Here is a 115,343-nt window from a genome sequence, read left to right as displayed (position 1 = left end):
CGGACCGAAACGCTCGTCCAGCGCACGGAGCATGGCCTCCAGCCGATGGGGCGCCTCGAAAAACACCATGGTCCGCCGTTCTGAGCCCAGTTCCGCGAGCCTGGCGCTGCGCTCGCCTGCCTTCCGGGGCAGGAAGCCCTCAAAACAGAACCTGTCGGTGGGCAGTCCGGAGAGCGCCAAGGCCGTGAGGACTGCGGACGGGCCCGGCACGGCGGTAACGGTCAGTCCGGCGGCCACAGCGCCTTCCACCAGCCTGAAGCCGGGGTCTGAAACAGCGGGCATTCCGGCATCACTCACCACCAGGATGGTCTTGCCCTCCCGAACCTGGTCCAGCAACTCGGAAGTCTTGCTGGCCTCGTTGTGTTCGTGGTAGCTGATGATTCGCCCGCCGACGGATACGCCAAGGGATGAGGCCAGCCGGTGGAGGCGCCGGGTGTCTTCTGCGGCCACCACATCCGCGGTCTGCAGCAGTTCCACAAGGCGCGGTGATGCATCACCAATGTTGCCGATCGGAGTGGCCGCCAGCACAATCCTTCCGGTGCCATCCGCGGCGATCGCGGGAGTACCGCCTTGACTGTCATCCCGGGTGCCGGAGCCTGGGTCGGTCACGGAGGGGTCGGCTGGAATGTTGCGCTGATCGTCCACCCACCAAGCCTACTGCCGCTGCGTTGCGCGCGACCCCGGAGGAGGCCCCGGGGCCACCGCTACGCCGTGCGCTACCCGGCACTGCCAAGGCGGCGCCAAGGTGCCACCGGTACGATGGGGCAGGTGACCCAGTCAACCGCCAGCAGCCCCACCGAGCCTGCGAACCGGCCAGACAGCCCGGTTACCGCCCCCGTCGATCCTGGCAGGGGGCGTTCCTTCGTGCCCGGGCGAGCCCCGCGGGCACGAAACCTCGAAGGGTACAACTGGCTGGTTCGAACGCCGGAAGCATTCACCCTGGAGGCACTCCAGAATCGCCTTATCGGCGGAATCCATAGTCGGCGGGACTATCCGCCGTCGCTGCGTTTGTGGTTCTGGCTGGTACCCACGCTGACCGCGGCCGTGGGCGGTGTCCTGCGCTTTGTGCGGCTGGACAATCCCCACAGCCTGGTTTTCGATGAGACGTACTACGTGAAGGACGCCTACTCCTTCCTGGTCAGCGGATACGAGCGCAGCTGGCCGGAAAAAGCCAACGACGCCTTCAATGCCGGGAACCCTGCGGTACTCCTGGACTCCGCCGAATACGTGGTCCATCCGCCCGTGGGCAAGTGGATGATCGCCTTCGGCATGTGGCTGTTCGGAGCGGACAACTCCTTTGGCTGGCGCTTCGGCGCCGCTTTGACCGGGACCCTCTCCGTCTTCCTCCTTGCGCTCATCGCCCAGAAACTGTTCCGTTCCCATATCCTGGGCGGACTGGCAGGGCTGCTCCTCGCCGTCGACGGACACCACCTGGTGATGTCCCGCACCTCACTGCTGGACATCTTCCTGATGTTTTGGCTGCTCGCCGCCTTTGGCGCCCTGCTGCTGGACCGCGACGACGGACGGCGGCGCCTGGCGCGGCGGCTCGCCAAACTCGCAGGCTCGACGACGGGCGGCCGCCTAAGCCCCGGACAGCTGTTCTCCGGGCCAAGCCTGGGCATTCGCTGGTGGCGGATCGTCGCTGGAGTCTGCCTGGGACTTGCGGCCGGGACCAAATGGTCCGCCCTGTTCTTCCTTGCAGCTTTTGGCCTCATGACCGTGCTCTGGGATCTCTCCGCCCGTCGCATCGCCGGGATCCGGAGCTGGCCCGCTGCGGCCATCCTCAAGGATGGCATTCCCGCGTTCTTTAGCATCGTCCCGGTGGCCGCAGTGGTGTACGTTTCCACGTGGACCGGTTGGTTCCTGTCGAAGGACGCGTACTACCGGCGTTGGGCCGACACCCAGCCTGCAGGGGCGTGGGATTGGGTACCCGCGCCTATCCGTTCCTTGGCGCACTACCACCTTGAGGCCTTCAAATTCCACCAGGGCCTGACGTCCGAACACCCGTATGAGGCGAGCGCGTGGAGCTGGCTTGTGATGGGCCGGCCGACGTCGTTCTACTATGCCTCACCCAAGCAAGGTGAGCCCGGCTGTTCGCTGGCGGACTGCACCTCGGCGATCCTGTCCGTGGGGAACCCTGTCATCTGGTGGTCGGCGGCAGCTTCACTTGCGGTGCTGCTGTTCTGGTGGGCCGGCCGACGGGACTGGCGCGCGGGTGCCATCCTCTGCGGCGTGGCCGCAGGTTACTTGCCTTGGTTCATGTATCCAGACCGCACGATGTTCTTCTTCTATGCGATTTCCTTTGAACCTTTCCTCATCCTCGCCCTCGTCTATTGCCTTGGCCTGGTGCTGGGCAGGCCGGACGATCCGCCGTGGAGGCGGCGATCCGGACTGTACGGCGTTGCTCTGTTCGTGGTGTTGGCGGTGGTCGTCTCGGCGTTCTTCTATCCGGTATGGACAGGCGAGATCATCGGTTACCAAGAGTGGCGAATGCGGATGTGGATGCCGTCCTGGATCTGAAAGGCGAGCAGTTTCATGAGGGAAGCGAGCACAGCACTGCTGACCGAAGCGGACCCTGCCTCCAATATCACTGATCTCCTGCGGGAGCGCGTCGAGGCGGATCCGGGGCACGTCCTGTTTATTCGCCAGGATCCAAACGGCTGGCTGAACGTGACGGGGCAGCAGTTCCTGGCCGAAGTGACTGCCTTGGCGAAAGGCCTCATCGCCAGCGGCCTCGGCTTCGGCGAGCCGGTCGCCGTCGTCTCCCGGACAAGCTATGAGTGGTCGGTGGCTGACTTCGCAGTCTGGTGGGCTGGAGGCGTAACCGTTCCTTTGGATAGGTCTTCCTCGGCTTCCCGCATCGAATGGGTCCTCGCCGACTCCGGTGCTTTGCGGGTCCTCGTGGACACGGAGCACACTGCGTCCCGCGTCAGGAAGGCCATCGACGGCGCCGCGTCCCTACCGGACGATCCCATCGCCGTCGTTCGGATGGGTTTCAGCGGTGAGGCGCCCAACTTTGCCAGCCTCGCCGGCGTCGGACGTGGCGTTGCGGACGACGAACTGGAGCGGCACCGTTCGCACGCCACTCTTTCGGAACTGGCGTCGATCGTCTACCCGGCCAGCGGGGAGCAACGGCCCAGGGGTTGTGAAATCACGCATGCCAACCTGGCCCTCGTGGCCCGGAACGCCGGGGCCTTCCTTCCTGACGTGCTGGGCGCTCCGGGGTCACGGGCGCTCCTGGCCCTGCCCGGTGCCCACGGACCCGCCAGGGCTGTTCAGCTGTCCTGCCTGGCGGCCGGGACAACTATTGGACACAGCCTGGGCGGGAACCACCTGGCCGATGAACTGGACGCCTTCAAACCGTCCATCCTGGTGGCGGATGTGGCTGCCTATGAGGGCATACTGGTTCACCTGAGCCGGGAGCTTGCTGGCACGGCAAAGGAAGGCCTCATGAGCGGGGCTGAAGCAACGGCAGCCGAATACGCCCGAGCCGAGGAAGCAGCCCACCATGGCGACGGCACAGGGGCTGGCTGGCTTCTCCGGGCACGGCACGCAGCCTACCAACGGCTGGCGTACCCGAGGGTCCGCTCAGCATTTGGGGGCCACCTCCAGCACGCGATTGCTGTCGGGGCACCTCGAACGCCCGAAGCGGCCGACTTGGAGTTCATCCTTAACGGTGCAGGCATACCGCTCATGCAGGCCTACGGCCAAACCCAGGCGACGGCCGCCTACACGGTCAACGTTCCGGGACGCCGTCGCGCCGGTTCGGCAGGGATCCCATTTCCGGGAACAACAGTGCGGGTAGCGGAGGACGGCGAAGTGCTCGTCAAGGGGGTTGGGGTCTTCCGGGGCTACCATAACAACCCTGCCGCCACTTCCGAAGCCTTCACCGACGGCTTCCACCACACCGGCGACACCGGCGTCCTGGATGCCGACGGCTTCCTCACCATCACCGGGCGCAAGGGCAGTGCCCTGCCTCGCTAGGCCGAGCGGCGCTCCACAGCTTCTGAAGACGCGTCCTTGGCATCTGTCTCTTCATCGCCGCCCTCTTGGCCGCGGACGGGAGCCAGGCCGCGGCGACGCCGGGTAGGCCAGGTCAAGATAAAGGTCACAACGGCCGCCACCACAACGAGCCCTGCGATCACAATCCCGGCGTCAACCCAGAACTGACCCGGGAAGAGTCGAATCAGCGTGTCCTCGAGGGCGAACGTCCACGTGCCGCTGGCGAAGAAAATCCGATGGAATTCTGTAAAGAACTGCTGCCAGCCCAGGAGCGCCAGCGTGGCAAGCACCGCGATCAGCACCAGGGTCACGATCGAACCCGCGAACAGACCGCGACGTATCCCGCCCTTGCTGCGGCGGGCGAGGTAGGCCATGGCAACGATGCTAAGCACGACGAGCAGAGCCCCGGCGCCCATGGCGGACAGAAACACCATCTTGACATCCGCCATGTGTGAGACCTCGGACTCGAGGAACAATTTCTCCCCGGAACGGTTCACCAGGTCACCCAGGTACCTTGGGCCGGACCAGTTGCTGAGGTAGTCCACTGTGTAGGAGCCGTACGTCATTCGGTCGTCGGTGTTGAAGCCGTAACCATCGCCGGGAAAGCCAGGTCGATTGTATTCGACCCACAGGAACAGCGGGCTGGTAACGGCCCGGACAGCCAGCACAAGGAGAATCACCGGGAAGAAGATGGCCAAGAGAACCTGGTAGATTCTCGGAGCCACAGGCTTGGCCTTCGCTGCCTGGTCCCGCTGCTCCTGCCGGCGCCGCACTTCTTCTTCGGACGGCCGGATCTGAAGGGCCGACGTCGGGTGCGGTTCAGTAGGCGTCTGTTCAGCACCTGCTGCAGCCTCGGCCGCCCTGCGATCGGCCCGGCTCTCCGGGCCTGTTGGGTTTGGCTGTGTTGGGTTGGCCGGGCGGCCTACAGAGCCGCCGTCGTCGGATTGCTGCGAACTACCGGGGGCGGGCTTCATCCAATCGAAGGCAGGTTCGTGGCCGTCTTCGTGCAGATCCAGATCCGGGTCCTTCGGTGTTGGGTTTCGTTCACTCACTGCAGCTTCACTTCCGTCGGCGTCCCGTGCCGAGTCCACCACAGGCGGCCGACACGCTTCTGTATCTTCGTTCGAGCCTACCGCCCGTCCTCGCCCCGGTACGAGGAGCAACCCCAATCCGGGGAACATTGCAACCGATCCGTAAGGTCAGTTACGCAGCGATCTCGCGGTACCCGGCGTCCCCTTCGCCCAGATCGCCCCGGTATCCTGCGCGGAAGGCACGTCCCCCAACCACCACCATGTAGCTGAGGAAAGCTGCCAAAGCGGCACCGCCGATGGTGATCTTGGCCCAGACCGGCAGGGGGCTCGGAGTAACAAATGCTTCAATCAGGCCCGAGACCAGCAGAACCGGCACCAAGCCCAAGGCTACGGTGATCAGGGATCTTCCCTCGTCTGCCAGGGCCTGGACGCGACGCCTCGGACCGGGCGAAACCACGGACCAGAAGATTCCCAGTCCGGCCGCGCACGCCACAAACACTGCTGTGAGCTCAAGCATCCCGTGCGGCAGGATGTAGCTGAAGAAAACGTCCATCTTGCCCACGGCTGCGAACTGTCCGGCCGCGACACCCACATTCATGGCGTTGCTGAAGAGGATGTAAGGCACATAGATTCCGGTCACACCCAAGGCGACGGCCTGCGCACTGATCCACGCGTTGTTCGTCCAGACCATTCCCGCGAACGACGCTGCAGGATTCTCCGAGTAGTAGTTGATGAAATCCTCGTTCACATACTTCTGCAACCTGTCCGGGCTCCCCAGCGCCCTGAGCACGTCCGGGTTGGTGCCGATCCACACCGCATACAGCGAGCTAATCAGGCAAGTGGCCACTGCACAGCACAGCGTCACCCAGCGCAGGCGGTACAAAGCGGCCGGGAATGACACCGCGAAGAACCCCGCCACGTCCTCCATGACGTTGGATCTGGCTCCCGTGAAGCGCGTCCGGGCTTGTGCCAAGGTGGCTGAAAGGGACGACGTCAGGGCGCTCTCCGGGGCTACCGAGCGCATGAGTGACAAGTGGGACGACGCTGCTTGGTAGAGGCGGAGGAGTTCGTCGGCCTCCACGCCGCTCAACCGCCGCTGGTGAGCCAGGACGTGGAGACGGTGCCACCTGTCCGAATTCACGGTAGAAAATGCGTCGATGTCCACGCGCACCACCCTAGCGCCTGGACGGCGCAGGCCACAGGATCCGTCCAAGCAGGGAGTCCGGACGCGGGGCTAGACTGCTTTCATGTTGGCGGCCGTCCGCGCCCAGCTTGGGGTGGAGGCGCGCATGGGAGGCGACTTTGAGCAATCCGATCATTACCGGCGAGGCCGTGGCGCTGGAGTTGCGCCCGGCGTCCTTTGGTGCCCGCGCGCTCGGGCTCTTCATCGACATGCTCGCCTACCTGGCGCTGTTTATTGTGCTGATGTTTGCCATTGGTTCCGCGTTCGACGGCCTGGATCCAGCGGCCGGGCGGGCACTCGCGATTTCGCTGTTTGTGTTTTGCTTCGCGATGGTTCCGGTGACGGTGGAAACTTTGAGCCGCGGCCGCTCTTTGGGGAAGCTCGCCGTTGGCTTGCGCGTGGTGCGCGACGACGGCGGCTCCATCCGCTTTCGGCACGCCGTGATACGTGGCCTGCTCGGAGTGCTGGAAATCTACATGACCCTTGGCGGGCTCGCAGTGCTCGTGGCGCTCTTCAACGACAAGTCCAAGCGGCTTGGGGACATAGCCGCCGGAACCTACGCGCTGCGGCAGCGCGTGCGAGTGGCACCGAATGCCCCCCTGTTTGTTCCGCCGTACCTCGTGTCCTGGGTGCAGCTCGCGGACATCGGACGCCTTCCCGACGGGACCGCACGGCGTGCCGGGCAATTCCTCCAGCAGCTCGGTCATATGTCGCCGCCATCCAGGATGCGGCTAGGCCAGGACCTGGCCACAGAGGTTTCGGCCCATGTCGCTCCCCCACCGCCGGCGGGCACTGCTCCGGAGGACTATCTTGCCGCCGTACTCGCTGAACGACGGCGTCGCGAACACGCCCGGCTGGCGGCCGCCCGCGGCAGGAGCTCAGTGGTTGCGGAGAGGATCGGCCGACTGCCCTTCAGTTCAAGCAGCCGCTAACGCTTTGGCGTAGCTTGCCCAGGCGATGTTCCAGTCGCCGAAGCCCTCCAACGGCTCGACGGCGGGTGCCCCGGTATTGAGGACCTGGACCACGTCGCCCGTTTTCATGGTGCTGAAGAACCATTGCGCGTCCTGAGGCAAAAGACCAACGCAACCGTGGGAGACGTTCGCCCGTCCGACTGCTCCCCAAGCCGATTCAAGCGCTTGGTGGACATAAACGCCGGACGTCGTCAAGCGGTTGGCGTATTCCACCACAAGTGGCGGGTAATAGCCCTTGTCGCCGGGCTTCAGTCCGATGCTTCCCGCGTTGAACTTGGAATTGCGTTCCTGTTCCATGATGACCGCATAGCCAGTAGGTGACAGCCAGTCCGGGCTGCCAAGGGTCACGGGCGCAGTCTTCACAAGGACGCCGTCGATGTACACGTTCATGGTCTTGGTGACGTCGTCCACAACCGCAACACGCTGCGGGCCCGTCTTGAACGTCGAGGTGATATTGCCGTTGCCGATCATCTTGTTGCCGAAGTCGAGGCCGAAGAGTTGCATGTCCACTGTCACCTGGGTGTTGGAAGCCCAGAAGGATTCCGGCCTGATCCGGGCCTTGCGGTCTGAGTACCAGCGCCATGCCACGGGCTGGCCGGACGATACCGTAATCTTCACGGCCTGTTCCACCGCGGCCTTATTGGCAACGGGTTCGCTGAAGTTGATCTCAATGGGCTGCCCGGAGCCCACCACGGCTCCGTTTCGCGGGAAGATGGCCGCATCCGCTTCATTGGCCGCCGATACTGTCCAGAACCCGCGTTCCTGCGTTGTCTCACGTCCGGCCTGGTCCACCACGGTGAATGAGTAGCTGTACTGCGTATTGAAAGCCAGTGGCTCCGTGGCGCTCCAGGTTGAACCGTCCGGGCTGGTGGTACCGCTGACGGCTTTGCCGCCTTTCACGGGAATCAGGCTGACATTCCTGACCGTCCCGTTGACTGCCTTGACGGAGGCGCCGTCGGCTGGGTTGACCTCCCGGACGCCATCCTCCGGTACGACGCTGAGTTCAACGGCTTTGACCACAGGAAGGGCAGGTCCCTCGCCCGTTCGTGCCGGAGTCCCGGACTCGGACGGGAGCGCACTCTCGGCCTGCACGGGTACGGCGGAAACCCCAATAGCCCCCAGCGCAACCGCCGAGCAGAGTGCTAGGACAGCAACGATGGCGCCCTTGTGGCGCCTTCCTGCAGTTCGGATCTGGCCCATGCGCGTATCCCCCAAGAATCTCCGCCGGCAGTGAACAACAACCCTCCGATTTTAGCCGAAGGCACGCTTGAGCCCGTTGTCACGGAGGAATTAGCGCCTGGCGTACTCCGCCCAGGGGATGTTCCAATCGCCGAATCCATCGTCGTGGTTGGCGTAGTCTCCCTCGGTGTTGACCACCTGGACCACATCTCCGGCGGTCATGTTGTCGAAGACCCACTTGGCGCCGGCCTCGCTCATGCCGATGCAGCCGTGCGAGAGGTTAGCTGTGCCAAGGAACGGCATGGCAGTGTCTGTGGCCTGATGGATGAACTCGCCACTCGGCGTGAGCCTCGTAGCGTAGTTGACGTCCAACTGGCCGTAGTATGCCGGGTCTCCCGGTTTGAGGCCAATGGTGGAAGCGTCCATGTGCTCCACCCGGTGCTTCTCCATAAAGACCAGGAAGCCGCGTGCAGACGGGAACCTTTCGTCGCCCATTGTGACGGGCCACGAACCCGCAGGCTGGTCGTTGATGCTCACCGTGAAGGTGTGCGCGGCAGCGTCCGCCACTGCCACCTTCTTGTCCCCGATCTTGACGGTGACTTTCTTATTGAAGTTGCCAATCTGCCCGCGGCCGAGATCCACGCCGAATAACTTCATGTCCATGGTGACGGTGCTGTGCGCAGCCCAGAAAGATTCGGGGCGATAGCGGACCATCCTGTCACTGAACCAGTGGAACGCGCCCGCCTGCCCGGAGCTACTGGTGATGTGCAGGGCCTTCTCCACCGCTTCCTTGTTCAGGACAGGCTCACTAAACGTAATCTGCAGCGGCTGGGCCACACCAACGGTCATGCCGTCCAGCGGGTACACAGCAGCGTCCGCCTCGTTGGCTGTGGAAACCGTGGTGAACGTCGCCGACTTGCTCACTTCCCTGCCGGCAGCGTCGCGTGCGGTGTAGCTGAACTTGTAATCGGTGTTGAAGGCAAGGGGACCTGCGGCTGTCCAACTGGTGTTGCCGGCGTCGAGGGCGCCCTGGACTGACTGGCCGTCGGCGCCGGTCAATGCCACGCGCTCAATGGTGCCGTTAACCGCCTTCAGCGTTACGGGCGCGGCCGGATTGACCTGGGTTGCGCCGTCGGACGGAGTGGCACTTAGCTGGACGGGCGCGACGACGGGAGTCGCCAAACCGACGATGGTGCGTTCTGGAGTGCCCGCCTCGGACTCGATGACGGCGTGCGCCGCTCCAGGCCCGGTAGCCCCGAAGACGCCGCTGACCGCAGCGATCAGCAGGATCGCTGCGGTCAGGGCGATGTGTCCAGCGGACGGCCGCTGCCCACTTCCAAGGCGTCGCATAGCTACAGGCTACTCCGCGCCATGCGGCAACCCGCGCTGCAACTTCCCCCACCCACCGTGTCAGTACCGGTAGTGCTCAGGCTTGTATGGGCCGGCAGCGTCAAGGCCAAGGTATTCGGCCTGCTCCTTGCTGAGTTCGGTCAGCTCGACGCCGAGGGCGTCCAGGTGGAGCCGGGCCACTTTCTCGTCAAGGATCTTCGGCAGGACGTACACCTGCTTGTCGTAGGCGCCTTGGCCATCGGCTTGTCCACGCTTGGTCCACAGCTCGATCTGGGCGATCGTCTGGTTGGCGAAGGAGTTGCTCATCACGAAGGAGGGGTGTCCGGTGGCGTTGCCGAGGTTCAGCAGCCGGCCCTCGGAGAGCACGATAATGGAACGCTCGGTGTCAGCACCGGCGTCGAAGACCCACTCGTGGACCTGGGGCTTGATCTCCACCTTCTTGACGCCGGGGATGCGGGCCAGACCGGCCATGTCGATCTCATTGTCGAAGTGGCCGATGTTGCCCACGATGGCCTTGTTCTTCATGCCCAGCATGTGCTCGGCCATGATGACGTCCTTGTTGCCTGTGGTGGTGATGAAGATGTCACCGTCTGCCAGCACAGACTCCAGGCGGGCCACTTGATAGCCGTCCATGGCGGCCTGCAGCGCGCAGATGGGGTCGATCTCCGTCACGATGACGCGCGAGCCCTGGCCGCGCAGGGCTTCTGCTGCCCCCTTGCCGACGTCGCCGTAACCACACACCACGGCCACCTTTCCGCCCATCAGGACGTCGGTAGCGCGGTTGATGCCGTCAGGGAGGGAGTGCCGGATGCCGTACTTGTTGTCGAACTTGCTCTTGGTGACAGAGTCGTTGACGTTGATGGCGGGGAACAAGAGCTGCCCCTGCTCGGCCAACTGATAGAGGCGGTGGACACCGGTGGTGGTCTCCTCGGAGACGCCCTTGATACCGGCGGCGATCCGGGTCCACTTCTTCTGGTCCGCGGCCAGGCTGGCACGCAGCCGGTCCAGGACGATGCGGAACTCCTCAAGTTCGTTATCGGCAGCTGCCGGCACCTCACCGGCGGCTTCGAATTCGACGCCCTTGTGCACCAGCAAGGTGGCGTCGCCACCGTCGTCGAGGATCATGTTGGGACCCAGTTCCGGGTTGCTGTCCGCACCCGGCCACGTGAGGATCTGCTCAGTGGCCCACCAGTACTCTTCCAGGGTTTCGCCCTTCCAGGCGAACACCGGAACACCCTGCGGGTCTTCCGGGGTGCCCTTCCCAACCACGACGGCGGCAGCGGCGTCATCCTGCGTGGAGAAGATGTTGCAGGAAGCCCAGCGGACCTCGGCACCAAGCGCAGTGAGCGTTTCGATGAGGACGGCCGTCTGGACGGTCATGTGCAGGGATCCGGCAATCCGGGCGCCCTTGAGCGGCTGGCTGGGACCGAATTCCGCACGCAGGGACATCAGGCCCGGCATCTCGTGTTCAGCGAGGCGGATCTGGTGTCGGCCGGCCTCGGCCAGCGTGATGTCGGCAACCTTGTAGTCGAAAGTCATGGGAGTCCTTGCTAGTACCGGTGGGTGGAGTCGGGGGAAGCTGCGTCAGCGCGGGCTATCCAGCAGCTGCGTCAGGTCCTGGGTCGGCCGTTGCGGACGCGGCCTGGCTTGCACCGGGAGCGTTGTCCTGAACTGGTTCCGCGGGTGGCAGGAGCAGCGGGATACCGTCCTCGATGGCATAGCGGACTTTGCCGCCGGAGGGGCCATCCGCCGTCGAAACGAGCTCATCGCCTTCCTGGACCAGTGACGAGTGGGTCACCGGGCATCGCAGGATGGACAACAGCTCGGGGCTGACCTTTGGCATAAAACGAGGCTCCCTGCTTTGGCGCGCCAAGGCGCCGGTTCACGGACGAATGTGCAGGTCCAAGCCTACAGCCCACAGACAGCCGCCTGCGGTGGATGAAGCGGCTCGCCTAGCTTGGCTCGCGAAGCACCCTGAGGTGTCCCCGGCGGGTGCCTTCGACAGGCGGCACGATGTCCAGGGAAGCCCGGTCCGCGCGGCGCTGCACGATGGGCGATGGCGCCTCCTGCGCCGAGGCGGCCTCGCGGACTGCGTTCGCCAGCGCAAGCAGGTCATCGGGCCCCGGCTCCGGAGGCGTTGCGGGCATGGCAAGTCGAAGGACTTCCCATCCCCTGGGCACGGTGAGGGACTCGGCGTGCTGGGCGCAAAGGTCGTAGGAGTGTGGTTCAGCGTACGTGGCCAAGGGGCCGAGCACTGCGGTGGATTCGGCGTACACGTACGTCAACGTCGCCACTGCGGACTGGCGGCACGCTGACCTGGAACACTTGCGAATGACTCCCACAGCATCCCAGAATAGCGGCACCAATGGGCCCTGCCCTGCATTGACGGAGGCGCCGCGCGGTAGGCACCCTTCACCGTTGAGCCCCGTACGAAGACACAAGTCGTCTGGTGGACGTTATGTCGCGTTGGCTGTCTGCCGGGTCTAGAGTCAATATATGCAGGCAAAGCACCATGGCCCTGACTCCCAGGGAAGTCCAGGATTCACCATCCATCTGGGCGCCGGAAACGGAGAAGGCGGGGGTTCGGCAACGCCACGGGGCTTCCGGCAACGCAGGAGGAACCGGCATGGCCGGGGACTGCGCGGCGAAATCATGCTCCCTAACGTTCCTGGGCACCGCACGCGATCCGAGCGCTTTGACGACCTGGTCCTTGATTCGGCCGAGCGGCTTCACGATATGTGGGACAAGCAGTTGGACGGAGTGTCGTTCGCTGTGGACGAGATCCCGCCCAATCTGGAGCAACTCGTTGCCCAAGGCTCGCCCGCTCCCCTGGGCGCCTACACCCCAGCCACCGGGACTGAGCCGCCCACCATCACGGTGTTCCGCAGGGTGGTGGAACAATCCGCAGGCAGTCCGGAAGAGCTCCCGGACCTGGTCCATGACGTTGTTGTGGAGTACACCGCGGAGATGTTGCGCGTAGCTCCCGAAACCCTGGACCCCGTGTACCGCCGGCGCTACCAGTAGCAGCTCGGCAAAAAGGTCAGTAGCCCAGCACTACAGGGACTTTTTCCTGTCCTGCCGCTCCTGGCTGAATGGCGGCCACAGCGATGTCGTTGCGACCATCCCTGCCCAGAACCACGGCGCCGTAAGCCGGGTCACCTGCGGCGGACACCACATAGCCGACCACGGCGGCACCCTCCACCTTGTCCGGCACCTTGACTGTCGCCGTCGTGCCACCCGAAATATCGAGGGTGTCCGCCTTGCGGACGGCGCCGTCAGCGGTTATGGGCGAAAGGCTGATCTTGGCCCGCCCATCCGGCGCTCCGAACCTCAACTGGGCCTCGGCCCCCTGAGGAACGGCCACAACGTGCTGGCTGCCCAGCCGAACCGCGGCCGGCGACCAGGCGAAGTCCAGCGGATCCTCTGCCTTGTTGCCCTTAGTGACGCGGACGGACGCGATTATTGCGACGTCGGAGGACGCCGTCACTGTGTATGAACCTGCCGGAACACCCGTCAACGGGACCTGCGTAACGGAGCCGCCCTTCGCGGTCACCACGCCGCCGCCGGGCAGGCTCTTTTGGCCATTGTTTCCAGAGAGCTTGACCTGCACGACGGCGTCTGCCGCGCCGGGTACGGCGATCTGCAGCACCGGTACGGCATCCTGGAATCCGGATTTGGAGCCCAGCGATCCGGTGTCCGAGATCTCCACGCCTGTCATGTTCTGCCGCACAGACGGCGGCGACCCCGGGGACAGGAAGTCGACGCCGCCGGGAGTCAGCCCGCGGAGCGTACTCTGCTGTATAGTGCCGGCAACCGGCCCGCCAACGCTTCGGACATGCACAGCCAGGGATGGCTCTCCGGCTGCCAGTCCAGCGAGGACAACAGAACGTGTGGTGCCGGGTGACACCAGGAGCCCGCGACTTCCGGCGGCCTGGACCTGGCCCTTGGAGCCATAGAGGTCAAGGCTCACGGTGGCGGGCGTCCCGGAAGCGTTCTTGAGGTCCAGGACAGCGGCCCGGCCAACTGTTGTGTCAGCCCCCACGATCCAGAAGTCGTTGGCGGGAGCCTGGCACGCGGCGGCCGCCGTGCCGCGAAGGTCACCGTCTGTGGCGCCGTAGTGCATCAGCGCAGCCATGGCGGGCTGCTGGTTCCCGAGGGCCTCGGCAACCACCACATCCGTAGCGCTGACTGGCCGCTGGGCAACAACGCCTGCCTTCAAGGCGGGTGCGCCGGCCACAGGCGTGGCGGTGGAAGCTGGCGGTTTCGAGATTTCCGCCTCCTGCTGGCCGGCCAAGGAAGTGATACGGCTACCGGGCAAGGCGCCTTCCTTGCCGCTCAGTACAACGGCGTTGAGGAAGCTCTTTGCGCTGCCTGAGACCGGCGAGAACTGGGGATCCGTTCCCACCGGGGTGCCTTCCAGCAACCTGGCAGGTTCGGTGCACACTGCAGTGGCGCGCCCGGCGGGAACATCGGCCAGTGGAAGGTCCAGTACGCGTTCACTCGTAGGACCCGGAAGCGATCCTGACGCGGCCACTGCCCCCGCGGCGGCCGCCAACACGGCCACAGCGGACAGTATGCCGGCCATGGCGCCCAACCGTTTGCGCAGGCGCCCCGCGGCTACACGCGCATTAGACATGGCTGTACTCCTTACGAAGGGCACTTTCATCCCTCGTCAAAGCTGTAGGGCGGCGCCCGGCGGGCAGCGGAATGGCCAGCAGCAGGGTCAACCCAATCACTACTGCCTGCGCGATACCGAGCCATGGCTCGCCAGTTGCAACGTAACGGATTTCAAGGTGTCCACCGCCAGCGGGGAGCGTGAAGGCCTGGGCCCAGGACGACGTTGTCGCCGTCAACCGGCGACCGTCAACCCACGCGGTCCAGGCGGGATCAGCCCTTTCGGCCAGGACCACCAAGCGCCCTTCCGCACCCGCCGGGACGTCGGCGTCGATGTTGACTGGCCCCGATCCCAACGAAGCAACAGTGGCTCCTGCGGCGTCCACCACGCGGGCTCGGTGCGCTGTGTCAGACTGGCCGCCATCCGTTGCGGCCGTAGGTGCCACGCGCCACAACCATCCGGCGTCGGTTTGTCCAACCGCCACTAAACCCGGCACCGCGTCAATCCGGCTTGCAGTCAGCTGCGCAGCACTGTCCGAGTTTCGAAGGACCACGAAGCCCGCGCCGAGAAGCTCGAGATCGGCCCGCGGGTCCACGCCAGTGGAGGCTGCAATGGTTGCCACCACCCGACGCATGGACGCGGCGGGGGCATCGTCGTTGCCCAGCTGTTCCTCGCCGGGTGCCCCGAGGATGCCACGGGCCGCGGCAACCGCCGAGAGGCCGTCCAGCGTGGTGCCCGATCCCCTGACCAGCGACGCTGTGTAGTCGCCGTTTTCACCCGCCGTGATGACGAGCGCCCGGCTCTGTTCGGGACCTTGGCCGCGGTCCGCGGCAGTGGCAGGCAAGGAGCGCTGCGGGGCAGGAGCAACCAGGCGGCCAGCGCCAAGCTGAGCTTTCGAGTCCGCTGATGCGGCCTGAGAACTGTTGCCGGCCCCAGCCGCGCTATCGCCGCTGTCGGCCCCATTGCCATCGCCTGCCGCGGCGCCATCCGACGCCTGCGCTTGTCCGGATTGGGACGCCGCGCGGGCCGGGACCAGATTTCCGGTGCTCCAGGCGGCGAGGCCCGCCAGCGGCCCTATGGCCAGCGCGACGGCGGCAAGGGTGGAAACGCTCCTCAGAACCACGGTGCGGGCCCGGCTGGTGCGCTGCGCTGCTGCCGCGGCCTGGAGCCGGTCTGCTCCCATGAGTGCCGCTACCAGGAACGCAAATACCGCAGCAGAAACCGCCGGCCCGATATAGGGCGACACGAGGCGGTTACCGTCGGCCGCCGTCGTCACATGGCCTGCCAGCCAGCCGGTAGCCAGCAACACGGTGCCCGCCACCCACAGGAATCGGACAAGGCGCGTGCGGCGGCTCGGGACAAACAACGCCGCGAGGGCCAGGACCAGCATTGGCGCGCCAATCACCAATGACAGCACCAGGGCCCAAGGGCCAGTGGCAGGGCCAAAGAAGGACAGGCCTGCCAGCCCGCCGTCGGCATCAAAGCGCAACGGCTGCCCCAGGAACTGCTGCCAGAGCGGTGCAGGATCGCTGCCGAGGGGCAGGCCCGGATCGCCCAGGAGGGCGCGCGGCCGGTCGATAACCGTAACTGCCAGCGGGACGAACAAAGCCACGCTGGGCAGCACGGACCACCAGACAGTGCGCCCCCGTCGGCCCAAAAGCAGGCCCGCGGCGGCCACAAGAAGCAAGGATGGAGCGAGCAGGAACGGTGCCGAGGCCGTCACCACAGCGAGGGCCAGGCCCGCTGCCGCCGCGGCGGTCCATGAGGGTGTGCCGTTGACGCCGGGCTTTGTGGGGACTTGTGTGGCCTCAAACGAGTCCTGGGCTGTTGCGGTGCTCGGGCCAGGGTCGACAGGGCGGTGGCCTGGCGCGTAAGCACCGGTCCCAACGGCTGAACCGGTGGCTCGCAGAAGTGCAAGGAAGACCAACGGGATCATCACGTGGGCTACGAGTGCGCCAACGCGGCCCTGGTTCAGCGCGATCTGAAGCGCCGGAGCTCCCGCCCAAACAAGTGCGGCCAGGAACCTGTTGCGTCTGCGTGAAGTGACCGCAGCGGCAGCGAACCACGCGGCGAGAGCGGCCAGCGGCATAGCCAGGAACAGCAACCAGACCATGGCAGCGTTGCCGTTTCCTCCGCCCAGCATCGACATGACCCAGAGGACGTAGTCGAACGGATCCCCGTGTCCCGGTGCGCCGACTCCAAGACGCTGCCACCACGCTGCGGCGTTGTCCCATATGGCGCCAGGCGCGGTTGACAGGGGCAGCAGCGCACCGCCCGCAACGCCGTCGGCCCGGAAGAGATTGAGTTGGCCCACTATCGATGCCGCAACGGCGATCAGGCCTGCGGCCACGAGCCCGGTGCCGATCCAGCCACGCTCGTTAGTGGCCAGTGCGGCAAAATCATCGTTGGAGTCGCCGCTGGGCTCCTCGGCAGGGGCGTGGGTGGACCACGTGTGAAGGCCATATGGGGAGATTCCGTAGTCTCCGATGGCCTCCATCAGGGAACGCCGGTGCGCCCAAACGTCACGACGCGACGTTTGCAGACCCCGGATGACTCCCCGGCGAAGCTTTCGTGTCCGGGCAGCGGTCCTCCTGGCCTTGTAGATCGCCAGTGGCCGCCCCAAGGCAGCCAGGGTTGCGCCAAGCTGGGCGACACCGTGGCCTGGGTCCTTCGCGATGACGCTCAGGAGGAGGGTGAAGAGGCTCCCCAACAGCGCACCAAACCACTGAAGGGGAACGGCCCACCAGGCCGCATGCTTGAGCCGCAGATGGACCTGGGCCTTGCGAGCGGCGAGCGGGTTGCCCAGCGCATGCGGACGATCCACGGGGTGGAACATCCTCGCGGAGGGGACCACAACCACCCTGTTCCCGGCCAGCCGGTTCCGCCAGCAGAAATCAACGTCGTCCCCTGTGCCCGGAAGCGCGGGATCGAAACCATCCAGTTGGTCCCAGACATCGCGGCGGACCAGCATTCCGGCAGAGTTCACCGCGAACATGTCAGTCCGGCCGTCGTATTGCCCCTGGTCCAGCTCGTCAGCCTCGATAAGTGTCAACCGCTCGGCCCACCAACTCGTGGACAGCCCCACATCCACCAGGTGGCGCGGGTTCTTCCGATCAAGCAGCTTGCAACCTGCAACCGTTACCGAGGGAGCACGTTCCACGGCGTGGAGCAACTCGGCCAGGGCCTCCGGCGCAGGAGCTGAGTCGTCGTGCAGCAGCCAGATCCATTCTTGGCCGGTGTCGCGATCGGAACTGCCACCAAGATTCGGGTCCGCCGAGTCATGATCAGTGTGTGGGGTTTCCAAGGCCCGCAGGCCCTCCTTGACCGCCGCACCAAATCCGGGGCGTCCGCCGTCGATCTTGGTTACGGCACCAGAGCCGAATGCGGCCTCAAGAAGACGCAGCGAATTGTCCTTGGAACCGGTGTCAACGCCAATGGCCGCGTCCACCGGACGCGTCTGGTCCTCCAGCCCCGCGAGCGTCCTGGGGAGGTAGCTGCCGCCGTTGTGGGCAACCACGACGGCGGTAACATGTGCTTCTGCGGAAATCAGACAGCTCGCTTCCTCAGCCGGCGCCGCTCGCGCTCGGACAGTCCGCCCCAAATACCGAACCGCTCATCATTGGCGAGCGCGTACTCAAGGCACTGGGAACGAACGTTGCACGCCCCGCAGACCTTCTTGGCGTCCCTCGTGGAACCACCCTTCTCCGGGAAGAAGGCCTCCGGATCTGTCTGGGCGCAAAGGGCGTCTGTCTGCCAGCCAAGCTCGCCCTCGTCGTCAAAGTCCTGAGTCTTCGGCAGCCCGATCCAGACGGGCTGGGCCAGTCCAGTGAAGGATCCCGAGTCGTCGTCATCGACGTCGTCGTCCTCATGTTCCGGCAGCAAGGCTTCATGGGCCGCCAGAAATGCCGTGGCTTGGTCTTCTAGTGATTCATGGGCGGCCTGGTCAAACCTATTGGCCGCCTCCGGGTCCGCCGGATCGACATACCAGTCCCCCGGCACGCCTCGGCCCAGATAAGCCGACGCTGCCCCTACTGCTACTTCATCTTCCTGGATACGCACTGCATGCCCCATGGCGTCCCTCCTGATGTTGCAGCCGCCGCTTGATACTCCGGGAACTCCCCCGATCCATGAGCAACGGCTTCCGATATCTAATTACACGTGTGTAACTACAACCGCGTCAAGCCGCGCCGGGATAATAATCACCACATCTGCCAAACTCATGTCACGCCACGCCCGAGAGTTGGGGCACCGGAAACCGGATACCCCGCAATCCCCTCGAACAACCGGGATCACGCTGTCGGTTACTGGATCTTTTTCCCTGAAATACGGGCAGATCGAGGTGGGGCGCCCGTCCATTCAAGCAGTTGGGTGCGTTATGAAAAGTGATAAAAATCACGTTCCGCGGAGCCGTCATGAAGCGTGCGTGGCAAGATGTAGCCATGAGCACCCCGGCGATGAACCTTATGACTGCGCTGCGTTCCGGTCACTCCACTTCTCCGCGATTGACCTGGTACGGACCGGATTCAGAGCGCGTGGAGCTCTCAGGCAGGGTGCTGGACAACTGGGTGGCTAAAACCAGCAATTTCCTCCAGGACGAGCTGGACGCCCGCCCGGGCACTCGTTTGCGCCTCGACCTGCCAGCACACTGGAAGTCGCTTGTCTGGGCCCTTGCAGCATGGCAGTTGGGCATGGAAGTTGTGTTGGACGACGGCGACGCAGAGCTTTTGGTGACAGACAACCCCGACGGCGGCAGCGGCTTTGACGCTGTGGTGGCAGTACCGCTCGCGGCACTTGCGATGAAGTGGCCGGGCGACCTCCCGGCCGGCGTTCTGGACTACGCCGCGGAGGTGCGACTCCACGGGGACGTCTTTATGGCCCATGAAGAGCCCGACGGCGGCCTGGCCGCCATCAGTGGGGGCTCTGCCCCACATAGCCACAGCGAGCTTCTGGATTCCTTTGCCGACACCCTGGAGGGCGGTGTCAGGCTGCTGGTGAGGGCTTCCGAAGGACTCGAAGCAGCCCTGTCACACGCACTTGGCGCGTGGAAGGAAGATGGTTCTGTGGTTCTGGTGCACGCCGACGTTGAAGTCAGCCAGCACCTGCTGGAAAACGAGCGGGTCAGCGGCCCGGCGTCGTAACGCTTTCCCCGGTGTTCCCGGGACCATCGTCTTCGGAGACTCCAACCGACGCGGGCACTCCGGCCGCAGTGGGGATCCGGTTGTTGGACAGCGCCTGGGCCTTTGCCTTGTGGTGAAGTTCCAGGATCTCGTGGTCGTGCGAGAACTCCGGCTCTTCGTCCAGTTCCTTGTTGAACACCAGGAAGCGGTAGGCGAAGAAGCGGACGACTGTGGCCACGAGAATGCCAACCACACCGGCCGAGAACAGGATGTTCTTGTCCGTGATTTCAAGCCCGTACTTCGCCAGTGCGGTAAGTCCGGTGGAAATCGCGATACCGATGCCGTTGATGATCACGAACATCACGAATTCGCGCACGATGTTGTCCTGGCGGCGGTGCCGGAAGGTCCAAAAACGGTTCGCGACCCAGGAGAAGACCGTGGCCACGGTTGCACCGACAAAACGGGCTTTGGCCTCGCTGTCGGACATCGGGCCGTGCATCAGGAAGTACGTCAGGCCGTTGTCAATGACGAACGCCACACCACCCACAGCACCGAACTTGGCTACCTCGCGCCAGAAAAGTGACGCAAGTCCGCGGATACGATCTGTAAGTGTTGTAATCATGACCCTCCAAGGCCGGTGGACATCAGGGCCGATGGGCCGAGTACCCATTTTAGCCCGCTTTCCTTGGAGTCTGCCGTGAATTGGGCATTGATAAGGCTCACACCGGGCTCGACCGCAACCCGGAGACGCCCCCGGAAGAGGCAAAAATCAGGCATCCGGACGCCCTTTCGGTAGTCTGAACCTTGTGACTTTTCCTGTAATCGGCGTGGTTGGCGGCGGCCAACTGGCGCGCATGATGGCTCCTGCGGCCACAGCACTTGGTTTCGAACTCCGCGTACTCGCCGAGGGCGAGGACGTTTCGGCTGTCCAGGCCGTTCCTACCGCCCCGGTGGGCGACTACCGCGATTTGGACGAACTTCTGGAGTTCTCCAAGGGTCTTGACGTTATGACGTTCGACCACGAGCACGTCCCCACTGAGCACCTCCGCGCCCTCATCGATGCGGGTGTCAATGTCCAGCCCGGACCGGATGCACTGGTACACGCCCAGGACAAGCTGGTGATGCGTGCAGCGATTGACCGTTTGGGCCTGCCGAACCCAGAGTGGGCTGCAGTGCATTCCGTTGCCGAACTGGTGACCTTCGGGGACCGCATCGGTTGGCCCGTGGTGCTGAAGACTCCCCGGGGAGGCTACGACGGCAAGGGCGTGCGCATCGTCCGCTCCGCCGAAGACGCGGCCGATACTGCCGACTGGTTTGAAGCCATGAGCCCACTGCTGGCCGAGGCCAAGGTCGAGTTCACCCGCGAACTGTCAGCACTAGTGGCGCGCACTCCGAGCGGGGAATCCAGGGCCTGGCCTGTTGTGCACACCATCCAGGTGGACGGTGTCTGTGACGAGGTCATCGCCCCGGCCCAGGAGATCCCACTGGAGGTGGCCGCAGCCGCAGAGGAAGCGGCGCTCCGCATCGCCAACGAACTCGGTGTCACAGGTGTTATGGCCGCAGAACTCTTTGAAACACCCGGGGTAGGCGCGGGCTTCCTCATCAACGAACTGGCAATGAGGCCCCACAACACTGGCCACTGGACCCAGGACGGCTCGGTGACCAGCCAGTTTGAACAGCACCTCCGCGCCGTCCTTGACCTGCCACTCGGTGCTACGGACGCCTTGGGGCCGGTGGTGATCATGAAGAACTTCCTGGGCGGCGAAAACCAGGACCTCTTCTCCGCATACCCCCAGGCGCTGGCGTACGAGCCGGCAGCCAAGATCCATTGCTACGGGAAATCCGTGCGTCCCGGCCGGAAGATCGGCCACGTCAACCTGGTGGGCGCATCCGCCAAGGACGTTGCCACGCTCCGCCAGCGCGCCACCGCCGTGGCGGACACCATCCGCGACGGCCGCCTGCCCTCCAACGCCACTGCCACACCGTCACCGGCCGCCGCAGGCGCCACCACAGAGGAGACTGAATGACCGTCGAGAGCACCGAAGCACCGATCGTAGGCCTCGTTATGGGCTCGGACTCGGACTGGCCCGTTATGGAAGCCGCCGCAGAGGCCCTCGCTGAGTTCGACATCCCCTTCGAAGCCGACGTCGTCTCAGCGCACCGGATGCCCACGGAGATGATCCGCTACGGTCAGACAGCCCACCAGCGCGGCCTGCGCGTCATCATCGCAGGAGCGGGCGGAGCCGCCCACCTGCCCGGCATGCTGGCTTCCGTCACGCCGCTGCCGGTCATTGGTGTGCCGGTCCCCCTCAAGACCCTGGACGGGATGGATTCGCTTCTGTCCATCGTGCAGATGCCAGCCGGTGTTCCGGTTGCGACGGTGAGCATAGCGGGTGCCCGCAACGCCGGCCTGCTGGCCGTTCGAATGCTGGCTTCCGGCACCGATCTCCTGGCCGAACGGTTGCGGACGGACCTCGTGGAGTTCGCCAAGGAACTGAATGACGTGGCCACCAAGAAGGGCGCTAACCTTCGGCACAAAGTGAGTGAGGTGTTCTCCCGAGAGAACACAGCGCGAGGCAGCCTCTAGGTCCGCGAATGTCCACCAGGAACCTCGCCCCGCAGGACTCCCGGCCGGTCATGACTGATCCGGTCCGTTACCCCGCCAGCGCAACGGCACCCGTCAGGACGAAGAGAGCCTTTGTCCTGATCCTGCTTACCCTGTTTGTTCCGGGCAGTGCCCAGATTGTGTCAGGGGACCGGAAACTGGGCAGGATAGCCCTCCGCGTAACGCTGGGGTGCTGGATCCTCGTCGTGGCGGCGCTCCTCTTGGCGGTACTTAATCGGACCGTACTGCTGAGCCTCGTGACGCACCCGATTTCATCCCTGGTCCTCATCGTCCTCCTGGTGGCGTTGGCCATTGGATGGGCGGCGCTGTTCGTCAACACCCTGCGCCTCATCCGTCCAGTCATGCTTGCCCCGGGAATGCGCCCCATCGTCATTGTGGCCCTGGTGATCGCCATGGTGCTGAGTTCGGGCTCACTGGGGTATGCCGCCTACCTCATCAACGTCGGGCGCAACGCCATCGGCAGCATCTTCGGCTCCGGTCCCGCCATCGACCCCGTGGATGGACGCTACAACTTCCTCCTGATGGGCGGGGACGCCGGCGACGACCGAACGGGGCGCCGTCCGGATAGCCTGTCCGTGATTAGCGTTGACGCGAATACGGGCAAGAGCGCCATCATCTCGATTCCCAGGAACCTGCAGAACGCGCAGTTCTCCGAGGATTCACCGATGCGCAAGGTGTACCCCGATGGCTACGACTGCGGCAACGACTGCCTCATCAACGCCATCAACACCGACGTCACCAACAACCACAAGGACCTTTACCCCGGGGTCGAGGATCCCGGGGCGCAGGCCACGCTGGAGGCCGTCTCCGGAACCCTCGGCATCAAGGTACAGGCCTACATCCTTGTGGACATGGACGGCTTCGCCAAACTGATCGACGCCATGGGCGGCATCCGCATCAAGGGCGGTGGCTGGGTTCCAATCAGCGGCCCCGTAATTGACGAAGCAACGGGCATCCACGGCATGCCCGACGGCTGGATCCCGGCAGGCGAGCAGAACCTGAACGGTTTCCACGCGCTCTGGTACGCCAGGTCCCGCGAATTCGTTGACGACTATGCCCGTATCCAGCGTCAGCAATGCGTCCAACAGGCAATGCTCCAACAACTCGACCCCGCCAAACTGCTGACCAAGTTCGAGGACATCGCCAACGCCGGAACCAAGATCGTGGAATCCAACATTTCCTCGGCCCAGCTAGGCAGCTTCGTGGACCTCGCCATCAAGTCCAAGGGGCAGCCGGTTTCCCGGCTGACCATCGGGCCACCCGACTTCGACGCGTCGTTCTCCACGGTGCCGGACTTCGACGTTATTCATCAGCGTGTCCAGGAACTCTTCAAATCCCAATCGCCGTCGCCCAAGGCAGCGCCGGCCGTGCCGTCCAGCCCCGTGGTAACTGACGACGGCGGCACGACGGGAGGAAATGCAGGTGTCTCCGGTGCGCAGCTCAGCGCGTCAGGGAATGTGGCAGCTGCCAATGGCTCCCGCACACCGCTGGAAGCTACCCCGACGCCGACACCCAGCGACTTCACGCCCGTCACGACCACCCCGGACGGACGGCCGATCACTGTCGAACTGCTCAACGGCTACAAGGCCGCTGGCAATGAGCAAGCCATCCGTGACCTCGTGGCCACCAACGGCCAGTGCCGACCCGCCTGAAGTGAGTAAAACTTCCCCCGCCAACCGGCGGAGAAGGAACCGAACAGTACTAACCAGCCTCGAAGATCTTCGACACCGAGCCTCTATCGACAAGGACCCTTGCCGTGTACCTGCTTGAGAATGTGATGCGCCCCTATGCCTGGGGTTCGACGACGGCGATCGCCGGGCTTCTTGGCCGACGTGCCTCCGGCCGCCCCGAGGCCGAGCTTTGGATCGGGGCACACCCTGATTCCCCGTCAGAAGCCCAAACCTCCGACGGCGGTTCCGCCAGGCTGGATGGCCTGATCGCGCAGGACCCAGAGCATTACCTGGGCAGCGCGAGTTTGCAGGAATTTGGTCCCCGCCTACCGTTCCTGACCAAGATCCTGGCAGCAGCTCAACCCCTGTCGCTCCAGGTTCACCCGAGCCTCGAGCAGGCACGGGAGGGCTTCGCTCGGGAAAACGCGGCGGGCGTCGCAGCGGATTCAACCGAACGGAATTACCGGGATGACAACCACAAGCCGGAGATGCTTTTCGCCCTCACCACTTTTCAGGCGCTTTGCGGCTTCAAGCCCGCTACGGTGTCCAGCCAGGTATTTGCACACATCATTTCCTTCCTGGAGCTCGCGGGCTTGGACGTGCCCAAGGTACTGCGCTCAGTCTTGGAGGACCTCTCCGCCGATGACGAGGAAACAGCACTGCGCTCGGCATTCACGCGGCTCATCAACGGCGGTGATGAGGTTTCCGCTGCGACGGAACACGTTACCGCCGCGCTACGCTCTGGCGCGCCCCTTGGTGGATTCGAAACGGAACTGACCACGGCCCTGATGCTCGACGGCTTCTACCCCGGCGACCCTGGGGTCCTCATTTCCCTGCTGCTCAACGTAGTCTCCCTGGAGCCGGGTGAAGCCATCTACCTGCCGGCCGGCAACGTGCACGCCTACATCAGCGGCCTGGGTGTTGAAGTGATGGCGGCATCGGACAACGTGCTGCGCGGCGGACTGACGCCGAAGCACATTGACGTTCCGGAGCTGCTGAAAACCATTCAATTCGCGTCATTGGGCGTCCCGATGATCGAAGCGACGGAGACGATCCTGGGTCAGGAGCTGTACAAGCCACCTTTCAAAGAGTTCCAGTTACAGCGCATTGAACTAAAGCCGGGTGCGGAACCAATGCCGCTCGCCCAAACGGGTCCCGCCGTCGTTATTGTGACAGCAGGGTCTGTAGTTCTGGATTCTCCGAAGAGCGACCTCCCGCTGAGCCGCGGCGACAGCGCGTTTATCCCTGCAAGCGAGGAACCCGTGAACGTCCACCTGGCCGCTGGCGCTTCGGGCACCAGCATCGCATTCGCCGTGACCACCGCATTGGGAGCCTGATCTGTGGAGTTTTTCCTGCAAACCCCGGCCTGGGCGAAGTTTCAGCGGTCCCTGGGCCGGCGGGTCCACGAGCTCTCCGGCGACGGTTGGAGTGCCCTGGCTATTGAAGAAAAGAACCCGGCCGGCACTGTGCTTTACGCGCCGTATGGACCCGTGGCTCCCTCCGCGGAAGCCTTTGACGCGGCCATAGCGGAACTGACAGATGTGGCCAGGCGGATCGGCGCCGTATGCCTCAGGATTGAACCCGTCGGCCTCGACCCCGCCGAGGCACACACTCTGCTCCGTTCCCGCGGACTCCGGCCTGCCCCGGCCAACCTCCAGCCGGAGCTTAGCTGGGTGGTGGATTTGGATGGCGACTTCAAAGATGTCCTGGCGGACATGAAGCCCACCAACCGCAACCTCTACCGGAATATCCACAAAAAGGGCGTGACCTTCCGCGCCACGCAGGACCCCGCCGAGATCTCTGTGCTTCTGGAATTCCTGCACCAGACAGCTGCCCGCAATGGTTTCAAGCCGCAGAGCGACGAGTACCTGACTGCGGTGGCGAGGTCCCTGATGCCGACAGGGGCAGCAACGCTGTTCATCGCTGAGCTGGAAGGCACCGCCATCGCGGCGGCACTGGCCTACGATTCGGCGGACACCCGCACCTACGCGCACGCCGCCTTGGACGACTCGCACCGGAAGCTCAGCGCAGGCATCCCGCTCCTGGTGACACTGATGGCCGACGCCCACCAAAAAGGCCTCAAGCACGTAGACCTCTGGGGCATAGCCCCCGATGACCAGCCGGACCACAAATGGGCGGGCTTCACAGCCTTCAAAAAATCCTTCGGAGGCCACGAAGTCCGCTACCCCGGAACCTGGGACCTCCCGGTCAGGAAGACCCGCTACAGGGCCTACGAGGTGGCCAGGAAGGCCTACCAGCTTGCAAAGAAAGCCGCGCCGCTAGCACGCAAAGCCAAGGAATCAGCCAACAAGCTCAGAAAGAGCCGGGGCTAAAGCCCTCTCCCTCCCCCACGCACCTCGCAAACAAGGGTGCCCTTGGCGGAATGTTGCAGCCAGCAACCCTCACAAGGTTCCGGATATGGCAAAGGGCGACAGTGTCGCGAAAGCGGCGTCAAAATCGACGAGGAACGAGGAGATAGCCGCCGAGCGATGCTGTCGCCCTTTGCACCCAAGGCGCCACGGCACCTTGGGTTGGGGTTGGGGGGTTGGGGTTGGGTTTACTTACGAGCCCAGTTCTCCCATTTGCTTGCCAGGTGCTCTGCATCTACGAAGCGGACCGTGCCGGACTTGGAGCGCATCACGATGGACTGCGTCATTACGCGGTCCTTCTGGTAGCGCACGCCGCGGAGCAGGTCGCCGTCGGTGATGCCGGTGGCGGCGAAGTAGCAGTTGTCACTGGTGACCAGGTCGTTGGTGGACAGGATCCGGTCCAGGTCGTGGCCCGCATCGATGGCCTTCTGCTTCTCTTCGTCGCTGGTGGGCCACAGGCGGCCCTGGATAACGCCGCCAAGGGACTTGATGGCGCAGGCCGCCACGATGCCTTCGGGCGTTCCACCGATACCCATGAGGGCGTCTACGCCGGTGCCGCTGCGGGCAGCCGCGATGGCGCCAGCGACGTCGCCGTCCATGATGAATTTGGTGCGGGCGCCGGCTTCGCGGATTTCCTCCACCAGCGGGCGGTGGCGGTCGCGGTCCAGGATCACGACGTTGAGCTGGTTGACCTTGACGCCCTTGGCTTTGGCGATGAGGTGCAGGTTCTGCTTGACGGGCAGTCGAAGGTCCACCATGTCCGCCGCTTCTGGACCGGTGACCAGCTTCTCCATGTAGAAGACGGCGGACGGGTCGAACATGGAACCGCGTTCGGCAACGGCCAGGACAGCCAAGGCGTTGTTGATACCCAGGGCGGTAAGGCGGGTTCCGTCGATGGGGTCGACGGCGACGTCACACTCGGGTCCGGTGCCGTCACCAACCTGCTCACCGTTGAAGAGCATGGGAGCCTCGTCCTTTTCGCCTTCGCCGATAACAACGACGCCGTTGAAGTGGACGGTGTGGAGGAAAGAACGCATGGCGTCGACGGCGGCGCCGTCTGCCTTGTTCTTGTCTCCGAAACCAACCCAGTGGCCGCCTGCGATGGCGGCAGCTTCCGTCACGCGGACGAGTTCAAGTGCGAGGTTACGGTCTGGTTCATCGACGCCGACAGCGAGCGAGGGCGAAATGGTGGAGTACTGCTGGGTCATTGGCTCTGGAGACACGTGAACCTCTTCTTCGAGTGACGATTCATGGGACCAGGACCGGCCATGGTTGGCCGGGATGATTCCTCTACCCATGATCATAGTCGGAGCGTGACAGACCGGTCTTGGGATGACCACCAGCCGGAACGACCTTGTGGGTGCACAGCGAATGTGTGTTCGGTGCGCGGATAAGGGACTATTGAGTAGTGAGTAACACGCAGGACACATCCAAGCCGGGCACCACAAGTGCCCATACCGCTGCCTCTGCAGGCAGCAATGAGCAGGCGCCCATCAAGCCTGTCCTCAGTCCCAAGGCGGCCAAGCGGGCGAACGCCTCGGTCATAGGCATGGTGCTTGCCCTGCTGGTCTGCGTCCTTGCTTTCCTGCCGGTTGTCCTGATGAACCCGTCACCGAAAACCGACGGGTACCGGCCGAACATCAATGTCTCCGCCGTCGCCGCGAACGCCGCCGATGTGGCGGGATTCACACCTGTGGCCCCGGAAACGGGCGACACATTCAGTCCCAATTACGCCCGCTGGGAGTCTGGCAGCGGTAGCGGAGTCCCTACTTGGGAAGTTGGCTACCTCACGCGGAAGCAGGACTTTATTGGGCTCATCCAGACGCGCCAGGCAAATCCCACGTGGCTCCTGCAGAAGACCAACAACGCTCCCGTCACGGGCAAGCGCTCGGCCGGTGGGCATGATTGGGAGCTCCGGGACAACGGCAAGAACCACAGCATGATCCTCGAGTACCGGGGAACTACCGTCATCCTGACCGGCACGGCGGGACTCGACGAATTCGCCACCCTGGCTGCCGCCGTCGTGAAGTCCATGGACGCTGCCCCGCCGGCGACGCCGAAGCCCTCCGCAACACTTTCGTAGTCTGCAACAGCGGCACATAAAGTAAGTAGGGTGGCTACCTACCTGACCCCCGCCCTTGCTTGGCGCCGTCTACGCGACGGCAATGAACGATTTATCTCCGGCAAGTCCCTGCACCCAAACCAGGACGCATCCCGCCGGTCCTCGCTCGTGGAAGGGCAAAACCCTTTCGCCGTCATCTTCGGTTGCTCGGATTCCCGGCTCGCCGCAGAAATCATTTTTGACCTTGGCCTGGGCGACGCCTTCGTTGTCCGCACGGCCGGCCAGGTCATCGACGACGCCGTCCTGGGCTCGCTCGAATACAGCATCAGCGAACTGCACGTACCCCTCATCGTGATCCTGGGGCATGACAGCTGCGGCGCCGTCAGCGCCACAAAGAATGCGGTCGAAGCCGGAGCCATGCCGACGGGCTTCATCCGGGACCTCGTGGAGCGCATTACGCCGTCCGTCCTGACCTCACTGCGCAAGGACGACAAGGCGGACGTCAACGACATGGTGGTGGAGCACGTCAAGCAAACGGCTACACGCCTCGCAGACACTTCCCGTGTGATTTCGGACGCAATCGAGGACGGTCGGACAGCCGTTGTTGGGCTGTCGTACAAGCTTGGTGAAGGCCGTGCGGAGCTTGTTGCCGGGATTGGCCAGATCTAAACCGGTACCCGCCGGTGTTGTCCGCCGGCGGTTTTCCATCCCCCGTAGCATGCCAAAGAGTTTTCGCCAGTGGACGCAGGCCGCCATAAGCTAGCCCCATGACTTCCACTGCTGAGTTCCGCATTGAACACGACACCATGGGTGAGGTTCGCGTCCCCGCGAACGCCCTGTACCGCGCACAGACGCAGCGCGCCGTGGAGAACTTCCCGATTTCCGGCAAGACCCTCGAACGCGCGCACATCGAGGCGCTGGCCCGCGTCAAGAAGGCCGCAGCACTGGCAAACGCTGAACTAGGTGTGCTCGACGGTGAGCTTGCCGAGGCCATTGCCAATGCTGCGGACGAGGTCGCAACCGGAAAGTACGACGGCGACTTTCCGATTGACGTTTTCCAGACCGGTTCGGGTACCTCGTCCAACATGAACACCAACGAGGTCATCGCGGAGCTCGCCACCCGTGCACTGGCCTCCGCCGGGAGTGACAAGGTTGTCCACCCGAACGACCATGTCAACGCCTCCCAGTCCTCCAACGACGTCTTCCCAACCTCCGTGCACGTCGCGGCGACCTCTGCCCTGATCAACACCCTGATCCCGGCCCTTGAATACCTGGCTGCTTCCCTGGAGCGCAAGGCTGAGGAGTTCAAGGACATCGTCAAGTCGGGCCGCACTCACCTGATGGACGCCACTCCCGTCACGCTTGGCCAGGAATTCGGCGGCTACGCCGCCCAGGTCCGCTACGGCATCGAACGCGTCCAGGCCGCACTCCCCCGCGTTGCCGAGGTCCCGCTGGGCGGCACAGCTGTGGGCACCGGCATCAATACCCCTGCCGGCTTCCCGGAGCGGGTCATCGAATTGCTCGCGGCCGACACCGGTTTGCCGCTGACAGAGGCCCGCGACCACTTCGAGGCCCAGGCAAACCGTGACGGCCTGATCGAAGGCTCCAGCCAGCTGCGCAATATCGCGATCTCCTTCATGAAGATCAACAACGACCTGCGCTGGATGGGCTCCGGCCCCAACACGGGCCTCGGCGAAATCGCCATCCCGGACCTTCAGCCGGGTTCCTCGATCATGCCGGGCAAGGTGAACCCGGTCATCTGCGAGGCATCCATCATGGTCTGCGCACAGGTCATCGGCAACGACACCGCGATCGCCTGGTCCGGTACCAACGGGGCCTTTGAGCTGAATGTCGGCATCCCGGTCATGGCCGCCAACCTGCTGGAGTCCATCCGCCTGCTGGCCAACACCAGCCGCGTGATGGCAGACAAGATGATCGACGGCATCACCGCCAACGTGGAGCGCGCCCGCTTCCTCGCCGAGGCTTCGCCCTCGATCGTGACCCCGCTGAACAAGTTCATCGGCTACGAGGCTGCCGCCAAGATCGCCAAGAAGGCTGTGGCCGAAGGCCTCACCATCCGTGAAGCCGTTGTGTCGCTGGGCTACTTGGAGCGCGGTGAACTGACCGAGGAGCAGCTGGACAAAGCCCTGGACGTCACCACCATGACCCGCCCTGCCCACAAGGCTTAGGGTTAGGCGCCTTTAGGGCGAATACATAAGTACGACGGGCGGTGCCATCCCCACGGATGGCACCGCCCGTCGTCGTAATTTGGACCCAGTGGCCGCCGGTGCTCGAGCCCTCAAGGCTGAGGGCCCGGCTATTCCATCTGGAATACTGTGGGCTGGTCCGGGTCGAGCGCCAGACGGATGACCGCAAGGTGTCCAGGGCTCATCTCCGGCAGCTCATCGGCGGGGAACCATTCGACGGCGCTCGACTCGTCGTCGTTGACCCGCGCCTCGCCAGAGACATAGCGGCATTTGAAGGCGATGTCCAGGAAATCGCACACGTCTCCGTTGGGGTACGTCACGGGGCCGATCACTCCAACCGCAAGGATTCGCTCGGTTTCCGCCACCACGGCGGTCTCCTCGTAGATTTCGCGGATCAGTCCCGGTGCGGGGTGTTCTCCGGGTTCCAGCATGCCGGTGATGGGCGTCCAGTGCCCGTTGTCCGACCGTTTGCACAGCAGCACCCTGTTGTCCTGGTCCAGCACAACACCCCGGACGCCAGGCAGCCAAAGAGGATCGTTGCCGATTTTCTCGCGCAGCTTGAGCACAAAATCCGGGGCGGCCATGGCGGTAAGTATTTCACCCGGTGGAGGCCATTGAAAGCGTGTTCAGGCCGGAAAAGCCGCCATCGCTACGGCTGCGCCCGCCAGCATGAACGGTCCGAACGGGATTGATGACTTGAGCGTCCCGCGCCGGGCCAGGATTAGCGCAAGTCCCCAGATCCCGCCGAACAGGAACGCGGCAAAGGTGCCGGCCACCAGATGGCCCCAACCGAGGTATCCAAGATAAAGACCAAGGACCCCCGCGAGCTTAACATCGCCAAAGCCCATGCCCTGGGGATAGATCACACGCAGCACAAAGTAGAACGCGTAAAGCGTGACGCCGGCAGCCACTGCCTGGAAACCGGCGATTCCAAAAAGCTGCGCCGAGGGGTCCGACCCGGTCGCAGAAACGGATCCGCAGACCGCCCACGCGATGGCCGCGCCCAACAGCAGGACGCCGGCAACTGCGTACGACGGGAACACAATCCGGTTTGGCAGGAGATGGTGCTGCACATCGATCACCGTGAGCCGCACGGCCATCCAGACGAAGTAGGCGCACGCTGCAAGGACCAGCCAAAAGCCGATGGGGCAGCCAGTCCAGAGTTCAGCGAGTCGTCGGATCATCTCTTGGATGCTACGTGATCCCCCGGCTGTGACACCGGGGGCCGCGCGTAATATGTGGATATGTGGTCGTTCAGACCGTCCGGCCAGGCGGCCGCAGGGCCTCCGACACCGGCAACGTTCCGAAACCTCTGCCGTTCCTCCCCGTGGAAGTGGCAGTCGCTCCGCTTTGAATACCGCGAAACACCCGGCCCGGGCGACGGCGTCCGCGCCTGGCTCCGGCGTCCCGGCGCCCTGAGGCTGGAGGATCTGGCCGGCAAGCTGCTGCAGAGCACCACGGGCATCAATGACTCGCGTGACGGCTTATACATCAGCGCCACCCGGAAGTCGTGGCTGTTGCCGGCGCATTTAGTCACCCCGGTCTATGACGACGGCGGCCGCGTCACCCGACGGCCTGAGGCCGCCTATGGTGAGCCGTGCTTTGGCAACGGCCTGTTCGCGGCGGCGCTGGACCCGGTGGAACTTGCCGGGAACGCTCCGGTTCCCATCGAATTTCCGGCGAGCAACGCCGTCGACGTTGCGGAGCTCAGCGAAGTGGAGCACCAGGGCCGCCCCGCGTGGGAGGCGGTGGTGACGCCTAACGTAACCTACCGTCCCGCCGACCCCGGCGCCCCGCTCTGCCTGCCGGGCACCACCGTGGTGCGTATCGACGTCGAGACCGCTGTCTGCGTCTCCAGCCGCTCCTTGGACGGTACGACGGCGGGACGCGGCCATGAGCTGACGATCCTGGGCGTGGACGAATACATGTTGGATGATCTGTTTATGGCCGAGTCGATGAACCTGACCGACGTGCGGCGCCACATCGTCTGGGGCGGGGACCCCGCCGCGTGACAGACCGGGACAGAAAGGTGCCGCCGTCGCTCATGCAACGGCGGCACCTTGGGGGTTTTAGATCTCTGCCCCTTCCAGCAGTTCCGTCACGAGCGCCGCGATGGGCGAGCGTTCTGAGCGGGTCAGGGTGATGTGGCCGAAGAGCGGGTGCCCCTTGAGGGTTTCGACGACGGCGGCGATTCCGTCGTGTCGGCCGACTCTAAGGTTGTCCCGTTGGGCAACGTCGTGCGTCAGGACGATCTTGGAATTTTGGCCGATGCGGCTCATGACCGTGAGGAGCACGTTCTTTTCGAGGGACTGTGCCTCATCCACTATCACGAAGGCGTCGTGCAGGGAGCGGCCTCGGATGTGGGTCAGCGGGAGGACTTCCAGCATGCCGCGGTCGATCACCTCGTCCACGACCTCTTGGCTCACGAGGGCACCGAGAGTGTCGAAGACCGCCTGTCCCCATGGGTTCATCTTTTCGGATTCGGTTCCGGGCAAGTAACCAAGTTCCTGGCCGCCGACTGCATAGAGCGGACGGAAGACCATAACCTTGCGGTGCTCACGGCGTTCCAGGACGGCTTCCAGGCCGGCGCAGAGGGCCAGCGCTGATTTACCTGTTCCGGCACGCCCGCCGATGGAGACGATCCCAACGGACGGGTCCATAAGCAGGTCGATCGCCAGGCGCTGTTCCGCGGAACGGCCGTGCAGTCCAAAGACGTCACGGTCACCCTTGACAAGCCGGACCTGCTTATCCGCGCCGACCCTACCCAGCGCCGACCCGCGGTTGGAAAGCAGCACGAGCCCGGTATTGACGGGCAGTTCCGCTGCCGCTGGAATGAACACTGGCTCATGGCCGTAGAGGGTTCCGATTTCCTCCTCGGTGGCTTCCAGTTCGGCGATACCTGTCCACCCCGAGTCCCGAACCAGTTCGTTGCGGTATTCGTCCGCCTGGAGTCCCATAGCCGAGGCTTTAACCCGCATTGGAAGGTCCTTGGAGACCACAGTGACATTGTGGCCCTCGTTGGACAGGTTCTGGGCGACGGCAAGGATCCTGCTGTCGTTGTCGCCCGCGCGGAAGCCAGCCGGCAGCACTTCGGTGGAGATATGGTTCATCTCCACCCGGACAGTGCCACCGTCTTTGCCGATGGGAATTGGCTGGTTTAGCCCGCCATGTTCCACCCGCAGGTCGTCAAGAAGCCGAAGCGCCTTGCGGGCGAAGTAGCCCAGCTCCGGGTCGTGACGTTTGCCTTCGAGTTCGGTGATGACAACGATTGGCACCACCACCTCATGTTCCGCGAAGCGCAGAAGTGCGTGTGGGTCTGAGAGCAGCACAGAGGTGTCGATCACGTAGCTGCGGCCCGTAACGGGTCCGGAAACAGCAAGACCGGCTGCAGCACGTTTGTTCGCTGCACCGGTCTTAGTGGTGGTCTTGCTGGACTTCTCCGTCCTTGTCCCTGCAGTTGCTCGCGTGGCGCGAGAGGTAGCTTTCCTTCCCTCGTCTGAGGCGACTTCGGGCAGTACTTCAGAAATAGCCACATCGACTCCAGCCCCGGGCCTCGCCCGGCTTGGTTATAGGTGAAGCGGCTCGGCCAGAAGGCCGGGTGCGGCCTCCCCTGTAAGTGGTGCGATCTTCCGCTCCATCTACTGGCCTCCCCGATCAGCGGGCGGTTTGCCTGCTGATGGGATTAACGTAAATCCCCGGCACGAAATTTCCGAGTCGATTACGCGGCGCGCCGCGGGACGGTCAGGTGAATTCCCCGTAAATGGAATTTCACCTCATGGGGCGCACGCAATAACCTGCGGCAGGCAAGCGAAATCACTTTTTAGCCGGCTATTCAGGCGCCGAAGCGCCGCTGCCTGCCGGCGTAGTCCCGCAGGGCGCGGAGGAAATCTACCTTGCGAAAAGCGGGCCAGAGGGCCTCACAGAAGTAGAACTCGCTGTAGGCGCTTTGCCACATGAGGAATCCGGACAGCCGCTGCTCCCCCGATGTCCTGATGACCAAGTCGGGATCGGGCTGGCCCCTCGTGTAGAGGTAGCGTGAGATGTCGTCTACCGTCAGTTCATCTGCCAGCAGTGAAATGTCGCGGCCCTTTGTGACGGCGTCGTGCAGGAGTTCGCGGACGGCGTCGACAATTTCGCGGCGGCCGCCGTAGCCAACGGCCACGTTGACGTGCAGTTTTTCGCTGACGGGTGTGCGGGCGGTGAGCTTTTTCAGCCGATCGGCGAGGTAGTCAGGCAAAAGTTCAGGGGCGCCCAGGGCATGGATGGAGATGTTCTCATCCTCGTCCAGGCGGTCCATCGTGTTGGCGATGATGCCCATCAGCAGGTCCAGTTCTTCGCCGGAGCGGTTCATGTTGTCCGTGGAAAGCATGTACAGAGTGACAACTTTTACGCCGAGTTCGCGGCACCAGCCCAGGAATTCCAGGATCTTGTCCGCTCCGGCTTGGTGGCCTTGGCTGGTGGGGGCATTGAACTGACGGGCCCACCTGCGGTTGCCGTCCACCATAACGCCAATATGCTGCGGGATCTTGTCCGGCTCGAGCGAGCGCTGGAGCTGGCGTTCGTAGAAGCCGTAGAGGAACCCGGGCATTTCCATCCGGATACTCACCTGACTTCCTCAAACGACGACGAACCGCGGCTGAATGCGCACCTCTAGGCTACCTGCACCCACACACCGCACGTGAACCCGATCCACTCGACAGAAACGTCCCAAAAGCTACCAGCCGGTAACCTACCAGAACGTAAGTTATGCTGGTGTGGTGTCTGAAGTGCAACCGCCGAGTCCCTTGGTGCCCACGCCGCCACCCGTTCCGGCGGCGTTGCCCAAGCCGCTGTGGCGTGGTTGGATCCATGCCGTGGCAACGCCTTTCGCAGTGGCCGCCGGAGTGATCCTGGTGATTGTTGCTCCCGATTCGGGTCTCAAAACCGCATCAGCCATCTATGCCGTCACGGGAATACTTCTATTCGCCACCAGCGCTGTTTACCACCGCGGCAATTGGCGTCCGGCCGTCAACCTTGTCCTAAAGCGCCTGGACCACACCAATATCATGTTGGTCATCGCCGGAACGTACACCCCAATCTCCTGGGCGCTCCTGGACCGAAGCAAAGCCATCACGTTGCTGGTCATCATTTGGTCGGGAGCGTTGCTGGGAGCGTTATTCCGAGTGCTCTGGACCCATGCGCCAAGGTGGCTGTATGTGCCCGTCTACGTGGGCCTCGGCTGCGCAGCCGTCTTCTACCTTGGCGATCTGTTCGCTGCCAACGTCGCCGCTGCGGTCCTTGTCTGCGTGGGCGGACTGTTCTACATCACGGGCGCTGTCTTTTACGGCACCCGAAGGCCACGGCTCAGCCCGAAGCATTTCGGCTTCCACGAGCTCTTCCACGTCTGCACAGTACTCGGCTTCGCGGCCCATTTCGCCGCCGTGATGGTCGCCGTGCTCGGCCACGCGATCCCTTAGCAGCCCTTCCGGCACGGACTAGGATTCGGCCAAGCCGCCCATCTCCCGGAGCCTTCCGCGGAGGTCTTCCACGGTGCGAACAGGCAGATCACACACCATGTCCCGGCATAGGAAGACCTGTGGGCCACCATCGCGAGCGGGCACTCTGCCTTCCAGCAGGGGCACAGCCGGCGTCCCGCCGTCGCCCGTCCCGACGGCAACCACCAGGCCGGGGCTGGAAGAGGTGAGAAGCGCGCGGTGCAACTCCTGGCGGTCGCGCCCATCCGGGCCGACGACGGCGGCCTCCACGGGACCGGCGACGGCGGCCTGCGCCGTTGCGAGCAGCCAACCTGCGATGCGCGGCGCCCGGGTGACGATGGGTGGCAGGAGCGACAGGATGCTGCCGGCCATCGAACGGTAATGGTGGGAGCCTGAATAGGCGGACAGGGTCAGCAAGACACCCGCAAAGGCGGCCGCGCCGCTGGGCGTGGGGCCATCGAAGGGGTCCAGGCCCGTGAACTGCCCCTGCGCGTTGAGGACGTGGGCGGACTCGCCGGTGGTGTCGGCAAGGCGTCCACCTGGAGCGAAGGCGGCTATGGCAGCGTCGGCGATATCAGTAGCCAAGGAGTACCAGCGCTCCTCTCCGGTCACCGCGTAGAGGGCCAGGAATCCTTCGGCAGCGAAGGCATAGTCCTCCAGCAACCCTCCTATCCCCCGCGCCTCGCCTTCGTGCGACACCCGGGCCAACCACCCGTGGCCCGTCTTCCCAGGGTTCCAGTGAACCTTAGCGAGGTACTCCGCAGCGTCCACAGCTGCGGTAACAAGTCGCGGATCACCCAATATGGCGCCAGCCTCGGCCAGCGCGGCGACGGCCAGGCCATTCCATCCCGCAACCACCTTGTCATCCCGGTCCGGCTGGACGCGCCCGTTGCGGAAGGCCAGCAGCTGCGGACGAACACGGGCCCAAAGGCGGGCCGCGGGACCCTCAAGGGCCTCGCCCGGGTGCAGGGGCGAACCGAGCTCTGACACGGTGCCCACCTGGCCGACACCCATCAGCTTGGCAACGGCAGCGCCGTCCCCCGGGCCCAACGCTTGCACAAGTTGCTCAGGAGTCCAGAGGTACACGGCACCTTCATGATGAACTCCGTTGACCACCGTGTCGGCGTCCAGGGAGGAGGCAAATCCTCCGGCAGCGGGCTTTTCCGCCGGTCCCAGGCCCATCGAGTGCAGCAACCACTCTGCCGTTCGGGTGGCTATGTCTGCGGCCTCATGTGCTGCCAGGTCGGGGCCACCGCCCAGCCGGATCCAGTGCGCGTAGACCCGGAGGAGCTGGGCATTGTCGTAAAGCATCTTCTCAAAGTGCGGAACCGACCAGTCCGCCGTAACCGAATAGCGGGCAAATCCGCCGTCGAGCTGGTCAAACAGGGCGGAGCGGGCCATGGCGGCGAGCGTCCTGCCTGCCATGCCCCGGGCGGAGTCTACTGTGTTGGATTCGACGGCGGCGTGGCGGATCAGGAATTCCAGGACGGCCGACGGCGGAAACTTGGGGGCACTGCCAAAGCCGCCGACGTCGGGGTCCTCAGAGCGCGCCAGGACGCGGACAGCATCGGACAGGAGCCGCGGCTCAACGTCCAGCGGTGGACCATCCAGCTGGACAGCCGCGGCGCGGTGCGCCTCCGCGAGGTTGCCGGCGAGCCCGTGGGCATTACGTTCGACGGCGTCGCGGCGCTCAACCCATGCCTCCCAAACCGCCTCCAGGACCTGCCGGAAGGACGGCCTGCCGGGCTGGGGCTTCGGTGGAAAGTACGTACCCGCGTGAAAGGCCAGCCCGTCGGAGGTGAGGAACACCGACATCGGCCAGCCGCCTTCGCCGCTGATGGCTTGGGTGGCCGCCATGTAAACGGCGTCGACGTCGGGGCGTTCCTCGCGATCTACCTTGATGGATACGAAGTGCCGGTTGAGGTAATCGGCAGTCTCCTGGTCCTCAAAGGACTCGTGTGCCATGACGTGGCACCAGTGGCAGGCGGCGTAGCCGATCGAAAGAAAGACGGGGACATCCCGGGAAGCTGCCAAAGCGAAGGCCTCATCGCCGAAAGGTTGCCAATGCACGGGGTTGTCGGCGTGCTGGCGAAGGTAGGCCGAGGGCTCGGAGCCTAGGGCGTTGAAACCGCCGGACCGGGGCTGCTCAGCGGGTTGCGCTGTCCGCATCCCCGCCTGCCTCGGTGCCAGATTCCGTGCTTCCTGCCTCAGGGGCCTGGCGCGCCTCTTCCATCTGCGCCCTGTAGCGCACGCGCCGGATCCTGCGGACCATGTCCACAATCAAGAACGAGGTCAGCACCACAACGAAAGCTGTGAAAATGAAGCCCCATGTTCCGGGCGTCACCTGATCTTCCGACAACCCGGGGCGCAGCGACGGCGAGGGCACCGGCGACGGAGTGGTAGCCAGGGTGAGGATCAAGTGGTGCACGGTTTAGGCCTTTGGTTGGTTCTGGATGTGCGGGGTTGGACTGCCCCGGCGCTGGAACGCTGTCCGAGCGAATTCTACGCTTGATAGAAATTCTTCCAGTTCCTATCTTAGCCCCGCGAACAGGTCCTTTTCCGGCAGTTCAGCCTGCACCTTGGAGTGCACCAGCGTGTAGTCCTCCCAGGGCCAGGTCCGGCGCTGCATCTCAGGCGATACGGCAAAGAAGAAGCCGACTGGATCGATTTGCGTGCGGTGGGCGCGAAGGGCGTCGTCGCGAAGTTCAAAGTAATCACCGCACTCCACCTGCGTGGTGGTGGTGTGCTTCGGTTCGGTGGGCGTATGGCCTTCCGCGTCCGCTTCCAGCCACGCCGCGAGCCGCTCCGCGTAGGGAGACTGCAGGCCTGCCTCTTCAAGCGCGTAGTGCAGCGCGCGGAAGCGTTCGGGGCTGAAGGCGCGGTCATAGTACAGCTTGCTGGGGGTCCACGGTTCGCCGGTTCCGAGGTAGCGTTCGGCGTCGCCTGCAGCATGGAATGCCTCGACGGCAACCTTGTGCGCCATGATGTGGTCCGGATGTGGGTAGCCGCCGTTTTCGTCATAGCTGAGGATCACGTGCGGCTTGAACTCGCGGACCAGCCGAACCAGCGGGGCGGCCGCCCGTTCCAGTGGCTGAAGGGCAAAGCAACCGGCTGGGAGCGGTGGGATGGGGTCGCCCTCCGGAAGACCGGAGTCAACAAAGCCAAGCCAACGCTGCTTGATGCCCAGGATCTTCGCGGCCCGATCCATCTCCAGGCGCCTGGCACCTGCCATATCCCGCTTGGGGTGGGGGGCTTCTTCCATGGCAGGGTTTTGGATATCGCCGCGGGAACCATCCGTGCAGGTGGCCACCATGACCTCTACTCCGGACGCCGCGTACTTGGCCATTGTGGCCGCGCCTTTGCTGGACTCGTCGTCCGGGTGCGCATGGACGGCCAGCAGGCGAAAGCGCTCTGCGGAGGTGGTGGGCGCGGTCATCGCAGGACGACTCCTCTTTCAGCGGTCAATATTGCGGATGTACTGGCTCCTGCCGATGCGGTGTCATTTTCCAGCGGCAGGCAGGCACCGGCGAACGGCCTAAACTGGATGGGTGACTTCCGAGGATCCATCACACGCCGGGCCGCCGGCAAGTACCAGCCTAGCCAATCGCTACGGCGGCCAAAAGCGTGCCTTGACACGCGCGGCGCGGCGCAATTTGGTGATTGCGGCACTGGTGGCGGCGGTGGGGCTAATGGCGTGGATCGCAACATCCTCTGCTCAAGCTCCCGTGACGTTCAAGGACCTCGGCTACAGCACGGTTGACGCCACAGTTACCGAAGTGGATTTCCAGGTGGTGAAATACCCAGCGGCCACTGCAAAATGCGCGGTCAAGGCCCTCGATTCCAAGTTCGCGGTGGTCGGCTGGAAGGTCGTTGAAGTCGGCCCGAACGAGCCCAAGGACGGGGCTGACGGAGGCCGGACCACCGTGCAGCGCGTGATGCTGCGCACCGAGTCCGAGGCCGTTTCAGGCGTCGTTGACAACTGCTGGATCGTGGATAGCGGCAAATAACAAAGCTGTGAGCCACGCCTCAATCAGCTTTGGTTTGTCCACAGCTTTGACTACACTGGATCAATACCTTCACCCCGCTGAATCGGTTACGAGTTTCACGAGTGGCCACCCCGGCGGGGTCTTTGCTTGTCAGATCCAAAAGGAGAAGTCCGTGTCTACCACCAACAGCGCGCCTGCGGCCTGGCTTACGCAGGAAGCCTTTGACCGCCTGAAGGCAGAGCTGGACCACCTTTCCGGTGCCGGCCGTGCGGAGATCGTCCAGAAGATCGAGGCAGCCCGCCAGGAAGGCGATCTCAAGGAGAACGGCGGCTACCACGCAGCCAAGGAAGAGCAGGGCAAGATCGAGGCCCGCATCCGGCAGTTGACTGTCCTCCTGCGCGACGCCCAGGTAGGCGAGGCCCCGGCCGACGACGGAATCGTGGAGCCTGGCATGCTGGTTGTCGCCAAGATTGCCGGTGACGAAGAGAAATTCCTGCTTGGTTCCCGCGAAATTGCCGGAGATTCAGAGCTGGACGTCTTCAGCGAGAAGTCGCCCCTCGGCGCAGCGATTATTGGCCACAAGGAAGGCGACAAACTGAGCTACACCGCCCCCAACGGCAAGGAAATCGCGGTGGAGATCGTCTCCGCCAAGCCCTACCTCGGCTAGCGATGCTCCACAAGGTGTCCAGCGGGCACAGCTAAGCGCCGAAACAGGCCCGCAAACGCCGGCCCTCCTACTCGGAGGGCCGGCGTTTTGCGTATTAGGAAGCCAGTTCGCCCTGCCGCGGATGCTTGAGGCGCGGCCTGAGCAGGATTGCCGCGAGGAAGCCTCCCACCGCGCCACCCAGGTGGGCCTGCCAGGAAACAGCACCAGTCACACTGGGAAGCACGCCGAACAGGATGCTGCCATAAGCCAAAAACAGGACCACGGACAGCAGGATCTGCCACCAACTCCTGTTCACAAAGCCGCGGACCAGAAGGAAGGCGAAGAGCCCAAAGACCAATCCGGACGCTCCCACCGTCACTCCGCCGCTCCCGAAGAACCAGACGGCGAGGCCGGATCCAAGCCAGCTGGACGCCAGCGCGGTCAGGAATACGCGCAGGCCCGAGAGGAACGCCAGGAAGCCGAAGACCATCAACGGCAACGCGTTGGACAGCAGGTGGCCCAGGTTTGCGTGAAGCAACGGGAATGTCACGATGTCCAGGATGCCGTCGGGCGTGCGCGGGCGGAGACCGAAAGTCCTGTTGAGGCCATGGAACGTAAGGGTATTGACCAGTTCGATGATGAACAGCAGCACCACAAAACCGCCCATGAACAGCAGGCCGCCCCTGGCCCGTGCCGCAAGGGATTGCCTCGCCTCGGGTTGGCCCGTTCCCGATGTGCCCAGGACCACCACAGCCTCCTGTCAGTGCACCACGATGGGCTGGAAACCCTCGGCGCGGAGTGCGCCAAGGACCTGTTCCCCGTGCTCATGGCCCTTCGTTTCAAGGTTGATGGTGATGGAGACGTCGCCCATGCTGATCGAGCCGCCCACGCGGGTGTGATCCAGGCCGGTCACGTTGGCGTCGTTTTCCGCGATGATACGAGCGATCGTGGCCAGCGAGCCGGGACGGTCGTCCAGCATCATCCGGACAGTCATGAATCGGCCGGCGGCGGAAAGGCCGCGCTGGATCACCTTGAGCATTAGCATGGGGTCGATATTTCCGCCCGAGAGGATCACGGCCGTGGTCCCGGGGTTTTCAATCTTGCCTTCCATGAGGGCGGCGACGCCCACGGCGCCGGCCGGTTCAACCACCAGCTTTGCCCGTTCCAGCAGGAAGATGAGGGCCCGGGCCAGCGAGTCTTCGCTCACCGTCACGACGTCGTCCACCAGTTCCCGGATGATACTGAAAGGGAGCTGTCCGGGCCGGCCGACGGCGATGCCGTCCGCCATCGTCGAGACCTTCTTGAGCGGGACAAGGGCGTCGGCAGCAAGGGACGGCGGATAAGCGGCCGCGTTTTCGGCCTGCACGCCGATGATCCTGATGTTGCGTCCCAGTTCGCGGGCGCGCGCCTTGATGGCAACGGCGACGCCGGCCAGCAGCCCGCCGCCGCCGACCCCCATCAGGATGGTGTCGACGTCGGGAACCTGCTCCAGGATCTCCAGCCCAATGGTGCCCTGACCGGCCACGACGTCCACGTTGTCGAACGGGTGTACAAATACGGCGCCCGTCTCATTCGCATAGCGCTGGGCTTCAGCCAGTGCTTCGTCGACGTTGTGGCCATGCAGAACCACCTCCGCACCGTGGCTGCGCGTGGCTGCCAGCTTGGGCAGGGCCACGCCAAGCGGCATGTAGATTCGAGCTTTGATGCCAAGGCTGTTGGCCGCGACGGCTACGCCCTGGGCGTGGTTGCCGGCCGATGCCGCCACTACACCGCGCTTTTTCTCCTCGGACGTCAGCCTGGCCATCCGGACGTAGGCGCCGCGCACCTTGAAGGAGCCGGCCCGCTGCAGGTTTTCGCATTTGAAGAAGACGGTGCCGCCCACCATGTTCCCCAGAGCCCGCGACGACTCCACGGGAGTCTTCGTAATAATCCCCTCGAGCAGCTTCTGCGCCTCCAGGACATCGTCCAGCGTGACGGGCAGTGCTTCAGGGGTATTCACGGTTATTCTCCTTTGTTGGTGTCAGCGGCGCGACCATCGGCAAGCTTCTGGTTCGCAGCTGTGCTGGCGCCCGTGGCCTCCCCGCCGCGGGCAGTTCCGGAGTGACCCAGGTGGGTCTCCTTGATAGACGGATCCTCGTCAGATTCCGCTGCTTCGGCACTTTGCCGATAGTAAGCGGAGGCGAGTCCCTGATCATGTTCCCACGACCGGCTGGCAATATACCGAATCGCTGAGTTTGCTACGGCCAGGAGTGGGACCGCGAACAGGGCTCCGGGAATGCCCGCCAGGTAGGAACCGGCAGCCACCGTCAGGATCACGGCCACGGGGTGGAGCGACACCGCCTTGCCCATGATGAGTGGCTGCAGGATGTGGCTTTCCAGCTGCTGGACCAGGAGAACGATGCCGAGCATAACCAATGCATTGATCGGCCCGTTGGCCACAAGCGCCAGCAGGACGGCAATAACGCCGGTGACGAGGGCACCAACCACGGGGATGAACGAGCCGATGAAGACCAGGACACCCAACGGCAGGGCCAGTGGAACCCCGATGATGGCAGCACCCACGCCGATTCCCACGGCGTCCACGAAGGCGACGAACATTTGGATCCGCACATAGCTGACCATGGAAGTCCAGCCCCGGCGTCCGGCGCCGTCAACAGCCATGCGTGAATTGCGGGGCAGCAGGCGGACCAGGAACTGCCAGATCCGGTCACCCTCCAGCAGGAAGAAGATGAGGATAAACAGGGCCAGCACAAGGCCGGCGGCAAAGTGGCCAGCCGTGCTGCCAAATGACAACGCGCCGCTGAGGATGCTGCTGGAATTGTTCTGTATCGCGTTGGTGGCGTCCGAGATGTACCGGTCGATCTGGTCAGCCGTCAGATGGAGTGGACCATCCCGCAGCCAGTCCTGGATCTGCTGGATTCCCGCCAGGGCCTCTTGCCACAGTTCGCCAAACCCTACGGCGAGTTGGCGGCCCACCAGGGCCAGCGAGCCTGCAAGCAGGCCTATGAAGCCCAGAACGGTGGCAGCGACAGCCATGCCACGCGGGAATCGATGCCGGCGCAGCCAAGCCGACACCGGACTCAGGAGGCTGGCAAGCAATGCGGCTACCATGATCGGGATGATGAGGAAGCTCACCTGCCTCAGTAGCCAAACGAGCACTCCCACCACCAGCAGGACGACCGCGATCCGCCAGGCCCAGGCCGCGGCGATACGAATGCCGTACGGAATGTCCTGGGCAATTTCCGTATCACTCGTTGGCCGGCCCGTGTGGTGAGCAGCGGGCGGCGGGACGGCAGGGCTCTGGGACGTGGATGCCTTATCCTGTGCTGGCGTCATGACCCCATACTTCCGCAGGCGCGTCAGGGATGAAAACCGGATGCGCTGCCCGGAGCCCCGATTGCCTTCCCCGGCGATACGTCCGCGCCCTGAGTGCCGCGGCTACAGCGTGGCCGATACACCCCAGTTCATGGTGAATGTCTCCCCTGGAACTGCCCAGTGGAGGCCGTCGCCGCTGTTGAAGGCGTTGGCCGGTCCCGTCATGGGTTCGATGGCCACGGCTTTGGGCCGTCCTGGGAACTTTGTTGTCACAAAGACGTGGACGTAGCCGCACGCAGCGTCCTGTTCCAAGGCGACCTGACGGCCATCCGGAGCCGTCAGGACATGGCGGGCCACACCGGCACGGAAGTCCAGGTCCGTATACGCCGAGTCCAGGTCCAGCTCCCCAACGATCCGACCGCCCCGAAGGTCGAAGTCGCCGTCGACCGCCTGGGTACTGCGCGGAATAAGCCTGTCATCTGTCACCAGGCGGGTCGCGGCGGCGACCGTCAGCGTGAGCTCTTCGGAAGGGACATCGCCTAGCCTCAGGTACGGGTGGGCGCCCAGGACGACGGGCGCCTCTGACCCTGAATCGTTGATGAACGTCTGGGCCACTCGCAGGGCCAATTGCTCGTCGATGGCATATTGCACGCGGTGCCGGGCCAGGAACGGATAGCCGTGCTGCGGGAAGATAGTGGCCTCCAATGTCACGGAGAACTCAGACTCATCCACCAACGCATAGCCGGAATTGCGAAGCAGGCCATGGCTGGCGTTGTTCCGCGGAACTTCGGTGATGTCGAGTTGCTGCTTGCTGCCGTTAAGGTGCCACACTCCGTCTTCCACGCGGTTAGCCCACGGCGCCAGCGTGATCCCGGTTGCTCCCGGCGGCAACTCGGCGTCGCCATAGGTCTCTGTCAGCTGCACACCAGCCCGGCTGAACAAACGTAGTCCGGCGGCAAGCTCGGTAACTACGGCGTATGCGTCACCTCGGCGAAGTTCGTACTGGCGGCCGGAGGCGTAACGGACCGGCTCGCCGGCTGGCAATGATGTGGGCGCATCGGGAAGCATGGCTCCACCGTACAGCCACGGCCACGTTGGTTCTGCCGCTGCTTGGAACAGGGCTGCGCATTGTTCTCTTTTGTTAGAAATTTTGTTGTTTTGATCGTTTTTTCAACTCGAGTGTGCGAGAATCGAATCACGATCCCAGGCCCGTCCGTGCAAAGGACTTCTATGAGCACCATCACCAGCACTCTCCTGTCCGACGGCAGGGAGCTGATCTATTTCGACGACGAAGATTCGCCTGCCGAACGGCGCAGTGGCGACGCTGCGCCCGACCTTCGGGGACTCCCGGCACGTGGAGAACCAGGCGAGGTCCGCTTCGATGCACTGACCGGCGATTGGGTGGCCGTAGCCGCACACAGGCAAACCCGTACGCACCTCCCTCCCGCCGACCAATGCCCCATCTGCCCCACCACCAGCACAAATGCGACGGAGATCCCTGCGGCGGATTACGACGTCGTCGTTTTTGAGAACCGCTTTCCGTCCCTTGGCCCGGCAGTGGGCAACATTCCATCCGAGCCCGGCTGGGGCACTGTGGGCCCCGCCTACGGACGTTGTGAAGTGGTGTCCTTTACGTCGGAGCACACTGGCTCCTTCAGTGGCCTCAGCGAACGCCGCGCCCGGACCGTTGTGGAAGCCTGGGCGCAGCGCACGGAAGCCTTGAGCGCCCTCCCCGGAATCCAGCAGGTCTTCCCCTTCGAGAACCGCGGCGCCGAAATCGGTGTCACGCTGCACCACCCCCACGGCCAGATCTATGCCTACCCATACGTCACTCCGCGCGCTTCCGTCATGGCCGCTGCGGCCGGGAAGCACTACGAATCCGTGAATGGCCGCTCCACGCTCATCGGCTCCCTGCTGGAGGCGGAACGCAAGGACGGCAGCCGCATGGTGCTCGAAAGTGACAGCTTCAGCGCCTTCGTACCCTTTGCCGCCCGCTGGCCCTTGGAAATCCACCTCGTGCCGCACCGCAAAGTACCCGACCTCGCAGCACTCAGCGGCGCCGAAAAGGACGAACTGGCCCACGTCTACCTTGAACTCTTGAAGAAGGTCGACGCGCTGTACCCGACGCCCACACCCTACATCTCGGCCTGGCACCAGGCTCCGCTCATCCCCTCACTGCGCGACGCCGGTCAGCTTCACCTGCAGCTGACGTCGCCGCGCCGGGCCGCGGACAAGCTCAAGTACCTTGCCGGATCCGAGGCAGCCATGGGAGCGTTCATCAACGACACCACTCCCGAGGCCGTCGCCGAGCGGCTGCGCTCCGTCGCAGTTCCGCCCGCACCATCTGTCCTGGAAGGCACCAACGCATGATCACCGCTCCAGCAGCCGCTGAGCTCGCCACCCGTTTTGAGGACACCTTCGGTTCAGCCCCCGACGGCGTCTGGCAGGCCCCCGGCCGCGTCAACCTGATCGGTGAGCACACGGACTACAACGAAGGGTTCGTTCTTCCCTTCGCGATCGACAAGACGGCGCGGGTGGCCATCAAGCTCCGTCCGGGCACCACTGTCCGGCTGCTTTCCACCTACGGCGACCAAGGTTTGGTTACCGTTGACACCGCGGGACTCCAGCCAGGCTCCGCGAAGGGCTGGGTTACCTACCCCCTAGGAGTCATCTGGGCGCTCCAGGAACGCGGCATCAACGTTCCTGGCATGGACCTGCTCCTCGACTCAAACGTCCCGCTTGGCGCGGGCCTGTCATCATCCCACGCCATAGAATGCGCCGTGATCAGCGCGCTCAACGAACTCACTGGCGCCGGCCTGGCAGCCGAGGAAATGGTGCTGACCACCCAGCGCGCGGAGAACCATTTTGTGGGGGCCCCTACGGGAATCATGGACCAGTCGGCGTCCCTCCGCGGTTCCAAGGGCCATGCCGTTTTCCTGGACTGCCGTGACCAAAGCGTGCAGCTGGTGCCCTTCGAAGCCGAGGAATCCGGTCTGGTACTCCTGGTCATCGACACGAAGGTTTCGCATTCCCACGCCGACGGTGGCTACGCTTCCCGCCGGGCTTCGTGCGAACTCGGAGCCCAGGTTCTGGGAGTCAATGCGCTGCGCGACGTCGGCATCGACGACTTGGAAGAAGCCTCAGGACTGCTTGACGAAGTGACCTTCAGGCGCGTCCGCCACGTGGTCACCGAAAACGACCGCGTGCTGCAAACCGTCGAGCTGCTTACCAGTGATGGTCCGACACACATTGGCTCGCTGCTCGACGCCAGCCACGCCTCCATGCGGGACGACTTCGAAATCTCCTGCACGGAACTGGACCTCGCCGTCGACACCGCGCGACATTCAGGCGCCATCGGCGCCAGAATGACCGGCGGCGGTTTCGGGGGCTCTGCCATCGCGCTGACTCCGGTGGAGCGCGAGGCTGAGGTGCGTGACGCCGTCGTACGGGCTTTTGCTGACGCCGGCTTTGCAGCCCCGGACATCTTTACGGTGACCCCCGCGGACGGTGCCCGCCGCCTCGGCTAACTGGCCCGGCCGGGCGGGCGTAAGCTGGGGCCATGACCGAGGCTGTCATTGTTTCCACGGCCCGCAGCCCGATCGGACGGGCCTTCAAGGGGTCCCTCAAGGATGTACGTCCCGACGATCTTGCCACCGCCATGGTCCGCGCGGCTTTGGCCAAGGTCCCCGGAATGGATGCTTCCCTTGAGGCCGCTGGCGACGGAGCCGCCGTCGATGACCTGTATCTGGGCTGTGCCGAGCCGAGCGGCGAGGCAGGCAACAACCTTGCCCGCGTCGTCGCTGTCCTTGCCGGCATGGACGGTGTCCCTGCCGCCACCGTCAACCGGTTCTGTGCCTCGAGCCTGCAGACGCAGCGGATGGCTTTCCATGCCATCCGGGCCGGGGAGGCGAACACCATCATCGCAGGTGGGGTGGAGTGTGTTTCCCGGTACCAGAACTGGGCGGGCGCCGGCGGCAGCGACCTCGCAACCCACAACCCCGTGTTCGCCGGTGCAGAGCGGCGCACCGCCATTCGCGCTGAGTCGAACACACCGTGGACCGACCCCCGCATGGGTGGCCGCTTGCCTGATATTTACATTGCCATGGGCCAGACGGCGGAGAACGTGGCCACCAGCCACGGGATTAGCCGGGCGGAGCAGGACGAGTGGGCCGTCCTCAGCCAGAACCGGGCAGAGGCAGCTATCGCCTCGGGCTTCTACGCCAGGGAAATCACGCCGTACATGAAGTCTGACGGCACAGTGGTGGACCGCGACGACTCACCGCGGCCTGGCGTCACTTTGGAGGGCGTTTCGGCCCTTGAGCCCGTTTTCCGCCACGGCGGGACGGTCACGGCGGGCAATGCCTGCCCCCTGAACGACGGCGCCGCGGCCTTGGTCATCATGAGCGGCTCCCGCGCGCTGGAGTTAGGGGTCACCCCTCTGGCCAGAATCGTCGCCACCGGGGTCAGCGGGCTTTCTCCCGAGCTGATGGGGATGGGCCCGGTGGAAGCCACGCGCCGGGCATTGGCGCACGCGGGGCTGAGCCTCAAAGACATCGACCTCATTGAACTCAACGAGGCGTTCGCCGTGCAGGTGATCGCCAGTGCCAGGGAACTTGGCATCGACCCGGAGCGGCTCAACGTCCATGGCGGCGCCATCGCTCTGGGCCACCCGTTTGGCATGACGGGTGCACGGATGACAACCACCCTCCTGAACGGCCTGCGCGCGACGGACGGCACCCTTGGGCTGGCGACGTTGTGCGTTGGCGGCGGACAGGGAATGGCAGTGGTGTACGAGCGGCTGTCCTGAGTCGGCCACACTTCAAACGCCACGGGAGCCCTGCCGAAATCGGCAGGGCTCCCGTTATGGAACAACCAGAAATGGCTAGTCGTCGCCCCTGAGTATGGCCAGGAGGCGAATGATCTCGACGTACAGCCACACCAGGGTCACGGTCAGGCCAAAAGCTGCCGTCCACGAGAACCGCTGGGGTGCGCCTGCACGGACGCCTTCCTCGATGCTGGTGAAGTCCATGATCAGCGAGAACGCAGCCAGGCCCACGGCCAGGAGGCCAACAAACACACCGAGCGGGATCCCGAAGATCTCAACGCTGGTGCGCAGGCCAAAGGGCGAGTTCACCGCGCCGGTCCACATCAGGACCATATTGATTACGGCGAACACGAGGTAACCGATGGTGGCGATCAGGAAGAAGCGGATGAGCTTGGGTGTCGCACGGACCTTTCCGCTCTTGAACAGTGCCAGAGTCACGCCGAACACAGCGAGCGTGCCGAGGACCGCCTGAAGGCCGACGCCGGGGAACATGGCGTCCAGGATCCGGGTGAGGCCCCCCAGGAAGAGGCCTTCCAAAGCGGCGTAGGCCAGGATCAGTGCCGGCGACGGCTGCTTCTTGAACGAGTTGACCAGGCCGAGCACAAAGCCGCCGAGGGCACCAAGAACCATCAGGCCCGTGGCCAGTGCAGGGGCGACAAACAGTGTGATGCCCGCACCCACCAGGACCGCGGCGAGGCAGGCGACAGTCTTGACGATGACGTCGTCATACGTCATGCGTCCCGTCTCGGCCGGCCCGGCCGAGGGCTGGCTGTACATGTGCTCCAGCTGCTCAGGCGTCATGCCAGGCTGGGGCTGCCAGGGCTGCTGGCCGTACGCCTGTCCGGGGGCACCAGGTGCCTGGGAGTAAGTGGTTTGCCCGTAAGGGTTCTGTCCGTAGGGGTTCTGTCCGTAGGGGTTCTGCGCGTAAGGGTTCTGGCCGTACGGGCCTTGTCCGTAGGGCGCGGGCGGTACAGGCGGTGCCTGCGTTGCTCCACGGAAATTCTTTCCGTTGAAGATCGGGTTTCCGCCAAGGGCCATTGCTACTGTCCTCCTAGACAAAGTGCAAGTGATAATTCACGTTACCAAGTCCCACGCCCGGTAGTCCGGGAAAGTTCCACCCAGTCGCTCAACCATCTCCAGTTGTTATCTGATCGCGATCTGCGGGCAGGCGCCCGCAGCACTTTTTGCCGCCGTCGAGCGATAGCATAAGCAAATCACGGGTGACGGATGTCACAGCCGATGCAGGATGGGGCTTGTATCCAAGCCCGTGAACGTTCGCACCGGCAGCAACGGCGCCGCCGGAACCACCCCCACTGTGGAGGTTTCCAATTGCAGAGCACACCTCGGGGCCCGTCCAAGAGAGGGTCCACAGGAATCCGGAAGGTTACGGGGGCTATATTCGCCGTCCTCCTGGCCGTCTTGATGATCGCCGCTCCCGCGGCCCAGGCGACTACCCCCTCGCCATCTCCTTCTCCCTCACCCACTACCTTCCAAAACAACATCAGCGGCTTCCTTCGGGACGATGCCCGAACCCCCATTCCAGGTGTTCGGATCAAAGCCACCGGTAACGGCTTCGAAGGAACCGCAACCTCCTCGGCAAATGGTCAGTGGAGCATAGGTGTCCCCGTCCAAGGGACCTACAAGGTGGAGCTGGATACTTCCACGCTCCCGCAAGGCATCAAACTTGCAGAAGGCCAGGAAAACCCCCGCAATGTCACCTTCAGCCAGACGTCCAACCTGTCAGTGATTTTTGCCTTCGGTAAAGGCATCGTGGTCCAGCAGCAGGACCTCGGCCAGAGCATCCTCAACCGTTTGGTGGCCGGCATCAGTTTTGGCCTCCTCCTTGCGCTTGCTTCAGTGGGCTTGTCACTGATCTTTGGCACCACCGGACTGACAAACTTCGCCCACGGCGAAATGGTCACCCTCGGGGCCCTGGCCCTCTTCGCCTTCAACGCCTGGGGTGTTCCCTTCTGGCTTGCCGTCATCCTCGCCCTCACCGGTGGTGCGGCTTTCGGGTACGTCCAAGACCTGGCGTTGTGGCGCCCGCTGCGGCGACGCGGCATGGCGCTGGTGCCCATGATGATCGTTTCGATCGGCCTCGCCCTCGCGGTCCGCTACGCCTACCAGTTCTTCTTTGGTGGCGCTACGCAACAGCTGCCGGGGGCCCAGGTCACGGACGTTCAAATTGGTCCGATCTCGGTGTCCCCCAACACACTGTGGTCTTTGCTGATTTCCGCCGTGGTCATCGCAGCCGTTGGCATCGTCCTGCTGAGGACCAGGCTCGGCAAAGCGACCCGTGCAGTGGCCGACAACCCTGCCCTCGCCGCGGCGTCCGGCATCGACGTTGACCGCGTCATCCGCATCGTGTGGGTGGTGGGCGGCCTGCTTGCTGCCCTCGGCGGCGTTCTTTGGGCTTACTACCGGCCGGGCGTGACCTGGGATATGGGTTCGCAAATCCTGCTGGCTATCTTTGCCGGCGTCACCTTGGGCGGACTGGGCACCGTATTCGGCGCGCTCATCGGTTCCCTGGTTGTGGGCATCTTCATTGAATTGACCAGCCTTGTCCTTCCGCCCGACCTTAAGTACGTCGGCGCACTCGTGGTAATGATCGTCGTCCTGCTCTTCCGGCCCCAAGGCATCCTTGGCCGGCGTGAGCGCGTGGGTTAGGAGCAACAATGGACATCGGAAATATCCTTCTTCTCGCCCTCGGCGAGTTCCTGACCCCCACCACCGCGGCCTACGGCCTGGCTGCCTTGGGCCTCGCGGTGCACTTCGGATACTCGGGGCTCTTGAACTTCGGCCAGGCCGGCTTTATGGCCATTGGTGCCTATGGCTTTGCCATCTCCACCCTGCAGTTCAAAGTCCCGTTCATTGTCGGCCTGCTCATCGCAGTGGTCGCCGCCTCCCTGTTCGCGCTGCTTTTGGGCGTCCCAACGCTCCGCTTGCGTGCCGACTACCTTGCCATCGTCACCATCGCCGCGGCCGAGATCGTGCGGTACATCGTGACAACCAACACCCTGTTCAGGATCACCGGCTCCGCTGACGGCCTCTCCTCATTCCAGAGGGAGTTCGACACCTTCAACCCCTTCCCGGCGGGCACCTACATCTTCGGCTGGAGCAACCGCGATTTCTATGTTCGGGTAATCAGCTGGGCCGTTGTCATCCTTTCCGCCGTGATCGTGTGGCTCCTGATGCGCAGCCCCTGGGGACGGGTGCTCAAAGGCATCCGCGAAGACGAGAACGCAGTCCGCTCCCTCGGCAAGAACGTTTATTCGTACAAGATGCAGGCGCTGGTCATCGGTGGCATCCTCGGTGCATTGGCGGGCCTGCTGTTCACCATTCCCCGAGGCTCTGTTCAGCCGGCCAACTACGCCACGGACCTGACGTTCTTCCTGTGGACGGTCCTGCTCCTTGGTGGCATGTCCACGGTCCTGGGCCCGATCGTCGGCGCAATGATTTTCTGGGCCGTGCTGTCCCTTACCCAAAACCTGCTGTCTGGCCTCATCGAGTCCGGGGCGGTCACCTTCATCTCCACCGTCCAGGCAGGGCAGCTGAGGTTCATCTTGGTCGGTGTCGCCCTCATGCTGCTGATGGTCTATAGGCCACAGGGCGTCTTCGGCAATAAGAAGGAGTTGGCATTCGCATGAGCCACGTCAGCCACACGGAAGTCGCGCCCGAAGAGGGCGTCAACTACATGACGGATGAGCGGCCTATCGCCGAAGGCGAGATTGGCCCGGGGTGCAAGAAGCGCGATCCCATCGTTATTGCCCGGGACGTCACGAGGAGCTTCGGCGGCATCAACGCCGTCGACGTCGAGTACCTGGAGATCCCACGGCACAAGATCACAGCCCTCATCGGCCCCAACGGAGCAGGCAAGACAACCCTCTTCAATCTCCTGACGGGCTTTGATATCCCCCAGTCGGGAACCTGGGAGTTCGACGGCCGGAACCTGGCCGGCGTTTCCTCGTACAAAGTCGCACGGATGGGCATGGTGCGCACATTCCAGCTGACCAAAGTCATGGGCAAGCTGACCGTAATGGAAAACATGCGGCTGGGAGCTTCGCGCCAACAAGGCGAGCTCCTCCGGAACGCGTTGTTCAAGGCAATCTGGGGAGGCAGGGAAAAGGAAATCACCGAGCAGGCGGACGCCCTGCTAGTAAAGTTCAAGCTCGACGCCAAAAAGGACGATTACGCTGCTTCGCTGTCCGGCGGCCAACGCAAGCTGCTGGAAATGGCCCGCGCCTTGATGGTTCAGCCCAAGCTCGTGATGCTGGACGAGCCGATGGCAGGCGTCAACCCGGCCCTGACCCAGTCATTGTTGGACCACATCAAGAACCTCAAGGCCGAAGGCATGACCGTGTTGTTCGTTGAGCACGACATGCACGTGGTCAGGCACATTGCCGACTGGGTAGTGGTCATGGCTGAAGGCAAGATCGTCTCCGAAGGCCCTCCCGGTGTTGTGATGAAGGATCCGGCTGTCATCGACGCCTACCTCGGCGCACACCATGACGTCGACCTCGGCGCTGCGGAAGGCATCCGGGAACTCGAGGCTGTCCTGGAGGCGGACGAGGAATCGATTGTCGGAACTGAGGATGCGGGCATTATCGCCCCGGAAGTCGTTGTGTCCGGTCTTGAAGAGGAGGATCGCAAATGAGCGCCACAAGCGCGGCAGCTGACGCAGCCACAGCGGAGTCTGACGGCGCCGTGGTCACGGTGACCGACCTCGTGGCGGGGTACCTCCCCGGTGTCAACATCCTCAACGGGTGCAGCATCGAGGCGCGGCCGGGTGAGCTGATCGGCATCATCGGTCCCAACGGTGCAGGTAAATCGACGCTCCTGAAGGCCATGTTCGGCCTGGTGAAGGTCCATTCCGGATCTGTTGTGATCCGCGGGAAGGACCTGACGGGTCTCAAGGCGAACAAACTGGTGTCCCAGGGTGTAGGCTTCGTGCCGCAGACAAACAACGTGTTTGCGGCCCTGACCATCGAGGAAAACCTGCAGATGGGCATGTACCAGCGTCCCAAGGCATACACCGAACGGTTTGATTTCGTGACCAGCCTCTTCCCCGAGCTCGGCAGGCGCAGGCTGCAACGGGCGGGATCACTATCAGGTGGCGAACGCCAAATGGTAGCAATGGGACGGGCCCTCATGATGGATCCCGCGGTGCTCCTCCTGGACGAGCCCTCCGCTGGGCTCTCGCCCGTGAAGCAGGATGAAACCTTCCTCAGGGTGCACGAGATCAACCGCGCCGGCGTGTCCGTGATCATGGTGGAGCAAAACGCCCGCCGCTGCCTGCAGATCTGCGACCGAGGCTACGTCCTGGACCAGGGGAAGGACGCCTACACGGGCACCGGGCGCGAGCTCATGAAGGACCCTAAGGTCATCCAGCTGTACCTCGGCACCCTCGCCGACGCAGACTAGCGCCGGCTGGCGTTCCCCATCGAGGGCCAGACGCAGAACGCCCCGTCCGTTTCGCTACGGACGGGGCGTTCTGTCTTTGTTCAGTGGTATTCAGTCAAGCGGTTTAGAGCTTGCCGAACTCTTCCTTGATCGGCTTGTACGAGTTGTCGTCCTGGTACTGGTAGATACCGATGTACGCTTCCGTGGGGTCGCCTGCATCGGAGAACGTTACCGGACCGGATTGGCCGTCGTAGTCGATGTCCTTACCGTTCCGCAGCAGGGTCACACAAGCAGCGAAGGTGTTGCATTTCTCGCCACCCTGGGAGACGTCCTTGAGCTTCGCGGCAATGTCCGTGCCCTTGGTGCTCTTGGCTGCTTCGGCCGCCAGCGCGATGAGGTTCACGGCGTCGTAGGATTCGCCCGCGTAGCTGAAGTCCTTCAGCGCCGGGTCGATTCCGAGCAATGCCTTCTTGAAGTCCTCGTTGGCGAACGTTCCGGGGATGGTGCCCTGTGCGCCCTTCAACGTGCCCGGCTGGAAGTTCTTGCTGTAGTCGGACGTGTTGCCGTCAACCAGGAACATCTGGCTGCCCTTGATGCCCTTAGCCGCCAGCAGCGGGATGATGGACTTTGCCTCATCGAAGGTGATCAGCGCGACCGCGTCGGGCTTGGCCGCCACGATCTTGTCCACCTGTGCCTGGAACTGGGTGTCGCCGGTGTTGAAGAGCTCTTCGGCAACAACCTTGCCGCCGGCCGACTCAAAAGCGGCCTTGACGTTCTTCTGCAGACCGGTTCCGTAAGCATCGTTCAAAACGATCATGCCGACGGTCTGGGCGCCACATGTGGCCATGTAGTTGCCAAGGACCTTACCCTGCAGGACGTCGGACGGAGCGGTGCGCCAGTAGAGTCCCTTGTCATCCCACGTGGTGAAGTCCGGGGAGGTGTTGGCGGGAGAGAACTGGATGACGCCGGAACCAGTGATCTGGTTGATAACGGTCTTCGAGACCGCGGACGACGCCGCACCGATGATCGCCTGGGCGCCTCCACCGAGGAGAGCCGTGACAGACTGTGTAGCCGTGTCCGTCTTGGTGTCGCCCGAGTCGCGGTGGGTGATCTCAATCGGCTTGCCAAGGACGCCGCCAGCGGCGTTGACTTCCTTGACACCAAGGTTCACACCCGCGATTTCAGGTGGACCAAGGAAGGCGAGGCTACCGGTAGTCGGCAGGAGCGAGCCGAGTTTGAGGGGCGTCGGCGTTGTGGTGGTCGAGGCAGGAATTTGTCCCGTGGGTGCAGGTGCCTGGCTTGTCTTACCGCCACCTGCGCCCGCTGCGGGGCAGTTGATGCCGGCTGCAGCAGAAGTGGTTCCAGTCGAGCTTGGGGCGGACGGGCCACCACAGGCTGTGGCTAGAAGAGCGACGCCGAGGCTAAGCACGGTCAGCTTGGCAGCCCGGGGTGCCGCTTGGGAAAGATCAAACATTGATTAATCTCCTCGATCGAAAGGTGCGAACTGCCTTTGATGCGATAGATCAGGTTTTCCCTGAATAAGAATCAAGCTAGTCCACTTTCGACGGGATAGCGGAGTGAATCAGGTCACAGCCTTGTAACTCTCGTTACGTCAAGGGTTTCCCCTGCTGCGTCGTCCGCGATGCTCCGGTAGGGTTCCCTCGCACACGCAACGAAAGCCGTAGCTTCATTTTGTGCCCCAGGTGGGACTCGAACCCACAACACGCGGATTTTAAGTCCGCTGCCTCTGCCAATTGGGCTACTGGGGCGCCCGGACCATGGTAACCCACGCCGCCGTCGTGGGTGTCCGTTGCCGCCGTCGTTAGATCGCCGCGAACGGGGCCGCGTAGCGGAAGGTGCCGCGATGATCTGCGGGCCAGCCGCTCAGCGGCAGCACCTGGAAGTGGTCACCCCATGCGGACTCAGGGGCCTTGACCCCAAGGCTCGACGCCGGGCGGTAACCGAAGCGTGAATAGTAAACCGGGCTGCCAAGCAGGGCGATGCCGGACTCCCCAGCCGCCTCTGCACGACGCGTGACCTCGTTCATGAGGGCAGTGCCAATGCCTTGCCGCTGGAGATGGGGCTGGACGCTGATGGGGCCAAGGCCCAGCATCGGCAGCTCATCGGACCATCCCCTTGTGGCAATAACATGCCCCACGATTTCTCCGCCCATTTCGGCCACGATGCTGAACACCGGCAGGTAGTCATCGGAGTCGAAGAGCTGGCGCAGCAAGTGAACTTCTTCCGGCGTACCGTCAACCGGCAGGCCGGTAACAGGCGACACCGCGAAGGCCTCCGAGGTGAGGGAAAGGATCTCGGAGCGGTCCGCGGGACCCTCCGTCCGCAGGACCAGGCCCCGCCCAAGGAGCGCCAAGACCTCAAGGGCCCGGTCGGCGTCGGACGCGGGAACCAGCAAGTGGTCATGGTGGAATCCCGCCAACACGTTGCAGCTGATGCCGGCGTGCGTCAGGGCGCTGCTCACGGCGGCGGTGAGGCCCACAGCCTCAAGCGCCGAGTGCACCTGCAGAGTGATCCACGCGGCCACAAAGTCATATGAGAGGCCCAGCCGTTCCGCCTCGGAACGCGTGACCACCACGGTGAGGCCCTCTGCCTCGCGGACAGCCGCCTCAATGTCCCCTTCGAGGGCTCGGCCATGGGGCCACAAGGCGTAGACGAAGTCTCCGTCCCGGAGCACCGGACGCATGGAGGTCAGGAGGGTTTTAAGATCCGTAACGGCGGCCATGAGGATCAGTCTAGGTACTCTCCGGAAATAACGACGGCGGCCGCCCCCTATTTGCTGAAACCAGCAGTTTGGGGACGGCCGCCGTTGTTTGACAACCAGATTTGGATTATTGGGGTCTTATTTAGCGTCAGCCGTTACGGGCGTTTTAGCGTCGGCAGGCTTCTCCGCGGACTTATCTGCCGGAGCCGATGCGGCTGCCGGCTTGGGTGCAGGGGTGGCCGCGGAAACAAAGGCCCCGCGCGGGTTGTCGAGGTCCAGCAACTGGGTGGTGTCGCGGCCCATGATCATGCCGAGCAGCCAGTTGAAGATCACGCGGATCTTGCGCTCAACCGTGGGCATGGCCAGGCCGTGGTAGCCACGGTGGGCCAGCCAAGCGAGACCGCCCTTGAGGCCGATGCGGCCCAGGAGGTTGATGTTCGCAACACCCTTCCACTCGCCGAAGCCGGCAACAGCACCAAGGTTCTTGTGCTTGTAGTCGCTCAGCGGCTTGTCCCAGCGGGAAGCCCACAGGTTCTTGGCGAGCTTCTTCGCCTGGCGGAGCGCGTGCTGTGCGTTCGGAACACAGGTTCCATCAGGCAGGCCCTTGCCCGTGAGGTCCGGAACAGCGGCGATGTCGCCGGCTGCCCAGGCGTTGTCGATGATGCCCTCGTCGCCGGCGATGCGAAGGTCCGGCAGGACGCGCACGCGGCCGCGGGGTTCCAGCGGGAAGTCAGTGGAACGGACCATCGGGTTGGCCTGCACACCTGCGGTCCACACCAGGGTGTCCGCTTCGAATTCCTGGGCCGGGGACTTGTCCGGCAGGTTGATGAGCTTGAGCGCACCCTCGGCGTTGTCCAGCGAAGTGTTGAGGAGGACCTCGATGCCGCGGCCGCGCAGGTGCTCGACAACCCACTCAGCCTGCTCAGCGGTGACCTCGGGCATGATCCGGCCCATGGCCTCGACCAGGACGAAGCGGACTTCCTCCTGGCGGACGCGCGGGTTGTTCTTGACCGCGGCGCGGGCAAGGTCTTCCATCTCGGTGATGCACTCGATACCGGCGAAGCCACCCCCGACGACCACAAAGGTCAGGGCGCGGGCGCGCGCTGCCGGGTCCGTCATGGTGGAGGCAACCTCGATGCGGTCGAGGACCTTGTTGCGAAGCGCAACTGCTTCCTCGATGGTCTTCAGGCCAATGCCGTTGTCCGCCAGGCCCTTGATCGGGAAGGTGCGGGTAATGGCACCTGCGGCGAGGACGACGTCGAAATAGGGCACCTCGAAGGGGGCGGAGCCGTCGGCCGGTGCAACAACCGCTTTGCGGTTGGCGTGGTCGATGCTGGTCACGCGACCCTGAATGAGCTCGGTCTGCTTCAGGTGCTGGCGGTGGCTCACCACAGCGTGGCGGGCTTCGATGTTGCCGCCGGCCACTTCGGGGAGGAAGGGCTGGTAAGTCATGTACGGCAGCGGATCTACGACTGTGACGACGCCACCAGCGTTCGCGATCTTCTTCTGCAGTTTGAGTGCCACGTAAAGGCCGACGTAGCCGCCGCCGACGACCAGCACGCGTGGACGGTCAATAAGCTGAGGGGTGGTTGCCATGAAATCAGGATACAGCACTTTGTGAAAATCTTCACTAGCGGTGTTCGGGGGCTTTGCCGGGCTTGTCCCCCACCACCTCCACCGCATCGGTTTCGGCGTCATCCTTTGGCAGCGCCGGGCTCTTGTAGGCCTTTCTCAGCTGGATGGCGGCTCCAGCAATAATCGCCGCAAAGAGGGCACCGAAGCCCAGCACAACAAAGGCAGGCACGGCACTGTCCAGCTGTGTTGGGGCCTTGGCCACTGGCACTGTCGGCTCGGGCAGCGTGGGCGGTGCGCTCGTGGGAATCTGTTCCTGCTCGGCAGCCGGCGGTTTCAGTTCCCCTCCCCTGCGGTGCACACGGATCCAATCCGAAATGGATCCCAGCGGATTGGCTGCCGCCTCTGCCACGTCGGCCTTGAGCGCGGCCTCGGCGTTGAGCACACCAAAGCCGTAGATCGGGTCCTTCCCGGGAGCGCCTGCATCCTTGGCAGTGCTCACAATCCGGTTGATGACCTGCTTGGCGCTCATCGTCGGCCATTTGGACCGGATGAGGGCTGCGACTCCGGAAACAATGGGCGCGGACCCTGAGGTACCGGCCCAGTCGGCATAACCACCTCCGGGGAGGCCACCGGCCAGGTTTTCCGCGGGCGCTGCCACACCGATGGTGATTCCCTGGGACGAGGCATCGATGCTTGCCTTGCCGTCCCGGTCCAGCCCTGCCACAGTCAGCACGCCCGGAATCGTGGCGGGAGCCCCCACCTGCACGTTTCCGGCCAGGCGGTTTCCTGCCGCAGCAACGATGACCACGTCCTTTTGCTCCGCGTAGAGGAACGCGGCATCCCAGCTTTGCGGCCATGTGGGCGAAGTGCTGCCAAGGGAGATGTTGATGACCTTGGCACCGTTGTCCACGGCCCAGCGGACAGCGGCCGGGATCTGGTCCTGGTCGCTCCTGCCCGCAGGATTGTTGGAGCCGAGCCATGTGGAGACGGTCAGCAACTGCGCTTCCGGGGCGACGCCGACGATGCCGTCGGGACCCACCGTGTTGGGAGCGGGCGTGGCTCCGGGCGACGGCGATGGGCTGGCGGGCTGGTGCCCCCTTCCGGCCAACATGGTCGCCACCAATGTTCCGTGCTCAGGTTTGGCGCCTATTGACTTCTGGCCGTCCGGCTCGCCAGCGCCGGAGGAGTCCGTTCCGCCGACGATCGCTCCCTTGAGGTCCGGGTGCTTGCCGTCCACGCCGCTATCGATGATGGCCACCTTGACGCCGGCGCCTTTCGAGACGGACCACGCCGCGTTGATGCCTGACTCCTTCAGCCAATATTGCTTGTCACGCCACGAATCCGCGCGCGCTTCCGGGGCCGTTGCCAGTCCGCCAACCGCTGCCGCCAAAGCCAGAGCCGCAGCCAGGCACAGCGAAGCTGCGCGCAGCCCTGCCAGTGCGCGCAGACCTGCCAGTTGACGGGAGGCGGCGCGACGGCGTCCATCGCGTCGGCGTCGGGAAAGTCGGATGCTCATTCGTGCCCCAATCAGCTCTACGTCAGGCGACCCGCCAGCGGGCGTGCGGCAGCGCCTCAGGCGTGCAGCCACCCTGGATGCGGTGGTTGGCGGATCTGATGGTCAGCGGATACTCAGTGCTATGCCGTCAAGGATGTCGTGCTCACTGGCCGTGGCAGCTGCAATGCCCCCGCCGGTGACCTCGTGAAGGCGTTCCAGGATTCGCCGCCACACCAGTGCTCCTGCGCCGATCACGTCCACCCGGCCGGGGTGCATGTAGGGCAGCCTGGCCCGTTCTTCGCGGGTCATTTCCAACAGGCTGGTGCACGCGTCGCGGATAGTGCCAAGGTCCAGCTTTGCGCCGTGGATGGCTGAGGGCTGGTACTCGGTTAGACCGAGGGCGTGCGCGGTGATGGTTGTGATGGACCCGGCAACGCCAACGACGGCGGTGGTGCGGTTGAGCGGCACCGTCTCCGCTGCAAGGTCGATGGCGGCGTCGACGTCGGCCTCAGCGGCCGCGATCTGTTCCGCAGTGGGCGGGTCAGCTGCCAAATGGCGTTCAGTAAGGCGCACGCAGCCAATGTCGACAGACCTGGCGGCAATGACGCCGTCGGCATCTCCCAACACGAATTCCGTGCTGCCGCCGCCCAGGTCAACCACCAAAACCGGGTTTTTGCCCGGCGAGGGAAGGACGCTGCTGGCGCCGGCAAAGGATAGGGCCGCTTCCTCGTCGCCCGTGATCACCTCTGGTTCGACGCCGAGGAGCTCGCGGATGCCATCTACAAAGACCTGCCGGTTACGCGCGTCACGCGTTGCTGAGGTGGCCGCGAAGCGGACCCGCTCGGCGCCGTGCTCACGGATGAGGTCCGCGTAGTCCCGAGTGGCGTCGAAGGTCCTCTGCAGGGCTTCTGCTGCAAGCTCTCCAGTGGCGTCAACGCCTTGGCCAAGGCGCACCACACGCATCTCCCGGACGACGTCGGCCAGCGGGCCACCTTTCGGGGCGTTTACGCCTTGTTCGGCGGCGCCGTTGGCGTCCGCAATCAGGAGGCGGATGGAATTGGTTCCGCAGTCGATGGCAGCTACGCGGCTCATTGGTCCTCCCCCAGGTTGCTTGCTGATGCTTCGTCGGCTGCTGAACGGCGAACCGGTGCCGGCCTTCCGACGAGTTCCGGGAGCCCCTGGGGTCCGTGCCGGCTTAGGTCCTTGGACGGTGCCTCTCCCGTTGTGTCCCAGGCGCCGTCACAGTAGCAACGGTCCTTGGTCCACCACTCCTTGATGGCCTCCAGCGCTTCGTCGCCGAGCGGATTTACCCCGGGACCGGCTGCGAGGGATTGTCCAACCAGGACGTGCAGGCACTTGACGCGGGTGGGCATACCGCCGGCGGAGACGCCGTCGATCTCTGGAACGTCTCCGGTTCCGGCCCGCTGCCCGATTTCTTTGCGGGCGGCCAGGTAGGCATCATGCGCGCCACGATATGCCGCGGCAAGTGATTCATCGTCGGCCAGGCGGTCATTCATGTCGTTCATGAGGCCCGCGGCCTCCAGCCTGGAAACGGCGGAGGTAATGACCGGGTGGGTCAGGTAGAAGGTCGTGGGGAAGGGCGTACCGGTGCTCAGCCTCGGAGCGGTAGCCGCCACCAGGGGGTTGCCGCATACACACCGCGCCGGGATTTCGACGACGTCACGCACCGGGCGGCCCAACTGGCGGCTGAGGACCTCAAGGTCGTGGGCTGATGGCCGTCGTGTCTGCTGCGGCGTGCCTGCAGTGTTGTCTGCCACTGGCGCTGCCACCCCTTCCTGCCCTGGATAGCTGCGCCGGGACGGGCGCAACGGCGGCGGGCACCGCGATTTTGTCAGTCGGTTGCCGAGCGTCGAATCGACTCCCACAGGGCGTCCACCCACGGCAGGTTTGCCGGGCTTCCGGAGGCTCCTGTGCCGGTGCTGGATTCCGTTGTGCCGGACGGAATTCCTCCGCCAAACACCCAGTAGCCCGTTTCACCCGGCATAACCATGTTAATGCGGTCGCGAGCCTGCTGTTTCACGTAGCTGGGGTCCTGCCAGCGCGACACCTGCTTTTTGAGGTTCTCCTGCTCGGCCTTTTTGGCTGCGATCTCGTTCTCAAGCGCGGATATTTCCGACCGCTTTTCAAAGAAAATCTTCACCGTGGGGGCCAGCATGATGGTGATGGCGATCATGACGACGCCCAAAGCCAACAACCTTCCTGAAAAAGCCCTGGCCGGAACAGGCGCCTGGGCGTCCGGATCGGCTCCCGCGGATGCGCCAGAAGTGCGCCCGGCAGGCTTCCCCTTGCCGCCAGGCCCCGTGGTGGTCCCTGCCGCTGACTTTGCGCCCGACGACTGTCCTGCTGCGACGTGGTCCTTGGTGCGGTACGTGGTCCGGGACGAAGTTCGCCCAGCCGTGCCGGAAGAACCCACGCTGCGGGCGCCGCTGCTCTGGGATGAGCCGCTGCTGTGGGATGGGCCTTGGGCGGAGCCGCCAAAGTCGGCCCGGATAACATCGCCATCGGACCTTGATGCCTGCCCGGACGGCTTGGCACCTGTCGGGTTGGCTCTGGGTACCTTGGGTCGACGGGTGGCCATGACACTCCTGTAATGCCCGGTGTTTGCCTGGCGGGTTGCTGCTGGTACTCGGTGATCCGGCCTGCTAGCAGCACCCACCGGAAGGTTTCCAGGGTGCCGCGCTTAAACAGAACCGGTGGCTATGGTCTTTCCACCATAGCCACCGGTCAGCTGTTTACCCGGATACTAGCCCTTGAAACGCGGGAAGGCGCTGCGGCCGGCGTAACGTGCGGCGTCGTCGAGTTCCTCTTCGATGCGCAGCAGCTGGTTGTACTTGGCAACACGCTCGGAACGGGCCGGCGCGCCGGTCTTGATCTGGCCGGCGTTAGTGGCCACCGAGATGTCGGCGATGGTGGTGTCCTCGGTCTCGCCGGAGCGGTGCGAGGTGATGGTGGTGTAACCGTTGCGCTGGGCCAGCGAGACGGCGTCCAGGGTCTCGGTCAGGGAACCGATCTGGTTGACCTTCACAAGGAGGGAGTTGGCCGTGGCGGCGTCGATTCCCTGCTGCAGGCGCTCCGGGTTGGTAACGAACAGGTCGTCGCCCACCAGCTGGACCTTGTCACCGATTGCGTCGGTGAGGGTCTTCCAGCCTTCCCAGTCGTTCTCGTCCAGCGGGTCCTCGATGGAAACCAGCGGGTAGTCGGCCACGAGTTCGGCGTAGTAGGCGCTCATGTCCGCGGAGCTCAGGGACTTGCCCTCGAAGTTGTAGGAACCGTCCTTGTAGAACTCGGAGGATGCGACGTCCAGTGCCAGGGCGATGTCCTTGCCCGGGGTGTAGCCAGCCTTCTTGATGGCTTCCTGGATCAGGTCCAGAGCGGCACGGTTGGACGGCAGGTTCGGGGCGAAGCCACCCTCGTCACCCAGGCCGGTGGCCAGGCCCTTCTCGTTCAGGACGGCCTTGAGGTTGTGGTAGACCTCAACGCCCCAGCGGAGGCCCTCCGAGAAGGTCTCTGCGCCGATCGGGGCGATCATGAACTCCTGGATGTCGACGTCGGAGTCGGCGTGGGAGCCACCGTTGAGGATGTTCATCAGCGGAACAGGCAGGACATGGGCGTTCGGGCCGCCGAGGTACTTGTACAGCGGCAGGTCTGCCGAGGCGGCGGCTGCGTTGGCGACGGCCAGGGAGACGCCCAGGATGGCGTTGGCGCCCAGCTTGCCCTTGTTGGCGGTGCCGTCAAGGTCGATCATGGCCTGGTCGATGCTGCGCTGGTCCGTGGCGTCGAAGCCGATGAGTGCCGGGGCGATCTCGTCGATGACAGCGTCGACGGCCTTCTGGACACCCTTGCCGAGGTAACGGCCCTTGTCACCGTCGCGGAGCTCAACGGCCTCGTGCTCACCGGTGGATGCACCGGACGGAACTGCGGCGCGGCCGATCTGGCCGTCAGACAGCAGAACCTCGACTTCAACGGTCGGGTTGCCGCGGGAGTCAAGGATCTCGCGGGCGTGGATGGCATCGATAAGCGCCATGGGTTTGCTCCTTATGGTGAAGCGGTTACTGGGAATCTAGAGGGAAAATCTGGACGTCCTCGTCGCTATTAGCCTAGTCGAGAGTGGTACACGTTACGGAACGGCTTCGGGAGCCTCACGTCATGAAGTTCCCCCGGCGCGTCGCTGGTACTCCCGCACAGCGCCGCGGAGCGCGCGTTCGGCGTCGAGGCCGCGGCTCCGGGCCTGAGCGACGACGGCGAACAGCAAAGCGCCGAGCTCGGCTTCCGTGGCGGCGTCCACAGCAGCAGGGACGACGCCGGCCCGCTGGGTTTCGGGCAGCTCCAAACCGGCGCGTGCGGCGCGGTCCAGCGTCTTTTGTGCCCGGGCCAGCGCAGGCAGGTTGTCGGGGATGCCGTCAAGGGCACTCCGTCCCCCGGCACGCTCAGTGTTCTTGATGGAGTCCCACGTCCGTTCGATTTCTTCAATCGTGGCGGGGAAGGAGTCCTGCAGGGTGCCGTCCGGCCGGAAGACATGGGGGTTGCGGCGGATCATCTTGCGCGTAATGGCTTCAGCCACGTCGGCGAAGTCGAAGCGGCCGTGTTCCTCCGCAAGCCGGGCATGCAGCACTACCTGGAGCAGCACATCGCCCAATTCGCCGCGGAGTTCTTCCTCGCTGCCTGCCTCAATGGACTCGACCACTTCGTAGGCTTCTTCGATCAGGTACTCCACCAGCGATTCGTGGGTGAGTGCTCCCATCCAGGGACAGTGTTGCCGCAGCGCGGCGATCACTCCGAGCAGTTGGGTGATCGCCGCGGCGGGTGAGCCTGCAGAGCGGTCGGCAGCGTGCTGCTCAGGCAAGATTCGCGTAGGCGTCGTTGATGTACTCCACTAGCGCTTCCCTCTCATCGAGCGGGAGGAATGAAGCCTCGGCAGCGTTAAGCGTGAGCTCCAGCAGGTCGTCCAGATCGTAGTCGAAGGTCTCAACCAGCAATTCGAACTCGTCAGTGAGGGTCACGCCGCTCATCAGCCGGTTGTCCGTGTTGATGGTTACGTTGAAGCCAAGCTGGTAGAGCATGTCCACGGGGTGGTGCTCGATGCCCTCGCCAAAGCCTGCAATCGCACCGGTCTGGAGGTTTGACGAGGGGCAGATCTCCAATGCGATGTGCCGGTCGCGGACCCAGGCCGCAAGCTCGCCCAAGGTCACCATCCCGACTGCCGCGTCGTCGTCGTACTCGGAGCTTTCGGCGTTATCGCCTTCCTCAAAGTCCACGGTGATGTCTTCCGCGATGCGGACGCCATGGCCGAGCCGCAGGGCGCGGCCGTCCACCAGGGCTGACTGGATGCTGTCCAGTCCGGCGGCCTCGCCGGCGTGGACCGTTGCCGGGAAGTTCTGCTCAGCGAGGTACGTGAAGGCGTCCTTGAAGCGCGACGGCGGGAAACCGTCCTCGGCGCCTGCGATGTCGAAGCCCACAGCGCCCTTGTGCCGGTGGCGGACGGCCAGCTCCGCGATTTCCTGGCTCCGGTCCGCGTGCCGCATCGCCGTGATGAGCTGGCCCACCTGGATCTGACGGCCGCTTTCCTCGACGGCCTCCGTGCCTGCTTCGAGGCCGGCCTGGACGGCTTCGACTGCTTCGTCCAGGGTGAGGCCGGCTCGGAGGTGCTGCTCCGGGGCCCAGCGAACTTCTCCGTATACCACGCCGTCGTCCGCCAGGTCCTCAACGAACTCCTTGGCGACGCGGAACAGACCATCCTTGGTCTGCATCACGGCAATGGTGTGGTCAAACGTCTCCAAGTACCGGACCAGGGATCCGGAGTCGGCTGACTCACGGAACCACTCGCCCAGGGCCACGGGGTCCGTGGAAGGCAAGGTGTGGCCAACGGCGGCCGCCAGCTCGATGATTGTGGCGGGCCGAAGACCTCCGTCCAAGTGGTCGTGCAGGGAGACCTTGGGAAGGCTCTTCAGGTCGAAGTCGATGGCAGGGGCGGCGTCAACAATGGGCTCAGTCACGATCCAACTTTAGGGGGCGCCGAGCAGCGATAGCCAGCGGAGCGGGACGCGGCCTAGTGGCCGCGGACAGCGCTCCGATCGACGACGCCATTTTCAACGCTGGCATCCTGGTTGGCGGCGATGTGTTGCTTGTGGTCGCCTGGCAGTTCCACTTCATCCAGGGATTCGACATCGTGCCGACCCAGGCGCTTGTGCCACCAGCGCAGGACGTGGTCGATGACGATGCCGAGGATCACAGCGAAAACTACCGCGATTCCAGCGCTAAGGAGCGGGTTGTGGTGCAGCCACGGGAAGGAACTGGCCAGGAGGCCGATGCCCAAGGAGTAACCAACCCAGGTGACACAGGCGAAGGCGTCAAGCGTGAAGAATTTCCGGTGGGGGAAGCCGGTGGTGCCGGCCACATAGTTCACTGCAACGCGGCCCCAAGGGATGTAGCGGGCGGTAAAAATCAGCACGGCGCCGCGCTTTTCGAGTTCGTAGCGCGCCCAAGTGAAGACTTTGCGTACCTTGGGCCTGCGCATCCACTTCCAGCGCTCCAAGCCGATCTTCCGGCCCAGCAGGTAGGCCATGTTGTCGCCTGCCATGGCGCCAATCAGGGCTGTGAGACCGAGGATCCACAGATTGGGTTCGCCGCTGTGGCGTGAGAATGCCGCGAGCGCCACTATCAGGGTCTCGCTGGGCACCACCATCGCGAAGCCGTCTACGAAAAAGAAGACCAGAAGCAGCGGGTATATCCACCATTGGCCCGCTGCATGGAGCACTGCCTCATTAATAAACTCCACGCGGGTGGCGCTCCTTGACGGTTTGGGCGACTGCTGACATAAACAATTTTTGACTTGACACGGTGAAACGTGACGTAAGTCGCTCTCCAGTGTCCCATGGCCTGAGCCATGTTCGCTACGCCGTGGCTCACACGGAGCTCAGTGGGCGGTTCAGGGAAGCGGTGTGTCAGGCGTGGCGTCCTTTTCCTCCGCAGGGAGTGGACCGCGGACCTTGTTGATGATGCGGTCCACAATGATGCCCAGGATCACCGCGCAGACGATGGCGATCACTGCCCCAAGCAGGTGGTTGTGCTCGAACCACTGTCCAAAAAACAGCCCAATTGCCACGGAGTACCCGGCCCACAACAATCCGGACATCGACGTGAGGACAATGAACTCGACATGGTGGAAATGCGTGGCGCCGGCCGTGAGGTTGACCGCCACGCGACCGACGGGGATGAACCTTGCCACCATGATCAGTGACGCAGCCCGACGTCGAAGTTCCCGGCCCGCCCAGCGGAAGGCAACCTGCATGCGCATGGTCCGCATCCAGCGCCACCGGTGGATTCCGATCTTCTTGCCTATCAGGTAGGCGATGTTATCGCCGCTGAAGGCCCCGATGGCGGCAACCAGAATCAGCACCCAGGCGTTGGGCACGCCGGCCGTCGCGGAGACAGCCGCGAGGCCGACCACTACTGACTCGCTGGGTATCGGCGGAAAGAAACCGTCGATGAGGCAGCATGCCAGCACGAGCAGCAGTACCCAGGGCTGGCTGGCGGCTGCGAGGATGAAATCGTTGATTGCCTGCACGGTTTCCTCACGTGTGGCGGCGTGGCATGGTTCCCGGCATGCCTAGGCGATCCGGTCAATAATGAGCTGCTGCCCCGGCCTTGAGCCGTCCGGGGCGATCACCACCGAACCCTCCAAGGCCTCCCTGGCTCGTTGGAATTTCTCCGGCGTGTCGGTCAGGAGGGTCATGAGCGGCTCGCCCGCTCGGACTACGGCGCCAGGCTTGGCGTGGAGGCGCACACCGGCTCCCGCCTGTACCGCGTCTTCTTTCCGGGCCCGGCCTGCACCGAGGCGCCACGCGGCCACGCCAACGGACAGCGCATCCAGCTCTACCAGCACGCCGTCCGCCGGGGCGTAGACAGTTTCCGATTCCCGCGCCATAGGCAGGGGTGCCGTCGGGTCGCCGCCTTGGGCTCTGATCATTCGGTTCCACACGTCCATGGCCCGGCCGTCTTTTAGGGCAGAGGCAGGATCCGCGTTGTGGACGCCCGCGGCGGCCAGCATTTCTTCCGCGAGTCGAACGGTCAGCTCGACGACGTCTTCCGGACCACCGCCCGCCAACACTTCCAGGGATTCCTCCACCTCGATGGCGTTCCCGGCGGTTAGCCCTAGTGGCGTGTTCATGTTCGTCAACAGCGCGACCGTCTTGACTCCGGCGTCCGTCCCCAAGGCCACCATCGTCTCGGCAAGTTCGCGGGCCCCGGCCTCATCCTTCATAAACGCCCCGGATCCCACCTTGACGTCCAGAACCAAGGACCCGGTGCCTTCAGCAATCTTTTTGCTCATGATCGAGGAGGCAATCAGCGGAATCGCCTCCACGGTGCCCGTCACGTCCCGAAGGGCGTAAAGCTTCTTGTCAGCAGGGGCGAGGCCTGCTCCGGCGGCGCAAATGACGGCCCCAACATCCTGGAGCTGGGCCATCATGGCCTCATTGCTGAGCGAGGCCTGCCAACCCGGAATTGACTCGAGCTTGTCCAGGGTCCCACCGGTGTGGCCGAGTCCACGGCCGGAAAGCTGGGGAACTGCCACGCCAAAGACGGCAACCAGCGGGGCCAGCGGCAGGGTGATCTTGTCCCCTACCCCACCGGTGGAGTGCTTGTCGCTGGTTGGCTTGACGCCGCCGTCGGGAGTGCGCAGCGCAGAGAAGTCCATCCGCTCGCCCGAGGCGATCATCGCGGCGGTCCAGCGGGAGATTTCAGCACGGTCCATGCCATTAAGCAGGATTGCCATGTTCAAGGCGGACATCTGCTCATCGGCGATGACACCCCGGGTATAGGCGTCGATGGTCCAGTCGATCTGTTCAGGGGATAGGGTGCCCCTGTCCCGCTTGATGCGAATAATGTCGACGGCGTCAAACGGTTCCGCGGTTGTTGTGGACTGTGCCACCAGCTTCCTCCAGATTCTCGGGACCAAATGCGTCAGGCAGCACCTGGTCCATGGTCTTGATGCCCTGCGTGGTCATGAGCTCCATGCCTGGAGCACGGAATTCATACAAGAGCTGGCGGCAGCGACCGCACGGCATCAGGACACCGCCGTCGCCGTCCACGCAATAGAAGGCGCGGATCCTGCCGCCCCCGGTCAGGTGCAGTTGGCCCACCAGCGCGCACTCGGCACAAAGGGTGAGCCCGTAGCTGGCATTCTCCACGTTGCACCCGCTAATGATCCTGCCGTCCTCGGTGAGGGCCGCGGCCCCCACCGGAAACTTCGAGTACGGAGAATAGGCGCTTTTCATCGCCTGGACGGCGGCCTTTTCCAACGCGGTCCAGTCGACCTTGGGCTGTTTCGTCATGCTCAGCCCTTCACGTACGGGATGCCGCTGGCCGCAGGTGGCCGGGACCGCCCCACAAGGCCCGCGACGGCGAAAACAGTCACCAGATAGGGCAGCATGGCCATAAATTGGCTGGGCACCGGGGTGCCGATGATGCCCAGGATGGACTGCAGGTTATAGGCAAAGCCAAAAAGCAGCGATGCCAGGAACGCCCCGATCGGATTCCATCTGCCGAAGATCAGGGCCGCCAGGGCGATAAAGCCACGGCCGCCGGAGATTTCCTGCGTGAAGGAGTCGATGGTCACCAAGGTGAAGATGGCTCCGCCGATGCCTGCGATCGCGCCGCCGAGCGTCACGTTCCAGAATCGGGTCGCGTTGACATTCACGCCCAGCGTGTCGGCGGCCTGCGGGTGTTCGCCTACTGCCCGGACGCGAAGTCCCCACTTGGTCTTGAACAGCCCGAACCACACCACGGCCACGGCAATGTACATCAGGTAGCCGGCCACCGACTGCCGGAAGAGGATCGGCCCAATGATCGGCAGGTCCGCCAAGAGCGGGATCGGGATAATGTCCAGGCGGCCCGGCGTATTGAACAGGGCCTTGTTGGGCACCATGATGGTGCCGAACAGGAAGCCGGTCAGGCCGGAGACCAGCACGTTGAGCACCACGCCCACGATGATTTGGTTGACCAGGTACTTGATGCTGAACACCGCCAGCACCATGGAGACCGTCGCCCCAGCGGCAGCCGCGGCGATCAGCCCGATGTAGGCGTTGCGGGTCACCGTTGCCACCAGCGCGGCTGTGAATGCACCGCCCAGGAGCTGGCCCTCGATGGCGATGTTGACCACCCCCACTCGTTCGCACAACACGCCGGACAGCGAACCGAATACCAAGGGGACCGCCAGCGTCACCGATCCGGCGATGAGCCCTGCCAGGGAAATGGACGGCTGGCGCGCGCCAGCCACGATCCAGACCAGCAACGAGAAGACGAACACCACCGCGAAGACAATCGGCAGCCATCGCGGCGAACGGCGGCCCTGGGTCCAGAGGTAGACGGAATATGCGGCAGCCGCGAGTAACAAGACGCCCATGACGATCCCGCCAACCTGGCCGGGAATCGCGATCGACGGCAGGACAATGGCGTCGCCTGGATCGCTGACCTTCATCTCCGCTGTCTTTCCCGGGCCCAGCAGCCCAAAGAACACCAGCGCCACCAGCGCGAGGACGCTCAGCGAAACCGGAACCTTCAGCGGCGGGCGCTCACCCGCCGTCGTACGTGCGGCAGCCCCCGATGCCGGGGCGGTAGTTGCGGTACTCACTTGGCACCTCCGGTGGTGGTTGCGACGGCGGCACGCCGGGGAGCTTTGATTTTCTTCTTTTTACCGGGGTTTAGCCCGAAGATCGACCTGATCAACGGCGGCGCCGCGATGAACAGCACGATGAGGGACTGCACCACAAGGACGATGTCAATGGGAGTTCCGGTCTGGATTTGCATTTGGACTGCGCCGGCGCGGAATGCCCCGAAAAGCAGGCCCGCGAAGAACGTTCCCCACGGGGTGCTGCGACCCAACAGCGCAACGGTGATGGAATCAAAACCGATCTGCGCCGCGACCCCGCCGGTGAGCACCTTTTCGGTACCCGCTACCTGGGCCACTCCGCCGAAGCCCGCCAAAGCACCGGCGAGGGCCATGACCACAATCGTGGCTCGGGGAACGTTGACGCCTGCGGTCCGGGCAGCGGCGGGGTTGGCGCCCACGGCCCGGAATTCGAAGCCCACCGTGGACCTGTTCAGCAGCCACCACACGCCATAGCAGAGGGCGACAGCGACGAGGAATCCCAGGTGAAGCCTCGAGTCGGGGAAGATTCCGGGATAGGCCGCGGTCTCGTCCAGCCGCGGGGAAATAGGGCTGGCCTCCCCCGGGCGCCGGAACGCCGGAGTGTTGAGCAAATAGTCGAGCAGGAAGAGCGCCACGTAGTTGAGCATGATGGTCACGATCACTTCGTGTGCTCCCGTTCGGGCCTTCAGGATGCCCACGATGGCACCCCACGCCGCACCGCCCAGGACACCCATCACGAGGACAACCAGGATGTGCAACCCAAACGGCAAATGCCAGGTGAAGCCCGCGTACGCCGCAAGCGTGGCGCTGATGATGACCTGACCCTGGGCACCGATGTTGAAGAGCCCCGCGCGGAACGCCAGCGCGACGCCCAGGGCGGCGCAGATCAGCGGGGTAGCCACGGTCATGGTTTCCAGGAACGGCAGGAAGCCCTGGCGTGGGTTGAAAATGGACCCTTGGAACAGGGCGACGTAGCTGCGTGTCATCGCATTCCACAGCGCCGAAAGGAAGTCGCTTGGCCTTGCGAAGAAGTAGCTTCCCGTCTTGGCCACGTTGCTGTCAGTGCTTGCTATCAGGATGCCGCCCAGCACAAGGGCCACCAACACGGCAAGGACCGAGACCAAGGCATTTCCGTGCACGATCTGTTGCCACACGGTGGCTTCACGGTGGCCGGTGTCGCCGCTCTGCGAAGACACGGGAACCGCCGAAGGGGCGTGGGCGCCGCCAGCGGTATCGAGGGCGACGTCCGCGGCCTGGACGTCCTCCGCGGATTCCTGTGTCACTGGTCCTTCTGCCGCAGCGGGCGCTGGATCATCAGCTTCTGCGTGCGGGATCTTGTCCTCAGTGCTCATGGGAAACTCCTTCCGCACCGACGCCGGCCATCATGAGGCCCAGCGTGTCCCTCGGCGTCCCCGAAGGAACAATTCCAACCAGCTTGCCCTTGTAGAGGACTGCGATCCTGTCCGCAAGCTCGATCACCTCATCCAGTTCAGTGGAGACGATCAACACAGGTGTTCCCACGTCCCGTTCGGCGACGATGCGTTTGTGCAGGAACTCGATCGATCCAACGTCAACGCCGCGTGTCGGCTGGCTCGCGATGAACAGCCGCAGCGGGCGGGACAGCTCCCGCGCCATAACCACCTTCTGCTGGTTGCCGCCGGACAGTGTTCCGGCGGCGGCACCCGCCGACGGAGTCCTGATGTCGAACTCCTCGATTTTCGCTTTCGCGTTTTGCTCCACTTTCGCCGGGCTCATGCTCATCCGCTTGGCGAAAGGGGCCTTGTCATAGAGGTCCAGCACCAGGTTTTCGGCCACCGAGAACGGACCCACCAGCCCATCGACCGTCCGGTCCTCCGGCACGAACCCCACCCCCGAGCGCAGCACCTCCTTGACGGGAAGGCCCAGGAGCTCCTTGCCGTCCAGTGTCACGGACCCTGTGACGTGCTCCTGGATGCCCAGGATGGCTTCGGTCATTTCGGTCTGGCCGTTGCCTTGCACACCCGCGACGGCGAGGATCTCGCCTTGGGCGATGTCGAAACTGATCCCGTCCACCACATAGGTCCCGTTCGGTGCGCGGACCGTGAGGTCCTTGACCACAAAGGTGGTTTCCTTGCGATTTGCAGGGCCCTTGTCCAGTGTGAGGCTCACGGCGCGGCCCACCATCATGGAAGCCAGCTCCGCTGTTGGGGCCGACGGCGGAGCGTCACCTACCACTTTCCCTCGCCGGATAACCGTGATGACGTCCGCGACGGCTTTGACCTCGCGTAGCTTGTGCGAGATGAAGACAATCGACGTGCCGCTGGTCTTGAGCTGGCGCATGATGTCCAGCAGTTCGTCGGTCTCCTGTGGCGTAAGGACGGCCGTAGGTTCGTCAAGGATGAGGACTTTGGCCTCGCGAACAAGTGCCTTGATGATTTCCACGCGCTGCTGGACACCGACAGGGAGGTCTTCCACCAAGGCGTCCGGGTCGACGTCGAATCCGTACTTGTCCGAGATCTCGCGGATCTTTTTCCGGGTCTGGTCAATGCTGAGGATGCCGCCAAACGTGGTTGGTTCGGCGCCGAGGGCCACATTCTCCGCGACAGTAAAAACCGGAACCAGCATAAAGTGCTGGTGAACCATACCAATTCCTGCGGCCATTGCGTCGCCAGGGCCGCGGAAATTCATGACCTCGCCGTCCACCACAATCTGGCCGGCGGTCGGCTCATACAATCCGTAGAGCACATTCATGAGGGTGGATTTGCCGGCGCCATTTTCACCGAGTAGGCAATGGATCTGGCCGGGCTCAACCACAAGGTCAATGTCCTGGTTGGCGTAAAAGGTCCCGAACGCCTTCGAGATCCCCTTCAATTCGAGTTTCACAACTCCCACCGTTCTGTTGGTCCGAAGGGACGGCTGCGCAGCCAGACACCATTTGGTGATGCCAGCCTAATGAGGGCAAAAACGAGCCGCCAGTACCGCTGGACCGGTACTGGCGGCGCGTCGAAAGCCCTACTTCTTCGGGCTTGCCTTGGATTCGATCACGAGCTTGCCGGAGATGATGTCCGACTTCAGGGAATCGAGTTCCTTCTTGGTGTCAGCCGAAACGGCGGAATCCAAATCGTGGAAGGGTGCGATCGCAACGCCGGAGTTCTTCAACGTGCCGACGTAGGCCTCGTTGGAGAACTTGCCGTCCTTGTCATCCTTCACCAGGGTCTCCACCGCCTCATCCATCTTCTTGATCACCGAAGTCAGCATGAGGTCCTTGTACTCGGGAGCCGTGAGGTAGCCATCGGAGTCAACCCAGATCAGTTTGACGTCCTTGCCCGCACCCTTGGCCTCGCGCAGAGCGGCGCCTGCGCCCTTGCCAACGGGTCCGGCCACAGGCATCACGATGTCGGCGCCCTGGTCCAGCAGGTTCTTGGTGACCTGCTTGCCGGTGTCCTGCTTCTCGAAGTCGCCGGTGAAGGAGCCATCCTGCGTGGCCTTGTCCCAACCGACCACGGCAACGTTCTTGCCTTTGGCCTTGTTGTAGGCCTGGACGCCGTCATAGAAGCCATCCATGAAAATGGTGACGGTGGGGATCTTGATACCGCCGAAAGTTCCGACCTTTCCGGTCTTGCTGACCGAAGCGGCCGCATAACCCGCCAGATAGGCGGCCTGGGCTGTGTCGTAGACCACCGGCTTGACGTTCGGAATGGGCTGCGAGTAGGCGAAGTCGATGATGGCGAAGTGCTTGTCCGTGTTCTTCCCGGCGGCGGCCTTGGTTGCATCACCGAGCAGGAACCCGACCGTGAAGGTCAGGTTGCAGCCTGCAGCGATCATGCCATTGAGGTTGGTTTCATAGTCGCTGTTGGCCTTGGATTCCGCCGACTTGACGGTGATTCCCAAGTCCTTCTCCGACTTCTTGATGCCCTCATACGAGGACTGGTTGAAGGACTGGTCGTCAAAGCCACCAGAGTCCGAAACAATGCAGCCGATGTAATTGCTGGCCGTGTTGGTGCCGCCGCCGGTGCTGGGCGGCGCTCCACAGCCGCTCAAAAGGAGTGCGGCAGCGCCCGCTGTTGCCATGCCTGCCATTGAACCGCGCTTAAGGGTGGAACGCAGTGAGTTTTTCAATTGTCCTCCAGGAAGAAAGAGTTCGCGCTACGACGGAGAATCAATGAGTGTCCGTTTCGATGCTCCATGGCAGAAATTCTGTTTTCACTGAATGGTTCGCAGCACCGCGCCTAGGCGCGTTGATATGACTAACACTAGTGGCGCAGACCACATAGGAGCATTACAAAAGCCCAACGATCCGAAGATCGTTGGGCTTTTGTTACCAATGAGTAGCCTAGTGTTTCCCTTTTGATCGGGATTTCTCCCGGACTATTCCTAGACGGCTAGATGTTCGCGTTTTCGGGTCCTTCATCCAAGTCGCGGATAGTCCGCAGGGCCGCCGCTGTCAGGACGCGCACACCGCAGCCAAGGGCCCGCTCGTCCACGATGTAGTCACCCCGGTGCAAATCGTATTCCTCGCCTCCAGGGGTCCGCGTACCCAGGCGCATCATGGCGCCCGGCAAATCGGCCAGGAACCACGCGAAATCCTCGCCCCCCATTGACTGCGGAGTAAGGACAACGGCGTGCCGGCCCAGTTCTGCCCGGGCTGCGGCTTCGATAATCGCCGTCTCTTCTTCCGAGTTCACTACGGGCGGTACACCCCGGACGTGTTCCAGGTGGACGGTTACCCCATAAGGCGCCGCGATCTCCTTGACAACGTCATCCAAGAGATCCCCAGCGCTCTGCCAGGCATCACGGTCCAGGCACCGCATGGTGCCTGCCATAAACCCCGTGGCCGGAATGGCGTTCGGAGCCGAACCAGCGTGAATCTGGCCCCACACCACTGACACGCCGCTACGGACATCCACACGGCGGGAAAGCACGGCGGGAACGTTGACGGCGATCTGCGCCAAGGCGAAAACAAGCTCTTCGGTCAAGTGGGGACGGGATGTATGCCCGCCACGTCCCGTGAGTTCCACCTTGATGGTGTCCGATGCCGATGTGATGGCACCGATGCGTGTGCCCACCTGGCCAACGTTGATCCTTGGGTCGCAGTGCAATGCCATGATCCGCGGAACCCCCTCCAGCACGCCCTGCTCAATGCAGGACAGGGCGCCGCCAGGCATGGTCTCCTCGGCAGGCTGGAAGATGATCCGGACAGTACCGCTGAGTGGCTCTTCCTGATGCATCCGCTGCAGCACGAGGGCAACACCCAGCACCGCTGTGGTGTGGATATCGTGGCCGCAGGCGTGCGTGACGCCATGGATCTTGGAGGCAAACGGCAAGCCGGTTTCCTCGATGATGGGCAGTGCGTCGATGTCGCCACGGATAGCGGTGGCGATGGGGCCCTGGCCGACGTCGACAATCAGGCCGGTGCCTTCGAGGCGGCGCGGCTTCAGTCCTACAGCTTCAAGCCGCTCGCAAAGCTTGTCCGTAGTGCGGAACTCCTGGAAGGAAAGTTCAGGGTGCGCGTGCAAGTCCCTTCGGAATTCGATGAGCTCGGGCAGGAGATCGTCCAGCCAGGGACCCACAACAGGGGTCGGTTCAGTTTCCGTTGTGTAATTGCGCACGGCACAACTCTAGCCACCCCTGGCGCCGCAGGACCGAAAGAATGCTATTAGTTACGCGTTTTCGGCCCTGCGAAGGGGATTTCCTAGAGGACGTCTGTGTCGCCGCTGGCCTTCAGCGCGTCCACCGCGCCCTTAACCCGCTGCGCGTGCTGCTTGGTGGTCACCAGGAGGGCGTCCGGGGTATCAACGATCACAACGTCCTTGATGCCGATGAGCGCGATGACCCTCTTGGTATCCGACACCACCACGCCGCTGGCGTTCTCTGTGAAGACGCGGGCGCCTTCGCCGAGCACAGTGACCTCATCCACTTCCTTGGCACTGTTAAGGCGTCCAATGGCAGCGAAGTCTCCAACGTCATCCCAAGTGAAAGTGCCGGGCACCACTGCTACATCACCGGCGGCGGCAGCAGGTTCCGCGACTGCATAGTCGATGGCGATCTTGGGGAGCGTCGGCCAAACCCGGGCCGTGACGTGGGCACGCCGCGGAGTGTCCCAGGCGGCGGCGATCTCCTGCAGCCCCGCAAAGAGTTCGGGCTGGTTGGCTTCCAAGTGCTTGAGCATCAGCGAGACCGGGGCGACGAACATACCCGCGTTCCACACGTAGTCGCCGGTCTCAAGGTACTTCTGTGCCACTTCCTCGCTGGGCTTCTCAACGAATTCGACGACGGCATGGGCATTGGGGGCCCCGTCGACGTCGAGTTCCCCGCCGGAGCGAATGTAGCCGAAGCCGGTGGACGGGTGCGTGGGCTTGATGCCGATAGTGACGATCTTCCCTTGGGCAGCCGTGTAAATAGCCTCACGGACCGTTTCCTGGAAAAGCTGGTCCGGGCTGATCACCTGGTCCGCCGCGAAGGACCCCATGATGATGTCAGGGTCCCGGCGGTGCAGAATGGCCGCGGCCAGTCCGATGGCGGCTCCGGAATCCTTCGGCTCGCTTTCCAGCACGAGGTCCGCATCGCGTAGCTCAGGCAACTGGCGGCAAACGGCTGTTCGGTGCGCCTCGCCTGTCACCACTAGGACGCGGCTACCGGCCAATGGCTCCAGGCGGTCATAGGTAGAGCGGAGCAGCGTGCTGCCCGAGCCCGTGAGGTCATGAAGGAACTTGGGGGCTGCTGCGCGCGACAACGGCCAAAGGCGGGTCCCCGTACCGCCCGCCGGAATGACCGCAAAAAAGCGGTTCAAAGGCGAGTCCTGGCCTGTCACGTTCTGAGTAGTCACGCTTTTTACTGTATCGGAACGGCGAAGACTAGCCAGATAGGCAGGCGTCCGGGAAGTGGACCAGACCGGTCCACTTCGAAGGAATGTGGCATTCGTCTCATAGGGCCGATGGAAACGCGCAGAAATAAAGCAATTCGGGCGGAATTCAAGGGAAACAAGCTCGTCCTAAATTGAATAAGCTCTGAGCGAAGCCTAGATTTGAGCCTGAGCTACGAGTGCTCTCGCAGCAGGCGTTTCCTCCGCGTGGATCCCATGCCGGCGCCGCTGCGTTGCAGGAAGGTTTAATCAGTGCCGACAAAACCAGCTGGCACCTTGTACCGCGGCCGTGAAGGCATGTGGTCCTGGGTTGGACACCGCATCACCGGTGTAGTGATCTTTTTCTTCTTGTTGGTCCATGTGCTGGACACCTCACTGGTGCGCGTGTCCCCTGAGGCCTACACAGCCGTCATCGGCGCATACAAGAACCCCCTGATGGCCCTGGGTGAGACGGGCCTTGTTGCCGCGATCCTCTTCCACGCCTTCAACGGCCTGCGCGTGATCGCTGTCGACTTCTGGAAGAAGGGCGCAAAGTACCAGCGCCAGATGCTGTGGATCGTGCTGGCAGTGTGGCTGGTCGTCTTCGCAGGCTTCGCCATCCGCCACCTGTCCCTCGCACTGGGAGGCCACTAAGCCATGACCGCCACCAACATCCAGAGCCCGCGCAGCGGACAGTCCGGTTCCGGGAAGATCGCACCCAAGTACCAGCGCAGCGGCAGCTCACGAAGCAACTTCGAGATGCTCGCCTGGCTGTTCATGCGCCTCTCCGGCGTTGTCCTGGTGGTACTCATCTTCGGCCACCTGTTCGTGAACCTGCTGGTGGGTGAAGGCATCCACGCCATCGACTTCGGCTTCGTCGCAGGCAAATGGGCCGATCCGTTCTGGCAGTTCTGGGACCTGGCCATGCTGTGGCTCGCAATGCTCCACGGCACCAACGGTGTCCGCACCATCATCAACGACTATGCGGAGAAGGACGCCAGCCGCTTCTGGCTCAAGGTGGTCCTGTATGCGGCCACTACCGTGATCGTCATTCTTGGCACCCTGGTGATCTTCACCTTCAACCCGTGCCCCGTCGTCGACGGCGTCCAGCTGCCCGGCGGCTTCTGCCCCAAGCCGTAGCGCCATCCGTTCCGCTGGCGCCCCACTGGGGCGAATCGGAACGCCCCGGGCGGACCTGGTCCGCCGACCAACAGTTTTTAGAGAGAAAGAGCATCCAGTATGCAGGTCCATAAGTACGACGTCGTGATCGTCGGTGCCGGTGGCGCTGGCATGCGCGCCGCGATCGAATCCGGTCAGCGTGCACGAACAGCGGTACTGACCAAGCTCTACCCCACCCGTTCCCACACCGGCGCCGCGCAGGGCGGTATGTGTGCAGCCCTCGCGAATGTCGAAGAGGACAACTGGGAGTGGCACACCTTCGACACCATCAAGGGCGGCGACTACCTGGTTGACCAGGACGCCGCCGAGGTCATGGCGAAGGAAGCAATCGACGCCGTTCTTGACCTGGAAAAGATGGGTCTGCCGTTCAACCGTACGCCGGAGGGCCGCATCGACCAGCGGCGCTTCGGTGGCCACACCCGCGACCACGGCAAGGCACCCGTTCGCCGCGCCTGCTACGCAGCAGACCGTACGGGCCACATGATCCTGCAGACCCTGTACCAAAACTGCGTCAAGCACAACGTCGAGTTCTACAACGAGTACTACGTCCTGGATCTGCTCCTGGTCGAAGAGGACGCAGTCCGCGAGGACGGCACCTCCTACAAGCAGAAGCGAGTGGCCGGCGTCGTGTCCTACGACCTCGCCTCCGGTGAGCTGCACGTCTTCCAGGCCAAGTCCGTAGTCTTCGCCTCCGGCGGTGCCGGCAAGGTCTTCAAGACCACCTCCAACGCCCACACCCTGACCGGTGACGGCATGGGCATCGCCTTCCGCCGCGGCATCCCTCTGGAGGACATGGAGTTCTTCCAGTTCCACCCGACCGGCCTGGCCGGCCTGGGCATCCTCCTTACCGAAGGTGCCCGCGGTGAAGGTGCCATCCTCCGTAACTCGGATGGTGAGCGCTTTATGGAGCGCTACGCCCCCACCATCAAGGACCTCGCGCCGCGTGACATCGTGGCACGTGCCATGGCCAACGAAGTCCGCGAAGGCCGCGGCTGCGGACCGAACAAGGACTACGTGCTCCTTGACCTGACGCACCTTGAGCCGGAACACATCGAAGCCAAGCTGCCGGACATCACCGAGTTCGCCCGCACCTACCTTGGTGTTGAGCCTTTCACCGATCCGGTGCCCGTGTTCCCCACTGCGCACTACGCCATGGGTGGCATCCCCACAAACATCACCACCGAAGTGCTGCAGGACAACGACACCACTGTGCCGGGCCTGTTTGCCGCCGGTGAAGTGGCCTGCGTGTCAGTCCACGGCTCTAACCGCCTAGGCACAAACTCCCTGCTGGACATCAACGTCTTCGGCAAGCGCGCCGGCGTCGCCGCCGCCGAGTACGCCAAGACGGCTGAGTTTGTTGAGCTCCCCGAGAACCCGGAAACCTTCACCCGATCCATGCTGGACGACTTGCTCAACGGCACCGGAACCGAGCGTGTAGCGCAGATCCGCAAGGAACTGCAGGACACCATGGACGCCAACATGCAGGTGTTCCGCACCAAAGAGTCCCTGCAGAGGGTGCTCAGCGACATCGCCGACTTCGAGAAGCGCTACAAGCAGGTCACGGTCCAGGACAAGGGCAAGCGCTTCAACCTGGACCTGCTGGAAGCTGTTGAACTCGGCTTCCTCCTGGACATGGCCAAGGTAATGACTGTTGGCGCCCTGCACCGCGAAGAATCCCGCGGCGGCCACTACCGCGAAGACTTCCCGGACCGCGACGACGAGAAGTTCATGAAGCACTCCATGGCTTACAAGGACGAATCCGTCACCGCCGAGTCCTCGGCCGAGTCCGTGGCTGGCATCCGCCTCGAGACGAAGCCCGTTGTCTTCACCCGTTACGAGCCGATGGAGCGTAAGTACTAATGACTACCGAAATGGCTGAGCCGGCCTCGAAGATCGAGCTGCCCGCAGGCGTCGGCGGCGGCGGCGAAATCCCCACGTTCAACATCACGCTTCGGGTCCGCCGCTACAACCCGGAGGTCTCCGAAGAGGCACGCTGGGACGATTTCAAGCTGACCATGTACGGCACGGACCGCGTGCTGGACGCCTTGCACAAGGTCAAGTGGGAAATCGACGGTTCCGTGTCGTTCCGCCGCTCCTGCGCCCACGGCATCTGCGGCTCCGACGCCATGCGCATCAACGGCCGCAACCGCCTGGCCTGCAAGACCCTCCTCAAGGACCTGGACACCACCAAGCCCATCACGGTGGAGCCCATCAAGGGCCTCCCCGTGGAGAAGGACTTGATTGTGGACATGGAACCGTTCTTCCAGTCCTACCGCGAGATCATGCCGTTCCTCATCTCCAAGGGCCACGAGCCCACCAAGGAACGCATCCAGTCCATCGAGGACCGTGAGCGCTTCGACGACACCACCAAGTGCATCCTGTGCGCCGCCTGCACCTCGTCCTGCCCGGTGTTCTGGACCGACGGCCAGTACTTCGGCCCGGCGGCCATTGTCAACGCGCATCGCTTCATCTTCGACTCCCGCGACGATGCCGGCGACATGCGCCTGGAGATCCTCAACGACAAGGAAGGCGTGTGGCGTTGCCGCACCACCTTCAACTGCTCCGAGGCCTGCCCCCGCGGCATCCAGGTCACCCAGGCTATCGCCGAAGTCAAGCAGGCCATCCTGGCCCGCAAGATGTAACGGACTGAAATTACGACGACGGCGCCGTTCACCGCGCAGGTGGACGGCGCCGTCGTCGTCTCCCGAGTTTGTGCAGATGATCCCCTAAATACACTCTTCAAGGGGCCTGAGCTACACAAAGTCCGGCGACTGAGAGAGGAAAGCAATGCACCACTCCGAGAAGATCTCCTTCCAAGGCAGCACAGGCGAGATGCTGGCAGGCATCCTCGACATTCCGGAGGGCCCCATTCGCGGCTGGGGCGTTTTCTCGCACGGTCTGACGCTCGGCAAGGACAGCCCCGCGGCCGCACGCATCTGCAAGGCGCTGGCTGACGACGGCGTCGGTATGCTGCGCTTCGACAACCTCGGCCTGGGCGGATCGGGCGGCGACTGGGCGGACAGCTCCTTCAGCCTCAAGGTTGCAGACACGGTCAAGGCTGCGGAGCATCTGGATGGACTGGGCCGACCGGCTTCATTGCTGGTGGGGCATTCCTTCGGTGGCGCCGCTGTGCTGTCGGCCGCCCTCAGCCTGCCCGGTGTCAAGGCCGTGGCCACCGTTGGGGCGCCGTTCCAGCCCAAGCATGCTGAGCATCTCTTCGACTCATCGATTGAGCGCATCCTCAGCGAGGGCAGCGCTGAAGTGGACTTCGGCGGCGGCAAGCGGCTCCAGGTTCGCCGCCACTTTGTGGAAGACCTCGAGAAAGCGGACCTGACGCACTGCATCCGCTCCTTGCACCGCCCCCTGATGGTGTTGCACTCCCCCACCGACAACACCGTAGGCATCGAGAACGCCAGCGACATCTTCCGTACCGCGAGGCACCCGCGCAGCTTCGTCTCAATCGAAGGCAGCGACCACTTGCTGACGGCGAAGGGACAAGCAGCCAGGGTGGCGCGGATCATCTCCGCGTGGTCTGACCAGTACCTGCACGCTGCGGAGTAGTCCGCAGCCAGGTTTCTGAGCCTAAGCTTCGGGCGGGCTGCCCTTTGTGGGGAAGCTCCGCAACTGCCGGTGCCTGGAGCCCAAGGTCTTGGGCGGCGTGTCCTCGGCTTGCTCGTCTGCCTCCCGCACTGCCGCCCAGGACGCGGAGACTAAGTAGACCTGGCTGATCAGATTGAACCAAATGAGCAGGCCGATGATGATCGCGAACGACGCGAGGATGGGGTTTGCTCCGGCCCGGGCCAAGAGTTCGGTGCTGAAAATCTGCAGGATAGTGGTTCCCACCCCTGCCAGTACTGTTCCCTCCACGAAGGCACGCCTCCCCAAGCGCAAGCCCCCGCCTAGGCGAAAGAGGATTGCCGCAGTCGCGCAATTCAGCAGAAGCGGGACCGCGGTGCGGACCAACCACGTCAGGGGACCGGCAACGGCTTCATCCAAGCGAAGCCAATCGATGACCCAGCCTGCCGCAGTACCAAAGACAATGGATGCACCGCCACTAACCACCAGGGCGACACCCAGCAGGAGGAGGGTGCCGGCGTCGATGGCTTTGACGAGCAGCGGATTCTGTTCCAGCGGGTCCACGCCAACCACTTCACGCAGGCCTTCGCGCAGTCCGGCTATCCAGCCGAGCGAGGAGAGGACAGTGACAGCAGCAGCGATAGCGGCTGTCCAGCCCAGCCCGGTGGGGTTGAGCAGCTCGTAGGGATCCACCAATCCGTCGGAGCCGGCGGTCTTCAGCAGGCCCGGCGCCAACGAGCTGATGCTTTCCACGGTGGAGTCCACCAGCCGGGGCTGACCGCGCAGAACTAACCCTGCCACCGAGAAACCTGTGGCGAGGAGACCGGTGATGGAGAAGAACATCGTAAAGCCAATGCCTGCGCTGAGAAGCGGTCCGTGGCGGAGGGAGTACAGCTTCCAGGCACGCATTGGGCGGAAAGTGTCCAGCCGCGCCAGCCACACGTTCAGCAGCGCCAGCCACTTCGCCGGCCCGGCGTTAGCCTGTCGCCTGGCCCGGCCCCAATCTACTTGGCGTTGAATGAGCCTCAGCTTGAGCTTGGAACGCTCAGTTGGAAGCGGGGCCTTGTCTTCCTGCCGCCGCCCGTTCCGCCGTACGTTGCGTGCCAGTATCCCCACCAAATTCCAGCTCTTCCCGTAGCTGCCAGATGCCGTTGCTGTCGTGCTCGTAGAGTCCCATGCTAGCCACAGGGAACGTGGCACTGTAATCCTTCAGGGCCGCTTCGGCCTCATCGAGGCTCTCCGGAGTGACGTCGTGGGCGATGGTGACATGCGGATGGTATGGGAAGGGAAGGTCCCTCTCGAGGGGTCCCGTTTGCAGTTGCTCATGCAGGTTGACGCACTCGCCGAAGCCGTCCTCCACCCTGATGAACACCACTGGAGAAACTGGCCGGAAGGACCCTGTCCCTGAGATGGTGACCGTAAACGGGGCCTGTTGCCGTGCTACTTCCCGGACATGGGCGATTGTGGCTTCCCAATCCTGGGTGGGAGTGGTGGTCACCAGGGTGATGTGGGCAGGGATGACCTCAGCCATTGGGTCCCCGAACGAGGCCCGCCACTCTTGCAGCTCGCGGGCAACGTCCTCCGGGAACCCGAGGATGACACCAATGCAGATGCTGTCCCCGGAACCGCAGTCAGTGTGGACAGCCCCGGGAATCCCAGGTGCCGTCACGGTGTCCCGCCTGCCTGTGGAGCGCATGCGCCTAGTGGCTTCCCGCTGCTCCGCCGTAGGGCAGGAAGCCCATCTTGGCATAAACGTCCCTGAGCGTTGCTGAGGCAATTTGACGGGCCTTGTCCGCGCCGTGGGCCAGCAAACGGTCCAGCTCTGCCGGGTCTGCCAACAGCTCGTTAGCGCGGTTCCGAATCGGCGTGAGGTGTTCGACGACGGCCTCGGCAAGGTCCACTTTCAGGTGGCCATACATCTTGCCCTGGTAGTCCGCGACGATCTGTTCCACGGGACGTCCAGTGACTCCGGAGAAGATGGTCAGCAGGTTGGAGACGCCGGGCTTGGACTCGCGGTCGAATCGAATCTCGGTCTCGGTGTCAGTGACGGCCGATTTGATTCGCTTCGCGGTGATCTTGGGGTCGTCCAGCAGGTTAATGAGGCCTGCGGGAGACTCGGCAGACTTGGACATCTTGCCGCCCGGGTTCTGCAGGTCGTAGATCTTGGCGGACTCCTTCTGGATGAAGGCCTCCGGTACCACGAATGTTTCGCCGAAACGGGAGTTGAAGCGGTTGGCCAGATCCCTGCTGAGCTCCACGTGCTGGCGCTGGTCCTCGCCCACTGGAACGCCGTGGGGCTGGTACAGGAGGATGTCAGCGGCCTGCAGGATGGGGTACGTAAACAGACCCACGCTTGCCTGGTCCGAGCCATGCCGCAGCGACTTGTCCTTGAACTGCGTCATCCGGGAAGCCTCGCCGAAGCCGGTGATGCAATTCAGCACCCAGGCAAGCTGTGCGTGCTCAGGCACCTGGGACTGGACGAACAGCGTGCACTTGTCAACGTCCACGCCACCTGCGATGTACTGGGCGGCGGTAACACGGGTGCGCTGGGCCAGTTCCCTGGGGTCCTGCGGAACCGTGATGGCATGTAGGTCCGGGATGAAGAAAACGGCGTCGTACTCGTCCTGCATGCGGACCCAATTGACCAGTGCGCCAAGGTAATTGCCCAGGTGCAGGGAATCAGCCGACGGCTGCATGCCGGAAAGGATACGGTGCTTGGCACCTGTGGCCGTGGTGGCAGGACGTGCGGGAAGGTCCTCGGGAGCCGGGGTTTCAGTGGTGGTTGGCGAAGTCATAAGGAAAGGAACTTTCGGTTCTTAGAGCCGGTAGTCGACTACCAGCGGAGCGTGGTCGGAGAAGCGGGTGTCCCACGACGCAGCCCGGTCCACGACGGCCGCGACTGCAGCGTCGGCGAGTGCCGGAGTGGCCATGTGGTAGTCGATGCGCCAGCCTGTGTCCGTGTCAAAGGCCTTTCCGCGCTGCGACCACCAGGTGTAGGGGCCGCTGACAGTACCCGCCAGGCCCCTGTGGACGTCCCTCCATCCGATCTCGTCGCCGAAGAAACGGTCAAAGTAGGCGCGTTCTTCAGGCAAAAAGCCCGCACGCTTGGTGTTGCCCTTCCAGTTCTTGATATCCAGCTCCGTGTGGCCGACGTTGAGGTCACCCACCACCAACGCGTGGTCGCTGTGCTTCGAGAGCTCCGGGAGGCGCTTGACCATCACGTCCAGGAAGCGGTACTTGTCCACTTGTTTGGGGGTGTCCACTTCGCCCGAATGCACGTAGGCGCTGACCACGGTCAACGTGGTGTTTACCCCGCCACCGTTCTGGAAGGCGTAATCGGCTTCGACCCAGCGGCCTGCCGTCGCGAAGTAGTCATCACCGATGCCTACCCGGGTCTCGGTGGGCTCCAGGCGGGAAGCGATTGCCACACCGGCGCGGCCTTTGTCTTCCGCCTCGGCGTGCAGGATGTGCCAGCCTTCGCCGATGAGCTTGCGCACTATGTCATCCGGAGCCCGGACTTCCTGCAGGCACAGGATGTCTACTTCGCGCGGCTCGAGCCACTCGCCCATGCCTTTTTTGTAGGCGGCGCGAAGCCCGTTGACGTTGACCGTTGCGATGCGAAGGAAATCCTTCTTCAATGCCGAGCTCACCCGCTCTACTCTAGTCGATGATGGTTCCGCTCACCGGCTCGTCTCCGCCGTCAGCAGACTTGAGCATGTCACGGGCGTTGCTCACCGTGATGGCGATCGTTTCCAAGGCTCGGTTGATGGTGTCCTGGTTGGCGTTGGGCTTGGCCCGTTCTTCCTCAACCACACGGACCTGCACCTGGACGATCTTGAAGGAATGGTCCAGCTTAAGGTCGCGGACGGCGTCCGCTTCAGTGCGTTCCGTAACCACGCGGGTGCCGCCGTGGTCCGCGGAGGACGACGACGGGCCGCGTCCGGCAGCGGACGTGAACGCATCGCGGGCCTCGGCAAACTTGGCACCTGCACGCTTGGCAGCGCGGCGAATGCCCAAGACGACGAATGTGGCCAGCGCGAGCCAGCCGAAGGACACAACGGCGACAATCCAACCAATGACGTCGTTCTGGTTGGCAGCAAAGATCACGGCCACGATGAACGCGATGATCACCACTGTCATGCCCAGCCCGCCGATGCGGAAGCCTGCGAAAGGACCCCGCGGGCCACTGCTGCCAGGAAGGGAAGACCGGGAGTCGCCAAGAGATTGCATAGGGTCTATTGTCGCAAACCCACAATGCCGTTCAGGACGCTTCCACCGGCGGCGAACAGCGCCGCCGTCGTTATTTGAGGAACAGCGCCCTCAACCGGGACGTCGTGAGGACGATGCCTACGACGATCATGACCAGGTAGTAGGCCACGTGGATGGCGGTTGCGGGGGTGAACTGGCCGATGCTGATTTGGCGCAGCAGTTCAACACCGTGCCAAAGGGGCATGACCTGGACCAGCCACTGGATGTACTGCGGATAAACGCTCAACGGATAGAACGTGGCGCTGAACAGGAACATGGGAAGGAGGAAGAAGTTGATCCAGTCCATCTGCTGGAAGGTCTTCATGAAGCTGGTGATGCCCATGCCGAAACTGGCGAAACCGAAGGCGATGAGCACCGATGCGGGAATGATGAGGACTGCCCAGGCGGTGGTAATGAGCCCCATGGCGGCCATAACCATGGTGAATCCCGTGGCGTAAAGCAGTCCGCGCAGCAAGGCCAGGAAGATCTCCCCCATGGCTACGTCCAGGGGTCCCAGTGAGGTATACAGCATCCCTTGGTACAGCTTGGCGAAATTCATCTTGAAAAAGACGTTCCACGTGGAGTCGTAAATGGCTCCGTTCATTGCCGACACAGCAAGCAGGGCTGGCGCTATATACGCCGCATAGCTGATCTCCTGACCGCCGGGGCCTGCAACAGATCCAACAATCGGGCCAAGGCCCACGCCCATGGAAATCAGGTACAGCACCGGCTCGAAGAACCCGGAGACCAGCACCAGCCAGGTACTGCTCCGTGCGGCCATAAGCCCACGCGACACAACGGCCCGTGAATTCCGCGAATAGAGCGGACCGAACGTGCGTTCCCGCACCCGGTCCGTGACGCTCCGCGCACCAGCTGCAGCGCTCATCGCCTCAGGCCCCCATCCGGACAACGAAGCGGCGGCGCGTGAGGATCCAGCCGGCAACCGTGGCCACGATGAGGAAAACTACGTGGGCCAGGGTCAGCAGCGGGCTTTCCTCCATGCCGTAACTGAACACGCGGCCAAGCTCTGTGCCGTGCCATACGGGCGAAATCCAGCCAATCCAGCGGACGGCCAAGGGCAGGGAATCCAAGGGAAAGAACGTCCCGGAGAACAGGAACAGGGGCACCACAATGAATCGCTGGACCAAGGCGAACTGCCCGGAATCTTTGGTCAGGGATGCGGCATAGGCCATAAGCGGAAGGCCGAATGCCAGGCCTGAGACGGTTCCCACCACCGCGGTGAGCCAACCCCAAGGTCCTGGAGCCGCACCAAACATCACCACGATGGCGAAGTACGCCAGGGACTGCAGCAGGATCCGCAGCCCGCAGGCAAGGATGTGGCCGGTGGCGATCTGCTCCGGAGCCAGCGGTGAGGCGTGCGGTCCGTAGTACACCCGCCGCCACTTGAAGCCGTCCATCACCGGGTAGGAGAACTCGCCCGACGCCGTCATGACGGCAGCGGAGACAACCAGCGCCGGGGCGACAAATGCGAGATAGCCGACGCCACCAAAGGCTGCGCTGCCGTTGGCATCCACGAGGCTGGCTAGGCCAACACCCATGGCAAGGAGGTAGGCAACTGGTTGGGCAACGCTGTAAAGGAAGACGGACCAGCCGTACTTCGCCAACACCCGAAGCCAGTGTTCCGCGTAGTAGAGCGAGCCCCAGCGCCGGGCCTTTGCGGCGGACACCGCGGGAGAATGTGCCCTCTGAATGGACCTGCCCGTCTCACTCATATTCGGCACCTCAATCCACCAGGCTCCGCCCGGTCAGCCGAAGGAAAACATCCTCAAGCGTTGAGCGGCGCACCAGCGAGGTCAGCGGGCGCAAGCCGCGGGCTGACACCTGCTCAAGGGACTCTTCACCGTCGTAGGAATAGACCAGCACGCGGTCCGGCAGGACTTCCAACCGCTCGCCAATACCTTCCAGATGCGAGGCGATGGACGAGTTCCGTTCCGAGCCAAAGCGCAGTTCCAGGACCTCCCGGGTGGAGTACTGGCGGATCAGGCTGGCCGGCGTGCCTTCCGCCATGATGCGTCCTTTGTCCACCACGATCAGCCGGTCGCAGAGTTGCTCGGCCTCATCCATGTAGTGCGTGGTCAAAATCAGGGTGACGCCCTGCTCCTTCAGGCGAAACAGCCGGTCCCAGAGCGTGTGACGTGCCTGCGGATCCAGTCCGGTGGTCGGCTCGTCCAGCAAGAGGATGCGTGGCTCATTGATCAGGGAGCGGGCGATCGTCAACCTGCGTTTCATGCCGCCCGACAAAGCGTCTACACGCGACGTCGCCTTGTCCGTCAACTGTGCGAAGGCAAGCAACTCATCCGCCTTTGGCCGCAGGTAGCTCATGGGCAGCCCAAAGTACCGGCCGTACACCAGAAGGTTGTCGCGGACTTTGAGTTCCTCGTCCAGGTTGTCCTGCTGAGGCACGACGCCCAGGTGCGCGCGAACCTCCGGACCGTTCGACTCCGGGTCGAGTCCCAGGATGCTGAGCCGCCCGGATGTCCTTTGAGTGACGCCGCCGATCATCTTCATGGTGGTTGATTTTCCGGCGCCGTTAGGGCCCAGCAGCCCAAACGACTCCCCCGCCGTGACCTCAAAGGAGATGGCGTTGACGGCGACCAGGTCACCGTAGGTTTTTGTCAGGTTTTCGGCACTGATGACCGCGGAGCTGTTCATCGGGAAGCGGGCTGACGTCGAAGCGGAGCGGATTGCTTCATTGTGCACCTTCAGCACACTAGTGGAGCCTTGGAACGCGTGAAAGAGCCGCCAGGCATTTTCTGGAAGAAGAGTCTCGGATCCGTTCCTCTTTCCCAGCACAAGCAGCCTGGGAGGGTCGCTGCGAGCCGTTGTCTAGTAACCCGCCCACGCGTACCGTGAACCTCAACTGGGGCTGCAGAATCGGGCAATCCATATGAGGACGAAACATGCACACTAAGTACCGCACCACACTCAAAGCACTGGCCGTCGTGGGCGCAGCAACAGCGCTGGCCGCCACCGGAATTGGACCGGCGGGAGCCGACGCGACGATTCCCCTGAACGTGGGACAGGAGACCACGGGTTCCGATACGGGCGCCCACGGCTTCTTCAGCTACACGATCGAAGGCAGCGAACTCTGCTACACGTTGTCAGTGCAGAACCTCTCCGCGAATGCAGTTGCGGCGCACATCCACGTAGCACCGCGCAGGGTGGCCGGTCCCATCGTCATCCCCCTAGTGGTGGAGCATGCGACCACGTGGACGCACTCGGCGTGCACCACGGCTGATGCTGGCCTTCTAGCCGCCATCAGCGCGGACCCGGGCGCATACTACGTCAACGTGCACACGCCGACATTCCCCGGCGGGGAAATCCGCGGCCAGCTGAAGTAGCCGCGCCAACACGCAAAGCGCCCTGCGACGGACACAAGCCGGTCGCGGGGCGCTTTGCGTGCTGGACGAAATCAGGCGGTGCGGCCCGGCGGTTGGGCCCGCAGGACCTCCAGCCGTTGCCGGAACTCAGTCTCGTCGATCTCGCCCCGGGCGTACCGCTCCCTCAGGACACCTTCCGCTCCCTGGCTCGCAGCCCAGCAGTGGTTGCGTCGCCAGGTTCGCCTGGCCACGAAGATGAACAGGAGGATCACCAGGATCCAAAACAGCGGGAACAGGAGGAAGAACGGCCAATACGTGCCATCTCCCCAAGGCCCGTGCATAACGACGGCGGCAGGCGCCTGGGCGGCCGCCTGACCGATGGTTGTTATCAGTGATGTGAGCATGTCCGGTCTTCCCAACTCTGTGTTCCGGCTCCTGCCGGTCCGGGCCGTCTTTCGGCTCTATTGAGAGTCTGCCGCCAGGCGCTAACCTGGGCGTCCGCCGTCGGGAGTCACCTTGGCCCGGTTCCCTACTCCCCCAGGAGGCCATTCGGGAAACCGGTAGTGACGCGAGCCGGCTACTGGCTCCAACCGGGGCGAACCAAACCCGACTCGTACGCGAGGACAACAAGCTGCGACCTGTCGCGTAGGGAAAGCTTGGTCATGATGCGGGAGACGTGGGTCTTGGCCGTGAGCGGCGTGATGAACAGCCTGTCGGCGATTTCGGCATTGTTCAGGCCCTCCCCCACAAGCGCCAGGACTTCCCGTTCACGCTCGGTCACCTGGTCCAGCGGGACGCGTTTGGACTCCGCACGGCTGCTTGCCGCGAGTTGCGCCATGATGCGCCGGGTCACAGAAGGTGATAGCAGGGCATCGCCGTCATGCACCACGCGGACAGCACGGATGAGTTCCTGGGGCTCAGTGTCCTTAATGAGGAATCCGGCGGCCCCCGCCGCAATCCGTCGACGTCCGGCATACGAATGTCCATCAGGATGACGTCAGGCTCCTCCCGGACCGCCACCCTGACCGCCTCCCGTCCCGTGCTGGCCTCGCCCACCACGGTCATGTCCGGTTCAGCATCAAGCAGTGCACGGAAACCAGCCCTGATCAGAGTTTGATCGTCAGCCAACAACACGCGGATCATGAAACGCCTTCCTCACTCGCTTCCGGCCCCCGCTCCCCCGCGCCAGGCTCCGGGCGCGGACCGAGGGGAAGCCTAGCCCTGACACGCAGCCCGGGCTCCAACTGTTCCACGGTGAGGGAACCGCCCAGGGCAGCCGCCCGTTCCTTCATGCCGCGCAGCCCGTTGCCCGGCGCCGCTCCGCGTAGTCCTGCACCGTCGTCATCGATGGTCACCGTCAGCTGACCATCAGCGGTCTCAAGCAGTACGACGGCGGTGGTGGCCCCCGAGTGCCGGGCGACGTTGGTCAACGCTTCCTGGACAATCCGGTAGGCGGCCTCCTGGTGCGCCCGGGCGACCGGAACTCCGATCCGTTGGTCCAGGACCGCCTCAATGCCTGCAAGGCGCGCAGCCTCCACGAGTTCATGGAGCCGGTCCAGGCCTGGCCGTTCCGCCGGGCCGAGAGGGGCATCGTCGCGCAGGACGCCCAGCAACTGGCGGACTTCCAGCAGTGACTCTTTGCTGGCCTCTTTGATCGCCTCCAACGCCGGACGGAGCCTCTCCGGGTCCTTCGACCCGAGGTGCAGTGCAACGGACGCCTGGACGTTGATCATGGACAGCGAATGCGCCACGACGTCGTGGATATCGCGGGCCAGGTTCAGCCGGTACTCGTCCCGTTCCGCCTTGAGCTGGGCTTCGCGGCGGCGACGGTATTCGGCGAAGCGCTCCCGTCGCCGTCGGACGCCCTGGCCGATAATCACAAGTATCGCGGCCCAGGCTCCCACTGTGGACGCCCGGATCGCCCAGGTTCCATCGGACGGACTAAAGGTGAACAAAGCGAAACCGGCGGCTGCCACTCCAGCCCCGGCCCAGGCCTGCCAACGCAGCCCTGCAGCGGACGTCAGCACAATGGATATTGCGAGGGACAGTGCGATGGGACCCCACGCATAGTCCAGCACGATGTACGTCCCGGTCAGTGCCAGCGTTACAGGCAACATGGCGCCGGGGGCTGGTTTCCGGAGCCAGAGTGCGGCGGGCCCCGCCACCAGCAGGAGGATAGCCAGGGCGTCCAGGGGGCGCCTGTCCTCCTGGTGGATAGCCGCGAAAAGTGTGCCCAGAACCTGGATCAGGGCAACGGCCACCACTATCGCGCCGGTGGGCGGACCATGGAAACGGCGGGGCATACTCCGAGCCTACCGGCGAGGTGCGGCGCCGTCGTCGGATTAACGGCGTAGGGCGGCTACTCCCCGGGGAGTAGCCGCCCTACGCTTGGTTGGAGCGCCGTGGTCAGTCGATGCCGGCCTGGCGTTCGGCTGCTTCCACAACGTTGGCCAGGAGCATGGCGCGGGTCATCGGACCGACGCCGCCCGGGTTGGGTGACAGCCAAGCGGCGACGTTGACAGCGGCCGGTTCCACATCGCCGGTGACCACTGCCTTGCCGTTGCCGTCCTCAATGCGGCTGACGCCGACGTCAAGCACAATGGCGCCCGGCTTGAGGTCCGCCGCCTTGATCATGTGCGGCTGGCCGGCTGCCGCAATAACGACGTCGGCCTGCCGCAGTTCGGCGGCAAGGTCCACGGTGCCGGTGTGTGCCAGGACCACGGTGGCGTTGACATCCTTGCGCGTGAGCAGGAGCCCAACAGGGCGGCCGATGGTCACGCCGCGGCCGACCACGAGGACGCGCTTGCCCTTCAGGTCGATGCCATGGCGGGTCAGCAATTCCACGCAACCCTTGGGTGTGCAGGGAAGCGGTGATTTCATTTCTCCGCCCACATTGGCCACCAGGCGGCCCAAGTTCATCGGGTGCAGGCCGTCCGCGTCCTTCTCCGGGTCCATGGCCTCGAGGATGACGTCCTGGTCGATGTGCTTAGGCAGCGGAAGCTGGACGATGTAACCGGTGCACTCGGGGTTGTCGTTCAGCTCGCGCACCACGTCCAGCAGCTGCTCCTGGCTGATGTCCTCGGGCAGGTCGCGGCGAATGGACTGGATGCCTACCTCGGCGCAGTCCCTGTGTTTTCCGGCTACGTACCAGGTGCTTCCGGGGTCATGGCCAACAAGGATAGTGCCAAGGCCGGGCGTGACGCCCCTCTCGCGAAGGGCATCAACACGGACCTTCAGTTCGGCCTTGATCTGGGCGGCAGTGGCCTTGCCGTCCAGGACCTGTGCTGTTTTTTCAGTCCCTGCGTCGGCCACAGTCACCACTGCTCGTGGCCGGGGTACAGCGGGAAGTCCGCGGCGAGCTTGTCGACGCGGGCCTGCAGTGCCTCGACGTTGGTGGCGGAGCCGTCCTTAAGTGCGGTGGCGATGATGTCCGCAACCTCGGTGAACTCTGCTGCGCCGAAGCCGCGGGTGGCCAGGGCCGGAGTGCCGATGCGCAGGCCCGAGGTGACCATCGGCGGGCGCGGGTCGAACGGAACGGCGTTGCGGTTGACGGTAATGCCAACGGAGTGCAGGAGGTCTTCTGCCTGCTGGCCGTCCAGCTGGGAGTTGCGCAGGTCCACCAGGACCAGGTGCACGTCCGTGCCACCGGTCAGGACGGAGACACCAGCCTCGGCAACGTCAGCCTGGTTGAGGCGGTCGGCGATGATCTTGGCGCCCTCCAGGACACGCTCCTGGCGCTCCTTGAATTCCGGGGTACCGGCGATCTTGAATGCAACTGCCTTGGCGGCGATGACGTGCATGAGGGGGCCGCCCTGCTGGCCCGGGAAGACGTTGGAGTTGAGCTTCTTGGCCCACTGCTCCTTGGCCAGGATGACGCCCGAACGCGGACCCGCAAGGGTCTTGTGCACGGTGGAGGTCACGACGTCGGAGTGCGGCACGGGGCTCGGGTGCAGGCCGGCTGCCACCAGGCCTGCGAAATGCGCCATGTCCGTCCACAGGAGGGCACCCACCTCGTCCGCGATGGAGCGGAAGGCAGCGAAGTCCAGGTGGCGGGGGTAGGCGGACCATCCGGCGATGATGACCTGCGGCTTCTCGGCGATAGCCTGCTCGCGGAGCTTGTCCATGTCGATGCGGAACGTGTCCTGCTCTACCTGGTAGGCGGCGACTTCGTACAGCTTGCCGGAGAAGTTCAGCTTCATGCCGTGCGTCAGGTGGCCACCGTGGGCCAGGGACAGGCCAAGGATCTTGTCGCCGGGCGTGATCATGGCGGACAGCGCAGCGGCGTTCGCCTGCGCGCCCGAGTGCGGCTGAACGTTGGCGTACTCGGCGCCGAAGAGGGCCTTGACGCGCTCGATGGCGAGGTTTTCGGCAACATCCACGTATTCGCAGCCACCGTAGTAGCGGCGTCCCGGGTAGCCCTCGGCGTACTTGTTGGTCAGGACGGAGCCCTGGGCTTCCATCACGGCCCGGGGAGCGAAGTTCTCGGAAGCGATCATTTCCAGGGTGCCGCGCTGGCGGCCCAGTTCCTGGTCAAGGACAGCTGCAATCTCGGGGTCGAGTTCGGCCAGCGGCTGGTTGCTGACGCTCGTGGACGTGGTGGTGTTCGTAGTCACGAAGATCTCCTGGTTGGGCAACGGGAACTGCTACAGGTCAGGCTACCGGCTGGGGGTGTGGCCAGTCCCGATGGTTACGGGCATGACAGCTTGCCGGCACAACATGACCCTCGGCCCAGGCGTACGATCCGTGGTCTTCATGGGCGCCGCTCCCTGGTGGTTCACCACCCAACGCCAGTCGCGACGATGTTAAGGTTACAGGAGACCGCGCTCCCCGCCGAAAGTCAGACAGGTAGTGGCGTCCGGATTGTGGACTGCTGGCGCAGGTAGGCTGGTAACCGTGACTGAACCGACCGCGCCTTCCTCCTATGTTGTATCCCTCTCCTGCCCTGACCGTCCCGGAATCGTGCATGCCGTGGCAGGCGCGCTACTGGAGGCCGGGTGCAACATCACCGATTCGCAGCAGTACGGCAGCCCTACCACAGGCAACTTCTTTATGCGCGTCGAGGCGGACACTCCGTCGACCATCGGGGAGCTCACCTCGGCACTCGAGCCCGTGGCAACGGCCTTCACCATGAACTGGCAGGTCAAGCCAGTGGGGGAGAAAGTCAGAACGCTGATCCTGGGCTCCAAGGAAGCGCACTGCCTCAATGACCTTCTCTTCCAGCAGCGCACCGGCACACTGCCCATCGATGTACCCGCCATTGTGTCCAATCACCGGGAACTCGAGGAATTGGCCGATTTCTACGGGATCCCGTTCCACCACATCCCCGTCACGCCGGACACCAAGCCGCAGGCCGAGGCCCAACTGCTGGAGCTGATCGAACACCATGACATTGAGCTCACGGTCCTGGCCCGCTACATGCAGGTCCTCTCCAATGACCTTTGTGCGAAGCTCAGCGGCAAGGCCATCAACATCCACCACTCATTCCTGCCGTCGTTCAAAGGTGCCAAGCCGTACCACCAGGCACACGCCCGCGGAGTGAAGATCATCGGTGCCACTGCGCACTACGTGACTGCCGACCTTGATGAGGGTCCCATCATCGAGCAGGAGGTCATCCGGGTGGACCATGCCCGGACGGCCGAGCAATTCGTGCAGATGGGCCGCGACGTCGAAGGACGGACGCTGGTGCAGGCTGTTCAGTGGCACGCGGAACACCGCGTCCTCCTGGACGGCACCCGGACAGTGGTTTTCAACTAGCCAGTGGTTTTCAACTAGCCAGTGGTTTTCAACTAGCCGCAGTCCTACGCTGTTGGCATGGATGCCAGCGCTGATTTATCGGGCGCCATAAACGGCCAGGCCAAGGGACGCAGCGCCGAGGGCCCACTTGACGGCGGGCACGATGCTAACGAGGCACGGCTGGCTGCCTACTACAACCAGCGTGCCCGCACAATGCGCCCCTTTCCCATAACGTCGCAACGTGTGGCGCACCGCGAGGCGTTTATCCACCTGCTCAAGGCCGAGGCACGCCGCTCAGTCCTTGAGATTGGCTGCGGAGTTGGCATCGAAGGCCTCGAATTTGTGCGTGCCGGGATCCACTACACGGGCGTCGACTTATCAGAGGAAAGCGTGCACCAGGCCCGGGCCCGGCGGCTGGAGGCCTCCGTGGCCAGCGGCAGGAGCCTGCCGTTCGCCCCTGCGACGTTCCATTCGCTCTGGACGATGAGCACACTGCTGCACGTTCCCAACTCGGCCATCGATGAGGTGCTTGCCGAAATGGTGCGGGTCGCACAGCCAGGGGCGCCGATCGCCGTCGGACTCTGGTCCGGGGAAGATGAAGAAGTTCTCAACCCGGAGGACGTCATAGATCCGCCGCGGTTCTTCAGCCGGCGCAGCGACGCCACGGTCCTGCGTATCTTCGGAGCCCACGGCTCTGTGGAGTCCTTCGAGACATGGCCGGAGGGCGCCGGGCGGGACTCCGGTCCCGGCGCTGGTGCTTGGGAGCAGCACTACCAATACCTGATCCTCCGGACACCGTCCTAGGAGCCGGGTTATAGACGCTACGCTGGCGTCATGGCACCTGTTTACGCATTCGGGGGCGACACCCCGGTCATTCATCCCTCGGCTTTTGTTGCACCCACGGCATCCATCATCGGCGACGCCCGCCTCGGCAAAGACGCCAGCGCGTTTTATGGTGTGTCCGTCCGGGCCGATACCGCCACCATCACTGTGGGCGAGGGCAGCAACCTCCAGGACAACGTGGTCCTCCATGCCGACCCTGGTTTTCCGTGCACAGTGGGCAATGGCGTCAGCGTAGGACACGGAGCCGTTGTCCATGGTTGCACCGTGGAGGACGACTGCCTGGTGGGCATGGGCGCAACCATCCTGAACGGTGCCGTCATAGGTGCCGGTTCGCTGGTGGCCGCCGGCGCCGTCGTACTTGAAGGCACCGTGGTGCCGCCACGCTCCCTGGTGGCCGGGGTCCCGGCCAAAGTCCGCCGGGAACTGAGCGACGACGAGTTCGACGGCGTCAAGGACAACGCCGCGCGCTACGTCAAACTCGCCGCCGCGCACCGGGAGCTGCATCAGGACTAATCCAGGCTGATCGGTCCCAGCTCGTCCAGCAGGTCACCGGGGCCGGGGTTATCGCGAGCCGACGAGCCTCCCAGGTAGTGCACCACGCCCCACACCGCATTCAGGCCGGTGGTAATGGCTCCTTCTGCCCAGCCGGCGGTAAAGGAAACATCATCTCCGGCCAGGAAGATGCCGCGCTGGTTCGCGGGCAGCGAGTCCTGCTTGAAGTGCGTAAAGAGCCGCTGCTGGTAGCGGTAATGCCCCGGCAGGTTCGCCTTGAACGCGCCCATGAAGTTGGGGTCGGCTTCCCAGGAGACCGTGATCGGACGGCCGACGATGTGGCTGGCGATGTCCACGCCGGGGTAGATCTGCTCCAGGGAATGGAGCATAAGCTCCACACGCTGGTCAGCGTCGAGGGCCAGCCACTTCAGGGCGTCGTCGTTCCAGGTGTAGGACAGCAGGATGACCGCTGGCTTGTCCGGGCCATTGTCCAGCAGGTACGTGGCGCGGTTCAGCCTGTCAGTCAGAGTCATGGACATGGTCTCGCGGCCCGTGGCAGGGTCGATGTCCTTCCAGAACGGCCGGTCCACCATTACGAATGTTTTGGACGACTGCATGTAGTGCGACCGCTCGATGGCTGTCCACAGCTCCGCTGGGAAGAGTGATTCCTCAGTGTGGATCCTCGTGGACAGCAGCCATGATTGGCAGGTGGTAACGACGGCAGGGAACGCCGTCTCCCGGCCCCACCTTTCGCGGACCAGGAGTTCTCCCCCGGGTCCGCGGGTGATACGGTCCACGGCGCCCCGCGGCGAACCGCTGTGCAGGGAGGCCAGGGATGTGCCTTCCGGCCAGTGGACCATGTTCGACGGCGCGTGGCTCCACAGTGCCTCTGGCAGCCTTTGCGCTCCGCCCTTGATGAGGCGGTGCTTGTCGTCGGCATCGGTGTAGACAACCCGCAGGATTTCCAAGATGGAGTTGGGGAAGTCGGTGTCCCAGCCGCCGGTGCCAAAGCCAACCTGGCCAAAGGCCTCCCGGTGCGCGAAGCCAGCGTCCTTGAAGGCCTGGCTGGCTGCTACGAAGCCATAGAAAGTCTGCTCGTCCATGCGCGGCAGGAGCTCATTCCACAGTTCCTTGATGCGGCGAGTGTCGCGGATGCGGATGGCTTCCTGCATTTCCTTGAACGCCGCATCGTCGTTCAGGGCAGAGCGCCAGGCATCGGCTACCTCGCGGAAGAATACGGGCAGCTCATCAGCGGTGTTGGCGTAGTGCTTCTTGCCGGCCAACTCAATAACTGTGCTGGACGTTGCAGGGGCAAGGGGGTTGGGAAACTCCTGGGTTTCAAGCCCCAGCAGGTCCACATAGTGGTAGAAGGCCTTGCCGGACTCCGGGAACCGCATGCCGCCCAGGTCCGCCACTACGTCCGGGGCAGACGGGAAGGAAGCTGTTCGGAGGCGCCCGCCGATCTGGTCCGCTTCATAGATCACAGGCTTGAGGCCGAGTTTCATCAACTCGTATGCGGCGACCAAACCGGACAGGCCGGCGCCGATAACTGCCACTTCCGTGCCGTGGTGCACCTGCGGAATCGCGCCCAGGCCAGCCGGGTGTTCCAGGTACCTGTCATAGCTGAAGGGAAAGTCCGGGTTCAGCATGGTGATCGGTTGCTGTTCCCCTGCGCGGGGACGTCCGGCTTGGGTCCGCGTCGCCTCGGGTAGCTCTGTAGCGATGGTCATGGGGTTTCTGCTTTCACGCGTTCCGGGCTTGAGGCCCTGTTGATAAGGTCACGGTAGTCGTCCTCGCCCAGCGCGGCGACCCTTGAATTGCGGCGGCCGTAGCCGAAGTAGAGAGCGGCACCCACGAGCATCCACGCACCGAAAACAAGCCAGGTGTCTGCACCAAGGTTTGCCATCAGGTAGGCGCACATGAGCGTGCCGAGAACAGGGGTGAGCGGGTAGAGCGGAACCCTGAACGTCCTGGGTAGCTCAGGGCGGTTGCGGCGCAGGTGGATCACGGCAAGGTTTACCAGTGCGAAGGCGAAGAGGGTCCCGATGCTTGTGGCATCGGCAAGGGCGCCGAGCGGCACCAGCCCGGCGGTGATTGCGACGGCGATACCCACAATGAGGGTCCCGGCAACCGGTGTGCCGGTCCGCTGGGAGACGCGCCCGAATACGCTCGGGACCAGCCCGTCACGGGACATGGACAGCAGAATGCGCGTCTGGCCGTACAAAACAGTGAGGACAATGCTGGCGATCGCCAGGACGGCCCCGACTGCGAAGACCAACGCGATCCAGGGCTGCTGCGTGGTTTCCTCGAGGATCTGGACGAGTGCGGCCTCGGTGCCATCGAACCACCCCCAGGGGCGGGCACCGATAGCAGCCACGGCTACCAGGACGTAGATGCTGGTGACAATCAGCATGGACAACATGATGGCCCGCGGCAGGTCACGCTTGGGGTTTCGCGCTTCTTCACCCGCAGTGGACGCCGCATCGAAGCCGATGTAGGAGAAGAACACACGGGAGGCGGCAGCGGAAACACCGGCTGCGCCCATTGGCATCAGGGGCTCGAAGTGGCCGCCGTTGAAGGCCGTGAAGGCAACAGCGCAGAAGAAGAGCAGGATGCCAACTTTGACGACGACGATGGCCGTGTTGATCCAGGCGCTTTCTTTGGCACCACGGACCAGGAGGAGCATGGCCAGGACGACGATCACCACGGCGGGAACATTGACGACGCCGCCGTCCCCTGGTGGTTGGGACAGGGCTTCCGGCAGGGACTGCCCGAACGCCGCCAGCGTCTCGTTGACATATTGTCCGGCGCCTACGGCGACGGCGGCAACGGACACTGCGTATTCGAGGACAAGGCACCAGCCACAGATCCACGCCACACCCTCGCCCATGGTGGCGTAGGCGTAGGAGTAACTGGATCCTGAGACCGGAACCAGTCCCGCCATCTCCGCATAAGAGACGGCGGAGAGGAGGGCCGCAACTCCGGCGATGACAAAAGAGATCCAGATCGCAGGACCCGCGAGCGGCACCGATTCGCCCAGGATGACCAGGATGCCGGTGCCGAGGGTCGCCCCCACGCTGATCATGGTCAGTTGCAGGACACCGAATGAGCGGACGAGCTTGGGACCGCCTTGACTGCCCCCTGCTTCTTCCGTGAGTTGACCGATTGGCTTGCGGCGCAGGAGTTGGGCTCCCAGCGAAGTGCGGGCAGTGAAAATCTTTGCTGCATTGGGGGCTGCTGCCCCGGTGGTCTTGGTATCAGGCACGGTCACCATTGACGTCCCTTCGAGAGTAGTTGGTGGATTCCCCGCAACCAGAGTAGGGCTGTGAGCCAACTCTCACGTCGGTGCAAAATGCCCTATGATGTTCCACTATGAGTCAGATTGCACAATCACACGGCCTCGCCCAAGGGGCCCTCGCAGGACAGGTCAACGTTGATCTGTCTGCAATTTCAGACAATATCAAAGCTCTGCGCAAACGCTCCAAAGCTCCGCATTTCATGGCCGTTGTCAAAGGCAATGCCTATGGCCATGGCTTAGTGGATATCGCCCGGACAGCACTCAGCGCCGGTGCTGACTGGCTGGGCACCGCGCAGCTCACGGAGGCTGTCGCGCTCCGCAAAGCCGGCATTACGGCACCCATCCTCTCGTGGCTCTATCTGGCATCCCAGACCAGTGCAACCATCCGCGAGGCGCTCGAAAACGACGTCGACGTGTCCCTTGGCAGCGCAGAGCAGCTTCGAGTGCTGGCAGGCATTGCCACGCAGCTGGGCAAGGTGGCCGCCGTCCATCTGGAACTGGACAGCGGCCTCAGTCGAGGCGGGGCGCGGATGGAGGACTGGGCAGACCTTGTGACCGCCGCACGTGCGGCCGAACTGGACGGCACGTTGCGCGTTCGCGGAATCTGGACACACCTGGCTTGGGCGGACGTTCCCGCCCACCCAGGCAACAGCGCTGCCGTCGCAGACTTTGAGCGCGCGGTGCAGGCTGCTCACGACGCCGGGTTAGCTCCCGAACTGCGCCATGTCTCCAGTTCCGCCAACATCTTGGATCGTCCGGAATTCCATTTCGACATGGTCCGTGCGGGCTTGGCGATCTACGGCCTGGCACCTGCAGACCACCTCAACCCCGCAGATTTTGGCCTGCGTCCGGCACTTACCGCCACGGCACCGCTGGTCATGGTGAAGCGCGTACCGGCAGGTACCGGTGTCAGCTACGAACATCGGTCAATCACGCACGAGCCCCGGTTCCTGGGTCTTATTCCCCTCGGCTACGCCGACGGCATCCCCAAAGGCATCACCGGCAGGAGCCTTGTCAGTATCAATGGAAAACGGGTACCGGTGATCGGCAAGGTCTGCATGGACCAGTTCATGGTGGACCTGGGCCCTTCGGCGGATGGCATCAGGGTGGGCGACACCGCCGTGCTTTTTGGTGATCCTGCCACCGGAGCCGCAAGCGCGGACGATTGGGGCTCCGCGATCGGCAGCCATGGTGATGAGATCATCAATCGGATCGCGCCGCGGCTCGCCCGCTCGTATTCAGCCGGCTACGAATGCCCGGACTACCAGGAGGATGGCCGTGACGGCTGAGCCGGAGGCCGGGCGCCTGGGATTCGTCACCCTGGACCAGTTTCTGGCGCAACTGCCGCCGCAGCTTGAAGTACTGCACGACGGCGGCAGCGGCGACGTTCCGCTGCGATGGGTGGAACCCAGTGAGCTAGAAGACCCCACGCCCTACCTGTTGGACGGGGAACTGATCCTGACCGCCGGACTGCCGTTTCAGGGAGCGGCAGGAACGGCGGCCAGGGTCAGCGAATATGTCAGGCGGCTTGTGTCCGCCAAAGTCGCAGCCCTCGGCTTCGGCATCCAGCCATACTTCGAAGCAGTGCCGGAAGCCTTGGTTTCCGCTTGCCGGGAGCACAACCTGACGCTGCTGCTGGTTCCGCCTAGCCTGCCTTTCGCAGCTATTGGCCTGGAGTTTTCCCGGCTCCTTGAATCCGATAACGCCCGCGTTTTCCGGCAATTGGCAGATGCGAATCGACAGCTGATGCGGGCTGTGCTGTCGAGCCGTCCCGAACATGAACTGCTGGCCACCCTGGTGCAGCGCGTGCCCGTCTGGGCAGCGGCCTACGGAGCGGACGGAAAGGTCCGGGCGCGAGCCCACTCCCCCAACGGAGGAGGTACGGCGCAGCGAGCAGGTTCCGCTCCGGCTGCAGGCCACGAAGGAATGGCCAGGCTCCTGGAGCGCCTACTTGCCGGCAGCGGACCGCGCCTGGAGATGGACAGTTTCAATGAACCAGGTTCGGCTGTGGTTGTCGGCCATCCCCTGCGCAGCAATCGGGACGCTACCCTTGGTGCGCTGGTGCTCGGTTCGGGTAAGCCGCTCACCGCCGCGCAGAACAACATGGTGTCCACCGCCGTCGGACTCCTTGAGTTGCTGGCTCGTCAGCGCACCAGCGGTTCGTTGGCACCCAGCCAGCTGGCGACGTCGCTGTTGTTGAACCCGGATGTCCTGTCCTCCGGTGCAGCACGGGAGCTCAGCGGCCTCAAAGACCTGTTGGCGCAAGCGGCCGGCGCAGGCCGCACGGCTTCCCTGCGCGTTATCCAAGGGGTTCGCGCCGCCGACTCACTGGAATCCGGTGACAGCCCCGTTCGGGAAGTCCTCCAATGGCGGCGGCTGTTCGACACCAAGCTCGTGGCCCTCACCGACTATGGCTTCGCGGCAATCACTCGCCTGAAAGTGGACGAGGGCTTGCTTGCTGAAGTTGAGCGCCTGGGCTGGCGGCTGGTGGTGGGCGACCCGACAGAGCTCACCGGACTAACGGCCGCGGCCCAGCGGGCAACCGCCTTGCGCTCCAGGGTGCTGGCAAGTGGCGCAAGCATCAGGGTGGAAGAGGCCGCCTGGTCCGTGACCGGCCTGCTGGGCCCGGAAGCCGGCGCACTGCTCGCGGAGCGCGTCTTGCAGCCGTTGTTGAGCCTTCCCGCTGAGCGCCGCACAGCTCTAATGGGTGTGCTGCGGGGCTGGTTGGCCGAAAATGGCAGCTGGGATGCCTCCGCCAAGGCGCTGGGGCTTCATCGCAACAGCGTCCGCCGCCAAATCGGCGTCATCGGAGAATTGCTCGACGCAGACCTCAACAGTGCGCAGGTTCGTGCGGAGCTGTGGATCGCCCTGCAATATACGGAGACAGAGGGTGCGGCTCAAGAGCCGCAGAGGCCCCAGGCCCGGTAGGCCTCCGGCCGCCGATCGGCCAGGTAAGGTACGGCCGCCCGAGCAGCATCGACCGCATCCACAGAGACCTCGGCGAGCAGCAACTCAGCTGCCGTTCCCGCCGATGCCAGCAGTCCGCCGTCGGGCCCTGCCACCACGCTCCCGCCCAGGAACATGCAGCCGTCCTCTGTTCCCGAGTGGTTCGCGTACGCGACGTGCAGCTGGCTCTCCAGCGCCCGTGCACGCAGCAGCACTTGGGGCACGGCGTCGAAGCCATGCGACAGCGCCGTGGGGACAAGGAGCAACTGGGCTCCGTGGGTGGCGGCCGTCCGGACTGCCTCGGGGAATTCGACGTCGTAGCAGATCAGCAGAGCCGCCTTGATTCCGTGAAAGTCGACGACGGCGGGCGGCTGGCTGCCGGCGCCAAAGGCCTTCCGTTCGCCCTCCCCAAAAAGGTGGACTTTGGCGTAGTCGGTAAGGACCGTGCCGTCCCTGTCCAGAAGAGTGGCGGAAATGCGCCAGCTCCCGTCAGGGGCAACAGCAGGAAGGCTGTAGACCAGCCCGATCCGGTGGCGGCGGGCTATGTCCTGGAGCCGGGCCCGGAGCGCTGGCAGGGAATCGGGGTCGAGTTCCGCTCGGACCCTGACGGGTGCGTAGCCTACTGTGAAAAGTTCCGGGGTCAGGAGCAGGCGCGCGCCCGCGGAGGCTGCTCGTTGTGCGGCTTGGTCGATTGTGCCCAGGTTGACCTCCGTGTCCAATACCACGGCATTGGCCTGGAGTAGGGCTAGAAGCATCGTGACCGCCTTTGCTCGGAATTCCTGCAGGTCAGAACCTGTGCGTCCACGGTAGCTCCGGGCAGGGCTGATTCACCGGGACAATTGGCCCCGGAATGCACCCTGACGGGATGTATTGTCCCTACGAGGAACCGCGCGCGCTGTTTAGTGTTCACTGGAGTTGCGTTAACTTCTTGACTACAAACAGACATTAGTGAACGATACTTGTCATGCCTGCAACGCCGCGCTCAACGAAGAGCCCACCCAAGAAACCTGGTTCGCAAACGGCCCTCCGGCATTTGAATCAGCAGCGCATCATCGAGTGCCTGCTCAACGGGCCCTCGACCCAGGCTGAGCTGGCCCGGCAAACCGGGCTCTCCACTGCCACGGTGTCCAACATCGTCAAGATCATGCAGGACGTCGGGCTGGTATCCACCGAACCCACTACCAGTTCGGGCCGCCGCGCGCTCAACGTGAGACTGAACGGAAACGGTGTGGTGGCCGTCGGAATCGACTTCGGCCGCCGACACCTGCGGGTGGTCCTCGCTTCGCTGAGCTACCACATCATCGCTGAGGATTTCGTTCAGCTGCCCCTCGGTCACCATGCTGAAGACGGCATCGCGGCGGCGGTTGAACTGCTGGACAAATTGATGGCGGAAAGCGGTGTGGACCGTGACTCCGTGGTAGGCGCCGGCGCGGGAATACCCGGCCCAATCGACCACCGTACAGGGACCGTGGCACAGGGCGCCATCCTGCCGGAATGGGTTGGAATCCACATCCTGGATCGGCTGGAGGAAGCCCTGCAATTCCCCGTATTTGTTGACAACGACGCCAATCTTGGCGCCTTGGCGGAAGTGACGTGGGGACCCCATAGCGGAGTGTCCAACCTGATGTTCCTCAAGATCGGATCGGGCATCGGCGCGGGGCTGATCCTCAACGGCGCACCCTACTACGGCAACGTGGGGATCACGGGCGAAATCGGCCACGCCACCATCCACGAGCACGGCATGATTTGCCGTTGCGGCAACCGCGGCTGCCTCGAAACCATCGCCTCCACCACCGTCATGATCGAGCTGCTCAGCAGGGGCAGCAAAGAGAAATTCGAGCCCGACAGGATTGTCCGCGACGCCCTTGCCCGGGACTCGGCAACCCTTCGGGTCATTGATGACGCGGGCCTGGCGGTAGGGCGGGCGCTGGGCAACGTAGCCAACCTCATCAGCCCTGAAGTGATTGTTGTTGGCGGTCCGCTCGCAGGGCTGGGCGACCTCCTCCTGGACCCCATCCGCAGGGGCCTGGTACGGCATGCCGTACCCATTGTCGGCGAGACCACACACCTTGCAATGTCATCCCTCGGAGCCCGTGCTGAGGCCCTTGGAGCAGCCGCTTTGGTGTTCCAGCATGCCGGAATCGCCAGAAGCTAATCCGATTCGTTACCTGGCCGTTGCGTTCAAGTCTTGACGACAAGACCTGCAATCCAGTTTACTTTTTCATCAGAACGCCCGGGCATTTCGGGCGGACAACGACGTCACACGCATTGGAGGCGCAGGGCCTATGACGACCCCAACCACTCACCAGGAGCCAGTAATTCTGGAAATGCGGTCCATCACCAAGGAATTTCCAGGGGTGAAGGCGCTGTCGAATGTGAACCTGCGAGTCAAGGCAGGTGAGATACACGCCATTTGCGGCGAAAACGGCGCTGGCAAGTCCACGCTGATGAAAGTGCTCTCCGGTGTGTACCCCCACGGAACGTACACGGGAGACATCGTGTACCAGGCGGAAGTGCAGCAGTTCAAGGACATCAGGGCCAGCGAGCACGCCGGCATCGTGATCATCCACCAGGAACTGGCCCTCATCCCGGAACTCTCCATCATGGAGAACATCTTCCTGGGCAACGAGCCAGTCCGGCGCGGAATCATCGACTGGGCGGAAGCAAGGCGGCGCTCCTTGGAGCTCCTGGCACGCGTCGGGCTTCGCGAGGACCCGGACACGCCCATCAAGGAAATCGGCGTCGGCAAGCAGCAGCTTGTTGAAATCGCCAAGGCGCTCAACAAGTCCGTGAGGCTCCTTATCCTTGACGAGCCGACGGCCGCTCTCAACGAATCAGATTCGCAGCACCTGCTGGACCTGATCTCCGGCCTCCGGGGCAAGGGCATCACCTCGATCATCATTTCGCACAAGCTCAACGAGATCGAGCAGATTGCCGATTCCATCACGATCATCCGCGACGGCAAGTCCATCGAGACCCTGGATGTGAAGGCCGACGGCGTTGACGAAGACCGCATCATCAAGGGCATGGTGGGCCGGACGCTGGAATCCCGATTCCCGGACCATACACCCAAAATCGGCGAGGTCTTCTTCGAGGTCAAGGACTGGACAGTGGGACACCCCCAGGTCCAGGACCGCTTGGTCTGCAAGGGCTCCAGCTTCCACGTCCGCCGCGGCGAGATCGTCGGTTTCGCCGGCCTCATGGGGGCGGGGCGTACCGAACTGGCACGGTCCATCTTCGGACACTCGTACGGACGATTTATTTCGGGTCGGGTTTTCAAGGACGGCAAGGAAATCCGAATGCACAACGTCCGCCAGGCCATCGACGCGGGGCTGGGGTATGTGACAGAGGACCGCAAGTCGTTGGGCCTGAACCTTCTGGACGACATCAAGACCACAACGGTAGCCGCCAACCTGCGGGCAATCAGCAAAAACTTCGTGGTGGACACTAACAAGGAATTCACCGTAGCCGAGCAATACCGCAAGTCCTTGCGCACCAAGACACCAAGCGTGGAGGAGGGCGTTGCCAAACTCTCCGGCGGCAACCAGCAGAAGGTTGTCCTGGCCAAGTGGATGTTCACGGACCCGGACCTGCTGATCCTGGACGAGCCGACCCGCGGGATCGACGTCGGCGCTAAATACGAAATCTACGGAATCATCCAGACGCTGGCCAACCAGGGAAAGGGCGTCATTGTCATTTCCTCCGAATTGCCCGAACTGCTGGGCCTCTCCGATCGCATTTACACGATCTTCGAAGGCACAGTCACCGGCGTACTGAACAAGGACGAAGCCAGCCAGGAAAGCCTCATGAAACTCATGACGTCCAGCCGAAAGTCAGCCTGACGGCTGCCCCATCCAGACTCTTCCGGACACAAGGAATTCACCATGAACGCGCTCAAGAAGCTCTTCGGCGGCAATACACGCCAATTTGGCATGATTTTCGCCCTCGTCGCCCTGATTGTCTTCTTCCAGATCTTCACTGAGGGCCGGACGCTCACCCCCGGCAACGTCATCAACCTGTTCAACGGCAACTCCTACATCCTGATCCTAGCCATCGGGATGGTGCTGGTGATCATCGCCGGCCACATCGACCTGTCAGTGGGTTCCGTGGCGGCCTTCGTAGGTGTGACAGTGGCCCTCGCCATCCGTGACTGGGGCATCCCCTGGTACATGGGTGTCCTGTTCGGCTTGGTCCTTGGCGCCGTGATTGGTGCGTGGCAAGGATTCTGGACCGCCTACGTGGGCATCCCCGCGTTCATCGTGACGCTGGCGGGCATGCTCCTGTTCCGTGGCTTTAACCAATTCGTCGGCAAGTCCAACACCATCCCGGTCCCCGAAGACTTCCAGTACATCGGCTCCGGCTACCTTCCCGAAGTCGGCCCGAACATCGGCTACAACAACCTCACCATGCTGATCGGCATCGTGGCTGTGGCCTTCGTGGTGTTCGGTGAACTCCGTGCCCGCCGGAATGCCAAGGAACTCGGCGCCGAGGTACAAGAAGGCTGGGTCATGGCCACCAAGCTGATCCTGATCTGCGGTTCCATCCTTTACGCCACGTACCTCTTCGCCACCGGACGTCCGGGAACGTCCTTCCCCATCCCGGGCCTCATCCTTGCCGTCCTGGTCCTGATCTACGGCTTCGTCTCCTCCAAGACAGTAATCGGCCGTCACGTCTACGCCGTAGGCGGCAACCGCCACGCGGCAGAGCTCTCCGGCGTCCAGTCCAAGAAGGTCAACTTCCTGGTCATGATGAACATGTCCATCCTGGCCGGCCTGGCAGGCATGATCTTCGTTGGCCGTTCCACCGCCTCTGGCCCATTCGACGGCGTTGGCTGGGAGCTTGACGCCATCGCAGCCGTGTTCATCGGTGGTGCGGCAGTCACCGGTGGTGTGGGCACCGTGATCGGATCCATCGTTGGTGGCCTGGTTATGGCTGTCCTCAACAATGGCCTGCAACTGCTGGGTGTTGGCGCCGACCTCACCCAGATCATCAAGGGCCTGGTCCTCCTGGCCGCAGTAGCCTTCGACGTCTACAACAAGACCCAGGGCAAGAAGTCCATCATCGGCCTGATGCTGAAGAATTTCGGCCGGAGAAGCGAAGAACTCGCCCCGGACGAAATCACCTCCACCAAAGAGGTCATCTCCAAGGAAGCCTGAGCAGCTTCAGTCAATTTCCCGCTCCACCCATCACAAAGAAAGTGAAGCTAAGTTATGCGAATGTTTGGAACAGCAGGAAAGGCGGCAGCGATCGCTGCTATCGCAGCGCTGGCGCTGACGGCCTGCGGCCGCTCAGACAGCGGATCCAGCGGAGGTTCCACGGCAGGTGGCGAAGCCTTCCCCAAGAACTCTTCGATCGGCGTCGCACTTCCCCAGAAGACCAGCGAAAACTGGGTACTGGCAGAGAAGCTCTTCAACGACGGGCTGTCCTCGGCTGGCTTCAAGCCGGACGTTCAGTTCGCCAACGGCGGCGTCTCGGAGCAGCAGAACCAGATCAGCGCCATGGTCACCAAGGGCGCCAAGGTCATCATCGTGGGTGCAATCGACGGTTCCCAGCTGGGTACCCAGCTGAAGCAGGCCAAGGACTCCGGCGCCACGGTCATCGCTTATGACCGCCTGCTGCTCAACACGCCCAACGTTGACTACTACGTGGCCTACGACAACTTCAAGGTCGGCGTTCTCCAGGGCACGGCCCTGCTGGAAGGCCTGAAGGCCAAGAAGCCCACGGGCCCGTACAACATTGAGCTCTTCGCTGGTTCCCCGGACGACGCCAACGCCAAGGTCTTCTTCGACGGCGCCATGAGCGTCCTGAAGCCAAAGATCGACGACGGCACCCTGAAGGTCCTTTCCGGCCAGACCGCTTTCGAGCAGGCTGTGACCCAGGGCTGGAAGGCTGAGAACGCCCAGCGGCGTGCTGACACGCTGCTGACCGGAAGCTACGGCAGCGCTTCCCTGGACGGCGTCCTTTCCCCGAATGACACGCTGGCCCGCGCTGTCCTGACGTCGGTCAAGGCCGCCGGCAAGCCCTTGCCCGTGGTCACCGGCCAGGACTCCGAGGTTGAGTCAGTGAAGTCGATCATGGCAGGTGAGCAGTACTCCACCATCAACAAGGACACTCGCAAGCTCGTTGAGCACGCGATCCAGATGGCGAAGGACCTGCAGGCCGGCAAGAAGCTGGAAATCAACGACGACAAGTCGTACAACAACAAGGTCAAGACCGTTCCGGCCTACCTGCTGGAGCCGGTCATCGTGACCAAGGCAAACGTCAAGACCGCCTACGTTGACGACCCGGTCCTCGGGCCGCTCACGAAGTAGTCCTTCCCAACACTGAAGCCCCGGTCGCCACGGCGACCGGGGCTTCAGTCGTTTTGGCTCGCCGCCGCCGTTTCCCCACCTTTGGGAGCCGACGACGGCGTTTCTCACGGAATCGCCGACGAACCGGCGCTTTCTGTTTCGAAGATGGGGAATTTCAGCGGAGGGCGCGGGCCAGCCCTCACAGCCCGCGCACAGCATCGCCTTTCGTGCCGCACAGTCGCAGCCGCCAGTCTGGGAGCAGCGTCCCGCCAGTCAGGCGGGCTTGTCGGTAGGAGAAGAGTGAGCGTCTTAGCGCGCAGCGTCGGAAACGCTTTCCGAAACAAGATCAGAACGGCGGCGGTGGTGGCGGTCCTCACCGTGGCGATTGGGTTGGCCCTCGCCATGCTCGTCGCCAACCAGGCCGTTGGCGCCAAGGTCCAGGAGCTGAACGCGTCCGTCGGGACCGTGCTGACTGTCAACCCTGCCGGTGGCCAGGGCTTCGAAGGAGGTGGCGAACCGCTCACCGCCGAACAGGCGGCAAAGGCGGCCACAGTTCCGAACGTCACGTCAGTGGTGGGAACCAAGGCGCTGAGGATGCGTACGGAGACCACGACGGCGTCAGGCACCTCGGGCACGACGCAAACCCAGGGCGGACCGGGAGGCGGCCCCGGCGGCCAGGCGGCCACCGCGGTCACCACCAACTTGACTGCCGCCGTCGACGCCGGAACCCTGGGGAACCGCAACAACACGTCCAACGGAACCGGCAACGGTGCCACAGGCAACGCCGCTGGCCCCAACGGCACAGCTAACCAGACCCAGCCTGCCTTTTCCCTCCCCATCACAGCCACAGGCATCGAAGCCGAGGTGGACAGCACCGGCAAGGCCCTGAACATCACATCGGGCACCGGACTTGGCGACTATAAAGCAGTCAGCGGAAAGGCTCTGCTCGGCACCACTCTCGCTGAGAAGAACAAACTTTCCGTCGGTTCCACCTTCACCATCAACGGCCAAACATTCACCGTTGCAGGGACCTTCGATGCGGGAACTGCGTTCGGCAACAACGCCGTCTATTTGACGCTCGCCGATGCTCAGAAGCTGGCCAACCTACCGGATGAACTCTCCACCATGATCGTCACTGTCAACAGCATGGAGAACGTCGACTCTGCCAAGACGGCACTCCAGGCCGCTCTTGGCTCGGACAAAGCGGACGTGACCCAAGGTCAGCGCAACCTGGAAACTGCCGTAAGCTCCTTGAACAGTGTTAAGGGCATCTCACTGGTTGCCTTCATTGCGGCCCTTGCCACCGCCGGACTCATCATCCTGCTGATCATGGTCATGCTGGTCCGCGAGCGCCGCCGCGAAATCGGGGTACTGAAGGCGATCGGCGCCCCAAACCGCACTATCGGCCTGCAGTTTGTGCTTGAGGCGCTCGTTTTGGCGACGCTCGGCAGCGTTGTGGGTGCCGTCGTCGCGTCCTTCGCCAGCGGCAGCATCGCCTCCGCGCTGATCAGCACCAACACAACAACGACGGCGGGTACCGGCCAGCGTGGGGCCGGCGGCTTCCCCGGTGGTGGAGCGGGATTCCCGGGCGGCGGCCCGTTCGGTGGTGCCCAGCAGCTCCTGACCTCCGTGACTGCCAGCGTGTCTCCGGAAATCCTGGCCGCCGGCGTCGCAGCCGTGTTCGGTGTAGCGATCATCGGCGCGCTGGTCCCCGCGCTGCTTACGGCACGAATCCGTCCCATCGAAGTCCTCCGAGGAGAGTAATCATGATCGAAGTCAAAGACCTGGTCCGACAGTTCAAATCCGGAGACCGCACCATCAAGCCGGTCAACGGAGTCAGCTTCGAACTCGGAAAGGGAACGCTCGCTTCCATCGTCGGCAAGAGTGGCAGTGGCAAGAGCACACTGCTGTCCCTCCTCGGGGCTCTGGACAAGCCCACTAGCGGCGATGTGATTGTTGACGGAGTCAGCCTTGCCGCCCTGCCCGACACTAAGCTGACCGAATACCGTCGGCGGGACATCGGCTTTGTGTTCCAGCAGTTCAACCTGATACCCAACCTGTCGGCTGTGGACAACGTGATGCTTCCCATGGAGTTTGCGGGCGTTCGCAAGGCTGCCAGGTCTGCCAGGGCGAAGGAACTGTTGGAGCAAGTCCAACTCGACCCGGAAAAGCATGGCCGTCGGATCAACAGGCTGTCCGGTGGTGAGCAACAGCGCGTCGCTATCGCCCGTGCCCTCGCCAACGAGCCCAAGCTGATCCTCGCTGACGAACCAACCGGGAACCTTGACGAGCAGACGGGGGAACACATCATCGCACTCCTCAGTTCGCTGAGCCGGGACCACAACACCACCATCTTGGTGGTTACCCACGACCGTTCCCTTGCCAACAAGGCGGATCGACGGTTCCGTCTGCAGCAGGGGAGGCTAAGCGAAGAGGCTTCCCGTCAGCGGGTGGCGGCGCCGGCCAGCTGATCGTCGATGCCAGGGGTTGTGCCGGCGCGTTGGGGGCGTCGGCACAACCCCATCCGATGGCAAGATAGGGCTCATGAAAACGCCCATCGCCACGCCGTGGCTCTTCAGCCAAGAGAACCAGGACCCCCGAGCCGCCACCGGAAAGAGCCTGCGATGGGGTGTGGTGGCCACGGGCTCAATTGCCAACTTAGTGACCGAAGACCTGGCCCAGCTCGCTGACGCGACGCTGTATGCCGTTAGTTCACGCTTCCAGTCGTCCGCGGATGAATTCGCCGCCGCGCGCGGCTTCGCCAAAGCCTACGGGGACGACGACGGCGTGCCCGGCTACCAGCGGCTCCTTGGGGATCCCGACGTCGACGTCGTCTACGTCGCCACTCCGCACGGCCAACACCATGAGGTGGTCAAGGCGGCCCTCAATGCCGGAAAGCACGTCCTGTGCGAGAAGGCTTTCACAGTCAACGCACGGGAGGCCGCCGAGCTGGTGTCGCTGGCCCGGGAGAAGAAGCTTTTCCTTATGGAGGCGGTGTGGAGCCGGTTCCTGCCCAGCATGCAGCGTGCATTCCACATCGCGGCGTCGGGTGAAATCGGTGAGATCCAGTGGGTCAGCGCCGATCTTGGCTTCCCTGCGCCGTACTCCCCCACGGCTCGCCTCTGGTCTCCCGCCGCTGGCGGCGGTGCGTTATTGGATATCACCGTCTACCCGCTGCTTTGGGCGCTTGGAACGCTCGGTTTTCCGCAGTCCGTCAGCGCCATCGGAACGTTGAACGGAGACGGCGTCGATTCGCAGAACGCGCTATCGCTCAGCTACGCAAACGGCAGCCAGGCCCAGCTGACCTCCTCATTGCTGGCGCACGGCCCCCGCATTGCGGCAGTGGCGGGATCGAAGGGCTTCCTCCAGACGCAGGGCTCCATCAACAACCCGAGGGAGTTGCTGGTCAGGACCGGCTGGGACGAACCTCGCACCGAACGGTTTGACGTAGTTGGAATCGGCTACACCTATGAGCTGCGGGAGGTGACGCGGTGCATCCAGCAGGGCCTTACAGAGAGCCCCGTGATGCCTCTGGAGGACTCGCTCAGCACGATGCGGTTGTTCGACGGCGTCCGCTCCCAACTCGGGATCCGGTACCCAAACGACGCCCGCTGACGGTCCTTGGTCGTCCTAAAAACTCTGGACTAACCCAGAGGACGGACCTAGTATGGGTCGCGAACCGTTGAAAATCTGCCGGTAGACGCTGGGGGGTGTCGAAGATGGATGGTGAGCGCACTACTTCGCGCGCCGTTCGGCTTCTCCGCTCTGCCCTGCTCGCTGGCGCTGGCGCTGCGGTTTGGCTGACTTTGTCTGCAGGGTCGGCCACCGCAGACGCCGGCACCGGTTCCCATCCCGCTCCCCCCGCGCACGAAAATGCTGCTGCATCGTTGCTGCAGACCGCTGCGCACGGGATCAAGGCAGTATCTGGCCATGCCGTCAGTGACGTCGCCGAGCAAGTATCGGCGCCTGCTAAGGCCCCTGTCCCAGTCCCCGTGACGGGTGGAACCGGCACAGCGCCGGTGACAGCGCCCCCGCCCGTGGTCCAGCCACCCGTGGCTAGCGTCGCGGAAGCCGCAGATCGGCTCGTGGCCAGTGTGCCAGTGGTTGGATCCGCGGTCCCCGAGGGCACGGTCTCAACCGTCACATCACCCGTCACGGGGCCTGTCGACACCACCCTGCAGGAGACTCTTCAGCCGGTTATCAACACCGTTGCCCCGGCCATCCCGGTGACGGAGCAGGTCAGCGAAGTTGTACAGCCCGTTCTGGAGCTCGTGGGACCTGTGGCTGACCTCGTGCCTGATCCGGTGAGCCTCCCGGTCCTGAACTCCGCGGCCCACACGCCAGTTGAGAACGCTTTGTCCGTTCTGGCCAGCACCGCCCCTGAGGCCGCCCCGGACACCGTCAATGCCGCCGTCGGGCCTGCCGCTTTGGCGGCCACCGGCGCCAGTGCCCTGTCTCCGGAAAGAGCCGCAGCAAAGGCCGCGGCAACTCCGGGCAGCCTGCCGGCCACCGCGCCGGACTATCCGACACCCCAAGAACCGCTTGCTTGGCCCAGCGGCCTGGCCAGTGGTTCGGCAGTCAATTCGCATGACTCCGCTGGGTCCTCCGCAGGCGTACTGCAAGGGGTCAGCCTTGCACCTCCCGCCGCCTTGGCTCCCGCGGGTCTTCCGCGTAATGACCGGCTTCCAGCGCCGGTGTCATTCGATCCCGGATCTTCTCCCGACTAGTGCCTGCCGCGCCGCGCGGACCGCATAGGTCCAGCGGCTGACGGCAACGCGGGTGTGCCCCAATTGGGACGCCGCACCCGACTCACTAGGCATTCAGGAGAAACCACCATGAATCGCAATCTTCGTAGAGGGCTGCTTGGCACCCTCTTCGCCGGAGGCCTCCTGGCCCTCGGCACTGCGGCGGCCAATGCCGCAGACACGGCAACTATCAATGCAGGAGACACCACTGTGTCAGTGCTGGGCGGCACATCGAGCGCCAGCCCGGCCGTCGGCGTCACTGTCGGCAATGTGACGGCCAACGTACTCCCTGGCGGAACGGCCGGCGGGACTGCGGCTACCGTCGCAGCGACTGGATCCACCGCCAACGTCCTGACCGACGGCACCAACCCCGCTGTTACCGTCGCTGCCGCCGGCACCACGGTGAACGCGCTCGACGCGGGTACCGTCGGGACCGTGGGAACCGGGAACGCCGCGAACGTCGCCCTTGGCGATGGCACGGCCAATGTCCTGACGGATGGCACCAACCCGGCTGTTACCGTCGCTGCCGGTGGCACCACGGTGAACGCGCTCGACGCGGGTACGCTCGGCACCGGGAACGCCGCGAACGTCGCCGTCGGCGACGGCACCGCCAATGTCCTGACGGATGGCACCAACCCGGCTGTTACCGTCGCTGCCGGTGGCACCACGGTGAACGCCGTCGACGCCGGGACGCTGGGCACCGGCGCCGGTGACCTTGGAACGCTGGGCGACCTTGGCAACCTGGCCACCCTCGGCGACAGCACGGCCAATGTCCTCACGGATGGCACCAACCCCGCCATCACGGTCGCCGCAGGCGGCACCACGGTGAACGCCCTCGACGCTGGTACGCTCGGCACCGCTGGAACAGGTAACGCGGCAAACGTCGCTCTCGGCGATGGCACGGCCAATGTTCTGACGGATGGCACCAACCCCGCCGCCACCGTCACCGCAGGCGGCACCACAGTGAACGCCCTCGACGCCGGGACCCTGGGCACCGGGAACGCCGCAAACGTCGCCCTCGGCGATGGCACGGCCAATCTTCTGACGGATGGCACCAACCCGGCTGTTACCGTCGCTGCCGCTGGCACCACGGTTAACGCGCTCGACGCGGGTACGCTCGGCACCGGCGCCGGTGACCTTGGAAGCATTAGCAACCTGGCCACCCTCGGCGACAGCACGGCCAATGTTCTGACCGACGGCACCAACCCGGCCATCACGGCCGCCGCGGGCGGCACCACAGTGAACGCCCTCGACGCCGGGGCCCTCGGCACCGGGAACGCCGCAAACGTCGCCCTCGGCGATGGCACGGCCAATCTTCTGACGGATGGCACCAACCCGGCTGT

At 63.8% G+C, this 115,343-nt stretch carries 105 protein-coding genes, 1 tRNA gene and 1 pseudogene (1 of these 107 running past the window's edge); 45 read left to right on the top strand and 62 right to left on the bottom strand.

Annotation, left to right across the window (positions count from 1 at the left end; genetic code table 11):
• Window positions 1-555, bottom strand: partial view of a 16S rRNA (cytidine(1402)-2'-O)-methyltransferase gene (rsmI, locus tag LD110_RS12260; RefSeq protein WP_225499273.1) — the 5' portion only. It extends 291 nt beyond the left edge of the window; the window shows 555 of its 846 coding nt (coding positions 1-555); it begins with the start codon at window positions 553-555; the stop codon falls past the left edge of the window.
• A 204-nt stretch (window positions 556-759) separates the two neighbouring features.
• Here rsmI and LD110_RS12255 point away from each other — a divergent pair, with 204 nt between their 5' ends.
• Window positions 760-2,520 (top strand): dolichyl-phosphate-mannose--protein mannosyltransferase, encoded by a 1,761-nt coding sequence (locus LD110_RS12255; RefSeq protein WP_225499099.1) that lies wholly within the window; start codon window positions 760-762, stop codon window positions 2,518-2,520.
• A gap of 15 nt (window positions 2,521-2,535) precedes the next feature.
• Entirely contained in the window at window positions 2,536-3,984 is a 1,449-nt protein-coding gene (locus tag LD110_RS12250) for an AMP-binding protein (protein WP_225499098.1), read from the top strand.
• Here LD110_RS12250 and LD110_RS12245 read toward each other — a convergent pair.
• Together LD110_RS12245 and LD110_RS12240 are read right to left on the bottom strand one after the other, a co-directional pair.
• Window positions 3,981-5,054, bottom strand: coding sequence for a TIGR01906 family membrane protein (locus LD110_RS12245; RefSeq protein WP_225499097.1), 1,074 nt, complete (start codon window positions 5,052-5,054; stop codon window positions 3,981-3,983). The genes LD110_RS12250 and LD110_RS12245 overlap by 4 nt on opposite strands.
• A gap of 151 nt (window positions 5,055-5,205) precedes the next feature.
• Window positions 5,206-6,198, bottom strand: a complete 993-nt coding sequence (locus tag LD110_RS12240; protein WP_225499096.1) for a stage II sporulation protein M — start codon at window positions 6,196-6,198, stop codon at window positions 5,206-5,208.
• A gap of 137 nt (window positions 6,199-6,335) precedes the next feature.
• Between LD110_RS12240 and LD110_RS12235 the strand changes: the two genes are divergently transcribed.
• Window positions 6,336-7,148: an RDD family protein gene (locus LD110_RS12235; RefSeq protein ID WP_225499095.1), complete on the top strand. Its 813-nt coding sequence runs from the start codon at window positions 6,336-6,338 to the stop codon at window positions 7,146-7,148.
• Here LD110_RS12235 and LD110_RS12230 read toward each other — a convergent pair.
• From LD110_RS12230 to LD110_RS12210, 5 genes are all read right to left on the bottom strand, one after another.
• Window positions 7,134-8,387 (bottom strand): Ig-like domain-containing protein, encoded by a 1,254-nt coding sequence (locus LD110_RS12230; RefSeq protein ID WP_225499094.1) that lies wholly within the window; start codon window positions 8,385-8,387, stop codon window positions 7,134-7,136. The genes LD110_RS12235 and LD110_RS12230 overlap by 15 nt on opposite strands.
• Before the next feature lie 90 nt (window positions 8,388-8,477).
• The gene (locus tag LD110_RS12225) at window positions 8,478-9,716 is read right to left on the bottom strand and encodes an Ig-like domain-containing protein (RefSeq protein WP_225499093.1); all 1,239 of its coding nucleotides are present in this window, start codon (window positions 9,714-9,716) and stop codon (window positions 8,478-8,480) included.
• 60 nt (window positions 9,717-9,776) lie between these two features.
• Window positions 9,777-11,255, bottom strand: coding sequence for an adenosylhomocysteinase (gene ahcY / locus LD110_RS12220; RefSeq protein ID WP_225499092.1), 1,479 nt, complete (start codon window positions 11,253-11,255; stop codon window positions 9,777-9,779).
• Window positions 11,256-11,310: 55 nt separating this feature from the next.
• Window positions 11,311-11,559 (bottom strand): Trm112 family protein, encoded by a 249-nt coding sequence (locus LD110_RS12215; RefSeq protein ID WP_225499091.1) that lies wholly within the window; start codon window positions 11,557-11,559, stop codon window positions 11,311-11,313.
• A gap of 109 nt (window positions 11,560-11,668) precedes the next feature.
• Entirely contained in the window at window positions 11,669-12,058 is a 390-nt protein-coding gene (locus LD110_RS12210) for a DUF3499 domain-containing protein (protein WP_225499090.1), read from the bottom strand.
• 154 nt (window positions 12,059-12,212) lie between these two features.
• Between LD110_RS12210 and LD110_RS12205 the strand changes: the two genes are divergently transcribed.
• On the top strand, window positions 12,213-12,740 hold the full coding sequence (locus LD110_RS12205; RefSeq protein WP_225499089.1) for a metallopeptidase family protein: 528 nt from the start codon (window positions 12,213-12,215) through the stop codon (window positions 12,738-12,740).
• Between the two features lie 16 nt (window positions 12,741-12,756).
• Here LD110_RS12205 and LD110_RS12200 read toward each other — a convergent pair whose 3' ends face one another.
• From LD110_RS12200 to LD110_RS23655, 3 genes are read right to left on the bottom strand one after another with little or no spacing between them, the layout of a single operon-like run.
• Window positions 12,757-14,352 (bottom strand): DUF5719 family protein, encoded by a 1,596-nt coding sequence (locus LD110_RS12200; RefSeq protein ID WP_225499088.1) that lies wholly within the window; start codon window positions 14,350-14,352, stop codon window positions 12,757-12,759.
• Window positions 14,345-17,848 (bottom strand): glycosyltransferase family 2 protein, encoded by a 3,504-nt coding sequence (locus tag LD110_RS12195; protein ID WP_225499087.1) that lies wholly within the window; start codon window positions 17,846-17,848, stop codon window positions 14,345-14,347. The genes LD110_RS12200 and LD110_RS12195 overlap by 8 nt, the downstream gene beginning before the upstream one ends.
• A 29-nt stretch (window positions 17,849-17,877) precedes the next feature.
• Complete coding sequence (locus LD110_RS23655; protein WP_263855161.1) at window positions 17,878-18,402, bottom strand: WhiB family transcriptional regulator; 525 nt, start codon at window positions 18,400-18,402, stop codon at window positions 17,878-17,880.
• A 368-nt stretch (window positions 18,403-18,770) separates the two neighbouring features.
• On the opposite strand from LD110_RS23655, the gene LD110_RS12185 reads away from it, so the two are divergent.
• Window positions 18,771-19,469, top strand: a complete 699-nt coding sequence (locus tag LD110_RS12185; RefSeq protein WP_225499086.1) for a TIGR03089 family protein — start codon at window positions 18,771-18,773, stop codon at window positions 19,467-19,469.
• Here LD110_RS12185 and LD110_RS12180 read toward each other — a convergent pair.
• Window positions 19,450-20,070, bottom strand: a complete 621-nt coding sequence (locus LD110_RS12180; protein ID WP_225499085.1) for a GtrA family protein — start codon at window positions 20,068-20,070, stop codon at window positions 19,450-19,452. The two genes, LD110_RS12185 and LD110_RS12180, sit on opposite strands and share 20 nt — an antisense overlap.
• A 184-nt stretch (window positions 20,071-20,254) precedes the next feature.
• On the opposite strand from LD110_RS12180, the gene LD110_RS12175 reads away from it, so the two are divergent.
• From LD110_RS12175 to LD110_RS12155, 5 genes are all read left to right on the top strand, one after another.
• Window positions 20,255-21,475, top strand: coding sequence for a 5-(carboxyamino)imidazole ribonucleotide synthase (locus tag LD110_RS12175; protein WP_225499084.1), 1,221 nt, complete (start codon window positions 20,255-20,257; stop codon window positions 21,473-21,475).
• Entirely contained in the window at window positions 21,472-22,035 is a 564-nt protein-coding gene (gene purE, locus LD110_RS12170) for a 5-(carboxyamino)imidazole ribonucleotide mutase (protein WP_225499083.1), read from the top strand. Before LD110_RS12175 ends, purE begins: the two co-directional genes overlap by 4 nt.
• A gap of 8 nt (window positions 22,036-22,043) precedes the next feature.
• Window positions 22,044-23,726: an LCP family protein gene (locus tag LD110_RS12165; RefSeq protein WP_225499082.1), complete on the top strand. Its 1,683-nt coding sequence runs from the start codon at window positions 22,044-22,046 to the stop codon at window positions 23,724-23,726.
• Between the two features lie 104 nt (window positions 23,727-23,830).
• Complete coding sequence (manA, locus tag LD110_RS12160; protein ID WP_225499081.1) at window positions 23,831-25,081, top strand: mannose-6-phosphate isomerase, class I; 1,251 nt, start codon at window positions 23,831-23,833, stop codon at window positions 25,079-25,081.
• Between the two features lie 3 nt (window positions 25,082-25,084).
• Window positions 25,085-26,077: a peptidoglycan bridge formation glycyltransferase FemA/FemB family protein gene (locus LD110_RS12155; protein WP_225499080.1), complete on the top strand. Its 993-nt coding sequence runs from the start codon at window positions 25,085-25,087 to the stop codon at window positions 26,075-26,077.
• 224 nt (window positions 26,078-26,301) lie between these two features.
• Here LD110_RS12155 and glpX read toward each other — a convergent pair whose 3' ends face one another.
• Window positions 26,302-27,321: a class II fructose-bisphosphatase gene (glpX, locus tag LD110_RS12150; protein WP_225499271.1), complete on the bottom strand. Its 1,020-nt coding sequence runs from the start codon at window positions 27,319-27,321 to the stop codon at window positions 26,302-26,304.
• Window positions 27,322-27,521: 200 nt separating this feature from the next.
• Between glpX and LD110_RS12145 the strand changes: the two genes are divergently transcribed.
• The 3 genes from LD110_RS12145 to LD110_RS12135 all read left to right on the top strand — a co-directional run bounded on the left by LD110_RS12145 (window position 27,522) and on the right by LD110_RS12135 (window position 30,364).
• Complete coding sequence (locus LD110_RS12145) at window positions 27,522-28,196, top strand: DUF4245 domain-containing protein (protein WP_225499079.1); 675 nt, start codon at window positions 27,522-27,524, stop codon at window positions 28,194-28,196.
• A 30-nt stretch (window positions 28,197-28,226) separates the two neighbouring features.
• Window positions 28,227-28,844, top strand: a complete 618-nt coding sequence (locus LD110_RS12140; protein ID WP_225499078.1) for a carbonic anhydrase — start codon at window positions 28,227-28,229, stop codon at window positions 28,842-28,844.
• A 98-nt stretch (window positions 28,845-28,942) separates the two neighbouring features.
• Window positions 28,943-30,364, top strand: a complete 1,422-nt coding sequence (locus LD110_RS12135) for a class II fumarate hydratase (RefSeq protein ID WP_225499077.1) — start codon at window positions 28,943-28,945, stop codon at window positions 30,362-30,364.
• A gap of 128 nt (window positions 30,365-30,492) precedes the next feature.
• Here LD110_RS12135 and LD110_RS12130 read toward each other — a convergent pair whose 3' ends face one another.
• On the bottom strand, window positions 30,493-30,966 hold the full coding sequence (locus LD110_RS12130; RefSeq protein WP_225499076.1) for an NUDIX domain-containing protein: 474 nt from the start codon (window positions 30,964-30,966) through the stop codon (window positions 30,493-30,495).
• Window positions 30,967-31,008: 42 nt separating this feature from the next.
• Window positions 31,009-31,566 carry a prepilin peptidase gene (locus LD110_RS12125; RefSeq protein WP_225499075.1) on the bottom strand — a complete coding sequence of 186 codons (558 nt, stop codon included), beginning with the start codon at window positions 31,564-31,566 and terminating at the stop codon, window positions 31,009-31,011.
• Window positions 31,567-31,626: 60 nt separating this feature from the next.
• On the opposite strand from LD110_RS12125, the gene LD110_RS12120 reads away from it, so the two are divergent.
• Window positions 31,627-32,394 carry a hypothetical protein gene (locus LD110_RS12120; protein ID WP_225499074.1) on the top strand — a complete coding sequence of 256 codons (768 nt, stop codon included), beginning with the start codon at window positions 31,627-31,629 and terminating at the stop codon, window positions 32,392-32,394.
• Between the two features lie 57 nt (window positions 32,395-32,451).
• Here LD110_RS12120 and LD110_RS12115 read toward each other — a convergent pair whose 3' ends face one another.
• Window positions 32,452-33,915, bottom strand: a complete 1,464-nt coding sequence (locus LD110_RS12115) for a PhoH family protein (protein WP_225499073.1) — start codon at window positions 33,913-33,915, stop codon at window positions 32,452-32,454.
• Between the two features lie 299 nt (window positions 33,916-34,214).
• Complete coding sequence (locus LD110_RS12110) at window positions 34,215-34,976, bottom strand: isoprenyl transferase (RefSeq protein ID WP_225499270.1); 762 nt, start codon at window positions 34,974-34,976, stop codon at window positions 34,215-34,217.
• A gap of 172 nt (window positions 34,977-35,148) precedes the next feature.
• Between LD110_RS12110 and LD110_RS12105 the strand changes: the two genes are divergently transcribed.
• Window positions 35,149-35,838, top strand: a complete 690-nt coding sequence (locus LD110_RS12105) for a hemolysin III family protein (protein WP_225499269.1) — start codon at window positions 35,149-35,151, stop codon at window positions 35,836-35,838.
• An 18-nt stretch (window positions 35,839-35,856) separates the two neighbouring features.
• On the opposite strand, the gene LD110_RS12100 is transcribed toward LD110_RS12105, so the two are convergent.
• The 3 genes from LD110_RS12100 to mca all read right to left on the bottom strand — a co-directional run bounded on the left by LD110_RS12100 (window position 35,857) and on the right by mca (window position 39,292).
• Window positions 35,857-38,025 (bottom strand): thioredoxin domain-containing protein, encoded by a 2,169-nt coding sequence (locus tag LD110_RS12100; RefSeq protein ID WP_225499072.1) that lies wholly within the window; start codon window positions 38,023-38,025, stop codon window positions 35,857-35,859.
• Window positions 38,003-38,284 (bottom strand): hypothetical protein, encoded by a 282-nt coding sequence (locus LD110_RS12095; protein WP_225499071.1) that lies wholly within the window; start codon window positions 38,282-38,284, stop codon window positions 38,003-38,005. The genes LD110_RS12100 and LD110_RS12095 overlap by 23 nt, the downstream gene beginning before the upstream one ends.
• Before the next feature lie 102 nt (window positions 38,285-38,386).
• A complete protein-coding gene (mca, locus tag LD110_RS12090; RefSeq protein ID WP_225499070.1) occupies window positions 38,387-39,292 on the bottom strand; it encodes a mycothiol conjugate amidase Mca in 906 nt (301 codons plus the stop codon).
• Window positions 39,293-39,404: 112 nt separating this feature from the next.
• On the opposite strand from mca, the gene LD110_RS12085 reads away from it, so the two are divergent.
• Window positions 39,405-39,863 carry a DUF4307 domain-containing protein gene (locus LD110_RS12085; protein ID WP_225499069.1) on the top strand — a complete coding sequence of 153 codons (459 nt, stop codon included), beginning with the start codon at window positions 39,405-39,407 and terminating at the stop codon, window positions 39,861-39,863.
• Window positions 39,864-40,014: 151 nt separating this feature from the next.
• Window positions 40,015-40,509 carry a transcription elongation factor GreA gene (gene greA / locus LD110_RS12080; protein WP_225499068.1) on the top strand — a complete coding sequence of 165 codons (495 nt, stop codon included), beginning with the start codon at window positions 40,015-40,017 and terminating at the stop codon, window positions 40,507-40,509.
• Window positions 40,510-40,603: 94 nt separating this feature from the next.
• Here the strand turns inward: greA and LD110_RS12075 are convergent, their stop codons facing one another.
• The 4 genes from LD110_RS12075 to LD110_RS12060 form a co-directional block, all read right to left on the bottom strand.
• Window positions 40,604-41,155, bottom strand: a complete 552-nt coding sequence (locus LD110_RS12075; protein WP_225499268.1) for a rhomboid family intramembrane serine protease — start codon at window positions 41,153-41,155, stop codon at window positions 40,604-40,606.
• A 93-nt stretch (window positions 41,156-41,248) separates the two neighbouring features.
• Window positions 41,249-42,487 carry a threonine ammonia-lyase gene (gene ilvA / locus LD110_RS12070; RefSeq protein WP_225499067.1) on the bottom strand — a complete coding sequence of 413 codons (1,239 nt, stop codon included), beginning with the start codon at window positions 42,485-42,487 and terminating at the stop codon, window positions 41,249-41,251.
• Window positions 42,488-42,489: 2 nt separating this feature from the next.
• Window positions 42,490-43,824 carry an AI-2E family transporter gene (locus LD110_RS12065; RefSeq protein ID WP_225499066.1) on the bottom strand — a complete coding sequence of 445 codons (1,335 nt, stop codon included), beginning with the start codon at window positions 43,822-43,824 and terminating at the stop codon, window positions 42,490-42,492.
• 102 nt (window positions 43,825-43,926) lie between these two features.
• Window positions 43,927-44,871: an aldose 1-epimerase family protein gene (locus tag LD110_RS12060; protein WP_225499065.1), complete on the bottom strand. Its 945-nt coding sequence runs from the start codon at window positions 44,869-44,871 to the stop codon at window positions 43,927-43,929.
• 162 nt (window positions 44,872-45,033) lie between these two features.
• Between LD110_RS12060 and galT the strand changes: the two genes are divergently transcribed.
• Genes galT through LD110_RS12045 form a run of 3 tightly spaced genes read left to right on the top strand, consistent with a single transcriptional unit; the run spans window position 45,034 to window position 48,610 of the window.
• Complete coding sequence (gene galT, locus LD110_RS12055) at window positions 45,034-46,173, top strand: galactose-1-phosphate uridylyltransferase (protein ID WP_225499064.1); 1,140 nt, start codon at window positions 45,034-45,036, stop codon at window positions 46,171-46,173.
• Window positions 46,170-47,330: a galactokinase gene (galK, locus tag LD110_RS12050; protein WP_225499063.1), complete on the top strand. Its 1,161-nt coding sequence runs from the start codon at window positions 46,170-46,172 to the stop codon at window positions 47,328-47,330. The genes galT and galK overlap by 4 nt, the downstream gene beginning before the upstream one ends.
• 32 nt (window positions 47,331-47,362) lie before the next feature.
• The gene (locus LD110_RS12045; RefSeq protein WP_225499062.1) at window positions 47,363-48,610 is read left to right on the top strand and encodes an acetyl-CoA C-acetyltransferase; all 1,248 of its coding nucleotides are present in this window, start codon (window positions 47,363-47,365) and stop codon (window positions 48,608-48,610) included.
• A 75-nt stretch (window positions 48,611-48,685) separates the two neighbouring features.
• Here LD110_RS12045 and LD110_RS12040 read toward each other — a convergent pair whose 3' ends face one another.
• Window positions 48,686-49,666 carry a Bax inhibitor-1/YccA family protein gene (locus LD110_RS12040; RefSeq protein ID WP_225499061.1) on the bottom strand — a complete coding sequence of 327 codons (981 nt, stop codon included), beginning with the start codon at window positions 49,664-49,666 and terminating at the stop codon, window positions 48,686-48,688.
• A 291-nt stretch (window positions 49,667-49,957) separates the two neighbouring features.
• On the opposite strand from LD110_RS12040, the gene LD110_RS12035 reads away from it, so the two are divergent.
• From LD110_RS12035 to LD110_RS12020, 4 genes are read left to right on the top strand one after another with little or no spacing between them, the layout of a single operon-like run.
• Entirely contained in the window at window positions 49,958-51,295 is a 1,338-nt protein-coding gene (locus LD110_RS12035; RefSeq protein ID WP_225499060.1) for a branched-chain amino acid ABC transporter permease, read from the top strand.
• Window positions 51,296-51,303: 8 nt separating this feature from the next.
• Window positions 51,304-52,275, top strand: a complete 972-nt coding sequence (locus tag LD110_RS12030; protein ID WP_225499059.1) for a branched-chain amino acid ABC transporter permease — start codon at window positions 51,304-51,306, stop codon at window positions 52,273-52,275.
• Window positions 52,272-53,282, top strand: coding sequence for an ABC transporter ATP-binding protein (locus tag LD110_RS12025; protein WP_225499058.1), 1,011 nt, complete (start codon window positions 52,272-52,274; stop codon window positions 53,280-53,282). Before LD110_RS12030 ends, LD110_RS12025 begins: the two co-directional genes overlap by 4 nt.
• Window positions 53,279-54,049, top strand: a complete 771-nt coding sequence (locus tag LD110_RS12020) for an ABC transporter ATP-binding protein (protein ID WP_225499057.1) — start codon at window positions 53,279-53,281, stop codon at window positions 54,047-54,049. Before LD110_RS12025 ends, LD110_RS12020 begins: the two co-directional genes overlap by 4 nt.
• A gap of 103 nt (window positions 54,050-54,152) precedes the next feature.
• Here the strand turns inward: LD110_RS12020 and LD110_RS12015 are convergent, their stop codons facing one another.
• The 8 genes from LD110_RS12015 to LD110_RS23900 all read right to left on the bottom strand — a co-directional run bounded on the left by LD110_RS12015 (window position 54,153) and on the right by LD110_RS23900 (window position 62,014).
• Window positions 54,153-55,502, bottom strand: coding sequence for an ABC transporter substrate-binding protein (locus tag LD110_RS12015; protein WP_225499056.1), 1,350 nt, complete (start codon window positions 55,500-55,502; stop codon window positions 54,153-54,155).
• 221 nt (window positions 55,503-55,723) lie between these two features.
• Window positions 55,724-55,797 (bottom strand) — tRNA-Leu (locus LD110_RS12010).
• Between the two features lie 53 nt (window positions 55,798-55,850).
• Window positions 55,851-56,771: an N-acetyltransferase gene (locus LD110_RS12005; RefSeq protein WP_225499055.1), complete on the bottom strand. Its 921-nt coding sequence runs from the start codon at window positions 56,769-56,771 to the stop codon at window positions 55,851-55,853.
• Window positions 56,772-56,888: 117 nt separating this feature from the next.
• Window positions 56,889-58,346: an NAD(P)/FAD-dependent oxidoreductase gene (locus LD110_RS12000; RefSeq protein WP_225499054.1), complete on the bottom strand. Its 1,458-nt coding sequence runs from the start codon at window positions 58,344-58,346 to the stop codon at window positions 56,889-56,891.
• A gap of 34 nt (window positions 58,347-58,380) precedes the next feature.
• The gene (locus LD110_RS11995; RefSeq protein WP_225499053.1) at window positions 58,381-59,841 is read right to left on the bottom strand and encodes a S8 family serine peptidase; all 1,461 of its coding nucleotides are present in this window, start codon (window positions 59,839-59,841) and stop codon (window positions 58,381-58,383) included.
• A gap of 102 nt (window positions 59,842-59,943) precedes the next feature.
• Entirely contained in the window at window positions 59,944-60,912 is a 969-nt protein-coding gene (locus LD110_RS11990) for a Ppx/GppA phosphatase family protein (RefSeq protein WP_225499052.1), read from the bottom strand.
• Complete coding sequence (locus LD110_RS11985) at window positions 60,909-61,598, bottom strand: DUF501 domain-containing protein (RefSeq protein WP_225499051.1); 690 nt, start codon at window positions 61,596-61,598, stop codon at window positions 60,909-60,911. Before LD110_RS11985 ends, LD110_RS11990 begins: the two co-directional genes overlap by 4 nt.
• A 74-nt stretch (window positions 61,599-61,672) precedes the next feature.
• Window positions 61,673-62,014, bottom strand: coding sequence for a septum formation initiator family protein (locus LD110_RS23900; RefSeq protein WP_308012432.1), 342 nt, complete (start codon window positions 62,012-62,014; stop codon window positions 61,673-61,675).
• Here LD110_RS23900 and LD110_RS23895 point away from each other — a divergent pair.
• Window positions 62,013-62,432 carry a hypothetical protein gene (locus LD110_RS23895; RefSeq protein WP_308012431.1) on the top strand — a complete coding sequence of 140 codons (420 nt, stop codon included), beginning with the start codon at window positions 62,013-62,015 and terminating at the stop codon, window positions 62,430-62,432. The genes LD110_RS23900 and LD110_RS23895 overlap by 2 nt on opposite strands.
• 152 nt (window positions 62,433-62,584) lie before the next feature.
• On the opposite strand, the gene eno is transcribed toward LD110_RS23895, so the two are convergent.
• From eno to LD110_RS11915, 13 genes are all read right to left on the bottom strand, one after another.
• A complete protein-coding gene (gene eno, locus LD110_RS11975; RefSeq protein ID WP_225499049.1) occupies window positions 62,585-63,865 on the bottom strand; it encodes a phosphopyruvate hydratase in 1,281 nt (426 codons plus the stop codon).
• A gap of 120 nt (window positions 63,866-63,985) precedes the next feature.
• Window positions 63,986-64,684 carry a MazG family protein gene (locus tag LD110_RS11970; protein ID WP_225499048.1) on the bottom strand — a complete coding sequence of 233 codons (699 nt, stop codon included), beginning with the start codon at window positions 64,682-64,684 and terminating at the stop codon, window positions 63,986-63,988.
• On the bottom strand, window positions 64,677-65,834 hold the full coding sequence (locus LD110_RS11965; protein ID WP_225499047.1) for an adenosine deaminase: 1,158 nt from the start codon (window positions 65,832-65,834) through the stop codon (window positions 64,677-64,679). Before LD110_RS11965 ends, LD110_RS11970 begins: the two co-directional genes overlap by 8 nt.
• Window positions 65,835-65,887: 53 nt before the next feature.
• Window positions 65,888-66,616: a DedA family protein gene (locus LD110_RS11960; protein ID WP_225499046.1), complete on the bottom strand. Its 729-nt coding sequence runs from the start codon at window positions 66,614-66,616 to the stop codon at window positions 65,888-65,890.
• A gap of 150 nt (window positions 66,617-66,766) precedes the next feature.
• On the bottom strand, window positions 66,767-67,405 hold the full coding sequence (locus tag LD110_RS11955; protein ID WP_225499045.1) for a DedA family protein: 639 nt from the start codon (window positions 67,403-67,405) through the stop codon (window positions 66,767-66,769).
• Window positions 67,406-67,447: 42 nt separating this feature from the next.
• Window positions 67,448-68,770 carry a thymidine phosphorylase gene (locus LD110_RS11950; protein ID WP_225499044.1) on the bottom strand — a complete coding sequence of 441 codons (1,323 nt, stop codon included), beginning with the start codon at window positions 68,768-68,770 and terminating at the stop codon, window positions 67,448-67,450.
• Window positions 68,736-69,173 (bottom strand): cytidine deaminase, encoded by a 438-nt coding sequence (locus LD110_RS11945; RefSeq protein ID WP_225499043.1) that lies wholly within the window; start codon window positions 69,171-69,173, stop codon window positions 68,736-68,738. The genes LD110_RS11950 and LD110_RS11945 overlap by 35 nt, the downstream gene beginning before the upstream one ends.
• A 2-nt stretch (window positions 69,174-69,175) precedes the next feature.
• The gene (locus tag LD110_RS11940; RefSeq protein ID WP_225499042.1) at window positions 69,176-70,471 is read right to left on the bottom strand and encodes an ABC transporter permease; all 1,296 of its coding nucleotides are present in this window, start codon (window positions 70,469-70,471) and stop codon (window positions 69,176-69,178) included.
• Window positions 70,468-71,841, bottom strand: coding sequence for an ABC transporter permease (locus tag LD110_RS11935; RefSeq protein WP_225499041.1), 1,374 nt, complete (start codon window positions 71,839-71,841; stop codon window positions 70,468-70,470). Before LD110_RS11935 ends, LD110_RS11940 begins: the two co-directional genes overlap by 4 nt.
• Window positions 71,831-73,351 (bottom strand): ABC transporter ATP-binding protein, encoded by a 1,521-nt coding sequence (locus LD110_RS11930; protein ID WP_225499040.1) that lies wholly within the window; start codon window positions 73,349-73,351, stop codon window positions 71,831-71,833. Before LD110_RS11930 ends, LD110_RS11935 begins: the two co-directional genes overlap by 11 nt.
• Before the next feature lie 129 nt (window positions 73,352-73,480).
• Window positions 73,481-74,548, bottom strand: a complete 1,068-nt coding sequence (locus LD110_RS11925; RefSeq protein WP_225499267.1) for a BMP family protein — start codon at window positions 74,546-74,548, stop codon at window positions 73,481-73,483.
• A gap of 302 nt (window positions 74,549-74,850) precedes the next feature.
• Window positions 74,851-76,077, bottom strand: coding sequence for an amidohydrolase (locus LD110_RS11920; RefSeq protein ID WP_225499039.1), 1,227 nt, complete (start codon window positions 76,075-76,077; stop codon window positions 74,851-74,853).
• An 83-nt stretch (window positions 76,078-76,160) separates the two neighbouring features.
• Window positions 76,161-77,279: a mannose-1-phosphate guanylyltransferase gene (locus LD110_RS11915; RefSeq protein ID WP_374200338.1), complete on the bottom strand. Its 1,119-nt coding sequence runs from the start codon at window positions 77,277-77,279 to the stop codon at window positions 76,161-76,163.
• A 303-nt stretch (window positions 77,280-77,582) separates the two neighbouring features.
• On the opposite strand from LD110_RS11915, the gene sdhC reads away from it, so the two are divergent.
• The 5 genes from sdhC (at window position 77,583) to LD110_RS11890 (ending at window position 82,049) form a co-directional block, all read left to right on the top strand.
• Window positions 77,583-77,963, top strand: a complete 381-nt coding sequence (gene sdhC / locus LD110_RS11910; RefSeq protein ID WP_225499037.1) for a succinate dehydrogenase, cytochrome b556 subunit — start codon at window positions 77,583-77,585, stop codon at window positions 77,961-77,963.
• A 3-nt stretch (window positions 77,964-77,966) separates the two neighbouring features.
• On the top strand, window positions 77,967-78,449 hold the full coding sequence (locus tag LD110_RS11905) for a succinate dehydrogenase hydrophobic membrane anchor subunit (protein WP_225499036.1): 483 nt from the start codon (window positions 77,967-77,969) through the stop codon (window positions 78,447-78,449).
• 99 nt (window positions 78,450-78,548) lie between these two features.
• Window positions 78,549-80,348, top strand: coding sequence for a succinate dehydrogenase flavoprotein subunit (sdhA, locus tag LD110_RS11900; protein WP_225499035.1), 1,800 nt, complete (start codon window positions 78,549-78,551; stop codon window positions 80,346-80,348).
• Entirely contained in the window at window positions 80,348-81,130 is a 783-nt protein-coding gene (locus LD110_RS11895) for a succinate dehydrogenase iron-sulfur subunit (RefSeq protein ID WP_225499034.1), read from the top strand. Before sdhA ends, LD110_RS11895 begins: the two co-directional genes overlap by 1 nt.
• A 145-nt stretch (window positions 81,131-81,275) precedes the next feature.
• The gene (locus LD110_RS11890) at window positions 81,276-82,049 is read left to right on the top strand and encodes a S9 family peptidase (RefSeq protein ID WP_225499033.1); all 774 of its coding nucleotides are present in this window, start codon (window positions 81,276-81,278) and stop codon (window positions 82,047-82,049) included.
• 21 nt (window positions 82,050-82,070) lie between these two features.
• Here the strand turns inward: LD110_RS11890 and LD110_RS11885 are convergent, their stop codons facing one another.
• The 8 genes from LD110_RS11885 to LD110_RS11850 all read right to left on the bottom strand — a co-directional run bounded on the left by LD110_RS11885 (window position 82,071) and on the right by LD110_RS11850 (window position 88,985).
• Window positions 82,071-82,973, bottom strand: coding sequence for a YihY/virulence factor BrkB family protein (locus LD110_RS11885; protein ID WP_225499032.1), 903 nt, complete (start codon window positions 82,971-82,973; stop codon window positions 82,071-82,073).
• 136 nt (window positions 82,974-83,109) lie between these two features.
• The gene (locus tag LD110_RS11880; protein ID WP_225499031.1) at window positions 83,110-83,760 is read right to left on the bottom strand and encodes a 2'-5' RNA ligase family protein; all 651 of its coding nucleotides are present in this window, start codon (window positions 83,758-83,760) and stop codon (window positions 83,110-83,112) included.
• Window positions 83,761-83,764: 4 nt separating this feature from the next.
• Complete coding sequence (gene trpS / locus LD110_RS11875; RefSeq protein WP_225499030.1) at window positions 83,765-84,859, bottom strand: tryptophan--tRNA ligase; 1,095 nt, start codon at window positions 84,857-84,859, stop codon at window positions 83,765-83,767.
• Window positions 84,860-84,880: 21 nt separating this feature from the next.
• On the bottom strand, window positions 84,881-85,714 hold the full coding sequence (locus tag LD110_RS11870) for an exodeoxyribonuclease III (protein WP_225499029.1): 834 nt from the start codon (window positions 85,712-85,714) through the stop codon (window positions 84,881-84,883).
• A 10-nt stretch (window positions 85,715-85,724) separates the two neighbouring features.
• Window positions 85,725-86,294, bottom strand: a complete 570-nt coding sequence (locus tag LD110_RS11865; protein ID WP_225499028.1) for a hypothetical protein — start codon at window positions 86,292-86,294, stop codon at window positions 85,725-85,727.
• Window positions 86,295-86,364: 70 nt separating this feature from the next.
• Window positions 86,365-87,198 carry an ABC transporter permease gene (locus LD110_RS11860; RefSeq protein WP_225499027.1) on the bottom strand — a complete coding sequence of 278 codons (834 nt, stop codon included), beginning with the start codon at window positions 87,196-87,198 and terminating at the stop codon, window positions 86,365-86,367.
• A 4-nt stretch (window positions 87,199-87,202) separates the two neighbouring features.
• On the bottom strand, window positions 87,203-88,045 hold the full coding sequence (locus LD110_RS11855; RefSeq protein WP_225499026.1) for an ABC transporter permease: 843 nt from the start codon (window positions 88,043-88,045) through the stop codon (window positions 87,203-87,205).
• Window positions 88,046-88,055: 10 nt separating this feature from the next.
• Window positions 88,056-88,985, bottom strand: a complete 930-nt coding sequence (locus tag LD110_RS11850; RefSeq protein WP_225499266.1) for an ABC transporter ATP-binding protein — start codon at window positions 88,983-88,985, stop codon at window positions 88,056-88,058.
• A 248-nt stretch (window positions 88,986-89,233) separates the two neighbouring features.
• Between LD110_RS11850 and LD110_RS11845 the strand changes: the two genes are divergently transcribed.
• Window positions 89,234-89,674: a CHRD domain-containing protein gene (locus tag LD110_RS11845; RefSeq protein ID WP_225499025.1), complete on the top strand. Its 441-nt coding sequence runs from the start codon at window positions 89,234-89,236 to the stop codon at window positions 89,672-89,674.
• Between the two features lie 71 nt (window positions 89,675-89,745).
• On the opposite strand, the gene LD110_RS11840 is transcribed toward LD110_RS11845, so the two are convergent.
• From LD110_RS11840 to glyA, 5 genes and pseudogenes are all read right to left on the bottom strand, one after another.
• Window positions 89,746-90,057: an SHOCT domain-containing protein gene (locus LD110_RS11840; protein WP_225499024.1), complete on the bottom strand. Its 312-nt coding sequence runs from the start codon at window positions 90,055-90,057 to the stop codon at window positions 89,746-89,748.
• A gap of 173 nt (window positions 90,058-90,230) precedes the next feature.
• Window positions 90,231-90,796, bottom strand: a pseudogene (locus tag LD110_RS11835) (response regulator transcription factor).
• Window positions 90,793-91,956 (bottom strand): sensor histidine kinase, encoded by a 1,164-nt coding sequence (locus tag LD110_RS11830; RefSeq protein WP_225499023.1) that lies wholly within the window; start codon window positions 91,954-91,956, stop codon window positions 90,793-90,795. The pseudogene LD110_RS11835 and the gene LD110_RS11830 overlap by 4 nt, the downstream one beginning before the upstream one ends.
• Window positions 91,957-92,059: 103 nt before the next feature.
• Window positions 92,060-92,965, bottom strand: a complete 906-nt coding sequence (locus tag LD110_RS11825; protein ID WP_225499265.1) for a bifunctional methylenetetrahydrofolate dehydrogenase/methenyltetrahydrofolate cyclohydrolase — start codon at window positions 92,963-92,965, stop codon at window positions 92,060-92,062.
• 2 nt (window positions 92,966-92,967) lie between these two features.
• Window positions 92,968-94,266: a serine hydroxymethyltransferase gene (glyA, locus tag LD110_RS11820; protein WP_225499022.1), complete on the bottom strand. Its 1,299-nt coding sequence runs from the start codon at window positions 94,264-94,266 to the stop codon at window positions 92,968-92,970.
• 280 nt (window positions 94,267-94,546) lie between these two features.
• On the opposite strand from glyA, the gene purU reads away from it, so the two are divergent.
• The 3 genes from purU to LD110_RS11805 are packed head-to-tail and all read left to right on the top strand — an operon-like array spanning window position 94,547 to window position 96,742.
• On the top strand, window positions 94,547-95,407 hold the full coding sequence (purU, locus tag LD110_RS11815) for a formyltetrahydrofolate deformylase (RefSeq protein WP_225499021.1): 861 nt from the start codon (window positions 94,547-94,549) through the stop codon (window positions 95,405-95,407).
• A gap of 57 nt (window positions 95,408-95,464) precedes the next feature.
• Window positions 95,465-96,190: a class I SAM-dependent methyltransferase gene (locus LD110_RS11810; protein WP_225499020.1), complete on the top strand. Its 726-nt coding sequence runs from the start codon at window positions 95,465-95,467 to the stop codon at window positions 96,188-96,190.
• Window positions 96,191-96,220: 30 nt separating this feature from the next.
• Window positions 96,221-96,742 carry a gamma carbonic anhydrase family protein gene (locus LD110_RS11805; protein ID WP_225499019.1) on the top strand — a complete coding sequence of 174 codons (522 nt, stop codon included), beginning with the start codon at window positions 96,221-96,223 and terminating at the stop codon, window positions 96,740-96,742.
• Here the strand turns inward: LD110_RS11805 and LD110_RS11800 are convergent.
• Window positions 96,739-98,451: an NAD(P)/FAD-dependent oxidoreductase gene (locus LD110_RS11800; RefSeq protein WP_225499018.1), complete on the bottom strand. Its 1,713-nt coding sequence runs from the start codon at window positions 98,449-98,451 to the stop codon at window positions 96,739-96,741. The genes LD110_RS11805 and LD110_RS11800 overlap by 4 nt on opposite strands.
• The gene (locus LD110_RS11795) at window positions 98,448-99,995 is read right to left on the bottom strand and encodes an amino acid permease (RefSeq protein WP_225499017.1); all 1,548 of its coding nucleotides are present in this window, start codon (window positions 99,993-99,995) and stop codon (window positions 98,448-98,450) included. Before LD110_RS11795 ends, LD110_RS11800 begins: the two co-directional genes overlap by 4 nt.
• A gap of 98 nt (window positions 99,996-100,093) precedes the next feature.
• Between LD110_RS11795 and alr the strand changes: the two genes are divergently transcribed.
• Both alr and LD110_RS11785 read left to right on the top strand, forming a co-directional pair.
• The gene (gene alr / locus LD110_RS11790; protein WP_225499016.1) at window positions 100,094-101,308 is read left to right on the top strand and encodes an alanine racemase; all 1,215 of its coding nucleotides are present in this window, start codon (window positions 100,094-100,096) and stop codon (window positions 101,306-101,308) included.
• On the top strand, window positions 101,292-102,947 hold the full coding sequence (locus LD110_RS11785; RefSeq protein ID WP_225499015.1) for a PucR family transcriptional regulator: 1,656 nt from the start codon (window positions 101,292-101,294) through the stop codon (window positions 102,945-102,947). Before alr ends, LD110_RS11785 begins: the two co-directional genes overlap by 17 nt.
• Here LD110_RS11785 and LD110_RS11780 read toward each other — a convergent pair.
• The gene (locus LD110_RS11780) at window positions 102,917-103,720 is read right to left on the bottom strand and encodes a nitrilase-related carbon-nitrogen hydrolase (protein ID WP_225499014.1); all 804 of its coding nucleotides are present in this window, start codon (window positions 103,718-103,720) and stop codon (window positions 102,917-102,919) included. The two genes, LD110_RS11785 and LD110_RS11780, sit on opposite strands and share 31 nt — an antisense overlap.
• Before the next feature lie 209 nt (window positions 103,721-103,929).
• Here LD110_RS11780 and LD110_RS11775 point away from each other — a divergent pair, with 209 nt between their 5' ends.
• The 9 genes from LD110_RS11775 to LD110_RS11735 form a co-directional block, all read left to right on the top strand.
• Complete coding sequence (locus tag LD110_RS11775) at window positions 103,930-105,120, top strand: ROK family transcriptional regulator (protein ID WP_225499013.1); 1,191 nt, start codon at window positions 103,930-103,932, stop codon at window positions 105,118-105,120.
• 130 nt (window positions 105,121-105,250) lie between these two features.
• Window positions 105,251-106,807, top strand: a complete 1,557-nt coding sequence (gene mmsA / locus LD110_RS11770; protein WP_225499012.1) for a multiple monosaccharide ABC transporter ATP-binding protein — start codon at window positions 105,251-105,253, stop codon at window positions 106,805-106,807.
• A gap of 42 nt (window positions 106,808-106,849) precedes the next feature.
• Window positions 106,850-108,121: a multiple monosaccharide ABC transporter permease gene (gene mmsB / locus LD110_RS11765; protein ID WP_225499011.1), complete on the top strand. Its 1,272-nt coding sequence runs from the start codon at window positions 106,850-106,852 to the stop codon at window positions 108,119-108,121.
• 54 nt (window positions 108,122-108,175) lie between these two features.
• Window positions 108,176-109,276: a sugar-binding protein gene (locus tag LD110_RS11760; RefSeq protein ID WP_225499010.1), complete on the top strand. Its 1,101-nt coding sequence runs from the start codon at window positions 108,176-108,178 to the stop codon at window positions 109,274-109,276.
• A 279-nt stretch (window positions 109,277-109,555) separates the two neighbouring features.
• Entirely contained in the window at window positions 109,556-111,019 is a 1,464-nt protein-coding gene (locus LD110_RS11755; protein WP_225499009.1) for an ABC transporter permease, read from the top strand.
• Window positions 111,020-111,021: 2 nt separating this feature from the next.
• Window positions 111,022-111,726, top strand: a complete 705-nt coding sequence (locus tag LD110_RS11750; RefSeq protein ID WP_225499008.1) for an ABC transporter ATP-binding protein — start codon at window positions 111,022-111,024, stop codon at window positions 111,724-111,726.
• A 73-nt stretch (window positions 111,727-111,799) separates the two neighbouring features.
• Complete coding sequence (locus LD110_RS11745) at window positions 111,800-112,870, top strand: Gfo/Idh/MocA family protein (protein WP_225499007.1); 1,071 nt, start codon at window positions 111,800-111,802, stop codon at window positions 112,868-112,870.
• Between the two features lie 95 nt (window positions 112,871-112,965).
• Window positions 112,966-113,982 (top strand): hypothetical protein, encoded by a 1,017-nt coding sequence (locus LD110_RS11740; RefSeq protein WP_225499006.1) that lies wholly within the window; start codon window positions 112,966-112,968, stop codon window positions 113,980-113,982.
• A 108-nt stretch (window positions 113,983-114,090) separates the two neighbouring features.
• Window positions 114,091-115,343, top strand: a 1,253-nt coding sequence (locus tag LD110_RS11735; RefSeq protein ID WP_225499005.1) for a hypothetical protein, incomplete at its 3' end; no start/stop codon positions are given.

The sequence above is a fragment of the Arthrobacter sp. M4 genome, assembly GCF_020251205.1.
Classification (GTDB): Bacteria; Actinomycetota; Actinomycetes; order Actinomycetales; family Micrococcaceae; genus Arthrobacter.
The sequence above is the reverse complement of the archived record's forward strand: the minus strand, read 5'-3'. Positions and strand labels throughout refer to the sequence as shown.

Excerpts from the sequence above, each read along its gene's own strand:
- LD110_RS11995 (WP_225499053.1), bottom strand. The coding sequence starts at position 59,841 with ATGAGCATCCGACTTTCCCGACGCCGACGCGATGGACGCCGTCGCGCC.
- LD110_RS12215 (WP_225499091.1), bottom strand. The coding sequence starts at position 11,559 with ATGCCAAAGGTCAGCCCCGAGCTGTTGTCCATCCTGCGATGCCCGGTG.
- LD110_RS12015 (WP_225499056.1), bottom strand. The coding sequence starts at position 55,502 with ATGTTTGATCTTTCCCAAGCGGCACCCCGGGCTGCCAAGCTGACCGTG.
- trpS (WP_225499030.1), bottom strand. The coding sequence starts at position 84,859 with ATGACTTCGCCAACCACCACTGAAACCCCGGCTCCCGAGGACCTTCCC.
- mmsB (WP_225499011.1), top strand. The coding sequence starts at position 106,850 with ATGAACGCGCTCAAGAAGCTCTTCGGCGGCAATACACGCCAATTTGGC.
- sdhA (WP_225499035.1), top strand. The coding sequence starts at position 78,549 with ATGCAGGTCCATAAGTACGACGTCGTGATCGTCGGTGCCGGTGGCGCT.
- LD110_RS11895 (WP_225499034.1), top strand. The coding sequence starts at position 80,348 with ATGACTACCGAAATGGCTGAGCCGGCCTCGAAGATCGAGCTGCCCGCA.
- LD110_RS11760 (WP_225499010.1), top strand. The coding sequence starts at position 108,176 with ATGCGAATGTTTGGAACAGCAGGAAAGGCGGCAGCGATCGCTGCTATC.
- LD110_RS11785 (WP_225499015.1), top strand. The coding sequence starts at position 101,292 with ATGGCCGTGACGGCTGAGCCGGAGGCCGGGCGCCTGGGATTCGTCACC.
- mca (WP_225499070.1), bottom strand. The coding sequence starts at position 39,292 with ATGACCGCGCCCACCACCTCCGCAGAGCGCTTTCGCCTGCTGGCCGTC.
- LD110_RS11780 (WP_225499014.1), bottom strand. The coding sequence starts at position 103,720 with ATGCTTCTAGCCCTACTCCAGGCCAATGCCGTGGTATTGGACACGGAG.
- LD110_RS11795 (WP_225499017.1), bottom strand. The coding sequence starts at position 99,995 with ATGGTGACCGTGCCTGATACCAAGACCACCGGGGCAGCAGCCCCCAAT.
- LD110_RS11990 (WP_225499052.1), bottom strand. The coding sequence starts at position 60,912 with ATGAGCCGCGTAGCTGCCATCGACTGCGGAACCAATTCCATCCGCCTC.
- galK (WP_225499063.1), top strand. The coding sequence starts at position 46,170 with ATGATCACCGCTCCAGCAGCCGCTGAGCTCGCCACCCGTTTTGAGGAC.
- LD110_RS11745 (WP_225499007.1), top strand. The coding sequence starts at position 111,800 with ATGAAAACGCCCATCGCCACGCCGTGGCTCTTCAGCCAAGAGAACCAG.
- LD110_RS12120 (WP_225499074.1), top strand. The coding sequence starts at position 31,627 with ATGTGGTCGTTCAGACCGTCCGGCCAGGCGGCCGCAGGGCCTCCGACA.
- LD110_RS12200 (WP_225499088.1), bottom strand. The coding sequence starts at position 14,352 with ATGTCTAATGCGCGTGTAGCCGCGGGGCGCCTGCGCAAACGGTTGGGC.
- LD110_RS11905 (WP_225499036.1), top strand. The coding sequence starts at position 77,967 with ATGACCGCCACCAACATCCAGAGCCCGCGCAGCGGACAGTCCGGTTCC.
- eno (WP_225499049.1), bottom strand. The coding sequence starts at position 63,865 with ATGGCGCTTATCGATGCCATCCACGCCCGCGAGATCCTTGACTCCCGC.
- LD110_RS11800 (WP_225499018.1), bottom strand. The coding sequence starts at position 98,451 with ATGACCATCGCTACAGAGCTACCCGAGGCGACGCGGACCCAAGCCGGA.
- LD110_RS12040 (WP_225499061.1), bottom strand. The coding sequence starts at position 49,666 with ATGGCCCTTGGCGGAAACCCGATCTTCAACGGAAAGAATTTCCGTGGA.
- LD110_RS12185 (WP_225499086.1), top strand. The coding sequence starts at position 18,771 with ATGAGCACCCCGGCGATGAACCTTATGACTGCGCTGCGTTCCGGTCAC.
- LD110_RS23655 (WP_263855161.1), bottom strand. The coding sequence starts at position 18,402 with ATGGGGCATGCAGTGCGTATCCAGGAAGATGAAGTAGCAGTAGGGGCA.
- LD110_RS12060 (WP_225499065.1), bottom strand. The coding sequence starts at position 44,871 with ATGCTTCCCGATGCGCCCACATCATTGCCAGCCGGCGAGCCGGTCCGT.
- LD110_RS11830 (WP_225499023.1), bottom strand. The coding sequence starts at position 91,956 with ATGCCCCGCCGTTTCCATGGTCCGCCCACCGGCGCGATAGTGGTGGCC.
- LD110_RS12030 (WP_225499059.1), top strand. The coding sequence starts at position 51,304 with ATGGACATCGGAAATATCCTTCTTCTCGCCCTCGGCGAGTTCCTGACC.
- LD110_RS23895 (WP_308012431.1), top strand. The coding sequence starts at position 62,013 with ATGACGACGCCCAAAGCCAACAACCTTCCTGAAAAAGCCCTGGCCGGA.
- LD110_RS12020 (WP_225499057.1), top strand. The coding sequence starts at position 53,279 with ATGAGCGCCACAAGCGCGGCAGCTGACGCAGCCACAGCGGAGTCTGAC.
- LD110_RS11855 (WP_225499026.1), bottom strand. The coding sequence starts at position 88,045 with ATGAGTGAGACGGGCAGGTCCATTCAGAGGGCACATTCTCCCGCGGTG.
- LD110_RS12230 (WP_225499094.1), bottom strand. The coding sequence starts at position 8,387 with ATGGGCCAGATCCGAACTGCAGGAAGGCGCCACAAGGGCGCCATCGTT.
- LD110_RS11810 (WP_225499020.1), top strand. The coding sequence starts at position 95,465 with ATGGATGCCAGCGCTGATTTATCGGGCGCCATAAACGGCCAGGCCAAG.
- LD110_RS12165 (WP_225499082.1), top strand. The coding sequence starts at position 22,044 with ATGTCCACCAGGAACCTCGCCCCGCAGGACTCCCGGCCGGTCATGACT.
- glpX (WP_225499271.1), bottom strand. The coding sequence starts at position 27,321 with ATGACCCAGCAGTACTCCACCATTTCGCCCTCGCTCGCTGTCGGCGTC.
- LD110_RS12125 (WP_225499075.1), bottom strand. The coding sequence starts at position 31,566 with ATGATCCGACGACTCGCTGAACTCTGGACTGGCTGCCCCATCGGCTTT.
- LD110_RS11775 (WP_225499013.1), top strand. The coding sequence starts at position 103,930 with ATGCCTGCAACGCCGCGCTCAACGAAGAGCCCACCCAAGAAACCTGGT.
- LD110_RS12110 (WP_225499270.1), bottom strand. The coding sequence starts at position 34,976 with ATGGAAATGCCCGGGTTCCTCTACGGCTTCTACGAACGCCAGCTCCAG.
- LD110_RS12045 (WP_225499062.1), top strand. The coding sequence starts at position 47,363 with ATGACCGAGGCTGTCATTGTTTCCACGGCCCGCAGCCCGATCGGACGG.
- mmsA (WP_225499012.1), top strand. The coding sequence starts at position 105,251 with ATGACGACCCCAACCACTCACCAGGAGCCAGTAATTCTGGAAATGCGG.
- LD110_RS11805 (WP_225499019.1), top strand. The coding sequence starts at position 96,221 with ATGGCACCTGTTTACGCATTCGGGGGCGACACCCCGGTCATTCATCCC.
- LD110_RS12065 (WP_225499066.1), bottom strand. The coding sequence starts at position 43,824 with ATGACGCCAGCACAGGATAAGGCATCCACGTCCCAGAGCCCTGCCGTC.
- LD110_RS11945 (WP_225499043.1), bottom strand. The coding sequence starts at position 69,173 with ATGACGAAACAGCCCAAGGTCGACTGGACCGCGTTGGAAAAGGCCGCC.
- LD110_RS12075 (WP_225499268.1), bottom strand. The coding sequence starts at position 41,155 with ATGGGCGGTTTTGTGGTGCTGCTGTTCATCATCGAACTGGTCAATACC.
- LD110_RS12000 (WP_225499054.1), bottom strand. The coding sequence starts at position 58,346 with ATGGCAACCACCCCTCAGCTTATTGACCGTCCACGCGTGCTGGTCGTC.
- LD110_RS11850 (WP_225499266.1), bottom strand. The coding sequence starts at position 88,985 with ATGAACAGCTCCGCGGTCATCAGTGCCGAAAACCTGACAAAAACCTAC.
- LD110_RS11890 (WP_225499033.1), top strand. The coding sequence starts at position 81,276 with ATGCACCACTCCGAGAAGATCTCCTTCCAAGGCAGCACAGGCGAGATG.
- LD110_RS12255 (WP_225499099.1), top strand. The coding sequence starts at position 760 with ATGGGGCAGGTGACCCAGTCAACCGCCAGCAGCCCCACCGAGCCTGCG.
- LD110_RS11840 (WP_225499024.1), bottom strand. The coding sequence starts at position 90,057 with ATGCTCACATCACTGATAACAACCATCGGTCAGGCGGCCGCCCAGGCG.
- LD110_RS11880 (WP_225499031.1), bottom strand. The coding sequence starts at position 83,760 with ATGCGCTCCACAGGCAGGCGGGACACCGTGACGGCACCTGGGATTCCC.
- LD110_RS12250 (WP_225499098.1), top strand. The coding sequence starts at position 2,536 with ATGAGGGAAGCGAGCACAGCACTGCTGACCGAAGCGGACCCTGCCTCC.
- galT (WP_225499064.1), top strand. The coding sequence starts at position 45,034 with ATGAGCACCATCACCAGCACTCTCCTGTCCGACGGCAGGGAGCTGATC.
- LD110_RS12005 (WP_225499055.1), bottom strand. The coding sequence starts at position 56,771 with ATGGCCGCCGTTACGGATCTTAAAACCCTCCTGACCTCCATGCGTCCG.
- LD110_RS11845 (WP_225499025.1), top strand. The coding sequence starts at position 89,234 with ATGCACACTAAGTACCGCACCACACTCAAAGCACTGGCCGTCGTGGGC.
- LD110_RS11885 (WP_225499032.1), bottom strand. The coding sequence starts at position 82,973 with ATGCGTGCCTGGAAGCTGTACTCCCTCCGCCACGGACCGCTTCTCAGC.
- LD110_RS11935 (WP_225499041.1), bottom strand. The coding sequence starts at position 71,841 with ATGAGCACTGAGGACAAGATCCCGCACGCAGAAGCTGATGATCCAGCG.
- LD110_RS11750 (WP_225499008.1), top strand. The coding sequence starts at position 111,022 with ATGATCGAAGTCAAAGACCTGGTCCGACAGTTCAAATCCGGAGACCGC.
- LD110_RS11865 (WP_225499028.1), bottom strand. The coding sequence starts at position 86,294 with ATGCAATCTCTTGGCGACTCCCGGTCTTCCCTTCCTGGCAGCAGTGGC.
- LD110_RS12100 (WP_225499072.1), bottom strand. The coding sequence starts at position 38,025 with ATGCGGACAGCGCAACCCGCTGAGCAGCCCCGGTCCGGCGGTTTCAAC.
- LD110_RS11860 (WP_225499027.1), bottom strand. The coding sequence starts at position 87,198 with ATGAGCGCTGCAGCTGGTGCGCGGAGCGTCACGGACCGGGTGCGGGAA.
- alr (WP_225499016.1), top strand. The coding sequence starts at position 100,094 with ATGAGTCAGATTGCACAATCACACGGCCTCGCCCAAGGGGCCCTCGCA.
- LD110_RS12025 (WP_225499058.1), top strand. The coding sequence starts at position 52,272 with ATGAGCCACGTCAGCCACACGGAAGTCGCGCCCGAAGAGGGCGTCAAC.
- LD110_RS12225 (WP_225499093.1), bottom strand. The coding sequence starts at position 9,716 with ATGCGACGCCTTGGAAGTGGGCAGCGGCCGTCCGCTGGACACATCGCC.
- LD110_RS12130 (WP_225499076.1), bottom strand. The coding sequence starts at position 30,966 with ATGGCCGCCCCGGATTTTGTGCTCAAGCTGCGCGAGAAAATCGGCAAC.
- LD110_RS12205 (WP_225499089.1), top strand. The coding sequence starts at position 12,213 with ATGCAGGCAAAGCACCATGGCCCTGACTCCCAGGGAAGTCCAGGATTC.
- LD110_RS12180 (WP_225499085.1), bottom strand. The coding sequence starts at position 20,070 with ATGATTACAACACTTACAGATCGTATCCGCGGACTTGCGTCACTTTTC.
- LD110_RS11925 (WP_225499267.1), bottom strand. The coding sequence starts at position 74,548 with ATGGCAGGCATGGCAACAGCGGGCGCTGCCGCACTCCTTTTGAGCGGC.
- LD110_RS23900 (WP_308012432.1), bottom strand. The coding sequence starts at position 62,014 with ATGATCGCCATCACCATCATGCTGGCCCCCACGGTGAAGATTTTCTTT.
- LD110_RS12135 (WP_225499077.1), top strand. The coding sequence starts at position 28,943 with ATGACTTCCACTGCTGAGTTCCGCATTGAACACGACACCATGGGTGAG.
- purE (WP_225499083.1), top strand. The coding sequence starts at position 21,472 with ATGACCGTCGAGAGCACCGAAGCACCGATCGTAGGCCTCGTTATGGGC.
- ahcY (WP_225499092.1), bottom strand. The coding sequence starts at position 11,255 with ATGACTTTCGACTACAAGGTTGCCGACATCACGCTGGCCGAGGCCGGC.